The 115,343-nt window shown below is 52.3% G+C and carries 98 protein-coding genes, 3 tRNA genes and 7 pseudogenes (2 of these 108 only partly in view); 57 read left to right on the top strand and 51 right to left on the bottom strand.

Going from position 1 to position 115,343, the window contains the following annotated elements; genetic code table 11:
* A protein-coding gene (gpmB, locus tag G5574_RS16785) for a 2,3-diphosphoglycerate-dependent phosphoglycerate mutase GpmB (RefSeq protein ID WP_033740218.1) crosses the window boundary here: on the bottom strand, positions 1 to 261 show its 5' end (the start). It extends 387 nt beyond the left edge of the window; the window shows 261 of its 648 coding nt (coding positions 1–261); the start codon lies at positions 259 to 261; its stop codon lies beyond the left edge, outside the window.
* 60 nt (positions 262 to 321) lie between these two features.
* Between gpmB and yjjX the strand changes: the two genes are divergently transcribed.
* Positions 322 to 837 carry an inosine/xanthosine triphosphatase gene (yjjX, locus tag G5574_RS16780; RefSeq protein WP_006117615.1) on the top strand — a complete coding sequence of 172 codons (516 nt, stop codon included), beginning with the start codon at positions 322 to 324 and terminating at the stop codon, positions 835 to 837.
* Here the strand turns inward: yjjX and trpR are convergent.
* Positions 815 to 1,162 carry a trp operon repressor gene (gene trpR, locus G5574_RS16775; RefSeq protein ID WP_164482933.1) on the bottom strand — a complete coding sequence of 116 codons (348 nt, stop codon included), beginning with the start codon at positions 1,160 to 1,162 and terminating at the stop codon, positions 815 to 817. The two genes, yjjX and trpR, sit on opposite strands and share 23 nt — an antisense overlap.
* Positions 1,163 to 1,207: 45 nt before the next feature.
* Positions 1,208 to 3,127: a murein transglycosylase gene (gene sltY / locus G5574_RS16770; RefSeq protein ID WP_164482932.1), complete on the bottom strand. Its 1,920-nt coding sequence runs from the start codon at positions 3,125 to 3,127 to the stop codon at positions 1,208 to 1,210.
* A 270-nt stretch (positions 3,128 to 3,397) separates the two neighbouring features.
* Here sltY and atzF point away from each other — a divergent pair, with 270 nt between their 5' ends.
* From atzF to G5574_RS16725, 9 genes are all read left to right on the top strand, one after another.
* Positions 3,398 to 5,194, top strand: coding sequence for an allophanate hydrolase (atzF, locus tag G5574_RS16765; RefSeq protein ID WP_164482931.1), 1,797 nt, complete (start codon positions 3,398 to 3,400; stop codon positions 5,192 to 5,194).
* A 2-nt stretch (positions 5,195 to 5,196) separates the two neighbouring features.
* Positions 5,197 to 8,814, top strand: coding sequence for an urea carboxylase (uca, locus tag G5574_RS16760; RefSeq protein WP_164482930.1), 3,618 nt, complete (start codon positions 5,197 to 5,199; stop codon positions 8,812 to 8,814).
* 9 nt (positions 8,815 to 8,823) lie between these two features.
* Entirely contained in the window at positions 8,824 to 9,525 is a 702-nt protein-coding gene (locus tag G5574_RS16755; RefSeq protein ID WP_006117610.1) for a GntR family transcriptional regulator, read from the top strand.
* Positions 9,526 to 9,555: 30 nt separating this feature from the next.
* Complete coding sequence (gene urtA / locus G5574_RS16750) at positions 9,556 to 10,824, top strand: urea ABC transporter substrate-binding protein (protein WP_164483253.1); 1,269 nt, start codon at positions 9,556 to 9,558, stop codon at positions 10,822 to 10,824.
* Positions 10,825 to 10,901: 77 nt separating this feature from the next.
* Positions 10,902 to 12,467 carry an urea ABC transporter permease subunit UrtB gene (urtB, locus tag G5574_RS16745; protein WP_110268091.1) on the top strand — a complete coding sequence of 522 codons (1,566 nt, stop codon included), beginning with the start codon at positions 10,902 to 10,904 and terminating at the stop codon, positions 12,465 to 12,467.
* Positions 12,467 to 13,543 (top strand): urea ABC transporter permease subunit UrtC, encoded by a 1,077-nt coding sequence (gene urtC, locus G5574_RS16740; protein ID WP_033740211.1) that lies wholly within the window; start codon positions 12,467 to 12,469, stop codon positions 13,541 to 13,543. The genes urtB and urtC overlap by 1 nt, the downstream gene beginning before the upstream one ends.
* Positions 13,536 to 14,327: an urea ABC transporter ATP-binding protein UrtD gene (gene urtD, locus G5574_RS16735; protein ID WP_164482929.1), complete on the top strand. Its 792-nt coding sequence runs from the start codon at positions 13,536 to 13,538 to the stop codon at positions 14,325 to 14,327. The genes urtC and urtD overlap by 8 nt, the downstream gene beginning before the upstream one ends.
* The gene (urtE, locus tag G5574_RS16730) at positions 14,328 to 15,026 is read left to right on the top strand and encodes an urea ABC transporter ATP-binding subunit UrtE (protein WP_033740208.1); all 699 of its coding nucleotides are present in this window, start codon (positions 14,328 to 14,330) and stop codon (positions 15,024 to 15,026) included.
* 288 nt (positions 15,027 to 15,314) lie between these two features.
* Positions 15,315 to 17,432 (top strand): TonB-dependent siderophore receptor, encoded by a 2,118-nt coding sequence (locus G5574_RS16725; protein WP_164482928.1) that lies wholly within the window; start codon positions 15,315 to 15,317, stop codon positions 17,430 to 17,432.
* A gap of 38 nt (positions 17,433 to 17,470) precedes the next feature.
* Here the strand turns inward: G5574_RS16725 and G5574_RS16720 are convergent, their stop codons facing one another.
* From G5574_RS16720 to G5574_RS16700, 5 genes are all read right to left on the bottom strand, one after another.
* Entirely contained in the window at positions 17,471 to 18,703 is a 1,233-nt protein-coding gene (locus tag G5574_RS16720; protein ID WP_033740203.1) for an MFS transporter, read from the bottom strand.
* A 79-nt stretch (positions 18,704 to 18,782) separates the two neighbouring features.
* On the bottom strand, positions 18,783 to 21,134 hold the full coding sequence (locus G5574_RS16715; RefSeq protein WP_164482927.1) for a GNAT family N-acetyltransferase: 2,352 nt from the start codon (positions 21,132 to 21,134) through the stop codon (positions 18,783 to 18,785).
* A gap of 1 nt (position 21,135) precedes the next feature.
* On the bottom strand, positions 21,136 to 22,428 hold the full coding sequence (locus G5574_RS16710; protein ID WP_039338790.1) for a lysine N(6)-hydroxylase/L-ornithine N(5)-oxygenase family protein: 1,293 nt from the start codon (positions 22,426 to 22,428) through the stop codon (positions 21,136 to 21,138).
* A 10-nt stretch (positions 22,429 to 22,438) separates the two neighbouring features.
* Entirely contained in the window at positions 22,439 to 23,992 is a 1,554-nt protein-coding gene (locus G5574_RS16705) for a pyridoxal phosphate-dependent decarboxylase family protein (protein WP_164482926.1), read from the bottom strand.
* A 440-nt stretch (positions 23,993 to 24,432) separates the two neighbouring features.
* Positions 24,433 to 26,019, bottom strand: a complete 1,587-nt coding sequence (locus G5574_RS16700; RefSeq protein ID WP_164482925.1) for a methyl-accepting chemotaxis protein — start codon at positions 26,017 to 26,019, stop codon at positions 24,433 to 24,435.
* A 550-nt stretch (positions 26,020 to 26,569) separates the two neighbouring features.
* Between G5574_RS16700 and deoR the strand changes: the two genes are divergently transcribed.
* Together deoR and ettA are read left to right on the top strand one after the other, a co-directional pair.
* Complete coding sequence (deoR, locus tag G5574_RS16695; protein WP_033740198.1) at positions 26,570 to 27,334, top strand: DNA-binding transcriptional repressor DeoR; 765 nt, start codon at positions 26,570 to 26,572, stop codon at positions 27,332 to 27,334.
* Positions 27,335 to 27,531: 197 nt separating this feature from the next.
* Complete coding sequence (gene ettA / locus G5574_RS16690) at positions 27,532 to 29,199, top strand: energy-dependent translational throttle protein EttA (RefSeq protein WP_006118292.1); 1,668 nt, start codon at positions 27,532 to 27,534, stop codon at positions 29,197 to 29,199.
* A 36-nt stretch (positions 29,200 to 29,235) separates the two neighbouring features.
* Here ettA and G5574_RS16685 read toward each other — a convergent pair whose 3' ends face one another.
* Entirely contained in the window at positions 29,236 to 30,132 is an 897-nt protein-coding gene (locus tag G5574_RS16685) for a LysR family transcriptional regulator (RefSeq protein WP_033740197.1), read from the bottom strand.
* 96 nt (positions 30,133 to 30,228) lie between these two features.
* On the opposite strand from G5574_RS16685, the gene G5574_RS16680 reads away from it, so the two are divergent.
* Complete coding sequence (locus G5574_RS16680) at positions 30,229 to 31,230, top strand: zinc-binding alcohol dehydrogenase family protein (protein ID WP_006118291.1); 1,002 nt, start codon at positions 30,229 to 30,231, stop codon at positions 31,228 to 31,230.
* A gap of 43 nt (positions 31,231 to 31,273) precedes the next feature.
* On the opposite strand, the gene G5574_RS16675 is transcribed toward G5574_RS16680, so the two are convergent.
* The 10 genes from G5574_RS16675 to serB form a co-directional block, all read right to left on the bottom strand.
* Positions 31,274 to 32,029 (bottom strand): fimbrial biogenesis chaperone, encoded by a 756-nt coding sequence (locus tag G5574_RS16675; RefSeq protein WP_006118290.1) that lies wholly within the window; start codon positions 32,027 to 32,029, stop codon positions 31,274 to 31,276.
* A gap of 1 nt (position 32,030) precedes the next feature.
* Complete coding sequence (locus G5574_RS16670) at positions 32,031 to 33,314, bottom strand: fimbrial protein (protein WP_054688175.1); 1,284 nt, start codon at positions 33,312 to 33,314, stop codon at positions 32,031 to 32,033.
* Between the two features lie 14 nt (positions 33,315 to 33,328).
* Positions 33,329 to 35,851 carry a fimbria/pilus outer membrane usher protein gene (locus G5574_RS16665; protein WP_058702093.1) on the bottom strand — a complete coding sequence of 841 codons (2,523 nt, stop codon included), beginning with the start codon at positions 35,849 to 35,851 and terminating at the stop codon, positions 33,329 to 33,331.
* Between the two features lie 5 nt (positions 35,852 to 35,856).
* Positions 35,857 to 36,546, bottom strand: a complete 690-nt coding sequence (locus tag G5574_RS16660; RefSeq protein ID WP_164482924.1) for a fimbrial biogenesis chaperone — start codon at positions 36,544 to 36,546, stop codon at positions 35,857 to 35,859.
* Between the two features lie 39 nt (positions 36,547 to 36,585).
* Positions 36,586 to 37,083, bottom strand: a complete 498-nt coding sequence (locus G5574_RS16655; protein WP_226374626.1) for a fimbrial protein — start codon at positions 37,081 to 37,083, stop codon at positions 36,586 to 36,588.
* Positions 37,084 to 37,384: 301 nt separating this feature from the next.
* Positions 37,385 to 37,834: a hypothetical protein gene (locus G5574_RS16650; protein WP_006121842.1), complete on the bottom strand. Its 450-nt coding sequence runs from the start codon at positions 37,832 to 37,834 to the stop codon at positions 37,385 to 37,387.
* Positions 37,834 to 38,751, bottom strand: coding sequence for a winged helix-turn-helix domain-containing protein (locus G5574_RS16645; RefSeq protein ID WP_164482923.1), 918 nt, complete (start codon positions 38,749 to 38,751; stop codon positions 37,834 to 37,836). The genes G5574_RS16650 and G5574_RS16645 overlap by 1 nt, the downstream gene beginning before the upstream one ends.
* Positions 38,752 to 39,073: 322 nt before the next feature.
* Positions 39,074 to 40,312, bottom strand: coding sequence for a multifunctional transcriptional regulator/nicotinamide-nucleotide adenylyltransferase/ribosylnicotinamide kinase NadR (gene nadR / locus G5574_RS16640; protein WP_006121839.1), 1,239 nt, complete (start codon positions 40,310 to 40,312; stop codon positions 39,074 to 39,076).
* A gap of 92 nt (positions 40,313 to 40,404) precedes the next feature.
* Positions 40,405 to 41,787 (bottom strand): DNA repair protein RadA, encoded by a 1,383-nt coding sequence (gene radA, locus G5574_RS16635; protein ID WP_164482922.1) that lies wholly within the window; start codon positions 41,785 to 41,787, stop codon positions 40,405 to 40,407.
* A 13-nt stretch (positions 41,788 to 41,800) separates the two neighbouring features.
* Complete coding sequence (gene serB, locus G5574_RS16630; RefSeq protein ID WP_164482921.1) at positions 41,801 to 42,778, bottom strand: phosphoserine phosphatase; 978 nt, start codon at positions 42,776 to 42,778, stop codon at positions 41,801 to 41,803.
* Positions 42,779 to 42,885: 107 nt separating this feature from the next.
* Here serB and G5574_RS16625 point away from each other — a divergent pair, with 107 nt between their 5' ends.
* Positions 42,886 to 43,554 (top strand): YtjB family periplasmic protein, encoded by a 669-nt coding sequence (locus tag G5574_RS16625; protein WP_033740187.1) that lies wholly within the window; start codon positions 42,886 to 42,888, stop codon positions 43,552 to 43,554.
* 113 nt (positions 43,555 to 43,667) lie between these two features.
* On the opposite strand, the gene yjjG is transcribed toward G5574_RS16625, so the two are convergent.
* Genes yjjG through G5574_RS16610 form a run of 3 tightly spaced genes read right to left on the bottom strand, consistent with a single transcriptional unit; the run spans position 43,668 to position 45,190 of the window.
* Complete coding sequence (gene yjjG / locus G5574_RS16620; RefSeq protein WP_164482920.1) at positions 43,668 to 44,348, bottom strand: pyrimidine 5'-nucleotidase; 681 nt, start codon at positions 44,346 to 44,348, stop codon at positions 43,668 to 43,670.
* A gap of 19 nt (positions 44,349 to 44,367) precedes the next feature.
* Entirely contained in the window at positions 44,368 to 44,808 is a 441-nt protein-coding gene (gene rimI, locus G5574_RS16615; RefSeq protein WP_006121834.1) for a ribosomal protein S18-alanine N-acetyltransferase, read from the bottom strand.
* On the bottom strand, positions 44,780 to 45,190 hold the full coding sequence (locus G5574_RS16610) for a DNA polymerase III subunit psi (RefSeq protein ID WP_006121833.1): 411 nt from the start codon (positions 45,188 to 45,190) through the stop codon (positions 44,780 to 44,782). Before G5574_RS16610 ends, rimI begins: the two co-directional genes overlap by 29 nt.
* Before the next feature lie 105 nt (positions 45,191 to 45,295).
* On the opposite strand from G5574_RS16610, the gene rsmC reads away from it, so the two are divergent.
* The 4 genes from rsmC to G5574_RS16590 all read left to right on the top strand — a co-directional run bounded on the left by rsmC (position 45,296) and on the right by G5574_RS16590 (position 46,805).
* Positions 45,296 to 46,327: a 16S rRNA (guanine(1207)-N(2))-methyltransferase RsmC gene (rsmC, locus tag G5574_RS16605; RefSeq protein WP_054634539.1), complete on the top strand. Its 1,032-nt coding sequence runs from the start codon at positions 45,296 to 45,298 to the stop codon at positions 46,325 to 46,327.
* 159 nt (positions 46,328 to 46,486) lie between these two features.
* Positions 46,487 to 46,573 (top strand) — tRNA-Leu (locus G5574_RS16600).
* A gap of 30 nt (positions 46,574 to 46,603) precedes the next feature.
* Positions 46,604 to 46,690: transfer RNA gene (locus G5574_RS16595), tRNA-Leu, on the top strand.
* A 28-nt stretch (positions 46,691 to 46,718) separates the two neighbouring features.
* Positions 46,719 to 46,805: transfer RNA gene (locus G5574_RS16590), tRNA-Leu, on the top strand.
* A 45-nt stretch (positions 46,806 to 46,850) separates the two neighbouring features.
* On the opposite strand, the gene G5574_RS16585 is transcribed toward G5574_RS16590, so the two are convergent.
* Positions 46,851 to 47,084 (bottom strand): DUF1435 family protein, encoded by a 234-nt coding sequence (locus G5574_RS16585; RefSeq protein WP_006121831.1) that lies wholly within the window; start codon positions 47,082 to 47,084, stop codon positions 46,851 to 46,853.
* Between the two features lie 256 nt (positions 47,085 to 47,340).
* Between G5574_RS16585 and G5574_RS16580 the strand changes: the two genes are divergently transcribed.
* A complete protein-coding gene (locus G5574_RS16580; RefSeq protein ID WP_006121830.1) occupies positions 47,341 to 48,435 on the top strand; it encodes a GGDEF domain-containing protein in 1,095 nt (364 codons plus the stop codon).
* Between the two features lie 200 nt (positions 48,436 to 48,635).
* A complete protein-coding gene (locus tag G5574_RS16575) occupies positions 48,636 to 49,100 on the top strand; it encodes a YbaK/EbsC family protein (RefSeq protein ID WP_033740183.1) in 465 nt (154 codons plus the stop codon).
* Here G5574_RS16575 and G5574_RS16570 read toward each other — a convergent pair.
* The 4 genes from G5574_RS16570 to G5574_RS16555 all read right to left on the bottom strand — a co-directional run bounded on the left by G5574_RS16570 (position 49,097) and on the right by G5574_RS16555 (position 53,979).
* On the bottom strand, positions 49,097 to 50,317 hold the full coding sequence (locus G5574_RS16570) for an MFS transporter (protein WP_039338800.1): 1,221 nt from the start codon (positions 50,315 to 50,317) through the stop codon (positions 49,097 to 49,099). The two genes, G5574_RS16575 and G5574_RS16570, sit on opposite strands and share 4 nt — an antisense overlap.
* Before the next feature lie 200 nt (positions 50,318 to 50,517).
* On the bottom strand, positions 50,518 to 51,504 hold the full coding sequence (locus tag G5574_RS16565; protein WP_033740179.1) for a nucleoside hydrolase: 987 nt from the start codon (positions 51,502 to 51,504) through the stop codon (positions 50,518 to 50,520).
* Positions 51,505 to 51,513: 9 nt separating this feature from the next.
* On the bottom strand, positions 51,514 to 52,539 hold the full coding sequence (locus G5574_RS16560) for a LacI family DNA-binding transcriptional regulator (protein WP_164482919.1): 1,026 nt from the start codon (positions 52,537 to 52,539) through the stop codon (positions 51,514 to 51,516).
* Between the two features lie 45 nt (positions 52,540 to 52,584).
* Complete coding sequence (locus G5574_RS16555) at positions 52,585 to 53,979, bottom strand: MFS transporter (protein ID WP_006121824.1); 1,395 nt, start codon at positions 53,977 to 53,979, stop codon at positions 52,585 to 52,587.
* A 585-nt stretch (positions 53,980 to 54,564) separates the two neighbouring features.
* Here G5574_RS16555 and G5574_RS16550 point away from each other — a divergent pair.
* Positions 54,565 to 55,119, top strand: a complete 555-nt coding sequence (locus G5574_RS16550) for a histidine phosphatase family protein (RefSeq protein WP_164482918.1) — start codon at positions 54,565 to 54,567, stop codon at positions 55,117 to 55,119.
* Here the strand turns inward: G5574_RS16550 and G5574_RS16545 are convergent.
* A complete protein-coding gene (locus tag G5574_RS16545; protein WP_033740176.1) occupies positions 55,116 to 56,066 on the bottom strand; it encodes a YncE family protein in 951 nt (316 codons plus the stop codon). The genes G5574_RS16550 and G5574_RS16545 overlap by 4 nt on opposite strands.
* Positions 56,067 to 56,568: 502 nt before the next feature.
* On the opposite strand from G5574_RS16545, the gene G5574_RS16540 reads away from it, so the two are divergent.
* The 3 genes from G5574_RS16540 to G5574_RS16530 all read left to right on the top strand — a co-directional run bounded on the left by G5574_RS16540 (position 56,569) and on the right by G5574_RS16530 (position 60,942).
* A complete protein-coding gene (locus G5574_RS16540) occupies positions 56,569 to 57,582 on the top strand; it encodes a glycosyltransferase family 32 protein (protein WP_058709271.1) in 1,014 nt (337 codons plus the stop codon).
* A gap of 180 nt (positions 57,583 to 57,762) precedes the next feature.
* Positions 57,763 to 60,054: a phosphatidylglycerol--membrane-oligosaccharide glycerophosphotransferase gene (gene opgB, locus G5574_RS16535; protein WP_164482917.1), complete on the top strand. Its 2,292-nt coding sequence runs from the start codon at positions 57,763 to 57,765 to the stop codon at positions 60,052 to 60,054.
* A 234-nt stretch (positions 60,055 to 60,288) separates the two neighbouring features.
* Positions 60,289 to 60,942: a coiled-coil domain-containing protein gene (locus G5574_RS16530; protein ID WP_244964643.1), complete on the top strand. Its 654-nt coding sequence runs from the start codon at positions 60,289 to 60,291 to the stop codon at positions 60,940 to 60,942.
* A gap of 21 nt (positions 60,943 to 60,963) precedes the next feature.
* Here G5574_RS16530 and G5574_RS16525 read toward each other — a convergent pair whose 3' ends face one another.
* From G5574_RS16525 to G5574_RS16515, 3 genes are all read right to left on the bottom strand, one after another.
* Positions 60,964 to 61,671: a GNAT family N-acetyltransferase gene (locus G5574_RS16525; RefSeq protein WP_039338805.1), complete on the bottom strand. Its 708-nt coding sequence runs from the start codon at positions 61,669 to 61,671 to the stop codon at positions 60,964 to 60,966.
* Between the two features lie 152 nt (positions 61,672 to 61,823).
* Complete coding sequence (locus G5574_RS16520) at positions 61,824 to 62,348, bottom strand: RcnB family protein (protein ID WP_110267887.1); 525 nt, start codon at positions 62,346 to 62,348, stop codon at positions 61,824 to 61,826.
* A 131-nt stretch (positions 62,349 to 62,479) separates the two neighbouring features.
* On the bottom strand, positions 62,480 to 63,646 hold the full coding sequence (locus G5574_RS16515; protein ID WP_164483252.1) for a serine hydrolase domain-containing protein: 1,167 nt from the start codon (positions 63,644 to 63,646) through the stop codon (positions 62,480 to 62,482).
* Between the two features lie 382 nt (positions 63,647 to 64,028).
* Between G5574_RS16515 and G5574_RS16510 the strand changes: the two genes are divergently transcribed.
* Positions 64,029 to 64,697 (top strand): YecA/YgfB family protein, encoded by a 669-nt coding sequence (locus G5574_RS16510; RefSeq protein WP_039338808.1) that lies wholly within the window; start codon positions 64,029 to 64,031, stop codon positions 64,695 to 64,697.
* A 50-nt stretch (positions 64,698 to 64,747) separates the two neighbouring features.
* Here G5574_RS16510 and G5574_RS16505 read toward each other — a convergent pair whose 3' ends face one another.
* The 4 genes from G5574_RS16505 to G5574_RS16490 all read right to left on the bottom strand — a co-directional run bounded on the left by G5574_RS16505 (position 64,748) and on the right by G5574_RS16490 (position 68,968).
* On the bottom strand, positions 64,748 to 65,488 hold the full coding sequence (locus G5574_RS16505) for a FadR/GntR family transcriptional regulator (RefSeq protein WP_033740167.1): 741 nt from the start codon (positions 65,486 to 65,488) through the stop codon (positions 64,748 to 64,750).
* A 102-nt stretch (positions 65,489 to 65,590) separates the two neighbouring features.
* The gene (locus G5574_RS16500) at positions 65,591 to 66,988 is read right to left on the bottom strand and encodes an MFS transporter (RefSeq protein WP_164482915.1); all 1,398 of its coding nucleotides are present in this window, start codon (positions 66,986 to 66,988) and stop codon (positions 65,591 to 65,593) included.
* A 141-nt stretch (positions 66,989 to 67,129) separates the two neighbouring features.
* Positions 67,130 to 68,158 (bottom strand): L-idonate 5-dehydrogenase, encoded by a 1,029-nt coding sequence (idnD, locus tag G5574_RS16495; RefSeq protein ID WP_033740164.1) that lies wholly within the window; start codon positions 68,156 to 68,158, stop codon positions 67,130 to 67,132.
* 42 nt (positions 68,159 to 68,200) lie between these two features.
* Positions 68,201 to 68,968, bottom strand: a complete 768-nt coding sequence (locus G5574_RS16490) for an SDR family oxidoreductase (RefSeq protein ID WP_164482914.1) — start codon at positions 68,966 to 68,968, stop codon at positions 68,201 to 68,203.
* A 325-nt stretch (positions 68,969 to 69,293) separates the two neighbouring features.
* On the opposite strand from G5574_RS16490, the gene G5574_RS16485 reads away from it, so the two are divergent.
* Entirely contained in the window at positions 69,294 to 70,547 is a 1,254-nt protein-coding gene (locus G5574_RS16485) for an enolase C-terminal domain-like protein (RefSeq protein WP_033740161.1), read from the top strand.
* A gap of 135 nt (positions 70,548 to 70,682) precedes the next feature.
* Here G5574_RS16485 and G5574_RS16480 read toward each other — a convergent pair whose 3' ends face one another.
* Both G5574_RS16480 and G5574_RS16475 read right to left on the bottom strand, forming a co-directional pair.
* Positions 70,683 to 72,020: an ABC transporter ATP-binding protein gene (locus G5574_RS16480; RefSeq protein ID WP_164482913.1), complete on the bottom strand. Its 1,338-nt coding sequence runs from the start codon at positions 72,018 to 72,020 to the stop codon at positions 70,683 to 70,685.
* Positions 72,021 to 72,030: 10 nt separating this feature from the next.
* The gene (locus G5574_RS16475) at positions 72,031 to 73,767 is read right to left on the bottom strand and encodes an ABC transporter permease (protein ID WP_054688189.1); all 1,737 of its coding nucleotides are present in this window, start codon (positions 73,765 to 73,767) and stop codon (positions 72,031 to 72,033) included.
* 501 nt (positions 73,768 to 74,268) lie between these two features.
* Between G5574_RS16475 and ssp4 the strand changes: the two genes are divergently transcribed.
* The 8 genes and pseudogenes from ssp4 (at position 74,269) to G5574_RS16440 (ending at position 82,987) form a co-directional block, all read left to right on the top strand.
* Positions 74,269 to 75,228, top strand: a complete 960-nt coding sequence (ssp4, locus tag G5574_RS16470; protein ID WP_164482912.1) for an Ssp4 family T6SS effector — start codon at positions 74,269 to 74,271, stop codon at positions 75,226 to 75,228.
* 9 nt (positions 75,229 to 75,237) lie between these two features.
* The gene (locus G5574_RS16465) at positions 75,238 to 75,834 is read left to right on the top strand and encodes a hypothetical protein (protein ID WP_164482911.1); all 597 of its coding nucleotides are present in this window, start codon (positions 75,238 to 75,240) and stop codon (positions 75,832 to 75,834) included.
* A gap of 67 nt (positions 75,835 to 75,901) precedes the next feature.
* A pseudogene (locus G5574_RS24045) lies at positions 75,902 to 76,282 on the top strand (hypothetical protein); the annotation flags it as partial.
* Between the two features lie 15 nt (positions 76,283 to 76,297).
* Positions 76,298 to 76,894 (top strand): hypothetical protein, encoded by a 597-nt coding sequence (locus tag G5574_RS16460; RefSeq protein WP_080752818.1) that lies wholly within the window; start codon positions 76,298 to 76,300, stop codon positions 76,892 to 76,894.
* Between the two features lie 478 nt (positions 76,895 to 77,372).
* Positions 77,373 to 78,209 (top strand): 5-dehydro-4-deoxy-D-glucuronate isomerase, encoded by an 837-nt coding sequence (kduI, locus tag G5574_RS16455; RefSeq protein WP_033740156.1) that lies wholly within the window; start codon positions 77,373 to 77,375, stop codon positions 78,207 to 78,209.
* A gap of 54 nt (positions 78,210 to 78,263) precedes the next feature.
* Entirely contained in the window at positions 78,264 to 79,025 is a 762-nt protein-coding gene (gene kduD / locus G5574_RS16450; protein WP_039338815.1) for a 2-dehydro-3-deoxy-D-gluconate 5-dehydrogenase KduD, read from the top strand.
* Positions 79,026 to 79,369: 344 nt separating this feature from the next.
* Positions 79,370 to 80,449 (top strand): beta-galactosidase BglB, encoded by a 1,080-nt coding sequence (gene bglB, locus G5574_RS16445; protein ID WP_033740152.1) that lies wholly within the window; start codon positions 79,370 to 79,372, stop codon positions 80,447 to 80,449.
* Positions 80,450 to 80,479: 30 nt separating this feature from the next.
* Positions 80,480 to 82,987 (top strand): hypothetical protein, encoded by a 2,508-nt coding sequence (locus G5574_RS16440; RefSeq protein ID WP_164482910.1) that lies wholly within the window; start codon positions 80,480 to 80,482, stop codon positions 82,985 to 82,987.
* A 163-nt stretch (positions 82,988 to 83,150) separates the two neighbouring features.
* Here G5574_RS16440 and G5574_RS16435 read toward each other — a convergent pair whose 3' ends face one another.
* On the bottom strand, positions 83,151 to 84,491 hold the full coding sequence (locus tag G5574_RS16435) for an aspartate aminotransferase family protein (protein ID WP_164482909.1): 1,341 nt from the start codon (positions 84,489 to 84,491) through the stop codon (positions 83,151 to 83,153).
* Between the two features lie 63 nt (positions 84,492 to 84,554).
* A complete protein-coding gene (eat, locus tag G5574_RS16430; protein ID WP_033740149.1) occupies positions 84,555 to 85,919 on the bottom strand; it encodes an ethanolamine permease in 1,365 nt (454 codons plus the stop codon).
* A 244-nt stretch (positions 85,920 to 86,163) separates the two neighbouring features.
* Between eat and G5574_RS16425 the strand changes: the two genes are divergently transcribed.
* Together G5574_RS16425 and qhpR are read left to right on the top strand one after the other, a co-directional pair.
* Positions 86,164 to 87,168: a phosphotransferase enzyme family protein gene (locus G5574_RS16425; RefSeq protein WP_164482908.1), complete on the top strand. Its 1,005-nt coding sequence runs from the start codon at positions 86,164 to 86,166 to the stop codon at positions 87,166 to 87,168.
* 138 nt (positions 87,169 to 87,306) lie between these two features.
* A complete protein-coding gene (qhpR, locus tag G5574_RS16420) occupies positions 87,307 to 88,374 on the top strand; it encodes an AraC-like transcriptional regulator QhpR (RefSeq protein WP_033740338.1) in 1,068 nt (355 codons plus the stop codon).
* Positions 88,375 to 88,457: 83 nt separating this feature from the next.
* On the opposite strand, the gene G5574_RS16415 is transcribed toward qhpR, so the two are convergent.
* Both G5574_RS16415 and G5574_RS16410 read right to left on the bottom strand, forming a co-directional pair.
* Positions 88,458 to 89,138 carry an EAL domain-containing protein gene (locus G5574_RS16415; RefSeq protein ID WP_164482907.1) on the bottom strand — a complete coding sequence of 227 codons (681 nt, stop codon included), beginning with the start codon at positions 89,136 to 89,138 and terminating at the stop codon, positions 88,458 to 88,460.
* Positions 89,139 to 89,754: 616 nt separating this feature from the next.
* On the bottom strand, positions 89,755 to 90,897 hold the full coding sequence (locus G5574_RS16410) for an alpha/beta hydrolase-fold protein (RefSeq protein WP_164483251.1): 1,143 nt from the start codon (positions 90,895 to 90,897) through the stop codon (positions 89,755 to 89,757).
* 276 nt (positions 90,898 to 91,173) lie between these two features.
* Here G5574_RS16410 and G5574_RS16405 point away from each other — a divergent pair.
* The 9 genes and pseudogenes from G5574_RS16405 (at position 91,174) to G5574_RS16375 (ending at position 97,140) form a co-directional block, all read left to right on the top strand.
* Positions 91,174 to 91,601 (top strand): annotated as a pseudogene (locus G5574_RS16405) (GNAT family N-acetyltransferase).
* A gap of 185 nt (positions 91,602 to 91,786) precedes the next feature.
* Entirely contained in the window at positions 91,787 to 91,999 is a 213-nt protein-coding gene (locus tag G5574_RS16400; protein ID WP_033740144.1) for a hypothetical protein, read from the top strand.
* A 7-nt stretch (positions 92,000 to 92,006) separates the two neighbouring features.
* On the top strand, positions 92,007 to 92,177 hold the full coding sequence (locus G5574_RS23755; protein WP_244964642.1) for a hypothetical protein: 171 nt from the start codon (positions 92,007 to 92,009) through the stop codon (positions 92,175 to 92,177).
* Between the two features lie 44 nt (positions 92,178 to 92,221).
* A complete protein-coding gene (locus tag G5574_RS23750) occupies positions 92,222 to 92,482 on the top strand; it encodes a LysE family transporter (protein ID WP_309299385.1) in 261 nt (86 codons plus the stop codon).
* A gap of 735 nt (positions 92,483 to 93,217) precedes the next feature.
* A complete protein-coding gene (locus G5574_RS16390; RefSeq protein ID WP_164482906.1) occupies positions 93,218 to 94,138 on the top strand; it encodes a DMT family transporter in 921 nt (306 codons plus the stop codon).
* Between the two features lie 18 nt (positions 94,139 to 94,156).
* Positions 94,157 to 95,371 (top strand): ATP-grasp domain-containing protein, encoded by a 1,215-nt coding sequence (locus G5574_RS16385; RefSeq protein WP_216850763.1) that lies wholly within the window; start codon positions 94,157 to 94,159, stop codon positions 95,369 to 95,371.
* A gap of 21 nt (positions 95,372 to 95,392) precedes the next feature.
* Positions 95,393 to 95,599, top strand: coding sequence for a hypothetical protein (locus G5574_RS23745; protein WP_244964641.1), 207 nt, complete (start codon positions 95,393 to 95,395; stop codon positions 95,597 to 95,599).
* A gap of 12 nt (positions 95,600 to 95,611) precedes the next feature.
* A complete protein-coding gene (locus tag G5574_RS23740; RefSeq protein ID WP_244964640.1) occupies positions 95,612 to 95,917 on the top strand; it encodes a hypothetical protein in 306 nt (101 codons plus the stop codon).
* An 11-nt stretch (positions 95,918 to 95,928) separates the two neighbouring features.
* Positions 95,929 to 97,140, top strand: coding sequence for a DUF6421 family protein (locus G5574_RS16375; RefSeq protein WP_050504892.1), 1,212 nt, complete (start codon positions 95,929 to 95,931; stop codon positions 97,138 to 97,140).
* Positions 97,141 to 97,513: 373 nt separating this feature from the next.
* Here the strand turns inward: G5574_RS16375 and G5574_RS16370 are convergent, their stop codons facing one another.
* Positions 97,514 to 98,377, bottom strand: coding sequence for a LysR family transcriptional regulator (locus G5574_RS16370; protein WP_033740138.1), 864 nt, complete (start codon positions 98,375 to 98,377; stop codon positions 97,514 to 97,516).
* Between the two features lie 282 nt (positions 98,378 to 98,659).
* Between G5574_RS16370 and G5574_RS16365 the strand changes: the two genes are divergently transcribed.
* From G5574_RS16365 to G5574_RS16345, 5 genes are all read left to right on the top strand, one after another.
* Positions 98,660 to 100,504 (top strand): thiamine pyrophosphate-binding protein, encoded by a 1,845-nt coding sequence (locus G5574_RS16365; protein WP_164482905.1) that lies wholly within the window; start codon positions 98,660 to 98,662, stop codon positions 100,502 to 100,504.
* Between the two features lie 18 nt (positions 100,505 to 100,522).
* The gene (locus G5574_RS16360; RefSeq protein ID WP_164482904.1) at positions 100,523 to 100,960 is read left to right on the top strand and encodes a cupin domain-containing protein; all 438 of its coding nucleotides are present in this window, start codon (positions 100,523 to 100,525) and stop codon (positions 100,958 to 100,960) included.
* A 19-nt stretch (positions 100,961 to 100,979) separates the two neighbouring features.
* Complete coding sequence (locus G5574_RS16355) at positions 100,980 to 101,858, top strand: DMT family transporter (protein ID WP_164482903.1); 879 nt, start codon at positions 100,980 to 100,982, stop codon at positions 101,856 to 101,858.
* A complete protein-coding gene (locus G5574_RS16350; protein WP_050504889.1) occupies positions 101,851 to 102,372 on the top strand; it encodes a DUF2938 family protein in 522 nt (173 codons plus the stop codon). Before G5574_RS16355 ends, G5574_RS16350 begins: the two co-directional genes overlap by 8 nt.
* Positions 102,373 to 102,519: 147 nt before the next feature.
* Positions 102,520 to 103,785: an MFS transporter gene (locus tag G5574_RS16345; protein WP_164482902.1), complete on the top strand. Its 1,266-nt coding sequence runs from the start codon at positions 102,520 to 102,522 to the stop codon at positions 103,783 to 103,785.
* A 68-nt stretch (positions 103,786 to 103,853) separates the two neighbouring features.
* Here G5574_RS16345 and G5574_RS16340 read toward each other — a convergent pair whose 3' ends face one another.
* Complete coding sequence (locus G5574_RS16340; protein ID WP_033740132.1) at positions 103,854 to 104,237, bottom strand: hypothetical protein; 384 nt, start codon at positions 104,235 to 104,237, stop codon at positions 103,854 to 103,856.
* 670 nt (positions 104,238 to 104,907) lie between these two features.
* Positions 104,908 to 105,012 (bottom strand): annotated as a pseudogene (locus tag G5574_RS23735) (sugar kinase); the annotation flags it as partial.
* A 10-nt stretch (positions 105,013 to 105,022) separates the two neighbouring features.
* On the opposite strand from G5574_RS23735, the pseudogene G5574_RS24040 reads away from it, so the two are divergent.
* Positions 105,023 to 105,169 (top strand): annotated as a pseudogene (locus G5574_RS24040) (DUF4225 domain-containing protein); the annotation flags it as partial.
* On the opposite strand, the gene G5574_RS16335 reads toward G5574_RS24040, so the two are convergent.
* Positions 105,157 to 105,471, bottom strand: a complete 315-nt coding sequence (locus G5574_RS16335; protein WP_164482901.1) for a hypothetical protein — start codon at positions 105,469 to 105,471, stop codon at positions 105,157 to 105,159. The pseudogene G5574_RS24040 and the gene G5574_RS16335 sit on opposite strands and share 13 nt — an antisense overlap.
* Before the next feature lie 970 nt (positions 105,472 to 106,441).
* On the opposite strand from G5574_RS16335, the gene G5574_RS16330 reads away from it, so the two are divergent.
* A complete protein-coding gene (locus tag G5574_RS16330; protein WP_164482900.1) occupies positions 106,442 to 106,768 on the top strand; it encodes a SymE family type I addiction module toxin in 327 nt (108 codons plus the stop codon).
* Between the two features lie 76 nt (positions 106,769 to 106,844).
* Positions 106,845 to 107,642, top strand: a complete 798-nt coding sequence (locus G5574_RS16325; protein ID WP_164482899.1) for a phosphotransferase family protein — start codon at positions 106,845 to 106,847, stop codon at positions 107,640 to 107,642.
* A 789-nt stretch (positions 107,643 to 108,431) separates the two neighbouring features.
* On the opposite strand, the gene G5574_RS16320 is transcribed toward G5574_RS16325, so the two are convergent.
* Together G5574_RS16320 and G5574_RS16315 are read right to left on the bottom strand one after the other, a co-directional pair.
* Positions 108,432 to 108,809 carry a putative T6SS immunity periplasmic lipoprotein gene (locus G5574_RS16320; protein ID WP_164482898.1) on the bottom strand — a complete coding sequence of 126 codons (378 nt, stop codon included), beginning with the start codon at positions 108,807 to 108,809 and terminating at the stop codon, positions 108,432 to 108,434.
* 5 nt (positions 108,810 to 108,814) lie between these two features.
* On the bottom strand, positions 108,815 to 109,354 hold the full coding sequence (locus G5574_RS16315) for a type IV secretion protein Rhs (RefSeq protein ID WP_164482897.1): 540 nt from the start codon (positions 109,352 to 109,354) through the stop codon (positions 108,815 to 108,817).
* A 351-nt stretch (positions 109,355 to 109,705) separates the two neighbouring features.
* Here G5574_RS16315 and G5574_RS16310 point away from each other — a divergent pair, with 351 nt between their 5' ends.
* The gene (locus G5574_RS16310) at positions 109,706 to 111,739 is read left to right on the top strand and encodes a hypothetical protein (RefSeq protein ID WP_164482896.1); all 2,034 of its coding nucleotides are present in this window, start codon (positions 109,706 to 109,708) and stop codon (positions 111,737 to 111,739) included.
* Between the two features lie 123 nt (positions 111,740 to 111,862).
* On the opposite strand, the pseudogene G5574_RS16305 reads toward G5574_RS16310, so the two are convergent.
* The 3 genes and pseudogenes from G5574_RS16305 to G5574_RS23890 form a co-directional block, all read right to left on the bottom strand.
* Positions 111,863 to 112,189, bottom strand: a pseudogene (locus G5574_RS16305) (IS3 family transposase); the annotation flags it as partial.
* A gap of 2 nt (positions 112,190 to 112,191) precedes the next feature.
* Positions 112,192 to 112,338, bottom strand: a pseudogene (locus G5574_RS16300) (transposase); the annotation flags it as partial.
* Between the two features lie 42 nt (positions 112,339 to 112,380).
* Complete coding sequence (locus tag G5574_RS23890) at positions 112,381 to 112,509, bottom strand: hypothetical protein (RefSeq protein WP_280530479.1); 129 nt, start codon at positions 112,507 to 112,509, stop codon at positions 112,381 to 112,383.
* Between the two features lie 498 nt (positions 112,510 to 113,007).
* Here G5574_RS23890 and G5574_RS16295 point away from each other — a divergent pair, with 498 nt between their 5' ends.
* Positions 113,008 to 113,880, top strand: a complete 873-nt coding sequence (locus tag G5574_RS16295; protein ID WP_164482895.1) for a phosphorothioated DNA-binding restriction endonuclease — start codon at positions 113,008 to 113,010, stop codon at positions 113,878 to 113,880.
* Positions 113,881 to 114,019: 139 nt separating this feature from the next.
* Here G5574_RS16295 and G5574_RS16290 read toward each other — a convergent pair.
* Positions 114,020 to 114,154: pseudogene (locus G5574_RS16290) on the bottom strand (hypothetical protein); the annotation flags it as partial.
* A 301-nt stretch (positions 114,155 to 114,455) separates the two neighbouring features.
* Here G5574_RS16290 and G5574_RS16285 point away from each other — a divergent pair.
* Both G5574_RS16285 and G5574_RS16280 read left to right on the top strand, forming a co-directional pair.
* Positions 114,456 to 114,659 carry a helix-turn-helix domain-containing protein gene (locus G5574_RS16285; protein WP_057090061.1) on the top strand — a complete coding sequence of 68 codons (204 nt, stop codon included), beginning with the start codon at positions 114,456 to 114,458 and terminating at the stop codon, positions 114,657 to 114,659.
* Positions 114,660 to 114,718: 59 nt separating this feature from the next.
* A protein-coding gene (locus tag G5574_RS16280) for a type I restriction endonuclease subunit R (protein WP_164482894.1) crosses the window boundary here: on the top strand, positions 114,719 to 115,343 show its start. 2,429 nt of this gene lie beyond the right edge of the window; the window shows 625 of its 3,054 coding nt (coding positions 1–625); its start codon is at positions 114,719 to 114,721; its stop codon lies off the right edge, out of view.

The raw sequence follows: 115,343 nt of genomic DNA, 5'->3' as shown, positions 1-115,343 counted from the left end.
CACGCCCATATTCAGTTCGCGCAGGCGGGCGTCAAAGGTGACATCGCAGCCGCAGGCATCGGCAATGATTTCTGCCGTACGTCGGGTACGTCCTAAGTCGCTGGAAATGATATGGGTGATACCTGCGTGTTTAATCCGTTCACCGACCTGACGGGCCTGGTGCTCGCCTTTTGCCGTCAGCGGACTGTCGGAGTGCCCTTGAATGCGTCGTTCTGCATTCCATACCGTTTCACCGTGACGAACAAGATAGACCTGTAGCATGCGTAGTTTCCGTTATACTGCGACCAAAATCGCCTTTATTACCTGAGGGTTCAATTAATTATGTACCATGTCGTCGCAGCTACCACCAATCCAGCGAAGATTCGTGCGATTGCTCAGGCATTCAACGACGTTTTCGGCGAGGGATCCTGCCATACAGAAGGGGTGGAGGTCGAGAGCGGCGTGGCAGCACAGCCCCTCTCTAATCTTGAAACCCGCACCGGCGCACGTCAGCGCGTCATGAATGCCCGTCAGGTTCGCCCGGAAGCCGATTTTTGGGTCGCGATTGAAGCAGGCATTGAAGAAGAGAGCGCGTTTGCCTGGATAGTGGTGGAAAACCACAAGCAGCGGGGTGAATCACGTTCAGCCAGCTTTACGCTGCCGCCGCCCGTGATGGCGGGTTTACGTGAAGGCCGTGAACTGGGCGACGAGATGGCGCGCCTGACCGGCATAGAAAACATTAAACACAAAGGCGGTGCGATAGGCACGTTAACCCATGGTCTGCTCAGCCGCTCCAGTGTGTATCATCAGGCGTTAATTCTGGCACTCTGCCCGTTTACGCATCCTTATTACGCGTAATCGACTCCGGGTGGCGCAATTGGGCCTCCAGCCAGCGCTTGAGTGCGGGAGGCGCCTCTTTCAGGCTGTTCGATCCCCGGGTGATGGTCGCGATGCCGACGCCAAGCTCATTTTTCAACTCACGCTGGCTCATGTCGCCGTTCAGCAGCGATTCGATGATACGCAGACGTGTGCCAAAGGCTTCCCGCTCATCGGGCGTCATCATGAGTTGCAGGAGCGGTAACGCATGCTGGTCGGCAAACGCCTGCTGAATCAGATCAACAAAACGTAGCCAGTTCGACTCCGCAGACTGTTCAGTTTCGGGTGGCACAGCAGGTTGGTTCATGATAGGGCTTCCGTACTCACTAAAGAGTACGGAAGCTTAACACAGCTAGTAACGGCGATTCCACTCAGCATCTGACAGGATCTTGTCAGGCTGGCCCAGGAAGTAGCGATAGTAGGCATCATAAGCCAGCACATTCTTCACGTAACCCCGCGTTTCGGAAAACGGAATGGTTTCGATGAAGGCGACGGCACTCAGATTGCCCGCGGTGCTGTTTTGCCAGGTCCGTACGCGACCGGGCCCGGCGTTGTAGGCCGCCGAGGCGAAGATCCGGTTCTTATCAAACTGCTGATAGACATAATCCAGATACTGCGTGCCAATCTGGATATTGGTTTGCGGATCGAACAGCTGAGACGGATTCACATAGCCAGGAATGCTAAACATCTTCACGGTATGCGTGGCGGTGGCGGGCATAATTTGCATCAGGCCACTCGCACCGACCGGGGAACGCGCTTTCGGGTTCCACGCACTTTCCTGACGGGAAATCGCCATCGCATAGCTCTGCGGAATGGTTTTCCCCTGCGTGTTCTGCTTATAAAGATTCTGCCATGCCAGCGGGAAGCGTTCTTTCAGGCTGTCCCACATTTTTGCGGTGATGGTGGCCTGTACGCTGAGATCCCACCAGTCCTGCTCGCTTGCGTAACGCGCCAGCATCTGCTGCTGGACATGGGTTTTGCTGTTAATCAGGTTGGCCCATTCGCTTCGCGCCAGATTATCCAGCCCCCAGTACATCAGCTCGCGTACCCGGGCCAGCTCGGGCCCCTGTATCGTGGCGCTGTCGGGTTTCGGTGCGGCATCTACCTGCAGAGGATAATTCACGCCCAGACGCTGTGCAGCCACCATCGGGTAAAAGCCGCGTGACGTCATCAGTTTGCGCAGAATCTCATCGGCTTCTTCTTTGCGATCTTTGGAATAGAGCAGATCGGCCTGCCAGTATTGCCATTCGTCTTTCTCTTTCGCTTCTACCGGCAGACGGGCAATCCAGGTATTCAGGCCACGACGGTCATTTTCACTCAGCGCCAGGCGGACGCGCCGCTCCAGCAAGGCAGTTGATTCGCTGTTCATCACCACCGCATCGCGCCAGCGCGCTTGCTCAGAAGTCAGATCGCTGCCCATCATGCGCCAGACCACAATCTCCTTCAGCGCCTGCTCATCCTCCGGCCCCATTTTTTGCGCCCGGACCAGTTCGGGAATCATGCTGCGGGCATTTTCCATATCGGCACGCGCCACACGGGCGAAGGCAAAGATAGTGGCCTGGCGCGTAAAGTCGGTGGCGCCAACGCTGTTGGCAAAAGTCGTTACGGACTGGGGATCTTTCTGCAGCGTCAGTAAGGCATCCGACATCGTCTTATAATCAGCGGGCAGCATCTTCGCCAGATAGCTGACCAGGCTGTCATTGCCCGCTTTCATCGCCAGACGAATGCGCTCCAGCACCGTAATAGGCGAGAGCTGCCCTGAGGCCTGCCAGACTGAAAACAGCTTGTCACAGTCATTCGGCAAGGCGGTGCCGCGCAGCCAAATCGCTTTTGCGCCCGCAAAGGCCGCCTGCTGCTGACCGGTAGACCATTTTGCATAATACCAGTTGCAGCGCGCCTGCACCGGCGTCGGTTCATCCGGGCTGAAATTCAGTACGCCTTGCCAGTCCTGACGATGGGCCAGCACGTTCACAAACCGTGTTTTCAGCGACCGTGCCGGGGGCAAGGTGGGGTACTTTTGAATGAAGTTCTGCACCGCCAGGCTGGTTTCCTGATCGAGATCCTGCGCCAGCAAACGGTATTCTAAGTAGGGATAAAGCGGATAATCCTGCAGCGTCGGTAACAGTTGATCGACTGTCGCCATCTGGTTACTGTCCCACGCCTGTTTAATCTGTTGATATCGTTGCCGTTGTTGATCAAGCGAATCAGCCCATGCGCTGCCGGCCATGCTCACCAGGCAGATCCCTATCATCCCGTTACGCCACTTCTCCACGTAAATCTCCTCTGTTGCTGGGCCCTGGCAGGGTGCCAGACGTTATTCATGCTAACCAGGGGAAGCCACTCTTGCCATGTTCTTCACAAAATTTACCTTTGCGCAGGCGTGGCGCACCGCAATGTCACACGTTCTGCGCTACCGTTGTGCATTTTATCATCACATAAACTTATGGCATGCCGCTTTATCTCTTTGATTCATCAAGTTAAAAATCTGGCACAGCCTTTGCTCTGTTGAATTCCATCTTGTATACCAGTTGGAATTTATTGCATGGCTTCAACATCTGGCTTGACCCTTAGCGAATGGCAGCAACGCGCCCGGCAGCACCCACAGCAGCTTCACACGTTGCTGGCAACCCACCTGGCGGAACAGGAACCCAGTGATAATGCCTGGATCTGTCTTGCCAGTCCGGCGCAGCTCGAAGCACAAATCACGCCGCTTCTGGCACGCTATCAGCAGGATCCCGACGCGCTTCCTTTGTTCGGTGTGCCGTTCGCGGTCAAAGACAATATTGATGTCGCAGGCTGGCCGACCACCGCCGCCTGCCCGGCGTTTAGCTACACCGCTGAAGAGGATGCCTTTGTGGTGGCGCGCCTGAAAGCAGCAGGTGCGGTGGTCATCGGTAAAACCAACCTTGATCAGTTTGCAACCGGCCTGGTGGGCACACGGTCACCTTATGGCGCGGTGTGTAATACCTTTGATCCGGATTTTGTCAGTGGCGGATCCAGTTCCGGATCGGCCTCAGTACTGGCGCGTGGCCTGGTGGCTTTCTCACTCGGTACTGACACCGCCGGGTCAGGTCGGGTGCCGGCAGGGTTTAACAATATTGTCGGCCTGAAACCGACAAAGGGCTGGTTCTCTGCCCGTGGTGTGGTCCCGGCCTGTCGCCTGAACGATACGATTTCGGTGTTTGCGCTGACGGTTGAAGACGCCTTTACCGTGGCCAGCCTGGCCGGTGGCTACGACGAGAAAGACGCCTATTCGCGCGTGAATCCCCGTACGGCCCCAGCAGGCATGAAAGCCCGTCCTGATTTCGCCATTCCGGCTACACCGGAATTTTACGATGATGCTGCCGCCGAAGCCGCCTGGGATGCCGCGCTCAGCGCACTGAAGGCGACCGGCGCGACGTTGCATCCCATTGACTTTACTCCTTTCCGCCAGCTCGCCGAGCAGCTTTATCAGGGTCCGTGGGTCGCCGAGCGCACCGTCGCCGTAGGCGAGATGCTTAACCAGCCAGAGAACATGGATCCGGTGGTCCACGGCATTGTGGCGAATGGCCTGAAGTACAGCGCCGTGGATGCCTGGCAGGCCGAATACCAGCGTGCCGAACTGGCCCGGCACATTCAGCAGGTTCTGGCCTCGTTTGATGCGCTGGTGGTGCCCACCTCGCCCACCATTTACACGCTGGACGAAATGCAGCAGGAGCCGGTGCTGTATAACGCGCATTTTGGCACTTATACCAACTTCACTAATCTGGCCGATCTTGCTGCACTGGCCCTGCCCGCCCCGTTCAGAAACGACGACCTGCCGGCGGGCATTACGCTCATCGCTCCCGCCTGGCATGACCGCGCGCTGGCGCAGTTTGGACTGCGCTGGCAGCAGGCTCTGGCCCTGCCTCTCGGCGCAACCGGCCTGCCACTGCCGCCCTCCCCGATGGCGCTTCCTCCATCCCACGATCATGTTCGTGTGGCCGTCGTCGGCGCACACCTGACCGGGATGCCCCTTAATTTCCAGCTCACCACGCGCCAGGCCGTTCTGGTGGAAGAGACGCAGACCGCCAGCCAGTATCGCCTGTTTGCCTTATTAGAGGGTCCGATTAAGAAACCCGGCCTGATGCGCACAGAACAGGGGGCGGCCATTACCGTTGAACTTTGGGATATCCCGCTGGCGCGCTTCGGTGAGTTTGTGGCGGAAATCCCTGCCCCACTGGGCATTGGCAATCTGACGCTTGCCGATGGACGTGTGGTGAAAGGCTTTATTTGTGAAGGTGCCGCGCTAACCGGCGCGCTGGAAATCACTGAATTTGGCGGCTGGCGTAACTGGCTTGCCTCGCCTGGGAGTAACTAATTATGTTCAGCACAGTCCTGATTGCTAACCGGGGTGAAATTGCCTGTCGCGCCATCCGCACGCTGAAACGTCTGGGCATTAAAAGCGTGGCCGTGTTTTCCGATGCCGACCGCAACGCGCAGCATGTGAAAGAGGCGGATATCGCCGTGGGTCTGGGCGGCGACAAAGCCAGTGACAGCTATTTGCGCATCGACAAAATTCTGGCGGCGGCGCAGGAAACGGGCGCCCAGGCGGTCTGGCCCGGCTATGGTTTTCTGTCAGAAAGTCTGCCCTTTGCTGCCGCCTGTGAAGAGGCCGGTATCGTGTTTGTCGGTCCCACGGCTGCGCAAATTGGCGAGTTTGGGCTGAAACATCGCGCCCGTGAGTTAGCCGCGCAGGCCGGAGTACCGATGACGCCAGGCACGCCGCTGCTCAACACACTTGATGACGCCCTCAGCGCAGCCGAATCCATCGGTTATCCGGTGATGTTAAAAAGCACGGCAGGCGGCGGAGGCATTGGGCTGACGCGCTGTGCCGACGCCGGGGCACTGCGCAATGCATGGGAGAGCGTCCGTCGACTGGGCGAACAATTCTTTAGTGACGCCGGCGTTTTCCTCGAACGCTGTATCGATCATGCCCGCCACGTGGAAGTGCAGATCTTCGGTGATGGCAAGGGCACCGTGGTGGCGCTGGGTGAGCGCGACTGTTCGCTGCAACGCCGCAACCAGAAAGTGGTGGAGGAAACCCCCGCGCCCTGCCTGCCCGCGGCCACGCGCGCGGCGTTGCTCGCCTCGGCCGTTCGGCTGGGTGAGGTAGTCAATTACCGCAGCGCGGGGACCGTGGAATACATTTATGATGCACAGCAGGACGCCTTCTATTTCCTGGAAGTGAATACCCGCCTGCAGGTTGAGCATCCGGTCACCGAATGCGTCACCGGCCTCGACCTGGTGGAATGCATGTTGCGCGTCGCCGCTGACGAAGCGATCGACTGGCCGCGCCTGCAGCAGGCACCGCAGGGCGCGTCGATTGAAGTCCGTTTGTACGCCGAAGATCCGTTAAAAAACTTCCAGCCCAGCCCCGGCGTGCTCACGCATGTCAGTTTTCCTGACGATGTCCGTGTGGACAGTTGGGTGACGACCGGCAGCGAGGTTTCCAGCTATTACGATCCGATGATCGCCAAGCTCATCGTCCATGCGGACACGCGAGAGGCGGCGCTGGAAAAACTGCACTGCGCACTGAACGCCACACAACTGCACGGTATCGCCACCAATCTTGATTATCTGCGGCAGGTCGTGACCACCGAGGCGTTCCTTAGCGGCAAGGTCTGGACACGTTTTCTGGACAGCTTTACGCCCGCGGCAGCCGTAGTCGAAGTGCTGCAGGCGGGCACGTTCAGCTCCATCCAGGACGTGCCGGGCCGTCTGGGTTACTGGAATATCGGCGTACCGCCGTCAGGTCCGATGGATGATTATGCCTTCCGCCTTGCCAACCGCATCGTCGGAAATCACGAGTCGGCGGCCGGGCTGGAATTTACCCTGCAGGGCCCAACGCTGCGCTTTCATTGCGCGGCGACCCTTGCTCTCACAGGGGCAGACTGCGGTGCCACGCTGGATGGCATCCCTGTCAGCAACTGGCAGCCGATAACGGTCAATGCTGGCCAAACGCTGACACTGGGTCGCGCCCAGCGCGGTTGCCGCTGTTATCTGGCTATCCGTAACGGCTTTGATGTCCCGGAATACCTTGGCAGTCGTTCCACCTTTTCTCTGGGCCAGTTTGGCGGGCACGCCGGTCGCACGCTTCGGGTTGCCGATATGCTGCCTGTCTCGCAACCGTCACTGGCAGCCTGCACCACGCCCGCGCCGGTCAGCGCTCCGCAGGCACTCAGCCCGGCGCTGATCCCAACGTACACCAGCGAATGGCACATTGATGTCCTGTACGGACCGCACGGCGCACCTGACTTTTTCACCCAGGCCGCCATCGATGAATTCTTTGCCAGCGACTGGCAGGTTCACTACAACTCCAACCGCCTTGGTGTACGTCTGGTCGGGCCTAAACCGGCCTGGACGCGCGCTAACGGCGGTGAAGCGGGCCTGCATCCGTCCAACGTGCACGACTGTGAATACGCGATTGGCGCAATCAACTTCACCGGTGACTTTCCGGTCATCCTGACACACGACGGTCCCAGCCTCGGCGGCTTTGTCTGCCCGGTGACGATAGCCAAAGCCGAACTGTGGAAGGTCGGCCAGGTCAAACCGGGCGATAAAATTCGCTTCCATCCCATCAGCGTCGAAGAAGCCGTCGCGCTGGAAAATGCCCGGTTGCAGGTCATCGCCACGTTGCGTCCGCACACGGCGCAGACGTTTGACGTACCGTCGCTGGCCGACAACCGCTTTGGCTCCGCTACCGTGCTCGCCGCCGTTGCCGCCACCGACACCACACCGCAGGCGGTGTATCGTCAGGCCGGCGATAAATACATTCTGATCGAATATGGCGACAACGTGCTGGATCTGGCGCTCCGCCTCCGTGTTCATCTGCTGATGGCGTCGCTGCGTGAGCGACCGGTTGACGGCATCGAAGAGCTCTCCCCCGGCGTGCGTTCACTGCAAATTCGCTATGACAGCCTTACCCTGTCGCAGTCCCAGTTAATGTCCGAGCTGCTGGCCCGGGAAGCCATGCTCGGTGATGTCAGCACGCTGAAAGTGCCCTCTCGCATTGTCTGGATGCCGATGGCGTTTGAAGACAGCGCCACGCTCGGTGCCGTCGAACGTTATAAAGAAACCGTGCGCGCCAGCGCGCCCTGGCTACCCAATAATGTCGATTTTATTCAACGTATCAATGGATTATCCGATCGTGAACAGGTCCGCGATACGCTGTTCAATGCCAGCTACCTGATTTTGGGCCTGGGCGATGTTTATCTGGGTGCACCCTGCGCGGTGCCGATTGATCCTCGCCATCGCCTGCTCAGCTCCAAGTACAGTCCGGCCCGTACCTTTACCGCAGAGGGCACCGTCGGCATCGGCGGCATGTACATGTGCATTTACGGCATGGACTCTCCCGGCGGTTACCAGCTTGTCGGCCGTACGTTACCCATCTGGAACACCTTCCTGAAAAACCCGCAGTTCGGTGCCGGTGAGCCCTGGCTCCTGCGCTTCTTCGATCAGGTGCGCTTCTATCCGGTGAGCGAAGAGGAACTGGCGCAACTTCGTGATGATTTCCGCGAGGGCCGTGCTGCGCTGCGTATCGAAGAAACTGAATTCGATTTTGCCGCTCACCAGGCGTTTCTGGCGGCGAACGCCGACGACATTGCGGCGTTTCGCCAGCGCCAGGCCGCGGCATTTGAGCAGGAGGTCCGGCTCTGGTCGCAGGAGGAGCCGGAAGCCCCCACTTCCACTGAGGCCGAGTCAGACGCGCCCGCTGAGGATAACAACGCGCAGGCTGTACAGGCAGATATGAACGGCAACATCTGGAAAGTGCTGGTGCAGGCGGGCGAGACGGTGAGTGCTGGACAAACACTGGTGATTGTTGAAGCAATGAAAATGGAACTGGCCATTACGGCTCCCTGCGCGGGTCGGGTGAAACGCGTGGCCTGCCAGGCCGGCCGCCCTGTCAGCCCTGGCGACACGCTGCTGTGGCTGGAATAAGGAGCGCCGATGACGACCCGATCACCACGAAGCAAAGCCCGCCCGGAAGCACTGGCAGAACGGGTTTACCAGGCACTGAAAAACGACATTTTTGAGTTCCGCCTGATGCCCGGCGACCGCTTCAGCGAAAGTGAGATTGCAGAGCGCATGGCGGTCAGCCGCACTCCGGTTCGCCAGGCCCTGTTCTGGCTGGAGCGTGAAGGCTATGTCGACGTGTGGTTTCGCAGCGGCTGGCAGGTGAAAGCCTTTGATTTTGCCTACTTCGAAGAGCTGTACGATTTGCGTACCGTCCTGGAGTGCGAGGCGGTCACGCGCCTGTGTGCGTTGCCGCCGACCCAGTGCGCCGACCGGCTACGCGAGCTGTATCAGTTCTGGTGCGAAGCCGCGCAGGTGGAAGATGGCAAGCGGGTTTCACAGCATGATGAGGCGTTTCATATGACGCTGGTCGCCGCTGCGGGCAATGCGGAAATGGCGCGGATCCATGCCGAGCTGACAGAAAAAATCCGCATTATCCGGCGGCTTGATTTTACCCGGGAAGATCGTATTGCGGCGACCTATCGCGAACACGCACAGATTTTGCGAGCCATTTTATTGCAAGAGACCCGCGACGCCCGCCAGATCCTGACCGGGCACATTGCCGTCAGTAAAGCGGAGGTCAGAAAAATCACGCTACACATGCTCCAGCAGGCCCGGCTTCAACCCATTGAATAACGTATCCATACCATTAGGGGTTTACCATCGATAAAAAGACGTTCATTGCTTAAAGCTTTTGCTCTCTCAGCTACCGTCGCGGGCATGGGGTTCGCCTGGAGCGCTCAGGCGGCTGACACCATCAAAGTAGGCATCATGCACTCCCTTTCCGGCACCATGGCCATTTCTGAAACGCCACTTAAAGATGTCGCCCTGATGACCATCGATGAAATTAACGCCAAAGGCGGCGTGCTGGGGAAAAAACTGGAGCCCGTGGTGGTGGATCCGGCCTCAAACTGGCCGCTGTTCGCCGAGAAAGCCCGGCAACTGCTGACCCAGGACAAAGTGGCTGTGGTGTTTGGTTGCTGGACCTCGGTATCGCGCAAATCCGTGCTGCCGGTCTTTGAAGAACTGAATAGTCTGCTCTTCTATCCGGTGCAGTACGAAGGTGAAGAGATGTCGCCGAACGTCTTTTATACCGGTGCAGCACCAAACCAGCAGGCGATTCCGGCGGTGGAATACCTGATGAGCCAGGATGGCGGCGGGGCCAAACGTTTCTTCCTGCTGGGAACAGATTATGTTTATCCCCGCACCACCAACAAGATTTTACGCGCCTTCCTGCATTCAAAAGGCGTGCAGGATAAAGATATCGAGGAAGTGTACACCCCGTTTGGCTACAGCGATTACCAGACCATCGTCTCTAATATCAAGACGTTCGCCGCTGGCGGCAAAACCGCGGTGGTCTCCACCATCAATGGCGATTCCAACGTACCGTTCTACAAGGAACTGGCTAACCAGGGCATCAAAGCCACCGATATCCCGGTCGTAGCCTTCTCGGTGGGTGAAGAGGAACTTCGTGGGATTGATACTAAACCGCTGGTCGGTCAGCTGGCAGCCTGGAACTATTTTGAATCCTTAGATAATCCGACCAACGCGAAATTTGTTGCCGACTATCGGGCTTATGCAAAAGCGCACAATCTGCCGAATGCCAGCACCGTGGTAACCAATGACCCGATGGAAGCCACCTACGTAGGCATTCATATGTGGGCGCAGGCCGTCGAGAAAGCCGGTACGACCAATGTGGATAAAGTGCGTGCGGCCATGGCCGGTCAGACCTTTAAGGCCCCGGACGGGTTTACCCTGACGATGGATCAGACCAACCACCATCTGCACAAACCCGTGATGATTGGCGAAGTTGAAGAAAACGGTCAGTTTAACGTGGTCTGGCAGACGGACAAACCGGTACGCGCCCAGCCCTGGAGCCCGTATATTCCCGGCAATGATAAAAAACCGGATCATCCCGTGAAAACGACGCAGTAAAACTCAGACCGCCCTCGCGCTGGCTGTGAGGGCGGCCGTCAGGACATCCTATGCTCGCCCTTTTGATGAGGCTCACCATGATGCTTCGCCTGAATTTTTTAGCGTTATTGCTGCTTCTGCCGCTGTTTGCCAGCGCCGGACCCGCTACGGACTTTGCCGCCGCCAGCCGAACTCAGCAGGCCGATCTGCTGCAACAGTGGGCCGCTGCGCCAGATGCCCGCCGTTTACCCTTGCTGGAAGCGTTAAAAGCCGAAACCGTCGTGACGGATCAGGACCACCATCCCTTTAGTAAAACCGGGAATACGCTTCAGCCACTGGATGACGCCGCACAGCCCAACGGCGACGTTAAAAAGCTGTTTATGAACAACCGCCTGCGTGTACTGGTCGCCAGTGCTCTCGCCGCCCATCAGCTGGTAAGCCCTGATGCCGGCGTGCGCCTGCGCGCGGCGCAACAGTTACAAAACGACGCGGCCGCTGACCTGCTTCCGCTCATAGAAAAACGCCTCAGTGTTGAAACGGATCCTCAGGTTCATGCTGCGCTGGCCATGACGGCGGCCAGTCTGCAGCTGACCAGCCCGCAGCCGATAGTGCGGCTTAGAGCGGTCAAACTGCTGGGCGAATCCAGCGATCCTAATACTCAGGCCAGCCTGCAGCGCCTGACGCAGCCCGCAGCCGAGCCCGATGAAACGGTACGCGAGGCAGCGGCAGACAGCCTGAAGCAGATGAAAAGTCGCCTGATGTGGGGCGATCTGCTGGGACAGGCATTCAGCGGGCTCTCGCTGGGATCGATCCTGCTGCTGGCCGCACTGGGCCTGGCCATCACCTACGGTCTGCTGGGAGTGATCAATATGGCGCACGGTGAAATGCTGATGCTGGGCGCGTACGCCACCTGGCTGGTACAAAACCTGTTTCAGCAGTTTGCACCGCAGTATATCGCCTGGTATCCGCTGCTGGCGCTGCCGGTCGCGTTTCTGATGACGGCAGCCATTGGAATGGCGCTGGAGCGCACCATCATTCGCCATTTGTATGGCCGCCCGCTGGAAACCCTGCTCGCGACCTGGGGCATCAGCCTGATGCTGATTCAGCTGGTGCGTATGCTGTTTGGTGCGCAGAACCTGGAGGTCGCCAATCCCGCCTGGCTGTCGGGCGGATTGCAGGTGCTGCCCAATCTGGTTCTGCCCTGGAACCGCATTGCAGTGATCCTGTTCGTGGTGTTTGTGCTGATACTAACCTGGCTGCTTCTCAACCGCACACGGCTGGGGATGAACGTGCGCGCCGTCACCCAAAACCGGGCCATGGCCGACTGCTGTGGCGTGCCGACGGGCCGCGTGGACATGCTGGCATTTGGTCTGGGTTCCGGTATCGCGGGGCTGGGCGGCGTCGCCCTGTCGCAGTTAGGCAATGTCGGACCAGAACTGGGCCAGGGCTACATCATCGATTCTTTCCTGGTGGTGGTGCTGGGCGGCGTCGGCCAGCTTGCCGGAACCGTGGTCGCCGCACTGGGACTGGGCATTCTCAACAAAGTGCTGGAGCCGCAGATGGGGGCCGTATTGGGGAAAATCCTTATTCTGGTGTTGATCGTGCTGTTTATTCAAAAACGTCCGCAGGGACTGTTTGCCGTGAAAGGAAGGGTGACTGACTGATGACGCAACCTCTCACCTTACGTCTGACGCGTCAGGCACCGCGCCTGACGCTGGGCATTGGCGCAGTCGTTACGCTGCTGCTGCTGATCATGCCGTTCCTGGCACTGCTGCCCGCCTCGCATCCGCTGGCGATCTCCACCTATACCTTAACGCTGGTCGGTAAAATTCTGTGCTACGCCGTGGTCGCGGTGGCGCTGGATCTGGTGTGGGGTTATGCGGGCTTACTTTCTCTGGGGCATGGCCTGTTTTTTGCGCTGGGCGGCTATGCGATGGGCATGTACCTGATGCGCCAGGCCTCCGGGGACAGCCTGCCCGCGTTTATGACCTTCCTGTCCTGGGATCGGCTGCCGTGGTTTTGGGCAGGCACGCAGCATTTCGCCTGGGCGCTGTGTCTGATTGTCCTCGTGCCGGGCCTGCTGGCGCTGGTGTTTGGTTTCTTTGCCTTCCGCTCGAAAATCAAAGGCGTGTATTTCTCAATCATGACCCAGGCGCTGACCTATGCCGGCATGCTGCTGTTCTTTCGCAACGAAACCGGTTTTGGCGGTAACAACGGCTTTACCGGTTTTACGACCCTGCTGGGCTTTAGTGTGACCTCAACCAACACGCGCATCGGCTTGTTTATTGCTACCGTCATGCTGCTGTTAGCAAGCCTGGTGCTGGGCTTCGCGCTGGCCCGCAGTAAATTTGGCCGGGTGCTGACCGCTGTTCGGGATGCCGAAAACCGCCTGATGTTCTGCGGTTACGATCCCCGGGGTTTTAAGCTGTTCGTCTGGACCCTCTCGGCCATGTTATGTGGCCTGGCAGGCGCGCTCTATGTGCCCCAGGTTGGCATTATTAACCCCAGTGAAATGTCCCCGACCAACTCCATTGAAGCCGCTATCTGGGTCGCACTTGGCGGGCGCGGTACGCTTATCGGTCCGCTGCTCGGGGCCGCCATCGTCAACGGCGCGAAGAGCGTCTTCACCGTGGCTTTTCCGGAGTACTGGCTGTTTTTCCTGGGGATGATGTTTATTTTGGTCACGCTGTTTCTGCCGCGTGGCGTGATGGGTTTACTGCGCCGGAGAAAAGATGACTGAGACCCTGTTCACCCAAACCCTGCCAGCCGATCGTTATCGTGCCCGGCGCGATCCGGTCCTGCAGTTGGCTAACATCACCGTAACCTTTGAGGGGTTTCGTGCGCTTAACAATCTTTCTTTGCAGATTGGTGTCGGTGAACTGCGCTGCATCATTGGTCCTAATGGCGCAGGTAAAACCACGCTGATGGACGTTATTACCGGCAAAACGCGTCCCGACACAGGGCAGGTCATTTACGATCAGGATAAAAACCTCATCGCCCTGTCGCCGGTCGAGATTGCCCGAAACGGAATTGGGCGCAAGTTTCAGAAGCCGACAGTGTTTGAAGCGCTGACGGTATTTGAGAATCTGGAGATTGCCCTGAAAACCACCAAAACCGTCTGGGCCAGCCTGCGTGCGCGCCTTGACAGCGCGCAACGGGATCGGATCGATGAGATCCTGACGCTGCTGCGGCTTAGCGCCGCCCGCCAGCGACCGGCAGGTCTGCTGTCGCATGGCCAAAAGCAATTTCTTGAAATCGGCATGCTGCTGGTGCAGGAACCGCACCTGCTGCTGCTTGATGAGCCCGCTGCGGGCATGACCGATGCGGAAACTGACTACACCGCAGAACTGTTTCGCAGTCTGGCGGGCAAGCATTCACTTATGGTGGTTGAGCACGATATGGGCTTCGTGGAAACCATTGCCGATCACGTCACCGTTTTGCATCAGGGAGCCGTACTGGCAGAAGGTTCCCTGCGCGAGGTACAGGCCAACGAGCAGGTCATTGACGTTTATTTGGGGCGCTAAATGTTACAGGTATCTGAACTGCATCAGTATTATGGCGGCAGCCACATTCTGCGTGGCCTGTCTTTTGAGGTTAAACAGGGTGAAGTCACCTGCCTGCTCGGCCGCAACGGTGTGGGGAAAACCACGCTGCTGAAATGCCTGATGGGCTTAATACCGGCTAAATCGGGCGAGGTGCGCTGGCAGGACAATATCATCAACGGGCGAAAGCCCCACCAGCGCGTGCAGGCCGGCATGGCTTACGTGCCGCAGGGGCGGGAGATTTTTCCGCGTCTGACGGTTGAAGAGAATCTGCTGATGGGCCTGTCACGCTTCTCATCCTCGCAGGCAAAGCAGGTGCCTGAAGAGATTTACCAGCTGTTTCCGGTATTGTTCGATATGAAATCCCGCCGGGGCGGCGATCTGTCCGGCGGCCAGCAACAGCAGTTGGCCATTGGCCGGGCGCTGGCCAGCCGTCCACAGTTGCTGATCCTCGACGAGCCTACCGAAGGGATTCAGCCTTCAGTGATCAAAGAGATTGGCCTGGTGATCCGCCAACTGGCACAGCGCGGCGACATGGCGATTCTGCTGGTCGAGCAGTTTTATGATTTTGCCGCGGACCTGGCCGACCGCTATCTGGTCATGTCGCGCGGTGAAATTATCCAGCGCGGGCGCGGTGAAGAGATGGAAACGGATAACGTGCGGAGCCTGGTCGCCATCTGATTCTCCTCCTGTCAGGCAGGTCGGCGCGCAGGCTGACCTGCCTGGATCGCGGCACCCTGCGCTTTCTTCCCACCTGAGCCATGCACGCCCACGGTACGCATCCGTGACCGGCCCGTTTCTTTTCCGTCGTTAAATTCTTGTGTAATAACGCACAAGACATCTTGTAATAAATAACAGTAAGTATAATAATTCTCATTTGCATTCAATGTGCATAACACCTTTGTCACATGACTTTCTGCGCCTTTCTTCTGCCGGGCGCGTTGTATTTGCCTTTGTAAGGGATAAACAATGAGAATGCCTTTTGGCCCGAAACGGTTAGCGCTACTGTGTTCCATCGCCATTGCCGCCCCTGCGGTCTCCTTTGCCGCCGATACGCTGGTGGTGACAGCAAAGCCGGAAGAAACATCGACCACGCCCACTGAAGGCTACACGGCGACCGTCAGTAAAGGGGCAACCAAAACCGATCGTCCTTTGATCACCACCGGTCAGTCCGTTTCGGTCGTGACGCGCCAGCAAATGGCCGATCAGGGCGCAATGGATGTGAATCAGGCGCTTAACTACACCGCCGGTGCCTTCACGAACTTCGCTGGCGCAGCCACCCGCTACGACACGGTCTCTCTGCGCGGCTTCCACGGCGGCGATGTCGATAACATTTTCCTGGACGGTCTGCGCCTGATGAGCGATCCCGGCAGCTATAACGTGCTGCAGGTCGATCCCTGGTTCCTCGACCGTATTGATGTGATCAAAGGTCCTTCTTCTGCCCTGTATGGACAGACGGTGCCGGGTGGCTTAGTGATGGAAAGCTCCAGACGTCCGCAGTATGCGCCTGAGGGACATTTCCGTTTGTCTACCGGCAACCATAACACCAACAGCGCTGCGTTTGATTACACCAATGCCATCAACGATCAGTGGGCGTTTCGTCTGACCGGCATAACACGCAACAGTGATACGCAGTACGATCACACACGCGAAGAAAAATATGCGATTTCGCCTTCACTGCTGTGGCAACCTGATGAGGATACGTCACTCCTGCTGCGCGCTTATCTGCAAAAAGATCCGTCCGGCGGCTATCACAGTGCCGTGCCAGGGGACGGCAGCATCACCGAACATAACGGGCGTAAGCTCAGCACCGGTTTCTATGATGGCGACAGCGCGCTGGATCAGTTTAAGCGGCGGGAGCAGATTTACAGCGCGGAATTCGCTCACCGCTTTAATGAAACCTGGGCGTTTCGCTCGAATGCCAGCTACTCCCATTCCAATGTCGATCTGGATCAGGTTTATCAGATTGGCTGGGCATCACCGCAGTCAGAACTGCTCAATCGCTACTATTCCGGCTCGCGTTCGTCGCTGCAGGCGTACGCGATTGATAACCAGCTGGAAGCCGACTTTGATACCGGTCCGGTGGATCACAAGGTGGTGCTGGGTGCGGAATACCATCAGTACACGAACGATTTACGGGATGCCCGCGGCCCAGCCAGTTCACTCAATGCGCTGACAGGTCAGGCCGTGGGCGTGAATCCGGCTTACGTGTTTACAAATTCACAGCGTCGTTACTATCAAACCGGCGTGTACCTGCAGGATGAGCTGAAATGGGACAAATGGCATCTGGATCTCTCAGGCCGCTACGATCGCATCGTGTCTGAAAACCGCCAGTACAGCACCGATACCCAATATCGTCGTCAGGATGATCACGTCAGTGGCCGGGCGGCGCTGCTGTATGCCTTCGATAACGGGATTTCGCCCTACGTCAGCTATAGCCAGGCGATTACGCCACAATCCCTTTCCGGACGGGATGGCAACCTGCTGAAGCCAACGACCTCGGAGCAGTATGAGACCGGCATTAAGTACCAGCCCGTGGGCACGTCCGATCTCTACTCCGCCGCGATCTACGACCTGACACAGAATGATGTCGGTAACCGCGTGGTAGTGGGCTCCTATTATGAACCGGCTGGCAAAGTGCACTCTCAGGGCCTCGAACTGGAAGCGCATAATCAGCTCACCCCGCGACTGAGCACGCTGGCGAGCGTGACGGTGAACCATGTGCGCTTCAAAGATTCCATCGACGGCAATAACGGCCACACGCCTTACGTGACGCCTGACTCGATGGCGTCTGCCTGGGCGAAATACCAGTTTGATGCGGGAATCAGCGTCGGTGCTGGCGTGCGTTACATTGGTCGGCAGTGGGCAGACAATGAGAACACCACACGTCTGCCTTCCGCTACGCTGTTTGACGCCTCGGTCCGCGCTGATTTAGGTGCCTGGAACAGCAGCCTCAAAGGCGCGTTTGTGCAGCTTAATGCCAATAACCTGACCGATCGCGACTACGTTTCTGCCTGCTACGGCACGGGCTTCTGCTACTGGGGCGCAGAGCGCACCGTGGTGGCGACCGTCGGCTACGATTTCTGATCCCTCCCAGGGCGGCAATCCGTGCCGCCTGTCACCGCTTATGCCACAGCGGCGCAATGTCGCCGCTGTTTTTCTCGCAGAAAAACACGTACTAACCACAGCCACAGCACACCACAGATCAGATTCAACAGGCTGAAGCCTGCGGTACCGCCATGAAAATAGGCCGCTTTGCCTGCCTCAATCCCAAAAGCAAAGACCACCATACTGACCATGCCCAGCATCGCTGCCACGCTGCCCTTCCCTGCCTGACTGGAAAATAACGTCAGTCGGTACAGTCCGGCATTGACCATCCCGCTGCCGAAGCCGTACAGGCTGAGGCCAGCCGTGAGCCCAATGTAGCTGTCCGCCTGCCATAACGTGCTCAGCGCAGCGATCAAAAGCCCTGTAACCACAGGCCAGGCACCCAACCGTAACGGCTGCTCGACGGAGAGACGGCTGGCCAGTCGTCCCAGCGTGAGATTCCCGGCAATCATTGCCATAAAGACCGGCAGTTGAAGCAGTGCGTAATCCAGTCGGCTCAGGCCCAGACCGTGAATCAGGATAACAGGCGAAAGCGCGACCCATGTCAGGCAGGGAATCGTCACCAGGCCAATAGCCAGCGAACCGCACATCACCTGGCGGTCTTTTAGCAACGCATAATAGCCCGCCGCCAGCGACGGCAGCGATACGGAGGTGCGTCTGTCACCTGCGGTTTCCGGCATCGACAGGCCCAGGCCAATGAGCGACAGTGCGGCCAGAGCAGCGAAAAACAGAAACAGTGTGCGCCAGTCTGCGACGGCCAGAAACGCCGTACCCGCCAGCGGCCCGGCCAGCGGAGCCAGCAGCGCAACGTTCGCCATCAGCGCCATCATCTTTACGCTGAGTGCCTCGTCAAAAGCCTCCTGAATGGCGGCATAGCCCACCGCACCGATAAAGCACAGGCTGATGCCCTGCAGAAAGCGCAGCAGGATAAACGGCCCGATGCCCTGCACCCAGTGCGTCGCCAGACAGGTCAGCATAAAAAACGCAACACCGGTCAGCAGGACCGGACGGCGGCCCAGCTTGTCGGACAGCGGCCCCAGGAGCCACTGTAACAGCATCCCGCCCATCAGATAGGCGGTCAGCGAGGTGGCCACCCACTCCGGGCCCACGTGAAACGCCTGTGTGACCCGCAGCATGCCGGGCTGAATCATGTCATGCGCGAGATAGGTGGCAAACTCAAACAGCACCAGCGATAAAGGAAATAACAGATGTCGTCGCGTCAGGCGCGAGACAGGTTGAAAACGAGCCATCGTCAGTATTATCCAGTAAAACGAGAAAAACGCGGCCGCCAGGGCGACCGCGCTGATGGGAAAGGCGATGATGATCCCGTTAACGCCACCGGGCGACAGGATTCTCCAGCGTGCCGGCAAACTTGAGGTTTTCGGCAGGATCGGACAGGTTGATCATCTGCTGATTATTGGCCAGCTGCAGGCGGTTCAGACAAGAGCGGGTAAAGGTGGGCGCAAACATATCGTAGCGGGCAAATTTACTGGCCAGCTGCGGATGCGCCTGCTGATAATCCTTCACGCACTGTGCCACCAACTGCCAGAACTGACTCTCGGGCAGCGTACCTGACTGGTGCAAAATCGCGCTGATAAAGCGGAAGATACAGTCAAAGACGTCGGTAAAAATCGACAATAGCTTCAGTTCTTCAGGCACGTCTACCGCCAGACGCTGGACGTTCTCCGGCAGTACCGCCTCCGGGTTCATGACGGCGATTTCTTCGCCAATGTCTTTCATGTAGGCGCTGACCGGCACATTGTTTTCCAGCAGCAGGATCAGATTTTCGCCGTGGGGCATAAACACCAGATCGTGTTGATAGAAGCAGTGCAGCAGCGGACTGAGGTAACAGTTAAGGTAACGTTCAACCCACTGTGCCGCGGGCAGGCCTGAGTCGGCGATCAGTGCGGGCAGTAACGGCTGCTGATGATGATCAACATGCAGGAACGCCGCCATGGTCATCAAGCGCTGGCCGGGCTGCAAATCAGGAACCGGATTATCGCGCCACAGGGCCGCAAACATTTTCTTATAGGCGGAATCGCCCTTAATGGCACGTTCGTAATGGCGGTTGTGATAGCCCACGGCGGCCACCTCGCGCAGGATGCGGAAGTTGCAGCGCTGAAGCCAGCTGTCGTTTGCCACCAGCGTTTCCAGCCATTCATTAATCGCAGGCGTGGTCGCCATATAGTACGGCGACAAGCCGCGCATAAAGCCCATGTTGAGCACCGACAGGGCAGTTTTCACATAACGCTTGTGGGGCTGGCTGCGGTTAAAGAAGGTACGAATCGACTGCTGCGCCTGATACTGGTCATCACCGATGCCCAGATAAATAATGTCCCGACTGGCAATATCCGCCGCAAACACCGTCAGCAGCTTGTTCTGCCACTGCCACGGATGCACGGGCATAAAGATATAGTCCTCGGGTTCCACCCCGTGGCTTGTCAGCTGAGCCGCGAACCGATCCAGAATGGACTGCCCTAGCTCCTCCTGCAGCAACTGCGTATAGCTCAGCGCGCTGAGGCTGGAGAAATGGGCATGACGACGGTGCACGGCTACCCAGATGAGATTTACCGGCGCGGCGGCCTCTGGAGCATAAGCCAGGTAATCCCGCGCATCGAAGCCGATGCGGCCGTTATTGGCGACGAAGCAGGGATGCCCTTCCGTCATGGAGGATTCCACGGTCTGGAAGTCCGCTTTTACCAGCGCCTGGCTGTCTGGATTCTGCTTCTGCAACTTAAATACGCTGCTGCATAAGGTGCTGCTGATCTCTTCCATGTAGGTGGCTAACAGCGCCTGAGGAATGCCGATCTGCGCATTAAACTCCTCAATAAACTGCAGCGCATCCAGCGGTAACGCCCGACCATTCTCCTGCTTTTCCAGTGAGGCAACGTCGATATCCCAGTGGTCCAGCGCCAGACGCTGAGCGGAAAAATGGTACTCTGCCTCGGCACCCGGCACGGCCAGGCGATAACGTCTAGGGTGCATTTCGTCGGGGACGATCAGCTTTTCATGCGCGAATTCGGCAATCGCTTTACGAATCAGTAAACGGTTAGCCTGCAGCCAGTGAGGTCCGGTGAGATGGGCACCGGTTAACAGTGAGGTGGCGTGATTCATTCGTGAGTCCTGCAGTAAAGCCTGTTGATAATCGTCGCGCTGACAGAAGGCCAGCCAGGCGGTTTTGTGGCCCATATCAATGGTGTGCTGGTAGCGAAAACCCGCACGTTTGTTCAGGCGATGGATTTTGTCGTTGCGCACATCCGGTTCGACCACCACGCGACTGACCTCGGGGCGGCTGAACAGGTAATCCATAACGGTGCTGAAGACCTGCCAGCTAAATTCCCTGACCGGGGTTTCCGCGGGCGCGATCAGAATATGCATGCCGTAGTCGTCCGGCTGAGCGGGATAGTGTTTACCCACTTCATCCTCGCGGGCGCGATAGCATTCGACAAGAAAGGCCGGTTCACCATTGCAGCAGCCGATCAACGCCGCATGCGGATCCCTGGCCGTCAGCTGGTGGTAAAAGTCGGCGACCTGCTCTGGTGTGTCATTCTGCATTCCCCAGAAGCGGGCATAGTCGCGCGTCACCCAGCGATGAATCAGCGTGGCGTCAGCGGCCTGCATAGGGCGGAGGGTAAACTGGCCTGCCGGGCGGGCGGCAGTGAAAAGCGTTAACTGTGACATATTACGATTCCGATTGAGCCGGGAAAGTCTGGAAGGCAATCTGCCGTTCGACGGGATAGATCTCTTTGCCGGTGATTTCACGCAGCAGCACCGAATTGCGATAGCAGGCCATGCCCAGATCCGGTGTAACGAAGCCGTGCGTGTGCAGCTCCGCGTTCTGCACGAAGATCTGGTTGTGGCGATCAATGCTGTAGTTACGCTGAACGTCGTAACGGCCCTTCTCGTCCCAGCGCAGACGCTGGCTGATGCCTTCAATAAACATCGGCGGACGATACTGATAGCCCGTTGCCATCACCAGACCGTGCGTACGGCGGGTAAAGGCACAATCCTGCTCCTGCTGATGCAGCGCGAGCTCGAACTCTCCGTTGGGTAACGCGCGCATTCCGGTCAGTTCTGAATGGGTGAACAGGTTAACGTTCAGCGCGCCATCCAGTTGCTTAACGTACATCAGATCGTAGATAGCGTTGATCAGCGTGCTGTTGATGCCTTTATAGAGATTTTTGTGACGCGCATTCAGCGCATCGCGTTTCTCACCCGGCAGCGCGTGGAAATAGTCCACCCATTCTGGCGAGGTCATCTCCAGCGTCAGTTTGGTATATTCCAGCGGATAAAAGCGTGGCGCACGGGTTATCCAGTTCAGCTGATAGCCAAACCGATCGATCTCCGTAAGCAGATCGTAATAGATCTCTGCCGCGCTCTGCCCGCTACCCAGTACGGTAATGGACGGTTTTTTCTGCAAATCCGCCTTATTCGCCAGATACTGACTGGAGTGCGTAAAACGCGACCGGTATGGATGGCTGCAGGCAGGCAGCCAGGCTTCAGGACCGGTGCCCAACACCAGCCTGCGGGTCAGCCAGTCCTGCTGCTGCCCACTGACCGTATCGACTGCCCGTACGCGGTAGCACTGCAACGCTTCGTCGTAGCTCACATAGTCTACGCGCGTGTTCCAGCGCAGGTTACTCAGCTTTGAACAGGCCCACTGACAGTACTGGTTGTACTCTTTACGCATCAGGAAAAAGTCTTCGCGGATATAGAACGAATACAGTTTTCCTTTCTGCTTCATATAATTCAGCAGACTGTAAGGACTGGTGGGATCGGCCAGCGTCACCAAATCGGCCATAAACGGCGTTTGCAGATGCGCACTTTCCAGCATCATGCCGGTATGCCAGTCAAAGCCCGGATTCTGATCCAGAAAGAGGCCATTCAGCCCTTCAACAGGTTCACTCAGACAGGCCAGGCTGAGATTGAAAGGACCGATGCCAATTCCGATAAAGTCATAAATGTTGTCGTTCATCGTACCGTTCTCACTGGTTAGCGGCTTGCAAAGTCAGGTCACGTGCCTGCTCCCGGCCGTAATGGACAATCAGGGCAATGACGTCTTCCATGTCAGCCACCGTAGTGGTGGGATTCAGCAGGGTAAATTTGAGGTACTGGTGACCCTCGACTTTCGTACCGGCGATCACCGCGTTACCCGAGCGGAACAACGCCTTGCGGATACCGGCATTGATGGCATCCAGCTGTGCGGCCCGCATGTCAGGCCGGGGTACGAAACGGAAGATTTGTGTGGTCAGTTCAGGCGCATGCAGCACCTCAATGGACGGATGGGCTTTCAGCAACTGATGGGTTGCCTCGGTCAACGTCAGGATGGTATCGAATGCTTCCCCCAGCGCCGCCGGGCCCATGATGCGCAACGTCAGCCACATTTTCAGCGCGTCAAACCGGCGCGTCGTCTGAATACTTTTGTTGACCAGGTTTGGCGTCCCTTCCTGCTGGGCGCTGAGCGGATTGAGGTAATCGGCATGGTGCGTCACATGGCTGAGGTGCTGTTTATCGCGCACGAAAAACGCCCCGCAACTGACGGTCTGGAAGAATGACTTGTGATAATCCACCGTCACCGAGTCCGCTTTTTCGATACCACTGAGGCGCTGCCGCTGCGTTTCAGATACCAGCAGGCCACAGCCGTAAGCCGCATCGACGTGCATCCAGATGCCGTGCTGCTGACACAGATCCGCGATAGCGTTCAGCGGATCGATACTGCCAAAATCGGTTGTGCCACTGGTGGCCACGACGGCGATGGGAATCAGGCCCTGCGCATGGCAGTGCTCAATTTCGCGCTCAAGCTGTACGCTGTCCATGCGGTAGTGTTCGTCGTAATCCACGGAAATCACCGCATCGTAGCCCAGGCCAAGAATCGCCATCGACTTCTGAATACTGAAATGACTCAGTCGGGAGGTCAGCACGCGCCATTTCGCGGCCTCCGCCGGCAACCCCTTATGCTTGATCAGGTGACCCGGATGGTGCGTGGCGCACCAACTGTCCCGCGCCAGCAGCATCGCCATCAGGTTGGACTGCGTACCGCCACTGGTAAAGATGCCGTCTGCGCTCGCAGGCAGGCCGATGCGGCCCAGCGTCCAGTCAATGACCTTCTGCTCAATCAGCGTGCCGCCCGCGCTTTGATCCCAGGTATCGACGGAGCTGTTTACCGCCGCCATGATCTGCTCTGCCAGCAGCGAGGGCAGCACAACCGGGCAGTTAAGATGGGCGACATATTTGGGGTGGTGGAACCAGACGGCATCGCGCAGGTAAAGTGACCGCAGCTCTTCCAACGCGGCTTCGTTGCTTCCCAGAGGCTGATCAAGGTCGACGGCGCTGAACGCCGGGGCCAGCTCATGGGGCAGGATTCCGCTGAACGGCTTCTCCACGCGCTGCACCGTGCTGCTGATCAGCGTCAGCGCCGCGTGCGTTTGCTGCTGCCACGCCGTAATCTGCGCCTCGTTAAAGATGACGTCCTGAGCCGCAGGAATATCTTCAGACAGATGTCGGCGCGGGACCGACAGAGTTTGCTTACGTAACACCATATCCTGTTCCTTTGTTTAAGACGTAAGTCGCCTGGCCGCCCCGGTAAAAGGGCAGCAGATCGTGCCAGACCGCACGTGTCAGTTCAGATTCGGTAATCTTTAGCCGGTACAGCTAACCCATCAGCCCTGAAAAATTGAGAATTTATGTTCGCAAAAATCCAAAAAACTACATTTTGTGTGGTTTATTTGTATTTACTGAGTGATTGTTAACGAAAATGACAACATAAATAATAATCATTATCATTCAATTTATGGAAGTGTAACCATTCTCATAAGTATGACTAATATCTATTTACGTGATCTTGATCACAAAAAGTAGGCGAAAGGAGCCGCCAGGCTGACAAAACAGGCTTCCCCACGGCCCTGATTCCGTAGGGAAGTGCTGTTTTCAAGATGTGAATACAGATGACGGGATGCAGAGGCTCAGCCCCGGCACGGTTCTACATTGCGGTCTGGGCATCAAGCCTGAATACACTGACGTTCTCAACCAGCGCGCTGACCTGCTGGTCTAATGCCCGTGCGGACTGGGCTGACTGCTGTGATAAGGTTGCGTTTTGCTGCGTCGCGGCATCCATATGCGTCACCGCCAAATTGACTTGTTCAATACCGGCACTCTGTTCAGCGCTGGCAGCAGAGATATTCTCCATGAGCGTACACAGCTGTTTTACGCTCTCAACGATCGCCTGCATGGATGCCCCCGCGCCTTTTACAAGTGAATTGCCTTGCGCAACCAGCGTCACCGATCGATCCGTGAGTCCCCGAATCTCGCGGGCCGCCGTAGCGGAACGCTGCGCCAGTGCACGGACCTCTGAAGCGACAACGGCAAAACCGCGTCCGTCGTTACCAGCACGGGCGGCTTCTACCGCCGCGTTAAGGGCCAAAATATTCGTCTGGAAAGCAATGCCGTCAATTACCGTAACGATGTCATTAATTTCGCGTGAAAACTGATGGATATCTTCCATGGCAATGACCACTTTTTCGACCACCTCACCGCCATCATCGGCGCGCTGGCGCGTATCACGTGCAATGATGCTGGCATGATGGGCATTTTCTGCATTGATTTTTACAACAGAGGTCAGTTGTTCCATTGACGCCGCCGTTTCTTCCAGCGCACTGGCTTGCGCTTCATTACGTGAAGAAAGCTCACGGCTGCCATGTGCCACCTGATCTGTCGTGGCCGCAATGGCCTCAGTTCCACCGCGAACACCGATCACAATGCGTGTCAGGCTCGTATTCATATCGCGCAGTGCGGCCATCAATTGTGCCGTTTCATCATGTCCGCTGACGCTAATACGGGCGCGCAGGTCACCCGCTGCTACCGTTTTGGCTATCGTGATTGCCTGTTTCAACGGTTGCGTAATGCTCTGGATAAGCCACCATGTAATTCCCACGCCCACTAACAGGATGCATCCCATTGCGATCAGCAACAGCAGGCGCGTTTGTTGGTAATGCGCAAGGTTACTCGCATCAATGTCCCGATGCATTTCCTGCGCACGCGCTAAGGTCGACGTGACCAGCGCATCGATTTGCTGGGTGGGCGCACGATCAATGCCCGTTACCTGATGATCGACCCGCGCGGGGCTGCTGATGTCGTTGATAACATAGCTGTTCAGCGCCGTCAGGTACTGGCGTTCCAGCCCGGCATGCGCCGCGCGCGCCTGCTCAACCGGGGCAACTGGCAGGTTCAGCATGGCCTGAATCTGACTGAGCCGGGTCAATAATTGCTGCGTTTTCTGGCTTTCATTCAAAAAGGCCGTTTTATATTTATCAAATGTATTTTGTCCTTGTGTTCCACGCAGCAGAATATTCTTCCACTCCTGCACTTGTATTTTGAACTGCACCTGCGCGCTGCGCGCAGTATCAATACTTTCTGCAATGAGCATCTCCTTTGCCATAACGGCCTGACTGTTCTCTAAAGCCTGTCCGTTAACACGTAATCCGTTCACCCCCATCAACAGGGTTGCAAGCAGCAGCAACGTGGCAAGAAAACCGAGTCTTTGACCAATTTTAAATCGATTGAGCTTCATAAAAACTGTTACCTGGTGAATAAATAGGAGAACAAACGTGACTTTCGTCACATTGATTATCGTCCTGGCGGGTAGCAACCTTTATGGAGCCGGATGAGGAAATAACGTGACACTTTTGTGACAGAAAGCCCCCAAATAGCGACATTTTGACCCATAATATCTTGCCTTGCGCTTTCACAGCCTGTGCGCTTTGACCTGTAACGGAGGTTGCTCAGCGGGCATTACCGGTGCGACCTGCGCACTGGCATATTGCGCTGCGGTACAAACCGTCCGATTTCGCGCAAAGACATTGTTAAAATTTCAACATCACACATCGGCTTATTGCAGGTTACAGTACGGTTCCCCGGGTGGCATGCCAGCGATTTACGGGATAATCGCTTTGCAGGTAAGATAAAAAACGGATGCGTCGAGCATGCAACGCCTTCTTTTTTGCCTTTATCAAAGGTCACGAAGTGAAAACGGGCGAGTTGAACGCCCCCGTTACCGGCCACCTTCGCGGTGTAACAGACATATGACGTCCTCCTCAAGGAATACAGGTTCAGAGATGACAATGGAAACCCGCCGCGACGAACGTCTGCGCAAACTCGCTCTGGCACTGAAGCGCACCGATAAACTTCACCTGAAGGATGCCGCCCGGTTGCTGGACGTCTCAGAGATGACGATTCGCCGGGATCTGAGCGAACCGACATCCAGCGTCGTCCTGCTCGGCGGCTATATCGTCAGCGATCCCAGAAGCCAACCCGGTCACTATTTTGTCTCCGATCAGCACGGTCAAAACGCCACCCGCAAACAGCAGCTGGCGCAGGCGGCGGCAGGTCTGATCGGGGAGAACGATACCGTCTTTTTCGACTGCGGGACGACCTTGCCCTATGTGGTGGATGCCATTCCGGATGCCCTGCCCTTCACCGCCATCTGCTGTGCCATGAATACTTTTCTGGCGTTAAAAGAAAAGCCCGCCTGCCATGTCATCCTGAGCGGCGGTGAATTCCATGCGGATAACGCCTTATTCACGCCGGTGGGCGGACAGTGCATTCTGGATGACCTGTGCCCTGACCTGGCCTTTATTTCTGCGGCAGGCGTCAGCCACGATCAGGGCGCGACCTGTTATAACCTTAATGAACTGCCCATGAAACACCACGCCATGCGGCGCGCGCGCCAGCGGATTCTGGTGGCGGACAGCAGTAAATACGGGAAAGTGTTACCGGCCCGCATTGGCGCACTTTCACGCTTCGACCTGCTGGTCAGCGACAGCGCGCCAGATGCCACGCTGAGTCAGTGGTTAGCGCAACAGTCTATTCCCGTGCGCCTGCCCTGACTTCAGCCTGTCCACCGGCGTTCTGATGCGCGTTGCCCTGTGCCGTGTCGGTCTGACAACGGACATAAATCAAACAGTTATTCTGAACCCGCGGCCGCCATCGAATAATCCCGTCCCCTCGGCTGTGATTAGGCGGCGAAAAAGGCTAAACTTCGACATCATCCAAACGACAAACAGACCCAGAGGCTCAATACAACGTGGCTCAATTCGTCTATAGCATGCATCGCGTTGGCAAAGTGGTACCGCCAAAGCGTCATATTCTGAAAAACATCTCCCTCAGCTTCTTCCCCGGTGCGAAAATTGGCGTACTCGGCCTGAACGGTGCCGGTAAATCGACGCTGCTGCGCATCATGGCAGGCATCGATAAAGACATCGAAGGGGAAGCCCGTCCACAGCCCGGTATCAAAATTGGTTACCTGCCGCAGGAACCGCAGCTCAACCTTGAGCACACCGTGCGTGAATCCGTTGAAGAAGCGCTGTCGGAAGTGGTTGGCGCGCTGAAACGCCTTGATGAGGTTTATGCGCTTTACGCCGAAGAAGATGCGGATTTTGACAAGCTGGCAGCTGAGCAGGGACGTCTGGAAGAGATCATTCAGGCACACGACGGCCATAACCTGAACACACAGCTGGAACGTGCCGCCGATGCGCTGCGCCTGCCAGACTGGGACGCCAAAATCGCGAACCTGTCCGGTGGTGAACGCCGCCGTGTTGCGCTGTGCCGCCTGCTGCTGGAAAAGCCAGACATGCTGCTGCTGGACGAACCGACGAACCACCTGGACGCCGAATCGGTCGCCTGGCTGGAACGCTTCCTGCATGACTTCGAAGGCACCGTGGTCGCGATTACCCACGACCGTTACTTCCTGGATAACGTTGCCGGCTGGATCCTGGAACTCGACCGTGGTGAGGGGATTCCGTGGGAAGGTAACTACTCTTCATGGCTGGAGCAGAAAGATGCCCGTCTGGCACAGGAAGCCTCGACTGAAGCGGCCCGTCGTAAATCTATCGAGAAAGAGCTGGAGTGGGTACGTAAAGGGCCAAAAGGCCAGCAGTCTAAAGGCAAAGCCCGTCTGGCACGCTTTGAAGAGCTGAACAATACCGACTACCAGAAACGTAACGAAACCAACGAACTGTTTATTCCGCCGGGTGCCCGCCTGGGTGATAAGGTGCTGGAAGTCAGCCACCTGCGTAAATCCTACGGTGACCGCGTGCTGATTGACGATCTGTCCTTCTCGGTACCGAAAGGTGCCATCGTCGGCATCATCGGTCCGAACGGGGCCGGTAAATCCACGCTGTTCCGCATGATGTCCGGTCAGGAACAACCGGATTCCGGTGAGATCGTGCTGGGTGAAACCGTGAAGCTGGCCTCTGTCGATCAGTTCCGTGACAGCATGGATAACGCCAAAACCGTGTGGGAAGAAGTCTCCGGCGGCCAGGACATCATGCGTATCGGCAACACGGAAATGCCAAGCCGCGCCTATGTCGGACGCTTTAACTTTAAAGGCGTCGATCAGGGCAAACGCGTCGGTGAGTTATCCGGTGGTGAGCGGGGCCGTCTGCATCTGGCAAAACTGCTGCAGGTTGGCGGCAACATGCTGCTGCTCGATGAACCGACCAACGACCTGGACATTGAAACCCTGCGCGCGCTGGAAAACGCCCTGCTTGAATTCCCTGGCTGTGCCATGGTGATCTCGCATGACCGTTGGTTCCTTGACCGCATCGCGACGCACATTCTGGACTACCAGGATGAAGGGAAGATCGAGTTCTTCGAAGGTAACTTTACCGAATACGAAGAGTACAAGAAACGCACGCTGGGCGCGGATGCGCTGGAGCCGAAGCGCATCAAGTACAAGCGTATTGCCAAATGATTCAGGGGCGGCAGCAATGCCGCCCTTTTCTTTTCCTCAGCGGTAAAAGTCGCGAAACACCGACGACTGCAACGCAAATTCAATAAACCTCATCAGCGCGGGCGAATTCAGTTTACGACTGGGATAGACCAGCCACAGCTCGTTTCCCTCAACCGTCCATTCCGGTAACACCTGCACCAGGCGCGCATCGCGCATCTCCCCGTCCGTTAAGAAACGCGGCAGTAGCGTAATGCCGGCATGCCCCAGCGCCGATTCGCGGGCATAGAGCAAATTGTCGGTCAGGTGCGCGGGCGGCAGCAGCCAGCGATGATACTGACTGTCGCGTTTAAGCACCCACTCGTTCCAGGCGCGGTGCGCGATACAGCGATGTTCAGCCAGCTGCTGCGGATGAGTAACCGGCGGATGCTGATCGAGATAAGTCTGCGAGGCCACCAGCAATCGCTCGCAGTACCCGACACGTCGCCCAATCAGAGACGATTCCTGTGGCTGGCCGGTGCGTAAGGCAAGATCAAAGCCATCCTGTACCAGGTCGCGAATCTCGTCTGAAACGGAAATGTCCAGCGTGACATCAGGATAACGCCGTAAAAATGCGGCGTTACAGCGCGCCAGTAAGGTTGCCCCAATACCTGCCGGGCTGGTGATGCGCAGGCGACCGCTGGGATTTTCCCGCAGGTTGGCAATCGCCTGTTCGGCACGTTCGCTGGCCTGCATCATCTCCTGACAGTGCAGCAGATAACGCTCCCCGGCAAAGGTCAGGTTAAGCTGGCGCGTCGTCCGGTTTAACAGCCGGATGCCCAGCCGCTGCTCAAGCTGGCTGATACGTTGACTGACGCTGGATTTGGGCAAACCTGCCCGCTCTGCCGCAGCGGTAAAGCTGCCGCACTCCGCCACCAGCGCAAACAGCGCCATATCCTGCCACTCACGAAACGCCATTGTTCACCTCAGACGAACACTCTAATAACTATTGTCCATCTTATCAGCCTGACGGTGGGGCTCTACACTTGAAGAAACACTACTGGAGAATAAATTATGTCTGTCCGCGCGATTGCTGTTGATCCCGAAAACCCAAAAAACTTTACCGAAATTTTCCCGGAAACGCCTGTGCCCGGCGAGTATGACCTGCGTGTCCAGGTAAAAGCCGCCTCGGTCAACCCGGTGGATACCAAGGTGCATAAAGGCGCGATCAAAAATGGTTTGCAGGTGCCGCGTATCCTCGGCTGGGATGCCAGCGGCGTGGTGCTGGAAACCGGCAGCAAAGTCACGGGCTTCAAGCCCGGGGATGAAGTGTACTATGCGGGTGATATTACCCGCCCGGGCAGTAACAGCACCGAACAGTTAGTCGATTCCCGTATCACTGGCCATAAGCCGAAAACGCTCGACTGGGCGGCCTCTGCGGCGATTCCTTTAACGGCGCTTACCGCCTGGGAAGGTTTGTTCGAGCGACTGGATATGGCAGCCGCGCGTGACGATCAAACGCTGCTGATCGTTGGCGGCGCAGGCGGTGTAGGCTCTCTGGCGATTCCGCTGGCGAAAATGCGCAGTAAGGCGAAAGTGATTGCCACCGCGTCACGGGAAGACTCTGCCCAGTGGTGCCGCGATCGCGGGGCCGACCTGGTGATCAACTATAAAGACATGCCCGCTGAGCTGGAAAAGCACGGCATTAAGCAGGTCGACTACATTTTCTGCCTTAACGACACTGACGGCCACTGGGAAACCATGAGCCAGCTCATCGCGCCCCAGGGTCATATCTGCACCATCGTCGAGAACGAACATCCGCTGTCAATGGATCAACTGAAGCTTAAGAGCGCCTCGCTGCACTTTGAGTTTATGTACACTCGCAGCATGTTCACCACGCCGGATATGGCGCAACAGGGTGAGATTCTGAATAGCGTTGCCCGCCTGTTAGATGACGGAAAGCTGCAAACCACCCTGAGTGAAACCCTGCACGGGTTAAGTGTGGAAACCCTGGAAGCGGCCCACCAGCGTGTACTGGAAGGCCATATGCGCGGCAAAGTGGTCATGGTTTACTGATCACCTGCGGATGCCGGTCCGTGCGGCATCCGCTCGCCCCGTTTCACGGGGCTTCCTCGGAGGGAGCCACAGGCGCGGTAAAAGCCTGCGGGTTCCCCTCATCGTCCAGCGCCGTGTAATCAACAAGGATCTGGCTCGCCGCGGAAGGCGACGCGTTTCCCATCAGGGGATACTCTTTGCTGGAAAAAGGCGCGAGCGTTTTATCCCCGTCCAGATAAACGGTGTAGCCTTTTCCGCCTGCCCGCACGGTCATTTTGCCCGGCGTGAAAAAGTAGCCACTACGGTTGGTGGCACGAATGAAAACCTGCCCCTGCATTTTCCTGACCTGAAAGGTGACGGCGTTCACCCGTGCCGTAAACGGTATCGCCTTCTTAAACGGTCTGTTGATCACTTTAAGTTGGGTATTCAGCGCCATGCTGATCTTATCGCTGCCCGGCTGTATCGTTCCTTTTTTTACGGCGCTGATTTCGTACAGATTGAGCCAGTAAAGGGATTCCCGATCCTGTGGCAGCGTTGCGGCCAGCTCAGTGCGTAAAACGGTAATCTGTTTTTTTTCATCTTTGTTCAGCGTAAAAACGCCGGGAAGCGCGACAAAAGGAAAGGCTTTACTGCCCGGCGATTTTTCCGGAGCGCCGCTGTCGACCCAGGTCTGGATCAGCACGGGTGCGTCGCCGCTGTTAACCAGCAGTAACGGGGTTTGCACCTCGCCGGGATGGAAGATCAGTCGGCTTTGCTGCGGAATTACCGCGGCCTGAGCGTTAATCACGATACACATCCATAACCAAAGAAACGTTTTCATCTTATTGCAGCCGAATGAGGATAGATGCGGTTGCATCAACATGGCCCGCCGTCACCGTTTTACCCGGGAGCTTTGCCAGACGGGCGTTGAAAGTACGCTGATACAGTTTCTCGTCATTCTGCTGACTGCCGCTGATCACCTGCGCGTCCTCCAGCACCGGTCGCCAGCCCGCACTCCCGCTGAAGCTGCTCCAGCTTAAAAAGGAGACGGGCTGGCCACCTGACGTTTCCAGTTGAATGCCCACGCCTTTCGCCAGCGACGGTAAACTGTCGTAATGATCGGACACCAGGTAGCGCGAAAGACCGTCTCCCGTCGTCAGTCCCAACTGCTGCGCCTGCAGCCACGCGGCGTAGCTCGGTTGAAACCCCAGAGACAGCTGACCCGACTGAACGCCAGAGAGGTTTTCGGTTCCGTTCGCACAGGCCAGCGTAATGCTGAGCGGCGCCGTCACCGCCTGGCCTTCATTGAGCGCATTGATGCTGATGCCGGGGAAAAGGACGTTTGCGGTATAATTCTCCACCCGGCAGCCCTGGGTCATATTTTGCGTCAGAGTGGCGACCGGCGCGGTATTCATCCCAAAGGCCATGTAACGTCCGGTTCCCCAGGTTTCAAAATGGTTCCAGCTGTCCTGACCCGCTTCGGGCACATTCATCCCCGGCCCCATAAACACCACATAGCCATTGGGCTGGTTGCAACTGTAGGAGCCAGTGTAATTATCGGCCGCCGCCCAGAGGCAGCCCCACGACGCGTAACCCGGCGTGCGGTTGTTGCTGTCGGTACGAATGAGCTCCGCACTGATGGGGCTGAAGTCGCGCCCCCTGATCTTGATTTTGTTCCCGTCTATCTCATACTGCGTGAGCGGTACTTTTTGCCAGATACGGGTAAAAGGCTTACCACTGCGCACGTGAACCAGCTTTAATGCAGTAAAAGGAAAATAGGTCTGGAAATAGTTGTCCCCCATGTCCCAGGCACCGCCAACGTTGCTGTCACCGTTAGTGGCGAAGACTTCAAACAGTTGGTCTTTATCAGCAAGGTCACACTCGTACAACACGCGATCGGGATTGTTGTTAGCAACAGACGGCACCACCCGGAACACCGAACGGGCCAGCACGGTGCCGGCGGGCTGATAACGCAGATTCATTAATGCGATATTGCCGAAATTCAGGGGCGCACCGCAGGCATCACAGCCCTGATCGACCGGGTTGACCCGGGTACAGGTCGCGTAAGCCGGGAGCCACGCTGTCAAAAAAAAGAATGTCATTACCGCTAAAACGCGTTTCATCATTAACACCTTAGAATCTAAAAACGACAGACGGCATCCGCGTAGGTCATCACCGCGTCAGGTTCAGGTTGAGGAATGTGGTAATCCATCACACAGGACGATTGCGCATCGTCACCCCAGACGGCTTTCAGTCGGCCCTGGGTTTTCGCCACACGTAACCAGGCATTGCCGCCCTGGCCAAACGTGCCCACGCGCTTGCCCGTCTCATCCAGCAGATCCGCGCCCACAGGCACCATAGCATCGCGATTCGTACGGGTTTTCAGCATCAGGGGATAACCGCGTAAGGTTCTGAACGACACCTTCACCATCGCACCGGCATAAGGCGCGACACTTTTTTCGCTGTCCTGAATTTCCACATGACCGTCGCTGCCGCTGGCACCCAGCGTAATGGTGTTGTAGTGATACGGGTTGAGCGAAGGGACCAGCGCATAGCCAAAGCGATCGATTTCACTGCCCTGGCTGTTCAGGATGCGTGCGCCCCTGGCCCCTTTCGCCTCGACGAGGGCGAAGGTATCGCCCAGATAATGGCCTAACGTCACACCACCGCTGTGGATCACCGCCGCCCCCATGGCGTTAACGGACATCTGATTAAACCGTGAAGAGGTCGAGGCAGTACCGGTCACGCTGGCCTCAGAAAAGGTTTTGCCCAGGCTGCCGCTTACTGTCGTGTCACGCTGCTGCTGATCGCGATTCACATTCAGGCTGTAGCTGGTGCCGCTCTCACCACTCAGCCCGCTGAGCGACGCTGTGTAATTACTGCCGTTCTGGCTTCCACGGGATCCCCCCAGAGCCAGGTAAGGTGAAGTGGCGTCCGTGCCCAGCGGCACAGAGACGCTGACCTGTAACTGGGTATCTTTATAAAACGTCTCGTCTGCGTACTGAGCCATGACAGCTCTGCGCGGATCGGTGGCATAGGCTCTGCGCGAATACTGGCGCGACAGGGAAATATTCAGTGCGATGTTTTTGGGCAGCACCGTGCCATAACCGACCTGAAACTGTGTCGTCCGCGAGCGACCGTCATAGTAATTTTGCTTCGAGCCGGAGAGATAGATGTTGCCCCACTGCCCCAGCGTCTGATTCAGGGTCATCTGCAGGCGGGTACGCTGCATATATTCGCTGGTAATACTGTTGCGGCCCGGCGTTTCCGCGTTATTCAGTGCAATCACGTCGTTGAGATCGCGGTAACCCTGGGTGGAATACTGGTAGCCCGCAAACGTCAGAGTGGTATTCGTGGGCTGAAAGGTTCGACTGTAACTCAGTGCGTAACGCCATCCCTGGGTCGACTCACCGCCGTTCAGAACCGCGCTGGAATACGCGCTGTTAAATCCCACGGCCCCTATGTCTGAAGCCCAGACGCCGCCAGCCAGCACGGCATGATAGCGTTCGCCCAGCCTGACGCCGCCGTTCAGCGTAATGGCATTGCTCAGGCCGTGCCTGACGGTTAACTCAGTAAAGGTGTTGGCTTTGCTGTAATCCCTGACTTTACCGGCGGCAAAGTTGTAGTCTGTCCGGCCTGGACGCAGCGACTGCGGTAAGACCGCATACGGCACGCTAAAACGATGCAGGCTGCCGTCAGACTCCTGAACCTCCACGCTGAGATCGCCGCCATAGCTCACCGGGCTCAGGTCATTGATCGTAAACGGCCCTGGCGGCACGGTTGTCTGATATATCCGTTGCTTGCCCTGCCAGACCGTCACGCGGGCATTGCTGTTTGCCACGCCGCGCACCAGCGGTGCATAACCCCGAACAGAATCCGGCAGCATACGGTCATCAGAGTCCAGACTGACCCCGTTGAAACTGACCGCCGTAAACAGATCGCCGTTACTGAAAAGCTCGCCTATGCCCGCCTCACTTCGTAATGACGGCAGCGCACGTTGTACCCAGGCCCTGGCGCTTTGCCAGCGATTGCCGACCTCGTCATGCGTAAAGTTTCCCTGTTGACGAAAACGCCACATGCCGACATTGATGCCACTGTTAATACCCAGATACGTGGATTCGAAACGCTGCGCATTTTTATAATCGGAATAGAACTGGTTCAGATTGTAATTCACGAACCCCATGGTCGTGCCCGCCGTCAGGTTTTCGGGCGCGATATAGCCGACGGGCCGCTGAACCCGCATCGCCTGTGGGACGGTAACGTCTACACGCAGGCTGCCCGTATTCACGTTAACTGACGCGCCCGTCAAAAGCGCATCGGGCCTGGCACAGTCTTTCGCCTTGAGCGCAGTGAGATAGTGGGCTTTGACGCCGAAGGCCTGATAAAAGGACAACGGCAGGCATACCGAAAGCGCTCTGCCCGCACGAACGATATCAACCGACGTGGACTGTTGAAATTTACCGTTGAGATAAAGATCGACATCATAGCGGCCGGGCTGGAACCAGGCGTCCTGCACATTGTCAGGCATCGCAATCTGTCCAGGCAGCATTTCGCGCACTAAGGCAGGATCAAACAGATAGTCATCCTGACCTTCAGCCGCCTGACCGCCCCGGAGGAAAAGCAGACTCAAAGCGAACAATAAGAATAATGAGACTATATTCATTTCTGCTACTTTTCGTTCACGTTTATTCTTTCGTCGGCACCAAAATCATTAATAAGAACGGCGTTAAGCGTATATCCCTGAAGGGATGACTGGCCTTTTAACGTAATACGCTGCTCACTAAACGGTGCCAGCGTCACGGCTTCATGCCAGGGAACACGGTTATTTCCTTTGACCAACGCAAAAGATCGAATATTGGCGTAAAAGGGCGAGGCATTGCGGAAAACGATGTCATGTCCCTGAATATGGTATGAGAGCGCATTCTTCAGGTTATCCATGGAAAAATTCAGTCCATATGGGCGAACGATAACCTTTACTCTGTTCTTAATAATCAAATAGAGTTTATTCTTATCCTCCAGCCCTTTTTTTAACGAGGGGATCTCGGTGTAATCCATATAAAACAGTGACTCTCTGTCCTGAGGAAGATTATTCTCCGTCACGTTGAGCTTTACCGTTTGGCCGGCTTCAGGAGCAATCCTGAATATTTGCGGTAACGCCACAAAAGGGGGGACAGAATGATTATTGAGATTGATCGCCTGAATCTGAATCAGCGCTGGCTGATCGCCAGTATTCGTAAACTGAAGCGTTTTTTCTTTTTTCGCACCGTCTACAATGACGCGCGTGCCATTTAATACGACGCTTGCCTGACAAAACATGGCTGAAAAGGCCAGAAAAAGAAGAACTAGAGACTTCAACACAGGGTTCTCCTGCCCCCTTAAAAGAAGGGGGCCTGATGATTAGGGATAGCTGACAGAATATTGAACGCTACTTAAAACCGTACCGGCGCCCGCCTTTCCAGAGTCGCTGTAATAGACGACTGAAAAGTTTTGCGATGCGCTGGTGCTTCCGCTTTCCAGCGTCATACCGGTGACCCTGGCCGTCCCACCCGACAAATCTATCGCGTTGTCGTTACTGTCCAGTAAACGCAGCGCCACGTTTTCGGCGGTGCCGGTATTGAGTAAATCGCCGGTGGGCGAAATATTATTGCCAGCCAGATTAATTGCCATTGCCTGTGTTGATCCGGCGTCCGGTGCGACGCAACCGGTTAAGTTAATCGTAAAAGGTGTTTTACCGGCGGTTGATTTTGCTGTACTCAACTCGGCCGTTGAAACGGTCGGCAGCAAAATAATCGGGCTGCCGGTTGCATCATTAACATTGACGTTACAGGTTTGTGCATTGACCTCGCCCTGAAAGCGAATTGTATTTTCTGAGGCTGCAAAAACATGGCAAGACATTAAACTCGCACTACAAACAACAAGCGTCATGCAGCGTGAAAAAGAGCTGGCTTTCATTGATTCCCTCTTATGATTTTTGATGAATAAAGATGCGCATTGGCGGCGAGGATCATAAGGCGCACGGCAGGGGAACGGTGTGTGAAGTGTTCTGAGCTTATGTGAAGGAATGCACCATCAAATAGAAAGATATTTAAATTCAATTAGATGGTGTTAATCCTCTGTTACTGAAATGAGAGTCCCCTTAAGATAACCACAGACCGGGAACCCACAAAGAACGTTAACGATCGCCACGTTTTATGGCTTATTTTTCGCAGAGGTAAAGCGGAACAGGGCCGGAATAAAATGTCCAGGTGTCAATACCTGTCCTTTTGATGACAAAGGGAAACGTCGCCCCCACGTTAATAAAAAATGCCGGCAGCCACTTTTGCTGTTCCTGCTGGGACATTTGATTATCCGGGGACGATTCAATTAATGTTGACCGGGCAAGGTACAGATCGCCCTCGCGCTGATAAGTAAACCGGATAATTTTGCTCAGACGAGTAACGTTATTATCGTGATCGGTGAGTCGGCCGGTGATGGCGATAACACCGTGCCCCTCTCGCATATCATGAGAGGTGATGACGGAAAATGTCTCACCATTTCTGATGTAATTACTGTTTGCAATACAATGGACAGAATCCTGTCTGAATAAAAACACGACAATGCCTGCTGCTGTCATCACGATTACAGCCAACAGAAAGGTTAACTTCACTACTTACTCCTTATATAATAATACGAAATACAGTCGGGGGAACCGAAAAACGAGAGTGCATTTTTACATTGCAGTACCGAAATGCGTTCACCATTGGTAAATGCCGTGATATAAATCTTTCGTCGTTCTGTACAACTGACTTTACTGTCAACGGCGATGCGCGCGACCAGGCCATTACCGGCTTTTTCATTGGCGTATATTTCACATCCATTCATATCAAACCGTTTAATAAAAATCATCTCGTGGCGGTGAAGTGAAAAGGTCATGATGGCAAAACCACAAACCAGTATCGTCATCACCGCCAGTCCCGTGATAAAAAGATGCCGTGTCGAAATAGCATAGCGATAAGCGCCTTTGCTGACAGTGAATTCAGCAGGCTCAGGACGGCTGATGGGCTGTTGAGATTCTGGTTCAGAATACGGTGCGTTCTTAATAAGGTTTTCTGAAATATCCTCATCATCCTGAATAACGGATTCCGTTGTATCGCACGCACTCGCCTCTTCACCGGACGTAGCGAAGGGCGGAATATTCTGTTCGTCTTTCTGGTCGTTTTTTCCTGCCCCAGCGTCCTCATCAGCAGGCGCAATTGTCGACTCCTCAATAAGAATCGCATTTGCCAGCATGAAGCCACGGCGTGGAATGGTCCTGATCACATCCTGACGGATATTGCATGCCAACAGCGCTTTTCTGATGAGCGAAATACTTTGATATAACGCATTGGCACTGACCTCCATCCCAAACCGTCGCCAGGCATACTGATAAAACGCCTCATGATCGACAATTTCGCCCTGCCGCGCGATCAGCAATTCAAAACAATATGAGACTGAAGAATGCAGCTTCAGCACCTGATTATTACCAACAATTTCCCTTTTCCCAGGATAAAAAACCACTTCATTACCAATACTTATCTTTTTCATATTATTAAATCCGGATATATCCTTATTTCTGTCTTATGAATGCTCCCTTAATATAAGCCAGTAAATAATATTGAACTTACATTTAACATAAACAAACAGAAGAAATAAAATAATTTCAGACTTTAAATACGAAATAATGTTACTCAGGAATTCAAAATTCTTTATTTTGTTTGTGTATGTTACGTACGTTATTTGGAGGGCGCGGTATTTCGCAAAGCATTATTTTTTGTAATCAAAAAGGCGGGAAAATAACAGGCGCAGAAAACAGGACGTGAGGAGCGGCAGGGTGTCCCCTCACCGCCCCGGCGTGCAGGCAAAAACCTCAAAGGGCGCTTTGTTCGCCCAGCATACCTTTCACCAGTTCAATACAGCGCAGGAAGCGCGCGTCATAATCTTCTTCCTGCACATGAACGAAGTCGATGTTGTTTTCACCTAACATCGCTATCAACATGCTCTGGAACTCGCGGCGATCGACAGAGCTGCCCAGGCTGCGTAACCCGTCCGCTACCCAGGGTACGTTGTTTTCCAGCAGGATCACCAGATCGAAGCGATACTCGTCAATCATGGCCTGAACAAACGGATGCTCACGGCCTTCATACTTTTTACAAAATGCCTGGGTCGTGACGAAATCGGTATCAATAAATGCCACTTTATTGGCATATTTCACCGCAAAATCGATGTACTGTGCATGGCCCAGCGCGATCTTGTCGTAGTCTGAATACTGAAGCGCCATCTCATCGCCGCCCAGATGTGAAAAGACATAGTCGCGGCCATATTCCCAGGCGCTGGACGTGTTAAAGATGTTCGCCAGCTTATTCACCAGCATCGATTTCCCACTCGACTCACCGCCCAGAATGGCCACGGTGCGCACAAAGAAGGGCTTCACTTCGGTGGGGATGTAATCCCAGAAGCGGAAAGGATCCTGACGAATCTGCGCGCCGCTGATATTCATAAACGATCGGTTCGGATCGATCAGTATGGTTTGAATGCCCAGATGCTGTTGATACATCTCAGCATCTGGTGCCTCACTGGTATAGACGCAGTCTGCCGCAATCCCCTGCTCTTCCAGAAAGATCTTTACCCCTGCGCTCCACACATCCCAGCCATGAGGATAGGGCTCAATCCCCTCTTCATCGAAGGCGTGAATGCGAATATTTTTCTGGTACTTAAAGGTTTGCAGTAACCAGCGCAGACGATCACTGACGGTGGGCTGCTGCGACATGGCGCTGTTTTCAAACAGGCTCAGATCGCGCGGCTCGTCGTAGCCCATGATGATATGCAGCTCATCGACCTGACTACAGGCGCGCTGAATCAGATAGATATGGCCAGTATGGAGCGGATAAAACTTGCCAAAAATCACCCCTATTTTTTTATCGCGACGGGGGAATTCCAGGCCGAGAAAACGGTGCAGAGCCTCCAGCTTTTGCGCGCTGGGGCTTTTAATTTTCGCGTTAAGCAGTTGGCTTAAATACCCTTTGGTCATGCCACTGGCATCGGCCACCTGTTGAAGCGTGTGGCCCTGCTGGCGAATCGCCGTTTTTAAATAATCAAACGCCGACATGTGGTGCCTCCTGCAAGCAATGTTCAACGAGGGGAAGAGCGTAGCCTGTCGTCTGCCCGGTGACCATACGGCCACCGGACAAACGGACTCGCTTAGAGATCATCAAGGATAGCCAACGCATCCGCCAGCTTCTTCGCGCTGTATACGCGCATGCCCTCAATCGGCTTTTTCGGTGCGTTACCCGCCGGCACGATCGCCCGCTTAAAGCCATGTTTAGCCGCTTCAGCAATGCGCTCCTGTCCGCTGGGCACCGGACGAATCTCTCCGGCCAGTCCGACCTCGCCAAAGATAACCAGATCCTGCGGCAAAGGGCGATCGCGCAGGCTGGACACCATCGACAGCATCAGGGCCAGGTCAGCACTGGTTTCCGTGACTTTCACGCCGCCGACCACGTTGACGAACACATCCTGATCCGCCATTTGCAAACCGCCATGACGATGCAGCACTGCCAGCAGAATGGCCAGGCGGTTCTGTTCCAGACCGACCGCAACCCGACGCGGATTGCCCATCATCGAATGATCCACCAGCGCCTGAATCTCAACCAGTAAAGGACGGGTGCCTTCCCATAACACCATGACCGAACTGCCGGACGTGATCTCTTCACCACGCGACAGGAAAATGGCGGACGGGTTGCTCACCTCACGCATGCCCTGCTCGGTCATGGCAAATACGCCAAGTTCATTGACGGCACCAAAGCGGTTTTTATGGCTACGTAACGTCCGGAAGCGGGAATCGGCATCGCCGTCCAGCAGGACGGAGCAGTCAATGCAGTGCTCCAGAACTTTTGGCCCGGCCAGCGATCCGTCTTTGGTCACATGGCCCACCATGATAATTGCCACGCCACGGGTTTTAGCGAAACGCGTCAGATAGGCGGCCGTTTCACGCACCTGCGCCACGCTGCCCGGCGACGACTGGATATCCGCCATGTGCATCACCTGAATCGAGTCGATCACCATGATTTGCGGCTGCTCCTGCTCCGCAATCAGGCAGATCTGCTCAATGCTGGTTTCCGACAGCATGTTCAGATTGTCACTCGGCAATCCCAGACGATGGGCGCGCATAGCGACCTGCTGTAATGACTCCTCCCCGGTGACGTAGAGGGTTTTCATTCTCTCGGCTAAACGGCACATCACCTGCAACAGCAGCGTCGATTTCCCGGCGCCGGGGTTACCGCCAATCAGAATGGCACTGCCCGGCACCACACCGCCACCCAGCACGCGGTCAAACTCTTTAAAACTGGTCGAAAAACGGGGCAAGGCTTCCAGACTGATTTCGGACAGCTTTTGCACCCGACTGGTTCCGGCATTGCCTGCATAACCGCTGAGGCGCTCATTGCGCGCCGCCGCCGGTGAGGCCGCAATACGCACCTCGGTAATCGTGTTCCAGGCGTGACAGGCGCTGCATTGCCCCTGCCAGCGTGGATAATCTGCGCCGCACTCGTTACAGACAAATGCGCGTTTTGCCGCTTTGGCCAAAACAACTCCTCAGTTAACGCTCTTCGTGAATCAGGCTACCGGTCAGGATGCAAAACACGCCCATCAAATCGGCATGCCGAATCGTGACGGTGGTTTGCTCATTGACTTTCGGTTTGGCATGGTAAGCAATGCCCAGCGCCGACGCTTTTATCATCAGCAAATCATTAGCACCGTCGCCGATCGCCACGGTCTGCTCTGGCGCAATCTCAAAACGCTTCGCCAGCTTTTTCAACGTCTCTGCTTTGTACTGTGCGTCAACGACAGGACCCAGCACTTCGCCGGTGAGTTTTCCGTCCCGGATTTCCAGTTCATTAGCGGCTATTGCCGCCAGATGCAGCTTATCGCGCAGGAACTCGGCAAAATAGGTGAAGCCACCTGAGGCAATCGCGACCTGCCAGCCCAGCGCCTGTAATTTTTTGGTCAGCGTGGTCAGACCCGGCATTAAGGGCAGTTCGTCGCGCACCTGCTTAAGAATATTGGCATCCGCCCCTTTCAGCGTCGCCACGCGCTGGCGCAGGCTGGCGGTAAAATCCAGCTCGCCGCGCATCGCCCGCTCGGTGACTTCTGCCACCTGCTCGCCGCAGCCCGCCAGTTTGGCTATCTCATCAATACATTCGATTTTGATGGCGGTGGAATCCATGTCCATGACCAGCAGGCCCGGCGTTTTCAGGTGGGGGATTTTCCCCAGCGGCGCTACGTCCAGCGCCAGCTCGTGCGCCAGTTTGCTGGCAAACGGCGTCAGGGAGCCCGCCAGGCGGATGACCTGATAGTCGTCAACGTTCCAGGCGCTGACGATCACCATGGCGGCCCCAAGCTGATGCTGGTAATCGGTCAGACGCTGTTTATCCAGACCGCGACCATAGAGTAACCAGCCGGTTCGGCCAGCACGGTAATCCAGCGGCATGACTTCATCACCGCTCAGTGAAAGGGGCAACCCCGGCCAGAGAGAGACATCAGCAGGCAGATCGCACCAGGTAAGATGATTTGACATCAGGGCTCCTGTAGGAACAACAAAACCACGCAAGAGGCTACCTTGTCTGCGCTGCTTCTGGCAACATAATATCCAGGCTTTCTGTCGTCACGTGATTCGGATAATTAATGGCTAAAACCGCACTGAAATTTCGCTTACATCGCACGGTGATTGTTTTGATTTCACTGGCGCTGTTAGTGGTGCTTATGCAAGGCGCATCCTGGTTTAGCCTTGGCCATCAAATGGCCCGTTCTGAACAGGCAGAAGAGCTGGCCCAGACGCTGACCCGGCAGGTGGCTTTCAGTCTGAAACCTTTAATGGATAACAGCGAAGACAATCGTAGCCAGATTGAGGCCATCATCAGTCAGATGACCGACAACAGCCGTATTCTGGATGCGTCCGTCTATGCAGGCGATGGCAGCCTGGTGGCGCACAGCGGCGAAAATATCAACGTGCGCGATCGGCTGGCGCTGGATGGCAAGCGCGCGGGCAGTTACTTTAATCATCAAATTGTCCAGCCGCTCAGCGGCAGCAATGGCCCAGCTGGCTTTCTGCGCGTTACGCTGGATACGCACGTGCTGGTCACCGAATCACGCCAGGTGGATAACACCACCAATATTCTGCGCCTGATGATGCTGCTGGCGCTGGCCATTGGCATCATCCTGAGTCGCACGTTACTGCGCGACCGTCGCACGCGCTGGCAGCAGTCTCCGTTTTTGCTCACGGCCAGTACGCCTGTGAAAGAGGATGACGAAGAGGACGAGAAAAAAGACGACGCCGCGAAACCTTCCGCGTGACGGAAGGGTTTACAGGTCAACGTCTGACAGCCCTCTCCTGCCTTGCTTAACGCTTAGCCCAATGTAAAAGGCCCGTTTCACGGGCCTTACTGACGTTGCACTTCGGGCGAGAGTCAGCTTCTGAGCAGCGCTTCCAGCTCTGATAACGTGTTCACCCGCCAGTCGGGTTTAATTGCGTCAGGCAAGGGGCGCGTCCCATGGTCAACCCAACAGGTTTTAATACCGGCATTCATGCCGCCAAGGATATCGGATTCCGGCGTATCGCCGACCATCAGCACCCGATCGCGCGGTGGGTTTCCCAGCTGCGCGAGCGCATAGTCAAAGATTCTGGCGTCAGGCTTAGGCACGCCCACTTCTTCTGACACCACCAGCGCAGAGAAGTAATCAAGAAAGCCGGTACGCTCCAGACGGCGCTGCTGCAGGGCGGTAAAGCCGTTGGTAATGATGCCCATTTTGACGCGGCCGTGTAGCAGCGTCATCAGGCTGTCTGCGCCCTCCAGCGGCAGGCAAATTTCCGCCATCGCTGACAGAAAGCCATCGTTAAGAATGGCCGGCGCCACGCTCAGTTTTTGCCCCCAGCCGGCAAAGCGGCGAGTCTGAAGCTCCAGTGCGGATAACTGGCCATTCTGGTATTCCACCCATAACGGCTTGTTGACCGCCTGGTAATCTGCAAAATCCTGGTCGGTAAACCGGACATCGTACCCGGCAAACAGGCGTTGCAGGCCGGCATACGAATCAAAGTGAAACAGCGTGTCATCTGCATCAAACAGAATGCAATCCCAGTTATCTAACATCGACATTCCTTACAAGCGGCTACAGCGTCAGCGCCATGATCAGGGCATCTTCACGGCCACTGGCGCAAGGGTAATAGTTGGGACGGCGGCTGACCTGGTTGAAATCCAGCTGTTCGTACAGCGCGATGGCCGGTGCATTGGACGCACGCACCTCCAGCCACAGCGTCATCACATCGCGTGCAAGCAGTTGATCGATTAAATGCTGCAGCAGCGCCCGCCCGAAGCCGCGCCGTTGATACGCCGGATCGACAGCGATATTAAACAGCGAAGCTTCATCCAGCACCACCTGGGTAATGGCAAAGGCGGCCATCTGGCCCTCGACATCCAGCCGCAGGTTGAGAAACCGCTCGCCCTGGTTGCTGATAAAGGTCTCTTCGCGCCATGGAAACGCATGGCTACGGCACTCAATCGCGAAAGCCTGGGGAATCGCGTCAGGCGTGAGAAAAGAAATGGCTGTCATGTTCACACATTTGTTGCCAGAGCGCGCGCCGGGCGGCACCGCTACTCAGGAGTTCATTGAAAGAGGCGCTCGATAACGCCACGCCGTTAAAGGATTGCTCGCTCTCAACGCCCAGCAACCACCCTGCACAGTTCAACGTTTCCGGCAGCATTTGCAGCTGATCCGGCGTAACGGTCATGACCTGCGTGGGTTTCAGACCGAGCGTGTGCAGAACATCACGCAGGAAAGGCTCCTGCAAACCGGGCGGATTTTCCGCCACGATAATCAGTTGGGTATCCGGCAAAAGCCGCACGGCGATTTCGCCCTGGAGCACGCGCGGGCGGCGCAGTTGATACTGCGTTATCCCCATTTGCTGTAAAAGCCAGTCGCGCCTGGACGTCATGGTATACCTGCTTTGCTCGCGGAATGCGACGCTATGCTAGCAAACCCATCGAACATGCGCCAACAAACCACTATAATCTCCGCTCAGATCTTACAGGAGCCCGACATGTCTGCTTTTACCCCGGCCAGTGAAGTCATTCTGCGCCACAGTGATGAATTTTCCACCCGCCACGTTTTATTTGCTGGCGACCTGCAGGATGACCTGCCCGCACAGCTGGAGACCGCCTCTTCCCGTGTGCATACCCAACAATATCATCACTGGCAAAACCTGAGCCGCCGCCTGGGCGACCAGGCGCGTTATGGACTGGTTGCGCAGGCCGACGATGTGCAGGGTTGCGATACGCTGGTTTACTTCTGGACCAAAAACAAACCTGAAGTGCAGTTTCAGTTGCAGAACCTGCTGTCGTTACTGCCCGTCGGCTGTGATGTGTTTGTCGTCGGTGAGAACCGCAGCGGCGTGCGCAGCGCAGAAGGCATGCTGGAGCAGTGGGTGACCCTGGAAAAAATCGACAGTGCGCGGCGCTGCGGTCTTTATCACGGACGTCTGGAGAAGCAGCCCGCCTTTGATGCTTCGGCCTTTGGCAACCGCTATCAGCTGGATGACCTGACCATCCATACCTTACCTGGCGTTTTCAGCCGCGACGGCCTGGATGCCGGCAGCGCGTTACTGCTTTCAACATTCACGCCCCATACCAAAGGCAAAGTGCTGGATATCGGCTGTGGTGCAGGCGTGATTGCGGCGTCGTTACCGGCGCATTCGCCCAAAGTGCGCCTGTGGTTATGCGATGTCCATGCCGCCGCAATCGAGGCCAGCAAAGCCACCCTGGCCGCTAATGGTCTGGAAGGCGAAGTGTTTGCCAGTAACGTCTTTTCCGATGTCACCGGGCGCTTTGACATGATTATCTCCAACCCGCCGTTTCATGAAGGCACCCAGACCAGCCTGGATGCAGCACAAACGCTGATTCGTGGTGCCGTTAAGCACCTTAACAGCGGCGGAGAACTGCGCATTGTGGCGAATGCCTTCCTGCCTTATCCCCAGGTGCTGGACGAAACCTTTGGCAATCATGAAGTGCTGGCGCAGACCGGTCGCTTCAAAGTTTACCGTGCCGTTTACGGTCGCGGTGCGAAAGCCCGTTAATCTTTTTTCTGCCTTTTTCGCCCTTTTTGCGTGTTGCCAGGCTGAAAACGTTGCTTTTTGCAGCGATCGTTTCCGTCTGGCGAAATATGTGTTGACGCATTGAGTAAAATCTCTAAAATGCGCCTCCGTGGTTGTAATACGGTAACGTATTACGGGTATGCGAAGGTGGCGGAATTGGTAGACGCGCTAGCTTCAGGTGTTAGTGTCTTAACGGACGTGAGGGTTCAAGTCCCTCTCTTCGCACCAAAATCACAGATTTCATATCGCGAGCACTGCGCGAAGGTGGCGGAATTGGTAGACGCGCTAGCTTCAGGTGTTAGTGTCTTAACGGACGTGAGGGTTCAAGTCCCTCTCTTCGCACCAATGCGGTGATATGAAAAGACAACAGGATGCGAAGGTGGCGGAATTGGTAGACGCGCTAGCTTCAGGTGTTAGTGTCTTAACGGACGTGAGGGTTCAAGTCCCTCTCTTCGCACCAACGTTGTCCTCCTTTTCTTTTTCTTCTGCTCCCTTTTTACTGTTACTATCCGGTTAATCTCACGCTAATCGCTGCCAGCACGCTCGCCAGCGCCAGACAGGAAGGCAGTAACACATAATGCCGCATCCGCTGATTAAACAGCATCAGCACTGTCAGCAGTAACGCCACCAACATCATCATACGCCACTGCCCGAAGCTGGGTTGCCACAGCGTCATAGCTGGTATTACCGCACAGGCCAGTACGCCCGCCCATGCACTGTCCAGTTTTATCCCGCGCATCATCGTCTCCTCATCAGTCATCGCTGTCAGGACAGTACCTGATTACAGGGATGATAACCATTCCCATTATCATATGATAACTATTCTCAATGCGCAGCTTGTTTTTGTGGCCCGGCGGGAAGATGACAGAGAAACAAGAAAATGCTAAATTGCGGCTGATTACACAATTTATAACAGCAATATTAAATCTGTCGATCGGCTGAAATCATTTGCCGGCTTTTGCTTTGTTATTTCAGGGCCGTCACGAGTATCAATAATGAAAATAGAATCTTATGATGAATTGAAACACAGCAAATACCGCCTTTCTTTCATGCTCTTTTTGTTTTTAAACGCTGCAGTTTCACTATTTTGTCTGCTCCCTTTAGCAGAAAACAATGAAACACAAGTTACTGTACCGGTGATTATGGTGGCTTTCTTCAGTATGACGATGCTGGCCACGTGTTTAATAAAGGCAAAACTAAAATTACCCCTGTTAAATCCTGTGGCGTTGATTTTAGGCGGGTTATGGGCGTGGCATATTCAGCACCGCTACCAGTTTGTTTCTTTGACGGATGGTGGATTTCTGATTGTCAGTCTGCTGTGCGTTTTTTTTATCAGTGCGATTGCCTTAAGCGATTATTTAGTGGCGTTTTGTTTGCACATCACGCCCGCAATGCTCACCGTGCTGATGCTGGATCACGGACAGCATTTACCCTTGATTTTATTGACCATTGCCTTGCCGCTGATCGGGTTTTCTTTACAACATTTAATGCGCCGACGTTCGGAAGATTTTACACTGCGCTTAATGTATCAATTATATGAAGAGAAAGAATCGTTTAGCGATCTCAGTATGCTCGATCCGTTAACCGGTTTATATAACCGCCGCGGACTGAAGAACCGCCTTGATAACATTCTGGATAATCATGCGGGCAGCCATTATGTGTTATTGCTTGATATCGACCATTTTAAGGCCTACAACGATAATTACGGCCACGCGATGGGCGATCAGGCACTGGCCCGCGTTTCCGTCGCTATTCGTGACGCCGTTCGGTCACGTGATGTGGTAACCCGTTATGGCGGCGAAGAATTTCTTGTGCTGATGACCAATGTGAATGCCTCGATTGCCATGAAACTGGCTGAACGTATTCGGCAATATGTCGTCAACCTGGAAATACCGCATATGTTTAATGAGCGCGTTTCTACGCATGTGACTATCAGCGCAGGCATTGCCCCTATTTACGATGATGAATTTGATCAGGCGGTTGCGAACGCCGACCGTGCGCTTTACGTGGCAAAAAATCAGGGGCGCAATACCATCCTCGCCTGGGAAGATCTCCCCGTACTTCACAACACCGTCAGCGAGATCGGCTAGCCGCCGTGCCGGGTCGCAGGACCATCAGCCGTCGGCACGTACATCGTACATCACCGGGGGCCGTCTGTCCCCGGCCTGACGGCCATGGCTCTCTCTGTAAGGTACCGTTATGCATTCTGTGACCTATTCTTTCGCTCTGCCGTTTACACCACCGCGGGCTTATGGCAATTTCTACGCCTTCGATTAGTCGGGAGTAAAAAATGAGCCTGGAGTCTGTACGCCAGTTTTTTGCCGAGCGTGCGCCGGAAATAGACATCATTGAGATGCCATACAGTACGGCAACGGTAGAAATGGCGGCACGTGTTCACGGTGTTGAACCGGGACAAATTGCGAAAACGCTGTCACTCAAAGTGAAAAATGAGGTGATTTTGGTGGTCACACGCGGTGATGCACGGTTAGATAATCGTAAGCTGAAAGCGGTGATGGGTGCGAAAGCGCGCATGCTGAGTGTGGACGAAGTGATTAACTGGACCGGGCATCCTGTGGGCGGCGTCTGCCCTTTTGGCCTGGAAAACCCGGTGACCGTGTATTGCGATATCTCGTTAAAAAGCTTTGATGAAGTGTTGCCTGCCGCAGGATCGATTCACAGCGCTGTCCGCATTTCGCCGCAGCAAATGGCTGAACTCACTGCGGCAAAATGGGTAGATGTCTGTGAAACGCGCTAGTGCGTCTGCTTTGCCACCGTTCCCGAAATTGTCATGCCGCGCGTTTCCCGGCCAAAGGCGACAAACAGGCAAATCAATATTGCCACCGTCCCGGCTACAATGGCCATACCAAGACCGTAATTGCCGCCATGCGCTTCAGCAATGCGCGACTGCAGCGTCGCGTTGACGGACGCAATGAGATTCCCCAACTGATAAACAAAGCCGGGCAACACTGCTCTTGCGTTTCCCGGAACCAGTTCGTTCAGATAAGTCGGGATCACGCCCCAGGCGCCCTGCACCATAAACTGCATCAGGAAGGCACCAAGACCAATCGTCCAGGAACCGCTGGAAAAGGCCCACAACGGCAACACAGGCAGCGTCAGCAGCGCCGCGATAATAATGGCTCGCTTGCGCCCAATGCGTTCTGACAGCGTACCGAAGAAAATGCCCCCCAGCATCGCAGCAATATTGTAGGCGATAGCAATAATACTGACCGTGTGCGCATCAAACTGATGCTGCACTTTGAGGAAAGTCGGATACAGATCCTGCGTGCCGTGGCTGAAAAAGTTAAAACAGGCCATCAGCAGCACCATGTAAATACATATTTTCCAGTGCTGGCGCAGGACGGGCATCAGGGCACTGCTTTCTTTACGTTCACGCGCAGCCAGCCAGACCGGGGATTCCGGGACTTTAAAGTAGATGAACGGCAACAACAGAATCGGGACAGCGCCGATAAGAAACATGCCACGCCAGCCTACCATGTCGAAAACCAGACCGAACACAATGGACGCCAGCAAATAGCCACAGGGATAACCCGCCTGGAACAGTCCCGACATCAGACCGCGTGAACGATCGGGTATCGTCTCCATCGCCAGCGAGGATGCCACGCCCCAGATTCCGCCCATGGCAATACCGTAGAAAACACGAAAGGCCAGAAATGCGGTGAAGGTGGGTGACCAGGCGGACAACAGCTCAAACGCCGAGAAAAAGACGATATTCAGCATCAGGATAGGCTTGCGGCCATATTTTTCCGCCATCCGGCCAAACAGTAAGGCACCCAATGGGCGCACCGCCAGCGTCAGCATGATAGCGACCGACACGTCGGTGACGGAATTATGGAAGTACTGAGCAAGATTACTCAGGACAAACACCAGAATAAAAAAGTCGAAAGCGTCCAGCGTCCAACTGGCAAAACAGGCGAAAGCCACATTGCGCTGGGTCGATGTCCAGTCAAGCATACAAGTCTCCTCTCTGAGACACTCTGGCGCTCCGCCCAAAAATTTTCTGGTGGCTAACGAAGAGTGATGTGATTGTTAATCAAATGTATACATCATGTTTAGGAGGAGAGCGTATTGCGTAATTGTGAGGCAGTGGATCAGGCTGTAAGAAAGCGTGTCTGACTTTCTGCCAGCAGGTCAGGCGACGAATCGCCTGTACGTTATTCAGGAAGGTGTTGAAATGCCGACTCAATGATGGACAGCAAAAGAGCGTTATCCACACTGTGCAGCACATGTACCAGCGCACCGCTGTCCGGTGGGATACCGACATCCAGCCGCAGGGGTTGACGATAACGCCAGCTTTTCCCGCGTGTGGCTCCCGGACGGAGCTCAATATCGACCCGGTAATCCGTGCCCCAGGCGACACGCTGATTAAGCAACCAGGCGACAACCAGCGCGTCATGAATCCAGCAACCTGGCAGATGCCGGGTCTGCATTGAATAATCTATCCAGGGCTGCAACGTCTCCCGCACGAAACGGGTCAGCGGATGAGCATGCCGGGTAAGACGTTTGAGATCGGCCTGGGTCAGCATGGTTTGTGTTGTCACATCCATCGGCACCAGGGTAATGGCGGCACCGCTGTGCAACACCTGATGAGCCGCCTCGGGATCCACACCGAAATTCGTGTCTTTGATGTAGTCTTCCAGCGCAAAGACACCCCCCATAATCACAATCTCGGCTACCGATTCGGCCATTGCGGGAAAACGCTGCATGGCCAGCGCCACATTGGTCAACGGGCCAATCGCAATCAGGGTGATCTCGCCGGGATTATCACAGATGAGCTGCCCCATCGCCTCAGCAGCATCGTTTCCGTCAGCCGGTAATGCCGCAGGCTGAGGAACGCCCTGCCATAACGCCATCAGGTCGAGTTGTTCGACCCGCTTATCCAGCAGCGCGCGCCAGGGCGCAGGATCTTCGCACAACGCCCGCGTTGCCCCCTGTACGACAGGAACCGCACAGCCCAGCCGCGCCATTAAGTCTTTAGCGACTCGTGCACCGACATCACTCGGGGTATTCCCGGCGACCGTCGTAATTAACTCCAGCGAGAGCCCTGGTGAGGCTAACGCCAGGGAAAGGGCCAGGCCATCATCAGTATTGGCCCCGGCAATCCCGTTCCCCGGATCGCAATCAATAATCAGTCTTTTCATTAGGTCGCTTTATTTGTTTTGTTCTGATGGCCGACAGCCACAAGATTCACCAATCTCAAGTTGGTGTGGGAATGCTTCAATCCGTGCCTCGCCATTCCACGCTTTCAGCATATGAATCGCACAGCGTGCCATCTCTTTAACCGGCTGGCGCACGGTGGTTAATGCCGGAACATGGTAGGCGGATTGATCGGTTCCGTTAAAACAGACCAGGGCCACATCGTCCGGCACACGAAGGCCATGCTGGCTGAAGGCGCGAATGCAGCCAATCGCCTGACCTTCGTTGCTGGCAAACAGGGCGCGCGGCACCCGTTTACTGGCAATCATACGTAAAGCAGCCTGATAGCCGCCCTCACGTGTATAGGTTGCGGGGAAAATATTGGCATCATCGGCTGGCAAACCATACGCCCGCAGCGCATCGCGCCAGCCCTGAATACGATCCTGCGCATTCAGCATGTCCCGGGGACCGCTGATCATCCCGATCTGCTGATAGCCATGGCTGAGTAAATGCGACGTCACCTGAAACGCCGCGTCACGCTCATCTACCCGCAGCATGCTGACACCGGGTTGTGGGTCGACCCGATCCAGCATGACCAGCGGTGTCCCGCTGGCTTTGATGATATCGATGAAAGGATGGCGATCGACACTGGTGTAAAACAGACCGTCGACCTGACGGTTCAGCAGCCCCTGAATCAGCTCCAGTTCACGCTTGCGATCGTCGCCGGCATCACCCAACAGCATCACATGGCCGTGGTTGAGCGACTCCTGAAGCAGCATATGCGCCATGGAGGCGACGAAGGGATTACTGATATTGGGCACCACCAGCCCAAACGTTTTGGTATTCCCTGACGCCAGGGCACGCGCGGCGGCATTCGGGCGATAGCCGGTCTGCTCTATTGCCGCCAGTACCCGTTGCCGGGTCGCGTCCGCGACCGGACGCGGGCCATTATTGATGACATAACTCACCACAGCGACGGAGGTCCCGGCAGCTTTAGCAACGTCACTCCGCGTCACGGCGGTTTTCACCTGTTTCGCCACTTCCCCTTCCTCACTTAACGTGCACTGCCTTTAGCATAGCCTGTTTCAGATAGCGTCCTCTGGCAGGTTAAGGTCGCGCCCACGTGTTTCCGGTGCCACAAACGTAGTCAGGAAACCAATCGTGGCCATCACGGAAAAATAGACGGCGATAGACCACCAGTGTCCGGTATAAGAGAGCATGGCCGCCGCAACTAACGGGGCGGTGCCGCCTGAAATAATAGAACCCAGCTCTTTCGCGACCGCCATCTTGGTATAACGGTGATTCACGCCAAACATCTCCACGCCCCAGGCCGCCTGTACGCCAAAGATGCCCAGAGAAGCCAGCGCCATGCCGACCACAATCACCGGAATCACGATGGCCGGTTCACGCGTATCCAGCAGGGTAAAAGCAGGCCAGGCATAGATCATCAGCAGCAGGCAGAACATGCGATAGACCACACGGCGACCAAAACGGTCAGACAGCCAGCCTGCAAACGGAATAATCAGGAACCCCAGCAATGAGGCGATAAACACCGCCGTGGTGGGCACGGATTTATCTACCATCAGCACCTTGGCGACATAGCCCACAATAAAGCCCTGGGCCAGATAAGAGGGGCCGTTTTCACCGATGCGCAGCCCGACCATTGTCCAGAAGGCACGTGTGCGCTGAAAGAACGGGCGTGTATCCGCTTCAGAACGATGCGCGGCAATCACCTGGGCGCGCGTTTCGGCAAGCTCTGCTTTCTTACGCTCGAATACCGGTGTTTCACGCAGATTACGACGGATCCACAAGGCCACCAGAGCGATCACCGCACTGCTCAGGAACGGAATGCGCCATCCCCACTCCAGCAGACTCTGCTTGTCCATTTGCACCACCAGCAGCCAGACCAGCGAGGCCAGCAACGTGCCGCTGTTAGAGCCGAGTGCAATGACCGATGACACCAGGCCACGGCGCCTGACCGGTGCATATTCACCCAGCATAACGGTTCCGCCTGAGAGTTCGGCGCCCGCTCCAAAGCCCTGACTGAAGCGTAACAGCACCAGGCAGGCCGGCGCCCAGATGCCAATCGAAGCATAGCTGGGAATCAGCCCAATCAACGTGGTGGAGGCGCCCATCAGGATAATGGTGGTGACCATGACGACCTTGCGGCCTTTACGATCGCCCAGCCAGCCGAAAAACAGGGCACCGATCGGACGGGCAATAAACCCAACGGACCAGGTGGCAAAACTGGCAAGCAGTGCCATCGCGGGCGTTTGTTCGGGGAAAAAGACATCACCAAAAATGATGCCCGCAGCCAGGCCATAGAGCGCAAAATCTGCATACTCCATTGCCGTGCCTAACCAACAGGAAACCGTAGCGCGCCAAAAATCTTTGCGGCCGGCTGAGGTGTTAAACCGCTCATCTGCGGCGGAGGTAGAAGGCAGTGATGCCTGTGTCGTAACGGAGTGCTGTGCCGTCATAAACGCTGTCCCTTGAAAATATGCAGATAGATAAATGCCATTCCGAGAGACAATTCCCTGACTGTAAGCAGAAGAATCGCTCTGGTGGCGACATTCAGTTGGCTAACCATGATGAAAGGAAAGTTAAAAGATTCCCTGGTGTTGGAATCCGCAGTATCGCGAGCTTCGCCGCTGTATTTTTCAGCGGTCGTATAAGTCTGGCGAATGTAACTTGTTCCTCGATCGGCCTACCGTGCATCGGGCACCGAGAGCAATCACTGGAAGCTAGTTTATCTACGCGCGTAGATAAATCAATAGCACTTGAGAAAATTTGTTAGATTTTCTTTAGTATCAAGCTGCATCAGATGCTATTTTTAACGCAAAATCAGAGGGTTAATTGTAACCTGACGCGCAAAAAAACAGCATAACGCTAGACCCGGTTCACTTTTCTTTTATCATTAAGCCAAACTGGCCGTCAGAACCTTTCATCAGATGCTGTTGTCGCATACTGGTGTGACTGCAAAATGACAACGCACCACGTTTGTATCGCGTACAGTCGCGCAGAGCCCTGTCCGCACCTGACCTGGAGGACGCTGTTTACACGTTATGACCATTATCCTGATGCGACACGGCAAACCCGCCCACCCTTTTGCCCGCCGTTTGAGTGCGCAGGGCATGGCGGACTGGTGCGAAGCCTATGATCTTTCGCTGGTCAGCGATGGGCCGCCTGAGCGCAGCATCAATATCGCGCGCAACGCCGGGGTTGTCGTCTGCAGTCCGTTACCCCGCGCCCACTCCTCGCTGGCGCACCTGGGGCTGCGCCCCCATCATGTCGATGCGCTGTTCAGTGAAGTCGGCATTCCGCTGCTGCGGGCCGATCGCCTTCAGTTACCCACCTTTGTCTGGCAGGCCATTCTGCGTGCGATGTGGTTGTGTGGTTACGCGGGCGAGACCGAATCACTGCAACATGCGCGCGCACGGGCGTCGCGCGCCGCTGACAGGCTGATCGCCTTATCGGAGAAAGGCACGGTTTTATTGCTGGGTCACGGCATTATGAACAAAATGATTGCCCGCGAACTGCGTAAGCGTGGCTGGCAGGCCGAAAAGCATGCCAGCAGCCGTCACTGGAGTTCCGCGATTTATCATCGCCCGTTTATTTAATCGATTTGGAAGTAGCTCAGCGTTTCATAACCCGCGCCCACTTCTGCGGTCACCACCACGGTCTGGCGCATCAAATCAATCACGCTTAACGTCTTATTGTCATCATGCGTGATCAGCAGCTTTTTTTTGTCCGGGCTGAAACAGCCATCGAGCGGTTGTCCAGCCAGCGTGATTCGCCCCAGCGGATTAAGCAACTCGTCAAACAGTGTCACAGTCGGCTCCTGATCACCCATTGCCATAAGGTAGTCCCCGTCCGGACTAAAGCGCACTTTCTGGCAGGGATGCTGATGATCGGGCAAAGCCAGCCTCTGGCGGATACGATGACTCTGGCGATCCACCACATACAGCAAGGGCGCATCGGCGGCGCTGGCGATCAGGTAGGGATGTTTGGGTGAAGCTGTCAGACCCGAAACGGGGCCCGGCATAAGCACCGTATCAATGACGCGCCCTTCCGCCTCACAGAGATCCACCACGGTGATAGTGGCGTCCTGCTCGTTGTCGGTAAATAATTTGCGGCCGCTCGGAGAGAGCGTCAGGCGATGGGTATTATCCAGCGGAATGGGAATGGTCTTTTCAACACGATGCGTCTGCGGGTCGATCACCACGACGGCCGTTGGATTCTCGCAACACAAATAGACTTTGCCATCCCGCCCTAACTGACCGCTGTGGGGCGCTTTAGACGGCGACAGATCAATGTAGTCGGTAATTTCCCGCCGTCGAAGATCAATTACGGCGACTTTGTGCCCGGGATGCGGGAGTTCACTTCGCATCGCATCGCCGTACAAGGGCAAAAAAGCTTTTCCCCAGGGCGCAAGCATCAGCAGTTCATGCAGCCGCGTCGGAATCACGTCCACGGCCTGGCTGACGGCAAACGTGTCGGGATCGAGAAACAGCGCACGGCGGGTTTGTCTGTCGATCGCCAGTAATCCTCGAGAGTCAAACGACATGGCATCTCCTTTATCATCGGTAAGCTTAAAGCGTAGACAAGGGTTATCGGGCTGCGTACACCTGAGAATTGATAAAATATGCTAAATAATTTTTTTATCCCGATTTAGCCTGTATCCCTTTGACAGCTTCACAGTGTATCGGTTTTTTTTGAAGTTAAATGTTCAGCATGACGACAGACTCAGTTTGTCATAAACAAATAAACCATTAGCGTGAATAAATATTTATTTTTGTTTCCGGCTGAGCGTTATTTCCGTTTTATCCTAAAGTGTTTATCAGGCATAGCGAATGACTACATTGTGTTCTATTAAATAACCTGGCGTGGTTGATTTCGCCTGTTCAAAACGTCGTTGCCACGTGCCATCGTCACATCACCCGGCAAGACGAATAAGCATTGCAGTACAGCGATGTCTGCTTTTATAGCGGTTCAGATACAGGCTGGCAGTTAAGCACGTTATTTCGACGACCGGCATAAAACACAATAACCAAAATAACAGGTGAAATATGACTTCGCATCGCCGTTCTTTGCTTCCGCTCTGGCGCCATTGGGAAAAACTCGCCTTCACCAGCCGTATGCTGCTGACGATGAAACAGCACCGTGCCCTCAGTGCGCCAGAATATGATCCTGGCCTTGAACACGATGTGGAACTGACCGCGGTGCCTAAGTCACTGCCTGCCATTGCCAGAACGGTCTGGCTCTATTGGCCTGGCGAACGGTTACCTGCCTCTGTCGCCTTAACAATTCGCAAACTTCGTCGCGATAATCCGGATCATGATGTTCATCTGGTGACTCCGCAAACGCTGAGTCATTGGCTGCCTGAGTTGCAGTTCATCTCTTCAGATCTGACGCAGGCGCTAAAAAACGACATCATCCGGCTGGAACTGCTGCTCCGTTATGGCGGCATCAGCATTGATTGTCATACCTTACTGTTTGAAGATCTGACGTGGATACATCAGGCCCACAGCCTCAGCCCCAGGGATTTGATCGGCTATTACCGCCAGGAATCCACCTGTCATTCACTCAGGCCGGTGATTGATACCAGCGTTCTCGCCGCGCCCGTCCAAAACCCGTTTATCCGGGAATGGCTCAAACAACTGGCACCGGTAAAATATGTCGGTATGCATAACTATCTGCTGGAGTTAAAGAAACGCAGTGACTTCCCTGCGCTGAGACAAAACCTCAGCCATCCTGACAGTGAGCTGCCGTCGCTGGCCCACCAGCTGGCGATGGACGAACATCGTCGGGTCAATTTCCTTTTGCGTAAAGCCGAAGCGAGCGCCGGGTATTATCACAGGGTTGATGCCGGTAACAGCACGGCTTTTGTCCGCTGTGTTTTATTCCAGCAACGTCCTCTGACGCCTCCTCCGGTGATCAAACTGAGTGCCCGCGAACGCACACATCTTGATTTCAACCTTAAGCTGCGCTTTTACAATCGCTCCAGCCTGATAGGTGAAGTCATGCATCAAACTCTGTCGTCGCCCGCCAGACTGCTGGCCCCCCAGGAGCAGCGCGCGTAATCCGTCACGGTTTCTTCAGCATTCGCGATGGCGTGTTTTTATCTGTTGGCAATGTGAATCTGCCGCCAAAATGGCGGCAGACAGGTTGCAGCCCGATGACAGCCAAGCTAGATTGAGCCGCAATTTAATGAAAATGTCCCCCTCAGAAGAGACAGGTTCACATAATAAGAGGATGTGACGTTGCCCGAATTCGTGTCAGTGCTCCTTTTTCTGACCGCGATTGCTGTTTATTCCTGTAAAGCAGGCCGAAACAGAATCTGGTTTTGCCTCGTCCTGGTGTTGCTCATGCTGTTTGTCGTGCTGAATGCCACGCTGTTTGCCAGCAATTATTTTACGGGCGAGGGCATTACCGATGCCGTGGTGTATACACTGACAAACAGCCTGACCGGTGCGGGCCTGAGCAAATATGTTGTGCCCGGTCTTGGCCTGCTCATCGTGCTGTTTTTACTCTTTTGCGCCTTATCATGGCTGCTCCGACGCCGTAAGCGCCCTTTTCACCCTGGCTGGAGCCTGGTCGCATTTATCTGCGCCGCCGGTGCGGTGCAGACCACGCCGGCTTTTCATCAGCTCAGCGCACTGATCACCTCTTACTCACTGCGGGACGACTCTGACTTCGACACCGTTTATAAGGTGCCGAAGAACCGCATTGAGCGGCCTGCGCTTAATGTCGTGTATATCTACGCTGAAAGCCTGGAGCGCACCTATTTCGACCAGATGGCCTTTCCGGGTCTGGCCCCCGAATTGAATCGCGAGAAAGAGCAAAGCCTGGACTTCAGTCAGACCGAACAACTGCCCGGCACGGATTACACCATTGCCGGTATGGTCGCATCGCAATGCGGCATTCCCCTTTTTGCCCCTTTCGACGGCAATGCCTCCGCTTCTCTTTCCAGCTTTTATCCACAAAATATCTGCCTGGGCGATATCCTGAAGAACTCGGGCTATGAGAACTGGTTTATTCAGGGGGCCGATTTACGCTTTGCAGGCAAAGATGTCTTTTTGCATTCCCACGGTTTCGATGCCGCACATATGTACGGTGCACAGGAGCTAAAAGATCAGGTGCGCGATCCCACGTACCGCAATAACTGGGGATATTATGACGACACGGTGCTGGATAAGGTTTACGACACTTATGCCTCGCTGTCACGCCAGCAAAAACGGTTTGCGCTGTTTGCGCTCACCGTCGACACGCACCATCCCGACGGTTTTATTTCTCGCGGTTGCCAGCGCAAAAGCTACAGCTATGCGGGCAAATCCAACCAGTCGTTCAGCGCGGTATCCTGCTCACAGGAACATATCGCCCGACTGATCGCCCGTATCAAAGCGTCCCCGTGGTTCGCTGACACGGTGATTGTGGTTGCCTCCGATCATCTGGCGATGAACAATACCGCGCACCCTTTTCTGATAACGCATCCCCGCCACGATTTGTTTATGGTGATTCGCGGCGATCGGCCTGAGACCGACGTGATTGATATGAAACGCAGTACGCTGGATAACGGCGCCACGTTGCTGGATATCCTGGGCGGGGATAATGCGATTGGCCTGGGCCGCAGCAGTCTGTCAGCGGTGTCGTTATCCAGTCAGTTTGAGGACATGAAAACCAAAGTTTTAAGCTGGAAGCCCGATATTATTCAGCTCTGGAATTTTCCCAGCAAAATCGACAGTTTTATTATCAATCAGGCCAAAAATACTTTCAGCTTTTCCGGAACCAGCTTTAAATTGCCGATTCTGTTGCGCGTAACAGATAAACATATAGAGCCGCTGCCGGAAGGGGAATACTCCGCGCCGTTGCGTTTCCAGCTGGCCGATTTCAAAGCAGATGAGAAGTTTATCTGGGTCGATCGCTGTTTCAAAATGGGCCGCATCTGGCAACCTTCTCTGGCACTGTCCGGTGACTGGTGCGTTGCGATGGGGCAACCTGCGGGTCAGCCCACCGTCACACGCGTTGATACGCCTCAGTGGGAAGGTCAAGCCCGGTTCCCGGCAGACACTCTCAGCAATGCCCGCTACCAACTTGCTGTGGCACAGCTGCGCATCGAAGATAATGCGATTCGTTATGACGCTGAAAGCTTTCTGTTTGCGATCCCCGGCGCGCCAGCCAGTGTGAAGCAGTTTAGCGGCATTTCGCGCCAGGAAAGCTGGGGACGCTGGTCGAATGCCAGTCTTGCCCCCGACGTGACGATTGAGTTTGTCGATCCGTTGCCCGCGCACTTTGATCTGGTGATCACCGCTCGTGCCTACGGTCCGAACATCCACCGGCCAATACCGGTCAGGGTGGGCGATACTGAGCAGTTGCTGACGCTGGGGGAGATTCCCTCTACCCATACGCTACGTTTTGACAATCCTGAAGGAAGCCACCGGTTAACGCTCTCGCCGCCCGAGCCGCAACTCAGTAACCTCAACAACATCGCCGGACAAGATCCGCGCAAACTCGGTATTGGTCTGGTCGAGCTCAAGGTCGTTCCCCTTCCCTGAGTGGTCACGCCACTGACGTTGGCTGCCGACATTGAAATGGTGATGTTGGCAGCAGCAAAACGCTCATCTTTTTGCGAAGCGCCACGCAAAAAAATGATTATTACCTGTTTAACTAATTGATATTTCTGGATTTAATCCGCAAGATGTTGCCTCTGTACTGTGACTGTTTCGGCTTGCCTGTCATGATGCCATCACGGTGTGATGAAACGGGAAGAGGCATGAATGGCGACCGCAATGATGAATACACATAAAGCGTTTAAACGTCTGCAACGGGCAGGCATCAATGACCGTCAGGCCGAAGTGATGGTCGATATTTTTGCGCAGATACAGCAGGACAACGCACTCTCGCGCGCTGATGTCATGCAGGCTTTTACGCGTCATAACCAGCATATTCTCAGGCTGAGTAAGCAGTCTGAGAATATGGAGACCGATCTCAGCGTGTTGAGAACGGACTTCGGTAGCCTGAAGAGTGATGTCAGCGTGTTAAGAACCGACTTCGGTAGCCTGAAGAGTGATGTCAGCATACTGAGAACGGACTTCGATAGCCTGAAGAGTGATGTCAGCGTACTGAGAACGGACGTCGACACCCTGAAGAGTGATGTCAGCATACTGAGAACGGACGTCGACACCCTGAAGAGTGATGTCAGCGTACTGAGAACAGACGTCGACAGCCTGAAGAGTGATGTCAGCGTGCTGAGAACAGACGTTAATAGCCTGAAAACCGATGTGAACAGGCTGACTATGGATGTCAGTACGCTGAGAACCGATGTGGATGAAATCAGGACGGATGTCGGCGGGTTAAAAAACGATATGTGCTGGGTTAAACGTCTGCTTATGGTCATGACCACCACTCTGCTTATGGCGGCCATGAAATACATGCTTGTCTGAACGACCAGGCAGGGGCAGATCTCAGCCCCGAAGCGTTTCCAGCTTTTCTCGTTGCTGGCCTTCACGGGTGAAGTTGGTCTCTGCCAGCCAGCGTTCAAAACCCGCTTTCACCTGCGGCCATTCGCTGTCAATGATCGAAAACCAACTGGTATCGCGCGTGCGACCTTTATAAATGCGGGCCTGGCGAAAATCCCCTTCAAACTGGAACCCCAGACGTAACGCGGCCCGGCGAGAAGGCAGATTGCAGCTGTCGCATTTCCATTCATAACGTCGGTAGCCAAGCTGTTCAAAGGCGTAACGCATTAGCAGAAAATGTGCCTCTGTCGCCATTCTTGTCTGCCGAAGTAAGCGGGAGAAGGTGACGAATCCCACCTCCATCACACCATTCGCCGCGTCAATACGCATCAGCGATAGCGTCCCCACAGCCCTGTCGGTTTTTCGATCAACCACACTGAAATGCAGCGGATCCCGACTCGCCTCCATGGTTCTGGCATGAGCTAACCATGCGGCCTCATCATCAAAAGGGCCATCTGAAAGGTAAGTCCAGTCACGACCATCTTCCGCCAGTGACCAGGCCTGCCAGAGTGCCGCCCCATGCGCAGCGACGCTAAAGGGTTCAAGCCGACAGACCTGTCCCTGAAAAATCTCGCGTTGTGGTAAAGGGCGTGACTGCCAGTCGGGCATTGATTGCCCTACCGGTTGACCATACTGATTGAGGTGCTGTGCCATCGTGCCTCCTGCGTTTCGGTTAATCAAAACACGTTGCCACGTTACGCAGAGGTTGAGAAGTCTTACCCTGATAAAACCAAAAAAAACGGCCCCGTGACGAGGCCGTTATTTCACATTCTCCGGTTGCGTCGTGCCGACGTCCGGCGACGGGCTTATCCGCGGAAGAAGATATCGCCTGATTTACCCATGACGATCTTACCGGTGTCATCGGTGATCAGGATGTAATTGGCATTGATATAAGCCCAGTGCGTACCGGGCTGAGGCGCAGGCAGGTTACGTTTCTGCCACTCCGTGATGGTATAGGTCTTGCTGCGGTATTTATCTGGCACGGTATCACCGATTTTATGCTCTTTGTAATCGATGATGATGGTGCTGAGATCGTAGTTCGGCTTACCGGGATTACCCTCCGCATGCGATGGCGTGGTTGGCGTAATACCGTCGTTAGAGTCAGAACTCGCAGGTGCCTGGGACTGAACGGGTGCCGTTTCGGGTTGAGCCGCATTACTGCCTGGCTGTACATTCGACTCGCCAGACGGGCTGGCAGGCGCAGCAGGTTGAACCTGCGGCGGCGGCGGCACATTTTCGGTGGTTTCGCCTGCGGCCTGAACAGTAGGGATAAGGCTCAGCGAGCCGAACAGTAAACCCGCTGAAATTAAAGCAATTTGAGTCCTGCGCATAATAATTTCCACATTGAATTGATTTTAATAACAGTAGACCACTCTGAAGACAATCTGAACAGGATTACCGTTCCATCACTCATAAAGGTAAGTGTAAGGAATCGCAACGTATTCCGGCTCCTGCTTACACCTTACCTGTCTTTTTCTGCCAGGTTAAGCAGCAATGTGATACCCAGGTAGTTACTCCAGTTAAACGCGTTTTGCAGCACCACAATCGCATTGCCAGCCTCTCTGTCAAAACCGATAAATGCCGAATAACCACCAATATAGCCTACCTGATAAGTGATGTTTCGCCCTTCCAGCCGGTCCGTTACCCAGGCGATGTTCTGCGTCTGGTTGCCCTGTTGGTATACGCGTTTATTCACCCCGGCGAACGCGCGGTTGATTTCAGGATACGGACCGGGCGTCAAATGTGCCCGCAGATAGACGCTGAGATCGCGGGCATTGCTGTACAGACTGCCTGCAGCCATCATATTACGTCTGAAGCGCCAGTCCGGCGTAATATCGCCGCGCGGAATAAACTTTGGCTGATCGCCAGCATGGCCCAGCGCCCGCATGGGGAAACCGCTAAGGCGCTCAGGCACAAAACTCGTTTGCGTCATTCCCAGTGGACGAAATATTCGCTGACGGGCCAGGCTGTCAATATCACTGTGGCATCGGGTGCGTAAGATATAGCCCAACAGCGCATAACCCAGATTTGAATACTGAGGAACGCGGTGACGGGGTGCCCTAAAGTCGGCCAGATAGCTGAGCACCCGGTCATCGTCGAGATTGCCGTAAAAATTCTGCCCCGTGCGAAGATAAGTCATGAACTGCATAAACATCGCCAGGTCCATGTCCTGGCGCGGCAATCCTGACGTGTGCGTCACCAGTTGTAACAGCGTGATACGACGGGCATCCGGGCTCAATGCCACCGTTGCGGGTAGCAGGGTTGCCAGCGTATCTTCCCAGCGCAGTTGCCCCTCATCGACTTGTTGCGTGATCACCTCTGCGGTTACGCCTTTACTCAAGGAGCCCAGCGCAAACAAGGTATCAGGCGTAATCGGATAACGATGGACATCGTCCGTCACGCCGGCGCTGTAGAACAACGTGGGCGCATTTTTGTGGATAATGGCAATGCTGATGCCGGAGACCTGTTTGCGCTGCATGTAATGGCGCACCAGGTCATCCAGATTATCGTGGAAGGCGCTGTGAGTCAGATAAAGCCTGTCGCCCATGGGGGCGGACGTTTGCGACAGTGTGCCGCAGGCGGTTAACCCCACCGCACCGATCGTCACTATGCCGAACCGTGTCAACATACCGCAGCATCCGGTCAGCAGGCCGGATAACGTCCGGATGAGCGTCTTTTTTCTGGTCACGTCCTCGCGCCCGTCTTATTGTCGTATCAGGGCGCTGACGAAAAGCTTCATCGCGATCCTGCAAGATGATACCGCTGTGCTTATATCGGCACAGTCAGCTAAATCTTTATCCGGTTGCCAGGCGGCGTTCCGCCTGTCGTTCCCTCTGGCATCAGGCCTTGCGGGGCCGGGAGAGTAACATAGCGACAGAGAGAATGCCTCTGTCGTGTCCCTTATTACGTTGTGCATCTGATGGCGCTGCCATCAGATGCATAAGCGTGTACACTGCGCGCTTTTACACGCAGTCAATTTTCTGCTGAACCAGAAACGCCCGGAGAGAACCATGAAAGAAGGTCCATTAAGCGAGAAAGAGCTGCAGTGGCTTGATGATATGCTGGAAAAATACGGTAGCGAAGCATCTATTCTTGATGTGTCCGAACTGGATGGCCTGCTCACCGCCGTACTGTCAGGCCCGACAACGGTTGAACCCAGCCGCTGGCTGGTTGCGCTCTGGGGCGGCGAAAAGCATATCCCTAAATGGAGCAATGAGCGCGAAATGACGCGCTTTATGGAGCTCTGCTTTCAACATATGAATGATATCGCTGACCGCCTGTCCGAGTTTCCGGAGCAATTTGAGCCGTTGTTTGGCGTGCGTGAAATGGAAGGTCTGGAATTCACCGTGGTGGAAGAGTGGTGCTATGGCTATATGCGCGGCGTAGCGCTGACGGACTGGTCTGCGCTGCCTGCCGAACTGCACGAATCACTGGACGTCATCGCGCTGCATGGCAAGGAAGAAAACCTCGAAAAAGTCGATGCGTTAACGCCGGAAGAGATGGAAAGCAGCATGGATGCCATACGTCCTGCCGCTCTTGCGCTGCACGATTACTGGATTGCGCAGCCTGAGGCGATTCCTCAGGTTCAACAGCCTGTCACGGCAGCAAAGCAGCCTGGTCGCAACGATCCCTGCCCGTGTGGCAGCGGTAAAAAATACAAGCAGTGCTGTCTGCACTAAGCCACCCGGGGCCGGTAACCGGCCCCATTCACTGTTACAGGTACATGACATTAACGCGGCGCGGGAACGGGCTGCGCAGGTGACAGACCTTCGCCGTTCTTAATCCTGTCGATAGCCACCACGTTGTGCTTCATCGCGTCATTCAGCACCTGCACTGCCGAAGACGCATCGCGGTTTTTAATCGCCATAAACACCTTAATATGCGCTTCCACGCTCTCAAGGGTGATACCCAGCGAGCGATTCAGCTCTTCCAGGTAATAGTAGTAAATGTCCTTAATTGACTTCATCACGTTGTAAAACACGCTGTTATGGGAAGCCCGGATAATCGCCAGATGAAATTCATAATCGGCCTCCGAGTATTTCTTGTAATCCCCTTTGTTGATGAGCATGTTATTCAGGGCCTGCTCAAGCAGGGTAATGTCGTCTTCCGTCGCGTGTTCAACTGCCAGCTCGACACATTTAAACTCGACGGTCTGACGAAACACCATCATGTCATTAAACGCTTCCCGACTCAGGTGCATCAGCGGTCTGGCACTGCTGTTCAGCATCTGCGGCGTGAAATCTTCGCACACATAGCTGCCGCTGCCCTGACGGGTGATGATAATGCCAAGATCACGCAACCGCTGCACCGCACTGCGCACACTCACCCGGCTGACATTGAAAGAGTGTGTCAGCTCCGCTTCAGAAGGCAAGCGAGCGCCCGCGGGCCAGCTACCGTCCAGTAGCCGGGCCTTGATTTGCTCGAACACTTCGTTAACAACGTTCTGTTTCTGAATGGATTTTATGCTCACAACACCTTCTCATATGATGTCCTACATGATGCCATTCTATCTCATCCTTTCAGACAAAGTCCTGTGTTGACACTGTAAAGCACGCCGTTCGAAAACAGGTCATTATTCGCCGCGACGCGGGCTGAGCGTGGACACCCTGTGCTGACTGATGGCAGACTGTGCCTCCACCGCATCGGCTTCTGCGGTCAGATCGCGATCGGCCACCTCAGGCATGATCAGTGACGCCAGCAGACCGATGCAGGAATAACAGATTAACATCACCGCAATCGGGTGCCAGGAGCCGGTAAGTTGACAAAATATCCCCGCCAGCAGAGGACCTAATCCGGTGGCAAACAACCCGCCAATTTCTTTTGAAATCGCCATTTGTGCGAAGCGGTTTCGCGAACCAAACATCTCTGCCATGGTGATCCCTTCAATAGCGGCCTGGCCCAGCACCGCGATGTTATGAATCACGATCAGGCACACCATAATGGTGCTGACAGCCTGGGACTTGTCGACGATCAGTGAAATCATCGGGTAGGCCAGGAGGATCGAGCCGACGGTCAGTATGCGATAGGGAATGCGCCGCCCGACCCTGTCTGAGAGCCAGCCGAGCAGGGGAATCGTCAGAAAACCAATCACGGAACTGACCATGATGGCATCGGTGGGAATCGCTTTATTAAATAACAGCGTTTGCACCATATAGCCTGCCAGGAAGGTCTGAATAATCCCCGAATTTCCGGCCTGGCCAAACCGCAGGCCGGTTGCTATCCAGAACGCTTTCCCCTGAATTAACTGAAAAATGGACTGATTTTCCTTCGACCGGAGCGTAACGGTTGCGGATGCTGCCACATTTTCAAACACCGGGCTTTCTTTCAAATTAAAGCGCAGCCAGAGCGCAAACCCCATCACAACAAAACTGGCCAGAAAAGGAATACGCCATGCCCAGGCGACGACCTCTTCGTTAGTGAAAAACAAGAACATGACGGCCCAGATAGCGGTGGCACTCAAGGTACCGCAGTTAGTGCCCATGGCAACCAGGGAAGCGATAAGGCCTTTTTTCCCTTTGGGCGCATATTCCGCCAGCATCGTACTGGCCCCGGCGATTTCTGCCCCCGCCCCTAATCCCTGTATTACGCGCAACGCGACCAGCAATAAAGGCGCCAGGATACCGACCTGCTGATAGGTCGGTAACACACCAATTAATGTGGTGCATATGCCCATTAATGCGATGGTCATAAACAGCACTTTTTTTCGGCCCACGCGGTCGCCCATTTTGCCAAAAAAGACGGCGCCCACAATACGCGCGATATAACCTGCGCCGTAGGTGCCCATAGCCAGAATTAACGCCATTGCGCCTGATTGCCCGGGAAAAAAGACTTCATGAAAAACCAGAGCCGCACCGAGGGAATATAACTGGAAATCCATAAACTCCAGCGTGGTACCCAACCATCCTGAAACAGAGGCCCTGACAAGATCAGACGTATTACGTTCTTTTGTACGCGTATGTGAATGACTCATGTTTTACCCCGAGGCCAACCCGGCGTTGACAGGTGAATAAAAGACAGGCGAGCGCAGTCCACGCGAGACGTGAGAGCATTTCACTCGCCCTGATCATTAAAGTTATTTGCACGCTGAATAACAGCGCTGTTGTGAATGAACTTAAAAGACGACTAACACTTTTGAATGCTGCGTTTTATCACTGGCGGCCTGCAAAGCCACTTCAATATCCTGATGCGCATACTGACCGGACAGAATCGGTCGCGGATCGATAATGCCTTTTTCCAGCCATTTCACTGCAACCGCAAATTCATCAATAAAACGAAAGGAACCTTTCCAGCTAATTTCTTTTACCAGCATCTGCGCGACGGGAAAATGAAGCGGGCTTTTTCCCATGCCAATTTGAACCACCGTGCCACCTGGCCGCGTCGCCAGGATACTGGTGCTGATGGCTGCCTCTGCCCCGCTGGCCTCCAGTGTGACGTCAAAGTAGCCCCGGTGTTCACAATAGCGGGCCATGGCCGCCGTATCGGCCGCGTCCACGGCGACATCGGCACCCATTTCACACGCAATACGACGACACCGCTCGCTGAGATCACAGGCCACAATTTCCGCTGCGCCCGATGCTTTTGCTGCGGCAATGGCTAACGCGCCTATGGGGCCTGCGCCCATTACCAGCACCTTTTTGCCCACGATACTGCCTGCCACATTAAGCGCGTGAATGACGACCGCGGTGGGTTCGGCAACCGCCATCACGCTGGCCGGAACCTGCTCGTCGTAGGGCACACACTGCTGCGCGGACACCACGACATACTGTGCAAACCCGCCTTCCACATGCGGCGTGAACTGCGCACTACCCATGAAGCGCATGGTTGGGCAGGCATTTTGTTTCCCGGCCTGACAATATTCACATCGCCCGCAGGGCTGCGACGGGTTAACCGCCACTTTCTGTCCGGGTTTGAGGGCAGAAGATTCCGGCGCATGATAAATCCGCCCCACAAATTCGTGTCCGATAATAAAAGGATGCTGAATGACGGATAACCCGGCCCGCCCTTCGTGATAATAATGAATATCGGATCCGCAAATGCCGCCGCACTCCACTTTTATCACGACGTCATCCTCTGCGTAATGCAGCTCGCGCTCTTCTACCACAATGTCTTTTTTACCCTTTGCCACGCAGGCCTGGGTCATTAAGCTATGCACGATGGGTTCCCCTTTGCAGGTCAATAAGGCTCACAACACGGCCAGCCAGCCGCCATCAACGTAAATCATCTGCCCGTTGATATAATCTGACGCGCGCGAAGCGAGGAAAACGGCGGTGCCGGCTACTTCGTCTGGCCGGCCCCAACGTTGAGAGGGATTGCTGCTTTTCACCCAGCTATCAAACCGGGCGTCGTCCACCAGCGCACGGTTCATGTCGGTTAAGATATAACCCGGCCCAATCGCGTTGGTCTGGATATTAAACTGCGCCCATTCGGCCGCCATTGAGCAGGTCAACATCTTGATTCCGCCCTTGGCCGCCGTATAAGGCGCAACCGTCGGACGCGCGGCCTGACTGGTTAACGAACCGACATTGATGATTTTTCCGCCCTGGTGACGGGCGATCATGCGCTTTGCCGCCGCGCGTGAAACCAGGAAGGCGCTGGTCAGGTTGGTATTAATGACTTTTTGCCACTGTTCAAGCGCCAGTTCCAGCATCGGTTTACGGTACTGAATGCCGGCATTATTGATAAGGATATCCACCGCAATCGCCTGCTCATCCAGCGCGGCAAATGCCTGTTCAATTTCGCCTTCATCTGTCACATCGAATACCCGCCCCGTGGCGTGATAGCCTTTCGCCACGAGTTGTTCAACCGCCTCATCCAGCCCCGCTTTACGCGTGCCGTTCAAAATCACCTGTGCCCCGGCCGCCGCCAGGGCTTCAGCATAGGCATAACCCAGCCCACGAGATGAACCGGTGATTAATGCCGTTTTCCCGGTCAGATCGAACAGTGCAGTCATATTCCACCCTTAAATATGTATGACAACTATCTTATTAAGGTGAATTTACGCGCAGATTAAATCAATACGAAATGATGCGTTATGAGGCGTCTATCACAAAGCCCTCACCCTGAAATTGATTAGGATGCTGTATTTTAAGAAAATAAATCTTAACTACGTGCATAAAGTTCAGTCATTAGATCCCCATCACAGAATCGGAAGCTAATAAGGGCAACGACCCGGCTTTGTGATAAAACAGTCATGTTGTATGACAACATACCTGTTAGCCATGAGCAGCAACGAGCACGACGGTGGCGGTAAGTGGCCTGATAAAAGAGGAGCGATTGTGAGTAATCTGTCCATCACGAATGTTAAAACCATTCTGACTGCGCCCGGCGGCATCGATCTGGTCGTGGTTAAAATCGAAACCAACGAGCCGGGTCTGTATGGCCTGGGCTGCGCCACCTTTACCCAACGCATCTATGCGGTACAAAGCGCCATTGATGATTACCTGGCGCCTTTTCTGACGGGCAAGGATCCGGCAAGAATCGAAGATATCTGGCAGTCTGCCGCCGTCAGTGGCTACTGGCGCAATGGTCCGGTCATGAATAACGCCCTGTCCGGTGTCGATATGGCGCTGTGGGACATTAAAGGCAAACTGGCCGGATTGCCGGTTTATGAGCTGCTGGGCGGCAAGTGTCGCGATGGCATTGCGCTCTATGTGCACACCGATGGCGCAGACGAAGTCGAAGTGGAAGACAGTGCCCGCGCCAAAATGGAGGAAGGTTATCAGTATATCCGCTGCCAGATGGGCATGTATGGCGGTGCCGGAACCGACGATCTCAGGCTCATCGCGAACCGCATGGTCAAAGCGAAAAATATCCAGCCTAAGCGTTCACCGCGCAGCAAAACAGCGGGCATGTACTTTGATCCGGAAGCCTATGCGAAAAGCATTCCACGCCTGTTTGATCATCTGCGCAACAAGCTGGGTTTTGGCGTAGAGCTTCTGCACGATGCGCATGAGCGCATTACACCGATTAACGCCATTCATATGGCTAAAGCCCTGGAGCCGTACCAGCTGTTTTTCCTGGAAGATCCGGTTGCGCCAGAGAACACGGAGTGGCTGAAGATGCTGCGCCAGCAGTCCTCTACGCCCATCTCAATGGGCGAGCTGTTCGTGAATGTGAACGAATGGAAGCCGCTGATCGACAATAAGCTGATTGACTATATTCGCTGCCATATCAGTTCCATTGGCGGAATTACGCCGGCGAAGAAAATTGCTGTTTACAGTGAATTAAACGGTGTCCGCACGGCCTGGCACAGCCCCGGCGATATTTCACCGGTCGGCGTGTGTGCGAATATGCATCTGGACCTGAGCTCACCAAATTTTGGCGTTCAGGAATACACGCCGATGAACGATGCCCTGCGTGAAGTGTTTCCCGGCTGCCCGGACGTCGAGCAAGGCTATGCGTACGTTAATGACAGGCCGGGATTGGGTATCGACATTAATGAAACGCTGGCGGCGAAATTCCCCTGCGAAGGCGGTAACCCCACCTGGACGATGGCCCGTACGCCCGATGGCACGGTCTGGCGTCCCTGAATCCGTTAACGGGAAGCAAAGGCGCAACAGGGTGCCTTTGCTTTATTCTTCCCGGTCCTGTAAACGAAACGTACTCGCGTTCAGACCAGGGACCGGGTCAGTGACCCTGAGTCGCTACCGGTTCATCCACCCCAATCAGAATTCGACGTCTTCCAGGCTAAAGTACTCGGTCTGGTCGTTATAAGAGAAGATCTCCGCATAACGGCCCCAGTTAATCACACTATCCAGCGTCTCTTTAGCCGCACTGTCGGAAAGCGAATCTTCCAGTTCCTGTTCAAAACGCACGCGCGGTGCACGATGTCCCGGACGCTCATCCAGTACCGTTTTGATCAGGGCGGCCAGCGGCACGTAACGCAGCAGATGATCGGCAAACATCACCTTACGCTGCTGCGTGTCTGACTCGGCAAACACCCGGGCGGGCGGCGTCAGGAAGATGTCCCCTTCCCGCACGTCCGCAAAGCCCAGCGACTGAAGCACTTCGGCTATCGGGAACAGTTCATCGACTTCCAGATGCAGCGAACGGGCCACCTCTGGCATGTCGGCGCGGCCGTGGTACGGTGCTGCTGCCAGGGTTTCGATCAACCCGGCCATCAGGTTGGTTGACACATGCGGCAGCCGCGTTCCCAGTCTGAGGCTCTTTTTCACATTATCGCTGGTAGGCCGTGCGGTCATTTGGGTATAAACATCATCGACCAGCCGACGAAAAGCCGGATCCAACCGGTTACGCGGATGGCCAAAGGGCACTTTGATTTCTGCCACTACGCGCCCGGGGTTAGAGGACAGCACCAGAATGCGGTCACACATAAAGACGGCTTCTTCGATATTGTGGGTGACGATAAGCACCGATTTCATCGGCATCTGTCCCTCATTCCACAGATCGAGTAAATCGGTACGCAGCGTTTCGGCGGTTAACACATCCAGCGCGGAAAACGGCTCATCCATTAACAATAAGGTGGGATCGACGACCAGAGCGCGTGCAAAGCCCACACGCTGACGCATGCCGCCCGATAATTCACGCGGATAGGCGTTTTCGAAACCGTCCAGGCCGATAAGGTCAATGGCCGCCAGCGCACGCTTTCTGCGTTCCGCTTTTTCCACGCCCAGCGCTTCAAGCCCGGCTTCTACGTTCTGTAGCACCGTTAACCAGGGAAACAGCGCAAAGGTCTGGAACACCATCGCCACGCCTTTGGCGGGGCCGTTCAGCGGTGCGCCCAGGTAGTCAACGGAACCCGAGCCGGGCGTAATCAGACCAGAAATAATGCGCAGCAGTGTCGATTTTCCCGAACCAGAGCGGCCCAGCAGCCCCACTATCTCGCCTTCATGCAGAGTCAGATTGACGTCATCCAGAATCAGCACTTCACCGTGCGCTTTATCGTAACCGTGCTTAATGTCTTTTACCGTCAGGACCGCCTGGCGACCGTCCGTTTTTTTGGTCGACACGTCTGCATGGTGTGTGGGTTGATTGTTTAACATCTCGGGTCCCTTAATTAGCACGGAATTTTGATTCAGCGTAGACGTACAGCGGCCGCCACAGCAGACGGTTGAACAAGGTGACAAACAACGACATCACGGCGATACCAAGAATAATCCTCGGGAAGTCCCCAGCGGCCGTGGTTTGCGCGATATACGCCCCCAGGCCGTGGGCGGTGACCTGCGTATTTCCCCATTGTACAAATTCGGACACGATGCTGGCGTTCCAGGCTCCGCCGGAAGCGGTAATGGCACCGGTAATGTAGTAGGGGAAAATGCCGGGCAGCATCACCTGACGCCACCACTGCCAGCCGCGAATATGAAAGTTTGCGGCAGCCTCTTTGTAATCATTGGGAAAGGCGGTGGTGCCCGCCACGACGTTAAACAGGATGTACCACTGCGTACCAAGCACAATAAGCGGAGACAGCCAGATATCCGGATTCAGCCTGAAGTGCACAATCATAATGACGAACACCGGAAACATCAGGTTGGCCGGGAACGCCGCCAGGAACTGGGCAACCGGCTGAATTTTTCCGGCCAGTGCAGGACGCAGGCCAATCATCACGCCCAGCGGCACCCAAATCAGCGATGAAATCAGAATCAACACGGTGACGCGCAGAAGTGTAATCAGCCCCAGGCCGAAGACATGTTTCACGTCCGCCAGCGTGACACCGATTTGCACATAGGTAATAACCCGCCAGACCACATACAGGGTCAGTAAAATGACGAAGGCGCCCCAGATAAAGTCACCCAGACGCGAGCGGGATTCCGTGCTGCTTTCGGCCCGGACCGACCTGGAGGCAGGCCAGCGCCACGAGATACGCGCCAGCGCAGACAGCAGCAGGCGCAGCGGCGTAAAGATCTGGTGAATCAGGCGCGTACGGCGCATCAGATCACGCACCCATGAGGTCGGCGCACTCCCCGAACGTGTGTTTTCCATGCGGAACTTATCCGCCCAGGCCACCAGCGGCCTGAACAACAGCTGATCATAAGCCAGAATCACGATCACCATGGTAAGCAGCACCCAGCCCACCGCATGGATATCTTTATGCAGAATCGCCTGTGCCAGATAGCCGCCCACGCCGGGTAAGGTAAAGGTGTTGTTACCCACCGTGATCGCCTCTGAGGCGACAATAAAGAACCAGCCCCCCGACATCGACATCATCATATTCCACACCAGTCCCGGCACGGCGAAAGGCGCATCCAGCTTCCAGAAACGTTGCCAGCCGGTCAGATGAAAGCCACGTGAGACTTCCACCAAATCGGCCGGTACGGTACGTAGCGACTGGTAAAAGCTAAAGGTCATGTTCCAGGCCTGACTGGTAAACAGGGCAAATATCGCCGCCAGTTCTACACCCAGCACCTGCCCGGGAAACAGGGCAATAAAAAAGGTCACGGTAAAAGAGATATAACCCAGCACCGGCACGGACTGCAGGATATCCAGAATGGGCACTAACACCTTTTCTGCCCGGCGACTTTTGGCCGCCAGCGTGCCGTAGATCAGGCTGAACACCAGTGAAGCCAGCATCGCCACCAACATCCGCAGCGTGGTGCGCATGGCATATTCCGGCAGATTAGTCGGATCAAGGGAGATGGCCTGGGTTTTCAGGCTGTCAATCGGCATCAGCGTTTGATGAAAGCCCACCGCCACCATTGCAATCAGGCAAATAATCAGGGGAAATGCCACGGCATCCCAGACGTTTGGCAGCAACCGTCTGTTAGCCGCCAGCATGGTGAATCGGAAGTTCATGAGCCCTCTCTTCTTTTCATCACGGAGCGACTGAAGTATTTGAGGTGAGGGATTATCAGTCAGGATTATTAAACGTATGCTCACCTGATAGCGGGGTTTTTATTAATTTTTTATGAAAGCCCAGTCCCGGTTTTTGCTGGCACGCGCAATGCTGTCCTTTTCTTAATACAAACAGACTGAATGATGTGGCAAAGGCCCCAACAATTTACGCCCATGCCTTACGCGACAAAGGCATCCTCGGCGCGTAAAACCCACGACATAATCACAGTTTGCTCTGTTTTTTGATGCCAGTGGTTGCTGAGACTGAGGGTTTAAAATATAAACCTTTTTAATATTTTTTGTACAGGCGCATGCGACAGGTTCTGGCAGCAAGCCATCTCTGTCTTGATAATCCATTTACTTAACGAATCGATTATTAAGACTGTTCTTAATCTCTCACCTTTCGCTGCGCTTTACTCTTTAACGGCACTAACCTGCCTTTCATTATCAGGGAGTGATCGAATGGCCTTACCACAACCGTATTCAAATTCTCTTCCGGATTACGGCGTGGGCCGACGGATGGGGCTGGTGTCAGCTGATGACATTGATTTTAACGCACTGGCGAATCGTCTGGATTGCCTGCGGGACTTTAGCCAGGTCGGTATCATCTATTCTGACGGCCCACAGCAATGGCTGGTCCGGCCTTCGCGTTATGACGCGCAAGCCAGCAAAAGTCGTGTTAGCCATGTAGTAATAACGAAGGTCAATGCTATAAATCCTCAGGTTGCCACTAAGGCGCTGACGGAAACACTTAGTAAGCCTTCGCTGGCTGGCGAGATGACATCGACGATATTTTCATGTGGTGCTTTAATTATTACGGGATTTCTTGCGATAGGTTATGCCGTTGCCGTACCTTTGACAGCAGGAGCATCGGGTATTGTAGCAGGCATGATTATCGCAGGGGGTTTAGCGACAGGTATGCAGTGCGCCATCGGTAGCGCGCGATTATATGCTATCTACGAAGGTCAGGAAGACTATATCGCGTGGATTGATTCACAGTCATGGTATGTTGCAACAACGACCGCGCTGGATGTTATATCGCTTGCCGGAGCGGGTGCCGGTCTAAAAAGCGCGATCGAAACGTATAAGGTGATGAAAGCGTCCTCTTCTGCAAAGGCTATCAACTGGCTTAAAACGTTAAGTCGCGCTGAGCGAAAAAGAATTACAGAGGAAATCATCCGCGCGCAAAACCCCGGAATTTCAAATGGCAGTATCAGGGCAGCCATGAAAGCAGGTGTGTACCCTAAACGTTATCCGGCCGAGGCTATACAAAAATCTCTTCAGCGTGAATTAACGTCTGCACTGGTGAATTCATCGGCGTTTGCTGGAAGCGCATTGACAGGCACGCTAAAAAACCCGCAAAACATTGTCCAGTCCGGGAAGTATATCATCGGCGTCATTCAGTCACTTCCCTCTACATAAGTTGTCAAAATGAAATACATTAATAAAACAATCAAGCTCAGCGAAAAAACGAACAAAGAAATAAATATTAGTGGCGTTGATGAGCTGGAGCATATTAAAGATGACATGAAAGAAAAAATGGGTATGCCAATCGGATTACATACTTTTGGCACCCCCTTAGTCATCAGTATGGTGCTGACGTTGATCAGCTTCTCCCTGCCTCAGTTTTCATTATGGTTATTCATCTATGACCTGATGGGGTGGCAAAAACACGCTGTCTTTATCGGTATAATTGCCGCAGCATTTATCTATGTCCTGGTCTTGTTTACAACAATGATGCTGGTTTCACGCGGAATATATTTGGCACTAAGAGCTTATATTTCCATCCTGTTTTTGGTATTAATGACTGCTTTAGTGTTTCTCTTTCTCACCATGGTTTCATCAATGAGTGGCAATAATAATTATTCGCTATCTTTTGCAGGTGCATTATTAAGCACTGCGTTAAGTCTGACCGCTCTCAAGTGCCTTAACAGTCAAATGTTTTATAAGTCCTGCGCTTTTATGCTTCATAATCGGGCCTGGCGAAAGCAACTGGAACTAAAAAGGAAAACAACCTCTTTTAAATAGACTAAAAAAGTGGCCTGGTTCGGCTCATAAGGTCGGTGCACCACTACAATCGCCGCACTTGATATCATCTGGTTCAGGAGCAGGTTTAAAAAGCGTTGATAAAACGCATAAGGTTCTGAAGGCAACGACGTCTTCTGAAAACCTGATTAACTGGCTTAAAACACTAAGTAGAGCTGAACGCAGACGTATTACTGAGGAAACAATACGGCAACAAAATCCTGGCATCTCAAACGGCGGTATTAAAGCGGCTATAAAAGCAGGGAATTATCCTAAACGATATCCTTCTGATGCCTTGCAAAAATCACTTCAGCGGGAGTTGGCCACAGCCTTTGTTAACAGCTCTGCGTTTATGGGGAGTGCGCTTACAGGTACAATAAGGAACCCTCACACTATCCCGCAGTCCGGGAAGTATTTGACTGAGGTCGTTCAGTCTTTTTCAGTAAATTAATTAGTTAATTAAATCATGCTAATGCAACTTAAAAGAACGCTTGAACTTAGTAAAATGGTTAATGAAAAAATGTCTACGGATGACGCCGATGAACTCGAACAGCTCAAAGATAACATGAAGGATTTGATGGTCTCGCCTATAGGATGGCATACTATGGGCATCCCATTGCTGATCAGTTTTGTTCTCTCTCTTCTGGCTTTTACTGTCCCTCAAACCTCTATATGGGAAACTGTTTTTTCTCTTATGGCATGGCCTGATAAAGCGTTGTCAGGAGGCGTCATTGTTACTGGTTTTATCTATTGCTTAGTCATGTTCCCCTCATTAACATTAATCGCTCGTGGAAACCATACCGCCCTAAAAACATACATTAACCTCATATATTTCACATTAGCGGTAGTGGCAATCTATTTCTTAAAAACGCTAATTTCCGCGCTATTCGGCGGTTCTTTTACAACCTTTACTTTAATTTCATCCTGTATCGGCATGGTATTTGTTCTTGTTGCGTTATCGTGCCTTAACAGTCATCTTTTTTTCAAAAGTAATGCGTTTTATTTGCACAACCGCGTCTGGCGAAAGCAACTCAAGCTCAGAAATAAAACGCATTCAAAATAGTCTTTTAAAACCTCAATAAAAACCCGTGGTAACCATGGGTTTTATCATCTTACAGAATTTCCCACAGCGATTATCCAGACGGTTCTGACAAAACTGTCACATCCACATCGTTTGAATGACGTTTCCTTGTAGAAGATAAAGAAAGTTATTTGTTTTATTTAATTGAGCCACTAAATCCTTTCGCACACGCTTTTAACGATAATGCCCATTTTACATCAGACAGAAATTCTCAAGCCTGTTTTATACAACTCATCGCAACAGGCCTTTTTTTTGTAACAGAACTCGTAATTAATGTTGCTCATACAAGCCCGGACTCGCATAAAAATCAGACATACCTCACCCTTTAAAATAAAAAATCAAAACAACGTTTCATTTTTAATTGAAAGTCATTGGTGTGCCGAATAGGATGCGTGCAACTGGAATCAATAAGCCATTTATTACGTATTGCATTTACTATTCTATTTAACGGGAGATAAACGTGGATATCAGACAAAGCATTCACAGCGCGCACGCCAACACGCTGGATACACAAGGCCTTCGCGATGAGTTCTTAATCGAGAAAATCTTTGTCCCGGATGATTACACTCTGACTTACAGCCATATCGATCGCATTATTGTCGGCGGGATTATGCCTGTCACACGGACTGTCGCGATTAACAATGAGGTGGCGAAGCAACTGGGCGTCAGTGACTTCCTGGAACGCCGTGAACTGGGCATGATTAATATTGGCGGTCCCGGTAAAGTTACCGTGGATGGCGACGACTATGAGATTGGTCATCGCGAGGCGCTGTATATCGGCAAAGGCAGCAAAACGGTCGTGTACGCCAGTCTGGATCCACACCAGCCTGCAAAGTTTTATTTTAACTGCGCGCCAGCCCATAAAACCTTACCCATTCGTAAAGTCACGGCAGCGGATGCGGCCTCGGTCACGCTGGGCGATCCGCTGTCCAGCAATCGCCGAACTATCCATAAGTACCTTGTCCCCGAGGTAGTGGAAACCTGCCAGCTCAGCATGGGGCTGACCCAGCTCGAACCCGGCAATCTCTGGAACACCATGCCCTGTCATACCCACGCGCGCCGCATGGAAGTCTACCTTTACTTTGCTATAGCTGATGACGCCTGCGTGTTCCATATGATGGGAGAACCCCAGGAAACGCGTCATATCGTGATCCATAACGAACAGGCGGTGATCTCACCCAGCTGGTCTGTTCACTCAGGTGTGGGGACGCGTGCTTACAGCTTTATCTGGGGCACCGTTGGTGAAAATCAGGTGTTTGATGACATGGACCACGTCGCAGTCAACGATCTGCGCTAACCCATGGCGGCATGATGCAGTAAGCACAAGGCGATACGCCTGAAAGGAATCATTATGATACTGAACACATTTTCTCTACACGGTAACGTCGCGGTGGTCACGGGTTGCAACACCGGCCTGGGCCAGGGAATGGCGATAGGTCTGGCGGAGGCAGGCTGCGACATCGTAGGCATTAACCAGGTTGAGCCCGATGAAACCCAGGCGCGTGTTACCGCACTGGGGCGACGTTTCCTGAGCCTGAAAGCCGACCTGCGCAAGATTGACGCGATCCCTGCCTTGCTGGACAGCGCGGTTGCCCACTTTGGTCGTATCGATATCCTGGTCAACAACGCCGGACTGATTCGCCGTGAGGATGCCATCAACTTCAGTGAACAAGACTGGGATGATGTGATGGACCTGAATATTAAGAGTCTGTTCTTTATGTCTCAGGCCGTGGCCCGACACTTTATCGCACAGGGCAGCGGCGGCAAAATCATCAATATTGCCTCAATGCTGTCGTTTCAGGGTGGGATCCGTGTTCCGTCCTATACAGCATCAAAGAGCGGCGTCATGGGCATCACGCGGTTACTGGCAAACGAGTGGGCCAAATACCGGATTAACGTGAATGCTATCGCACCGGGCTATATGGCTACCGATAACACGCAGCAACTCCGGGCCGATGCGCAGCGTAATGCTGACATTCTGAATCGCATTCCGGCCGGGCGCTGGGGACAGCCGGACGATGTCATGGGGCCAGTGGTGTTTCTCGCCTCGCCAGCATCCGACTATATCAATGGTTATACCCTGGCCGTGGATGGCGGCTGGCTGGCACGTTAACCAGCATACGCTCATCGCCATCTGTGTGGCGGTGTTATTACGCATCACTGATACTCAGCGCGGAAATTATATTCGGGCCCTTGTTACGCGTTATTTAAATGTCAAGGATTAAACAACACAGTTTATATCGGTGTTAAATCGTCGCGCGTAAAAACGGGTAAGGTTCGCACCACGTAATAATGGCATCAATAAAAGAGGACGCTGTTTTTTACCTTAAACGTTTACGCCTTTTGGGCGGGCAGCATTAAACACGGCCATTTGAAGCTGACGATTATCGCGTAAACCGCGAGGGCCAGGCATGAAAAATAATCACCATGGAATAATGATAAAACACAGGAATAACAATGACTACGCAATCTATTGAGCATCAACTCAATCTGTTACTGACGGGCTTTACACAGCTAAAAGACGAAGGACGATTTAACGAACCCAATATTGATGGCACCGCGGGAGATTATATTTCCTTCGCCAACTGGGAATGGCCGCAGGGGGTGGGATTATTTGGCCTCGTCCGGTTATGGGAACTCACGCAACGCAAAGATATTTACCAGCTTATTGAGACCTGGTTCCAGAATAATATTCAGAAAGGCCTGCCGCCCTTAAATATTAATACCACGGCACCGATGCTGCCGCTGTCGCTGCTGTGGGCTCACAATCGTGATCCTCAGTATCAAGCGGTGCTGGATCACTGGGCCAACAGGGTAATGACCGCGCTGCCGCGTACGCCGGAGGACGGGTTTCAGCACGTCGTGTCCGACGGCATTAATCCCATGGAAATCTGGGATGATACGCTGTTTATGGTGGTGCTGTTTCTTGGCCACTACGGCATGGCCGCCGGGCGACAGGAACTGGTGGAGGAAGCCGTGCGTCAGTTTTTACTGCATGCCCGCTATCTTAACGATCCGCAAACCGGTTTATGGTTTCACGGCTGGAGCTTCGCCGAGAAGAATAATTTTGCTCACGCCCGCTGGGCGCGCGGCAATGCCTGGATCACCGTTGGCATTATTGAGTTTCTGGAACTGACCGCGCTTCGCGGTGGCGTACGTGACTATCTGTTGGCGTGCCTGAAAACGCAGGTGAATACCCTCATCGATCTGCAATCCCCGCAGGGCGCGTGGCACACCCTACTCGATCATCCCGACAGCTACGAAGAAATCTCGGCCACGGCCGGGTTTGGCTATGGGCTGTTAAAAGGCGCGCGTCTGGGCTATGGCGATGACCGTTGGTTACAGGCAGGGTTGCGCGCGCTGGAAGCCGTGCAGCGAAATATTGATGACGAGGGCACCGTGCACAATGTGTCTTATGGCACCCGCATGGGAAGAACCCTGCAATTTTATAAAGACATTCCGCTTCAGCCGACCGGCTACGGTCAGGCGCTGGCCATCTTATGCCTGACCGAAGGGTTAAGGCACACCCAAAAATAATAATAACGCTGACACCAGGAGAATCGAATTATGACGCAGACAACCTATTGTCACTTTCCGCTGCAACAACGAGATGCTGTGCGCTACTGGCAGCTCTCGGCAGTGGCTTCACAACCCTATGACGTGGACGATGTTCCCATGTCGGGCGAGATGGATCCTTTTTTCTTTCTGAGCAAACATAAAAACTTTATTCCGCATACCTATCCCTGCCGTACTGAATTTCAAAAACAGTTCGCTGGCAAAAAACCCTGTCCGTTTGGCGACTGTACGCTGACAAACTGGTGGTTTCCTTTTGGGTCCGATCGGGTCGATTTGTCGGGGTTTTGGTTTCGCGCCACCCGCATTGGCGCACAGGCCGAAACCGCTCTGGTCGCAGCCGCGCCCGGCAGCCGTCGTTTTCGCCTGACCACCTGTGGCGCAGCACTGGTCACCCTGAACGGCGAGGAGGTTGCCTGGCTGGCCGATTATCAGCGCAACCTGGAAAGCCAGGTTGAATTTACGCTTAACCTTCAGGCCGGGTTAAATACGCTTCGCATCTGGTTTGACGATCTGGCCGAACGCGATGTCCGCTTCTTTTTCCAGCTGGATTACGTCGAGGGGGATCCGCTTCAGGTTGCGCTGGCGGTGCCGGCGGAGGCAGAACAGGTACGGCATATGGAGTCGATGCTGGAAGGGATGGCATTTGAACAACCGACTTATACGCAGGGGCCGGTTCGCCTGTGTTTCCCGTCCCCTGCGACAGACACTTTCGACCTGAACGTTTTGGTTTCCGGCGATTTTATTTCGCTGGATGAGCCGGTGCGGCTTCGTACCGTTCTGGAGAAAGGCGAAGGGGCCGTCACGCTCGCCGAGAGCGACACATTGCCCGCCGATTTTCGCCGTTTTGCTGTCAGCCTGAAAAAAGGCGCTTTCCACATCACCCGCACGCTGGGCGTCGAAATCTGCCACGCTGAACGCCAGGCGCAGGTGCCTGACACTTTGGCAGCCAGGGCAGAAGAAGCCCTGAGGCACGTTGCGCTGCACGGCGAGTACAGCAGTGTAAAAGCGCTGGCACGCTTAGCCTGCGGGATGGATGACGCGGAAACCCAGTCGATGCTGGAAGGCGTTCTGCCTTCCGTTGAAGCCTGTCACGACTGCGCCGACTTTACCCTGGTGCCGCTGCTCTGGTGCCGGATCCAGTGGGCCGATCGCCTGGCCAGCGCCACACGGGAAAAAATCGATCGGGCCATTTTAGGCTTCCGCTACTGGATGGATGAACCGGGTAATGACGTGCAGTGGTACTTCTCAGAAAATCATGCCCTTCTGTTTCATACCGCCGCATACCTGGCAGGCAGCGCCTTTCCTGACGCGACGTTTATCCGATCTGGGCGAACGGGCCGTGAGCAGGCCGCAGCCGGTCTGGCGCGCGTGCGGGCCTGGCTCGATCATTTCGAGCAGTGCGAGATGGCCGAGTGGAATTCAGCACCGTACTTCCCGATAGACCTGAAAGGTCTGAGCGCCCTTGCCGCCCTGGCAGAAGATGCGGACATCGTGACGCGCAGCCAGCGGGCCATATTGCGCCTGCTGGAGCAGCTCGCCCGCTCATCACATCAGGGCATGCTGACCGCCTCGCAGGGACGTTCCTATGAGCACACGCTGTGCGCAGGCCGCTCGCTGGAGCTGTCGGCGATCTCTCGCCTGCTGTGGGGAAAAGGTTACTACGGCTGCCGCTTCCATGCCCTGCCGCAGCTGGCCCTGCTGTTGCAGCAGAAAAAATTACCCCTTCCGCCCGGCCAGGCAAAGGTCGCCTGCTGGCAGGGTGACACCGCGCAGGAATGGTATTTTGCTCAGGGGAAAAACCGCATTGCCCGCCTTTATCACTATAAAACCCGCCACGCGGCTATGGGTTCGCTTGCCGGTTACCGCTGGGGCGAGTGGGGTTATCAGGAAACCCCGATTCATTTAAGGATTGGCGACGTGCCTGAGGCACAAATCTGGATCAATCATCCGGGCGAAAAGCTGCACGGCGGTTTTGGTCGCCCTTCGTACTGGGGAGGATGTGGCACATTGCCGCGCGTTCAGCAATATCGTGGCCTGGCCATCGTGATGTTCAACGTTCATGACGATCAGCCCGATTTTACCCATGCCTGGCTGCCGCAGCGCTATTTCGATGAGATGCGCGTCTGTGAGCAACGCATTTTGCTCCGCAGCGGTAACGGCATGGTGCAGATTTCGGGCAACCAGCCTTTCCGGCTGACAACCCGCGGTCCCGCGCAGCACTGTGAAGCCCGCTTAGCGGGAAAAGAGACCTGCTGGCTAATTCGTCTGAATGACGATCCGCAACTCAGCACGTTGGAAGAATTTGACTCGCGCTTCGCCCAGATTAGTGTCGAAAAGCGTGAGGACGGCACGATTTGCGTGAACGATCCCCTTTACGGCGACGTGTTCTTCCAGCCGAATGGTTGTGTCTTTGGCCAAGGCCGGTTGCTGGATCCTGACAGCTGGACCCTTGCGGGGGAAAGCCATGAACTGGAATTGCCTTCGGGCGCCCACGCTTAAGCTGAGAATGCGCAGGCCCGGCGGCTGCCAGGCCTGCGCGGCCACGTAAAGGACAGGAAGCTCAGCGCCAGAAGATTTTTCTCTGGCGCTGCAAACGGATGGGCCTGTATGCCGCTGACAGGTTGCGTTCCGTCTGCGTGGTCCCTGTTTTTTGGGATGGCGTTCAGCTCTGTAATTTCCTCAGGCAGCGATCCATGGCACTGACCACCCAGTCGATATCGTGCGTCTGGAAACAGAGCGGTGGGCGGATTTTCAGCACGTTACCGTATGGCCCGGCAACGGAGGTCAGTACAAAGGCCTCACGTAACGCCTCCACCAGATCGAGTGCCAGACGTTTGTCAGGCGCTTTGCTTTCTCTGTCCTTCACCAGCTCAAAGCCGATAAACAGCCCTGCCCCACGGACTTCACCGATGCACGGATACGTTGCCTGCAGGGATTGCAGCGCCGCCAGCAGTGCAGCGCCGGTTTTGAGGCTGTGCGCCTGAAGTGCTTCCTGTTCAATGACATCCATCACCGCGTGCGCCGCCGCCATGGAGACCGGGTTACCACCAAAGGTATTAAAGTAAGGTAGCGCATCGCTAAACGCCGCCATGACTGGCGCTTTCGCCATCAGCCCCGAGACCGGAATGCCGTTCCCCATCGGTTTGCCGGTAGTCACGACATCCGGAATCACGCCGTGTCGGGCAAAGCCCCAGAACGCCTCGCCGGTGCGGGCAAAGCCAGGCTGCACTTCATCGGCAATAAAAATGCCGCCATTCTGATGCACCACATCAATCGCCGGTTTTAAAAAGCCGGGCTGACCGGGTAAAACGCCGTCTGACGAGAAAATCGAGTCGGCCAGGAACCCCGCAAATTTAATGCCGTGCGCAGCCATATCATCGATTTGCTTCTGAATTTCCTGCGCAAACCAGGCACCCTGATCCGCCGTCTGAATGCGATAAAAGTCAGGCGGGGCCACCAGCCGTGTATGCGGTGATAACGGCTGACCGCTGCCCAGCGCGGGCGAAACGCCGGAGGTAAGCGCACTGGTGCCGTGATAGGCTTCTTTGGACACGATGATGCCCGTACCACCGCTCCAGCACTGGGCAATGCGTATCGCCAGATCGTTTGCCTCGGATCCGGTACACATATACATGGCCCGATCGATCTCGGCCGGCATCGTGGCCAGAATGCGATCGCTGTACGCAAGGATCGATTCATGCAGATAGCGCGTATGGGTGTTTAATTGCATCATCTGTTTATGTACGGCATCCACGACCGCCGGATGACAGTGACCAATACTGGCAACGTTGTTATACATATCCAGATACTGATTGCCCGCCTTATCCCACAGATACTGGCCCTTTCCGCGCACCAGATGCACCGGATTGCGGTAAAACAGCCGATAGGACTCGCCCAGTACCTGACTGCGCTTATCGGTCAGTTGTCGAATGTCCGGTGCCAGCGTTTCCGCGTTTTCAGCACGAAAGCTGTTGGTATCCATTATGGTTGAACGTACCGTCATCGTGACTCCTTGGTCTTTGTGCTGCCCGACGGCGCGTTACGCACCGCCAGACGGGTATAAACGTTAATCGGTTTCTGCGGCAACAGAGCGCTGCGCGACAGCACCGCGGCGGGAGTGCGTGGTCAGGAAGTAGAGATAGCCCGCTACCATAAAACCCACAAACAGCGCGCCGATCTGCGGGTTAAACCACAGCATCGCGATCAGGCAGATCACCGAGCCACACAGGGCGATGGCGGGGATCACCGGATAACCCGGTGCACGGTAGCTACGTGCCAGTGTCGGATCCGTGCGACGCAGTTTAAACAGGCTCAGCATACTCATGATGTACATGACGATCGCCCCAAACACCGACATGGTGATCATCGCGGCGGTCAGACTCATTCCCTGAAAGCTGATGCCATCAGAGAAAATGGCAACAATGCCGACCACACCGCCCGCCAGGATCGCCCGGTGCGGTGTATTAAAGCGCGACAGTTTTGCCAGTGAAGGCGGCAGATAACCTTCCCGCGCCAGCGCAAAGAACTGACGCGAATAGCCCATGATAATGCCGTGGAAACTGGCAATCAGGCCGAACAGGCCAATCCACACCAGCATGTGCATCCAGCGTGAATCGTTACCGACCAGCATTTTCATGGCCTGCGGCAGCGGATCGTTAATGCCTGACAGCGTACGCCAGTCACCTGCCCCTCCGGCAAACACCATGACACCCATCGCCAGCACCACCAGCGTTAAAATACCGCTGATGTAGGCGCGGGGAATGGTCCGGCGTGGGTCTTTTGCCTCTTCGGCCGCCATGGCAACGCCTTCAATGGCAAGGAAAAACCAGATGGCAAAAGGAATGGCGGCAAACATCCCGGATACCGAGGCCAGAGAGAACGTATCCTGCCCTGCCCAGCCATGGGCGACAAAATTCGTCAGGCTGAAGCCCGGCGCGACCACGCCCATAAACACCAGCAGTTCAATCACCGCCAGCAGCGTCACCAGCAGCTCAAAGGTTGCCGCAATGCTGACGCCGATGATGTTCAGTCCCATAAAGATCAGGTAGGCACAGACCGCAATGAGCTTAGGATTCACTTCCGGAAACTGCACATTGAGGTAGGCGCCTATCGCCATAGCAATGGCCGGGGGCGCAAACACAAACTCGATTAAGGTGGCAATGCCCGCAATCAGCCCGCCGGTATCACCGAAAGCACGGCGACTGTAGGCAAACGGTCCTCCGGCCTGCGGAATGGCGGTCGTCAGTTCGGTAAAGCTGAAGATAAAACAGGTGTACATGGCGGCGACAAAAAACGTCGTGACCAGAAAACCCAGCGTACCCGCGGCTCCCCAGCCATAGCTCCAGCCGAAATATTCTCCCGATATAACCAGTCCCACAGCGATGCCCCAGAGTTGCAGGGTACCAAGGGTGGGTTTCAGTTTCTCTTTCATCACTGCGTTCCCCGTCTGTGTAAAGTGAAAAGGCGATGCCTAAAAAGCTGACGGGTAGATGATGGACACAGCCGCAACAGAAAAACTTGACCGCAGAAAACAGAAACACGTCGGCTGGGGTCAAGTTGACCCGGCTCGGGTTGTGACGCCTCTGCCGAAGTCAATTTTTGCCTGCTCTCAGGTCAAGCGCGCCAGGCCGGTTCAGCGCCATGCTGCCTCCACACGCAGAGAAAGGGAGACAGACATGAGCATTAAGCAATATGACACCTTAACGAACGACAGCATTCTTCAGCTTGCCCACCAGGCGTTGCAGGCGTATCCGGCCTGTTTGCATGCAGAGGTCAAACTTCTGTGCCGTTCCGAGAACGCCACCCTGTCTGTCAGCACGCCGCAGGGCCGGTACGCGTTACGTATTCACCGCGGCGATTACCACGCTAAGCAGGATATTGAAAGCGAGCTGCACTGGCTGGATGCGCTTCAGGCCGCAGACATCTGCGTGCCGGTGGCGGTGCGCGACGGGCACGATAACCGCATTCAGACGCTGCCGCTGCCGGACGGCAGTGAACGCTATGCTGTGCTGTTTCACTGGATCGAGGGCGATATGCTCACCGATGCGGTCGATCCGGCCGCCTTTCGCCAGTTAGGCCGTATCACCGCGCAGCTCCACCACCACAGTCGGCGCTGGCAAAAGCCACAAACCTTTCGCCGTATCGTCTGGGATCATCACACGATGGTTTCCCCCACAGGTCACTGGGGTGACTGGCGCGATGTGGCCGGTTTAGCGCCATCACAACATGGCGTGATCGAAGAAACGCTGTCGCATGTCGGCCGTGAGATGGCAGCGTTTGGCCAGTCGCCCGACCGCTATGGTCTGATTCACGCCGACCTGCGCCTGACCAATCTGCTGGTACACAAAGGCGAAACGCGGGTCATTGATTTTGATGACTGCGGAATGGGCTGGTATCTGCACGATCTTGCCGCTGCGATCAGCTTTGTCGAACACCATCCCAGCGCCCCACAGTGGGTGGAAAACTGGCTAAACGGCTACGAACAGGTGGCGCACGTTAGCGATGAAGAGCTGGCGATGATCCCGTCCATGCTGATTCAGCGCCGCATTCAGCTGACCGCCTGGGTCGCTTCCCATCGCGAAACAGAAATGGCGCGCAGCCTGGGCGACGGTTGGGCGAACGACACGGTACGCCTGTTCCACCGCTATCTCGAAGGGGCCCGATTGCCGATTGGCGTCTAGCGCACTCTGGCGGTGCCTGAATGACAGATCGCGGTGCAATCTTCACGGGGGCGATGCTAAGTGCCTGTTAACTGGTGCCTGACGGCTGGTATGTTTCTTGCAGAAGCTAACGATGTTCAGTTGCAGGCGGAAAATATCATGACCAGCAGATTTCCAGAGGCCGCCATAACGGCCATGTCCAGCGCGGGTAGCAGTCACCGTGGCGTCCTGTCGGCCGCCGCGACGGGACTGGGTGATTTCATTAACGCCCAGGGTGGCGATGTGGATCGTATTTTCGGCATCAGCGGGATCGATCCGGATACGCTCGCCTGCCCGACGCTGAGCCTGGACCTGGTCAATTACTGTCGGGTGCTGGAAGAAGCGGCCAGCCAGGCGGGCGTGGACAACTTCGGTTTACAGTATGGTCATCAGTTCCGGCCACAGTCTCTGGGCCTGATTGGCTATATTGGCCTGTGCTCGGCCACGCTGGAACAGGCGCTGCAAAACGTGGTCAATGCCTTTCCCTACCATCAACACAACACCTGTATTCGTCTGACGGAGCGCAGCGACTGCTGGCAGCTGGATTATCAGGTGCGTCACGGCGCGATTCTGCAGCGCCGTCAGGATGCAGAACTGACGTTAGGCATGTTTCTTAACCTGATTCGCCACGCGGCAGGACGCCACTGGGCACCGCGTGAAGTGCATTTCGAGCATCCGCGCCCTGAGCACTGGCACGAACACTGTAAAGTCTTTGATGCGCCGGTCTATTTCGATCAGCCCTTTAACTCGATGATCATCGCCAAAACGGATCTGGGCCGCAAAATGCCGGATCACGATCCCATGCTGCTGCTGGTGATGCAGGATGCGATCCGTCGGCTCAGCCCACCCGTCATCATTCAGGATACCGTTAATCAAACCCGCACCGACATTCACCTTCAGCTACTCAATGGCGAACCCTCACTGGACATTATCGCCGAAAAACAGGGACTGTCTGCCTGGTCGTTACAGCGGCGACTGCGCGATGAGCAAACCAGTTTTTCCGCCCTGGTCGACAGCGTCCGCAAAGAGATGGCGACGCATTACCTGAAACAACACCATCTGTCGGTCTCTGAAATGGCCTTGCTGTTGGGCTATTCTGAAGTCAGCGCCTTCTCACGCGCCTTTCGCCGCTGGTTCGGTTGTAGCCCACGCGACTGCCGTAAATCGCAGGGCACGGTTTTTCTTTGACAGCATCAGGCTGTCTGGCCAACGCATTATGCGGGCCTTTCTTACTGAAGAAAGAAAGCCCGGTATGAATTATCGCTGAGCGGTTACGTGAGCGTATCGAATAAAAACGCCTCAAACAAATAGCCCTGAAATGCCGCAGCGTGCGGTCTGGCGAATTCGAAGTGTTGCGCCGTTTCGACGCCTTCTACAATAATAAATTCACAATAGTGTTTAATTTCCGCCAGCGTGGCTTGCCAGACGGGGCTGTTTTGATGCCGCCAGAAAAAATGCTTATCCATTTTCACGGCTTCATACATTCCACGCTGTAAACAGGGAAAGTGGGAAGCCGCACTGCCAAAATCATCCAGCCATAACGTGTATTTATTATGTAGTTCCCGGAGTAAGGGATTATTTAATCCCTGCGCAAGATCGGGAAAGTGTTCCGCGACTTCAATGCGAAGAAAAGAGTGCGCTGTGGCGAGCTCAACAATATCCCGTTCTTCCAGCAGCGCAAAAGCCATTTCCAGATCGACATTTACAGAACACAGCAACTGGTTTTCTTCAAAAAAATGACGCTTCTTATCGATTAAAGAAAGTTGTTCTCGTAACAGCTTTATTTTCTGTTGTTTATTTAATTTCGCAATATGAAAACAGGGGGTTCCCGGTGCGGCGAATCGCGTCAGAACTTCTACAGCAATTAATGTCGACGCGTTGTTAACGACAGGTTCAGCAATGAACCACCAGGCACGGTTGTTATTATCGAGATTGTGGATTTCCATTCCCATGCTCTGATTCAACGCGATGAAGTAGCCTGATTATTGATCGCTACAGACTATCAATCAAATGTTATTTATCGGGTTAAGCTATGATTTAACCTATCAAAATTAAAAGATTGATCGTTAATCCCTTGTTATTTAATAAGGTTTCAGGAATTAAAATCTTTATTTTATGCTGGCCCGGGTTGCGGAGCCTTTTACAACGCCTGCTGCATAAGGTATTGACCCGATTTCCTGCCCGCAGCTCAACGCGCCTGTATCCTTCGCGTGCTAAGAATCAAGCATTACAGACCAGTGAAAAATGGAGACAGTGAGGAAAAATAAAAAGGATAATATTGCCGCATCCGGTTAACGGGTAACTTAAATACATCAATACCGGTCATTTTGAAAAATGGCTGACGCAGGTTTTTCCCATACGGCGTTTGCAGCATTTACTATCGACATGGGCAGTGATTTTTTACTTACCTGACACGGCAAGCTGAAGAAATAAATAAAAACGCTTTTTAAAGAATGTGCAGGGTATTTCAGCGACGTTGTTTAGCGTCGCCGGGGAAGAATGCTGTGAATAACGGTGATTCCGTAAATGCTGCCCTGAATCACCGTCACAGGAAGGGATCGGGCCTGACTATGGCTGCTGCGGTTTAAACACCTGCTGCACAAATTCGATATACGCAGGTCGCCAGACATCCATCTCATGCCCCAACCCCGGATATTGAGTGTAATGGAATTTTACGCCCTGCTTTTCCAGCTCGGCTTTGAGTCCGGCAATGTCTTTGCCGGTCACGATGTCTTTATCGCCCACCGCCAGCGTAATGTTTTTCAGCTGCTTATTCACCGCCTGCGCCTGACTCAGCTGGCGTGTCACAGCCTCATTCGGCACCGTACTGGTGGTCACGCCGCTAAAGCTGGCCAGCCAGCCAAAGTCGTTCAGGTGCGTCATGCCTGACACCAGCGCCTGATAGCCGCCCTGAGACAGTCCGGCTATCGCCCGGTCTGCCGGTTTGCGACTGACGGTAAAGCGCTTTTCCACCTGCGGGATAATGTCCTGCATCAGTTCCTTATCGGCGGCGGCGGCATTGAGGGGATAAAAGTCTTTGCGACGGTCGGCTGGGGGAAAGTTTTCAGGAATGGCCTGCACGATGTCCGTTTCGGTATCAGGCACCACAACCAGCATCGGCGTAATTTTGCCTTCGGCCAGCAGGTTGTCCATGATCTGCGGCAGGCGGAGCTGCGAGATGGCGGACAGCCCGGTATCGCCAAAACCGTGATAGAAGTAGAGCACCGGTAACGGTTTACCGTCTGCCTTATAGCCCGGCGGTGCCCAGACAAAGACCTGACGTTCGGATTTCAGTGCGGTGGAATGATACGTCAGCGTCAGCACATCGCCGTGCGCCACGTTACGCTCATCCAGAATGCTGCCCGGCACCAGAATCATACTGGTGTTCACCTGGCGCTGCGGTTTGGTAAAGCGGCTGCCGGTATCCGGCGTGCGGAAACCATCCACATCAAAATAGTACTCATATAAATCGGGCTTCAGCGGCTCGCTGGTCCACGACCAGATGCCGGCACTGTCCTTTTTCATATCATGGGACTGCTGGCTCAGCGGCGTGGCCCCCGTGACCACAGCAACCTGCTTTGCGGCGGGCGCAAACAGGCGAAAGGTAATGGAGTGATCGGGATTCAGCGCGGTGATATAGCGGCTCACGGGGATGTGGGTATCCGGGGTTTGCGGTAACGGTGCGGCAAGCAGTGCGGGTCCATATCCCATCAGCAGGCTTCCGGCCACCAGGGATAAACAGGTTAATTTTTTCTTCATTTTGCGTCCCGATAATTGAATTGATCACGCGGTATTTATTACATTTTTTCTCCGGGAAGCGAGGTGATAGCGTCGCAAAAAGCGCAGGCTGTGATGAACGTCAAAGAATGGCGTTAACCTGCCGTCAGCCTCATCGGCGCGCGATCGCTCCGGCGCGTTGAGATGCTGTTCAGGCGCAAACCGGTAAGGTCATGACATCAACGGTTCGATGATGATTTGCGAGGCACTATGCATATTACCTACGAAAAACTGGCCGATCGGCATCTGAAAGAGATGTATGAAATCCGCTTCTCGGTGACGGAAAACCGGCTGCATGCTCACCAGATCCGCTACCTGCAGCGTGAGCAGGCGCTTGACGATATCCGCCAGGGCGGTGGCTGGATCGCCAACGTCGATGACGAGTATGTCGGTTACGGGCTGGGTATTTATGCGCCCGATCCGTTAATCGGTGGCCTGTTTATCAAGCCCGCGTTTCAGCGGCTCGGGATAGGTAGCCAACTGCTTGAAAACATCACGACTGGTTCAGACAACAACAGGCCCGGTCGATGATGTTGACCACCGACACAGGTTCCCCTGCTGAACGCTTTTATGAAAAACACGGCTGGCGCGCGGCGGGCACAGACGAATATGGCCAACGGATTATGCGCAAGCCCTGAACCCGGTGTTGCCTGCGCAAACCCCAGTTATCGCAGGCACACGTTGTGCCAGACCTTTGCCATCGGGTCTATCCACTTTTTTTACAACCGTCGTACAACAGCCCTGCACTTTTTTGCCCACTCATGCTTCATTACGGTTATTGTCGCAGCGTAAACACAGCACTCCCGATAAGGATTAAGAAACGATGCGTAAACTTCCCCTTTTTGTGGTCACGCTTGGCCTGTTAATGTCGGTTGCCTCTCAGGCACAGGCAGAAGGCTGCCTGAAAGGCGCGCTGGTCGGCGGCGTAGCCGGGCACCTTAAACACCATGCGGTTGCCGGTGCCGTGGCGGGCTGCGCGGCAGGACATTACCTGGCGAAGAAGCATAAAGACGAAGAGAGTAAGCAGAGCCATTAGCGGTTCAATGGGGTTGCCCCTGTGCAACCCCGCTAAGTTTTTAGCTACCTCACTGGTTTACACCATTGGCACCGCCTCGCCCGGACCGGGCAATCTGCCCATCGCTACTGCGGCCGTCAGGCCGGGCTGGTGCTGGCAACCGGCGTCATCTCAGGTTCCCAGTGCCGGGGCTTACTGAACGCCTTTGGCATCTCTGCCAGTTTGGTTTCCTAACACGGTTTTATTTTCTGGCTAAAACTACCCGGCGCGGCCTGTTTACTCTGGCTGGCGTCAAAAGCCCTGCGCAGCATCTTTCGCCCAGGCGACCTGGCGGCACGTCCCGCCCGTTCTCACACGCGTTTACGCGGCTACTATCTGCAAGGGCTGGGATTGCACCATACGAATCCCAAAGCCGCCCTGACCCGGTTCACCGTCACCAGCGTAGGCCTGACCCGCGGGCCCCACAGTGGCAGGGCTATGTTCTGGTTGCTATCTGCGCGCTAACCGGCGTGATGATATTTGGGTTGTATGCGTGGATTTTGCTTCGCAAACGGCGGAGACGTATCTCAATCGGGCGCGGCGCAGTTTTGATGTGATTTGTACGGGGTTTTATGCGTCGGTGGCGGTGGGGTTTTTGGTGTCATAGATACAAAAGATGTAGGTCTAACATAACCTCAATAAATACCATAAGGACAAATAAACTCCCTATACAATCATTTTTTACAATTAACTAAATATGAAGGAAAAGAACATACATCTGTAGATGCAATGCATAACTTAATAAATTCATAAAAAGATCAATGAAAATTCATGATAACCATAAATGCAGTTTAGCTTGGTCACTATTAAGCCATTTTTATAATGAAATTTTTAAGATGTTACTTATAAATGACGCAATAATTCATTGTGTCATAAAACAAACTATCTGATGAAGTAGCTCTCCTTCTTACATAACCCAAAGATAAAAACATTTAAAATCATTAAGTTATATTGATTTGACAACATTTTACAGACCTCCTGCGACGCAGCAATTTCAACCAACTTTCTCATAGAACACAGGCTTTCATATTACTTTTTTAAAAAAACAAGGAATGTTAGTGCGAATGTAAATTAACCTTTTTTTATCATTTACATCACATTTAGCAGTCTGATATGTTAAGAACAAGCAGGGATAAGTGAGAGAAATTTATTGATTCACTACCAACTAAGCATCAATTCTTTCAGGCACGGAGTCTGTAAATGCCATTTCAAGGTCGTATTTTTTCAAAATCAAGCATTCCGGTACTAGCTTTCGTTGCGTTATGCTTAATAGGCGGAACAACGTGGGCACTTCAGAAAACGGGTCTAAACAATAGCTTACCTTTGTGGTCTGCAGGTATGAGATTCCTGATTGCGGGAACAATAATTTTTTTATTTCAGTTTTTACGTCGTCAATTTCAATTAAATAAAAACTTAATAAAACTCGCTCTCGCAAATGGGTTATTTTATTTTGCGGTACCTTTTGGAACAGTTTACTGGGCCTCATCACATGTCCCAAGTGGTTTGGTTGCGGTGCTAGCTTCAAGTATTAGTGTTTATGCCTTGTTATTGAATCATTTCTTACGTGGTAAGCCAGCCTCATTCCGCCAAATACTTGGTGTAGCTTGTGCTGTAATAGGCATAATAATAGTTTTCAGCAACAGATTACATATTGAAAATAATAGCATTGGCATTCTTGCGATGGTATCAATACTATTTGCGATGGGAAGCTCAGCAGCAATAACATTAAAAGTCCAACGTCACATTAGCGAGTTACCATTTCTAAACTTTGTATCATTATCGATGCTTTGTGGTGGCGTATTACTATTGTCGGCCAGCCTAATTTTAGAAAGTGGCGTTAGAACCTTTTCAAGTACAAGTTTATATGCCCTCCTCTATCTTGCTTTAATTGGTTCTGTATTAGGGTTCTCCCTTAATATATTACTTTTGAAACACTGGCATATATCTAAAGCAACCTCTCATTTGTTTATATCTCCAGTCATAGCGCTTTACATCGGATATGTCTTTATGGACGAGATTATCACTACCAATGTCGGAATTGGAACGTCCATAGTGATTTTAGGTGTAATGTTAATTAATTTCCCTCCTTTTAGAAAAGGTTTGAAAGATGTCAAATGTTAGAAAGAACTTAGCTATCATATGTCAAAACAGGAAACTGCCTTTTGTTTTCGAAGAGGCGGAAAAATTAGGGATCGACATCACTTTTTTTACAACTCAGAAGAATGTGCTCCACCTTCCCTTCCTGCTGTAAAATATGCTGTACCTTTACCTCTGTTTAGCAATGAATCAGAAGCTTTAAAAATCATGGAGGAACAATATAAGAATCATCCCTTTGACGGCATATTGACACTCTTTGAGCCCGCTCTTAACTTCGCATCAAAAGTTGCAAAAAAATTAAAACTACCTTATTTACCTGAAAGTGTAATTGAAAACTGCAGAAATAAAAATTTAACTCGTCGCATAATGCTTGAGCATAGGCTAAATACGCCTACTTTCATTGAACTGAGCGAAGAAGAAATACCAAATGAAGCTGCCCTTGAATTTCCATTAGTTGTTAAACCGACTAACGGATTTTCAAGTCAAGGTATTATCCGTGTTGAAGATTATGAAAGTCTTGTTAAAGCTGTAAAAAAAGTATGGGAAATCAACCATACGGAATTAGGTAAGTTTGTATATGGTAAAGGTGGCGTAATTCTTGAATCTTTCATCGATGGCCCTGAATTTGCTATTGAAACCTTATCGAGTCAAGGTGTTGTAACTGTACTTTCAGTTGGAGACAAAGGTGACTGTAAAGGCCCTTATTTCGAGGAAGGAATCTACATATCGCCAGCAAATATCGATAATAAATTACATCTGGATATATGTGATGAAGTTAAACGGGTTGTTCTAGCTTTGGGTATTACGGAAGGACCAGCGCATGTCGAATTACGTATTGACAGCAACAGGAAGCCTTATGTTATTGAGGTGGCCCCACGTATAGGCGGTTCTGGCATTTCACATTTTATAGTTAAAGCCAGTACGGGTATAAATTTCTTGCAACTTGTTATATGCCAGGCTTTAAATATAGCCAAACCAGATTTGCCCGATAATATAACAAGCAAACACACCGCCGGAAATTATATAATCCCACTTCAGGGAGATGGTATCTTCAAGGAAATTAAAGGAATTAATGAAGCAAACAACATGGAAGAAACTCAGAGGATATTTCAATTCATTGAACCGGGAACGAAAATCCTTCCATATCCTCACTTCTCAGGTTACCCTGGCTTTATCCTTACACAACATCAAAGTCATCAAGACTGTGTTGAATTTCATGAATATTTAGATAAAAACCTTACTGTCGTATACCAATAACTAATTAAATGGAAAATTAAAATGTTAAGTAGAACGATTCATACTTTAGGTCCTGCTGGAACAAATTGTGAAAAAGCAGGTTATTTATGGCTTAAAAATAATAACTTCAATGGAGAGGTTATACTTTACTCTACTCTTGAGGAAGCCCTGGTTGAGGTAAAAAAAAACAAGCAAGATCTTCTTTTGGGTTGTGCAGTTTACCCTGATTTACATCATATCGTTTTTTAAAACTTAATAGAAATGGAAATCAAAGACAGTTTTATTATGCCAACATGGAATATGGTTCTTGCAGTAAAGGATAAAAATACATCTTTAACAAAAGAATCAACTATTTCCTCACATCCAGCGCCAGCACACCTTGCTTCACTATATAGTGAGCATGTAAAGCTGGTAAATAGTAATGTACAGGCTGCACTTGAATGCGCTAATGACAATACGGTCGGCTGCATTACTACATTGAAAGCAGTTCAAGAAAATGGATTGCATATTATTGAGGACTTTGGCGAGGTTCCTATGTGTTTCACCATTCATGGGCATCGTCATTAATGGAAAATATTATGACAGATATTAAAAATAAAGTTTCCTCTAAACTCGTCCCAATGATTAATGAGTTTCAACGCTATCAGTGCAATACTGGCGCAGTCATTAATGAACTTACCCGAGCTGAGAAATTATTAGACGAGATTATATCTATTTCGGGCAATATACTTAAAGATCTCTCTCAAGATAATTATGCAACACATCTTATTGCTGACCTCAATGACTGGAAAAAACGAGGCCTTAATAAAGAGCCTTTTTTTGATAACTCTCTTGCTAACTTTGTAGTTCCCAAAGATGGTGAGACGACTTTCTGCCTGGCAGCAATTACCACACCCAACAGCGGCCATCAAAAGGGATACTGGTTAGAATGTTTTTTGGTACAGCGTAAAGAACCTGCGGTTGTTAAGGAAATTGAAGCCGAAATCCCGCACCCAAAAAATGTAAGCCAAACTGTATGCCTACTTTCATCTAGTTATGGTTTTTCAACTGGACGCTGCTTAGTTTTTTTTCCTGAAAATGTTAAGACAAAGGAAAAAATAACTGACCAATCTTTTGCTTTATTTTTTTTCGACAAGTTTCACAAAATCTACACTCAAGATACAATATGTAGAGCTGAAAATATTTTCAATTTGAAAGAAATCTATTCTAAAGAGATTGATGAAGAAAGCTGCTATGCCGCTCGCACAGTATGGGGATATCTTCATGATTATTATCATCATTGCGGCACCCGGCCTTTTGACAGAAACATACACGTTAAAATGAACTTCTGGGCTGGTATTCTCGAAGAAATAAAAGTTGACTGCAAGACAATTATGACTTTACAAGAGAGAAAGTATCCATGGTGGCAAGAAATCACTGAGTTTATCCTTTTCGAAAGACTGGCAAGGTACCCGGCCCAGCATGATGCAACGCGAAACTTTGATTCAGCAACAGGTGTCTTTTTATTTACCTGGTTAAAAAGAAATAACTTTTCTTTCTCATATGACGCTGCTCCTGATAAGCCCGCTCTCAATCTAAATGAATGCCTTAAAGGTATACATATTCTTGTTAACGAGATTGAAGAGCTTGAAATTATTGAGGATGACGCAGCTTTTAAAAAGGCGGTAGAATATTATGTCAAAAATATACTCACCCCTGGAGTTGACGGGGAGAAATATAACATCCCAGAGGATTATACCGTTCACAGTAGAAATATGGGAATAAAAATACCCGAGTTGCACTTCCAATAAGCTACTGATGGGTTTACGTACTTTGCTTACGGTTGTTGATGCGATATAACAATTTAATAGAAAAACAATATTTCCAGCTGAGAACCATAAAGTTATTACCTTTGATTAAAACCATAACCCAGAGTTTTCTTTAGTTTTTTATAATCAGCCCTGTTATATCGCGTATATTTTATTGATTAATTTAATAACATGACGACTCGGTACTCTTTCCCTGCGAGGTTTACCGATTCGTCAGCTTTTCTTTGGGTTCTATCCAAAAAGGCAATTACTATAAAGCGATCACACGTCTATTTTCCTTATAGATAAATACCTGTTTAAGAAGAATTTAAACATTTACTTTATGAGATAGACTGCAAATTTACCCTTATACTGCTTACGCAGCAAAACACTGCTCAAGCGCCGTAATCACCGCCCTGATGCGCGCGACCTTTTGCAAATCCGGATGGAGCACCAGCCAGATATCAACCGGGTCGCGTTTGTCGGGAAAGAGCGGGATTAATTGCGGATCGCGCTCAGCCAAAAACGTCGAGAGTAAGCCAATGCCAATCCCGCGTTTAATGGCGGCTTCCATAAGCAGTTGCGTATTGCATTCCAGCACCACCTGTTGGCTGTTTACGGCAAATCCACACAGGTTTTGTCGATGACGCGGCACAAGCTCTGCCGGAAACATCACCAATTGATGGTCGGTTAATCCACTATCTTCATTCGGTTCACCGAGTCTGTCGAAATAACGCTGGCTGACGTAAAGCCCCATCTGAATGGTCGCCAGACGTTTGACGATCAACTCCTCAGAATCTGGCCGTGCCCCACGAATGGCGATATCTGCGCTGCGGTAGGAGATATCGGCGAATTCCAGTCCGGTCAGCAAGGTTACGGTGATATCCGGATAGTCTTCACGCAGACGTTCAATGGCAGGCATGACAAACGCCGAGGCGAGCGTGTCGGTGGTGGCAATGCGAACGTTACCTGCAGGGAGGTTATCGCCGCAGGCCGCTTTGCGACGCATTACCTGCATGGCGCTTTCCATGGCACTGGCTTCTGCCATCACCTGTTCGCCAAACTCACTTAGCGTAAAGGCACGGGGCGTGCGGATAAACAACCGGGAACCGAGCGCGCTTTCAAAAGCAGCGATACGTCGTCCTACCGTTGCCTGATCAACATTTAACGATTTCGAAGCCCCGCGCAACGTTTTATGCCTTGCCAGTGCAAGGAAAAAACGGACATCATCCCAGTTCATCCACTACTCCATGTTATTTTAGCTAAACGTGTGTCTTCAAACTGGCTAAAAAACTATCGAACGCCATCAGCCATATCATAAAAACCACTATGCAATCATAAGTATTTTTGCATTATTGTGAAGCATTAATGCAACTTTTAAAATTTCAAATTGTGACTATGATGGGCCGTTTTTTGGATATAGCCTCGCTGTGTTTTATCCTGTAGTGGCCTCCATCTAACGCACATTTTATTGCCCGATCAGTTCTGATTATCTTTACTTTTATTCTAATGGATTTAGATAATGAAATTGTTTGAAGATGATAGTTTCGTAACCATCTACCCGGCGTTTAACTCCGATAAAGTTGTTGAAAATAATATTAGCGAAGCAGAAATTGCTTTGAATTTTGCTGAAGATCTTATTAATCAATTATACAATAAACAAATAAGTCACATTTTCTTAGTACCTGGTAAATTGATTTATCCCATCATCAAAGCACTGGAAAAATCATCAATCATCGGAATTATGGGGGCACATGAAACCGCCTGCGGATTCATGGCTGACGGTTATGCAAGAGGTAATCGGAATTTTGGCGTTTGTTTGGGAATTTCCGGGCCTGGCACAATGAATTTTATACCAGCGATGGCAGCTGCCCGAGCTGACCGAATACCCGTGCTCTACATCACAGGCGGTGTAGCTACTTACCATGAAGCTCAGGGAGCCTTTCAAGATGGCAGTAATGGTGGACTTGATGAAATATCCGTCGTCAAACCTTTACTTAATAGTGCTATTGAAATAAAAACACCTTCTGTGTTTAACCACGAATTACGGCGTACCTTCGATCTACTTAACCCTCATAGAAAAGGGCGTGCCTATTTAAACTTGCCAGTAAACATTCAAAAGAAATCTCAACAAGACAACTCGATAAAGACAAATAGTATAAAACATGGTTTAGCGATTGATACATCAGCAATGGATATGCTTATTCATGATTATCTTTGTAATGATTTCAATGTTGCTATTTTAGCAGGTAACGGTGTTAATAATTATCATGATGCTAAACTGTTGAAAGGCGTAGCCGAGAAATTTTCTATTCCGGTAGCGACTACCCTTTCAGGTAAAGGTGCCTTCCCTGAAAAACACTCTTTAGCCCTTGGCTTATACGGTTTCGCCGGCCATACTCGCGCAATAACAACTATTAATGATACCAGTGTTGATGTTTTGATTGTTCTCGGTAGTGATTTAACACAGCGAGACAGCCTCAATTGGTGCCCAGAACTTCACAGTAATAAGACACTAATATTCATTGACGATGATTTCGAAAAGAACTGCTTACACTACCAACCTGATATTCAAATATTCTCAAATCTTAGTAAAACCTTAGATTACCTCTTCAATATCAAGATACCGAGAAGAACACCTTTGCTCGCGGCTAAACAGAAACGTTTACGCTGGATATCTGATATTCATAGATTACCGTTAACCATCTCTAAAACATCGATTTTTACAGCAAAGGATGAAAAAGATAACCGCTTGTTTGCTGGTGATGTTGTTCGCTACTTACGTAATATCTTGCCCGAGAATACTAACGTTGTTGTTGATTCTGGTGCGCATAGAATCTTTATGGCCCATTACTGGTCCGCTGCTGGCATCGGTGATTATCATACTTCCAGTGAGCTTGCCCCCATGGGCTGGGCTATCTGTGCGGGTATCGGCATTAAACTGGCCCAACCAGAACGACCGTGTATGGTGGTAACTGGTGATGGATGCATGCTGATGCACGGCATAGAAATTCAAACCGCAGCCCGTTACGGTGTTAAAACGCTTTTCGTAGTCCTGAACAACCAAGCCCACGGCGCTATGCACATTGATACATTACATCAACGTGGCGTTTCTGCAGACTTTACCCATCTTCCAGCCCATGATTGGGTAGGCTTTGCGACAAGCCTTGGTGTTGAAGCCACCCGCGTTACACGACTGGAAGAATTAAACACAGCCGTCGACGCAGCAAATCAACATTCCGGGCCTTTCCTGATCGAAATCGTTGTCGGTAATCACACAACACCGAATCACTACTACTCACAAAGCGTAACGGCTTATGAGGCACGAATTGCTGCGCAGAGTTTTTCTTTAATACCTCACAAATAAGATACTCAGGGAATGATTATGCTTAAATGGAATAAATTAATAATCGCGTTAACCACTATATTTTTCATGAATACTGTAATTGCAAAGACGAGAGTTGAAAAAAAAATCTTACTACAGACCGAGCGCTCATGGGATGGAAATATTTATCATGCCTATCCTAATGGCACACCAGAAATTACAGTTTTAAAAGTTGAAATTCCGCCTGTACATGTTCTTCCATGGCATTACCATAAATGCATAAGTACGGTCTATATGACGCATGGAAGCGTAACCCTCACAATGAAGAACGCAGAGAAAAAAATCACCTTCCCTGAAGGAGATACTTTTAGCGACACAGTGAACTCGGTTCATCAGGGGATTTCTGGTAGCCAGGGAGCGGGCATGTTAGTCTTCTTTGCCTGTTCAAAAAACACACCACTTACGACTGAAACCACAAACAATAAAAATCCTAATTAATAGGAGATAGAATACGATCATGGCTGTCTTATGGATGCTACTCGCTTGTATTTATTTTTCACTAATGAACGCAACAATAAAATCGTTATCAATAGAGGTGAGTTTTTTTGAGATAATTTTCTTTCGCTGTTTTATTAATATGCTTACCGTATCTGTAATGATGTTTTACAAAGGCATCACTTTTAGACCTAATGAGCCATTATTACATTTGAAACGTGCTTCATTAGGTAATAGCGCGATGTATTGTGGCTTTTATTCTCTTATGCATCTACCTGTAGCTATGGCTACAACGCTGAGTTATACAAACCCCATTTTTCAAGGAATAATCATGGTGTCTACCCAAAAAGGAAGATCATCCAGTCGCATACTGGCATCGATTTTACTAGGCTTTTTGGGTGTGGTCATTTTGTTAAATCCTAATTATCCCGTTAGCAGCCATATTTTCATTGTAGCTGGAATTTTATCGGGCCTGCTTACTGCGCTCGCTTATTATAACATAGGTAAATTGACCCTAAGCGGTGAACCAATCCTCAGAGTCGTGTTCTGGTTTTCATTGCCAGGTGCAGTTATTGGCCTCGGTGTGTGTCTGATGTCTGAGATCAGCCTGCCAACGTTAAAACAACTTATTGCTCTTATCGCTGTTGGTGGATTTGGTACCCTTGGTCAATTGGCGATGACGCGCGCATACACTTTAGGTGAAGCAACCACTGTAAGTGTCATTTCCTATAGCACTATTATTTTCACAGCGTTTATTGGCTATTATTTATTTGGAGAGAAAATATCCATAATCGCTGCAGGTGGTATGTTATGTATAGTTGCATCCGGCATCCTGGCATCAATAAAAAAACGTTCGCCTTCGAAAATAAATTTAACATCAATGGAAGAAAAAAATGCATAAAACATTCAAGAAAATTATTTTTCTAACTTTTTTAAGTGGCGTAACCTCCACAATTAGTATGGATTTAATAAACAAAATCACATCAACAATCCATCTTATACCAGCACTAAATATCTATTTCATTGGCAACATGCTGTCACAATGGATGGAAGGTGATTTTATTTTTTCTCACCCCAGTGAAATCGCAACAAATAAAAACGGATTACTAATAGGTTATTTTTTCCATTACTTTGCAGGCATTGCATTAGCCTTTCCTTATTGCTGGCTATTTTTTAAGACAAATTTTATTTCTAACCTGTCAGTTTTCAAAACGGCTGTTTATGGGTTGATATGCTCATTGATAACCTTAGTTTTTATCTATCCTTCTGTAGGGTTGGGTTTGTGGGGAATGAAAAGTGGCAATTATGAATTGTTAATAGCGGCTCTCATCAATCATTTTGTTTATGGCTTGGCATTATTAGCAAGTTGTATCTTCATTACCCGCATCCTGCTTAACAAAACACATTCTGTATAAATCATCAAGCTGCATAAATGAAGACTTGTGATGCATTATTGTCTCTATTACAAGCAATAAGCAGACACTATTATCCATCTGTTTACTGCTCTGTGACATTAGCGCTTGCTAAGCAGAGCTGAATTATCTACAGCTCAGGAAATAAACATGTCAGAAGTGTTAACCATCAATAGCCGTTCGACAGACAAAAAAAAGTCTGTTTCCACAAAGAGCATTTTATTCTTTCTTGCACTGGCTTTGATCGCCGCCTTATTAAACAGCAGTGCGCCAACGCCGCTTTACCCTCTCTATCAACAGCAGTTGGGCTTAACCGCCGTCAGCCTGACAGTTATCTACGGCGCCTATGCGGCGGGCGTTTTGATTGCGTTATTTAGCGTGGGAAATCTTGCCGGGAAGGTCGCCGATCTGCGCAGCCTGATGATGCCCGCACTGCTGGCTGTCTTTGCCGGTGCCCTGCTGTTTTCTCTCGCCGATTCGTTTGCCTGTCTGTTTATGGCACGCCTGATCGCGGGTGTGGGAACGGGGGCATTAACCGGCGCAGCGAATATCGCCCTGGTGCGGTTTGGTCCCAAAGATGGCGGTAAAGTGGCGGCCCTGCTCGCTACGCTCTCTTTCACCACAGGTCTGGCGCTGGGGCCGGTTTTTAGCGGCGTGGCGATTCAGACAGGTTTCCACAGTCAGACGTTACCGTTTCTGCTGATCATGCTGACGGCCGCTATCGCCCTTATCGGGTTACGTTTCAGTTGGCCAGCTGAGCGTCACGACCAACCCTCGGTCGCCACCTCTTCACCTGCCACCTCAGTGGAGGCGACACTGAAAGCCGGACTGAAAGCGACAGGCGTGCGGTTTTTCCTCTGTGCCGGCGCGCTGTTTATGAGCTGGGCGTTTGCCGCCAGTATCTTGTCGATTGGTCCGGCCGTGTCCGAGCATCTGCTTGGCATTCATAGCCAGGGCGTTTATGGCTATGTGATTGCGGTTTATTTAGTGGTGGCTGGTATCAGTCAGATTCTGAGCCGCCGGATTCGCGCCCGCACGTCTCTTGCTGCTGGCTGCCTTACGCAGGCCATATCCATCGTGCTTTTTACCTGGGCGATTGGCCACCACTCTCTGGTCTGGGCATGTACAGGATTGATCGTCGCCGGCTATTCCTATGGCGCGATCTTTGTAGGAAGTGCAACTCTGGTGAATATGCTCTCCCCTACCGCCAGTCACGCAAAACTGATTTCATTGTTTTACGTGATTGCCTATATCGCTAACTGGGTGCCCGTGCTGTTAGGCGCGGTGGTGGATCATGCCAGCCTGGACCTGGCCGTTAATTTGCTGTTCGGCGTTGGTGCGGTTATCTGTTTGCTACTGAGTATCGCGGTGTTTGGGATAAAGATGGAAAAAGCACGACTAAATAACGTGACGTGATGAGGTTTACTGACTGGTTCTGACCGCGCTTAGGAAACACTTATCCGTGCCCAGAGTGACACATTGCTTCAGATGTCACGACGGACATCTCGCGAATTTTTGCTGCGTAGCTTCACCAGAACCTGGTGAAGCTGACCAACAGAGAGATCTTTAACGACAGAATGCGGTTTTCCCCGCAGCCATTCAAAAAAGTAGCCAATGCCCAATAAATCGAGTCCTTCACTGCTGAACAGGTATTCGTTTTCTTTCAAATCAAACAGTGTACGAAAATCGTCATCTTCGATATCGAAGCTGACGGCAAAAAACGTTTCGGCTGCCTCTAAAAAATCGACGCCATCCATACCGGCAAGATGAAGGTCTCGTTCCAACAATGTATTTTCATTGACGACTTTAGACTTCCATCCCGCATAGTCACGAACAAATGCGATGACTTCCTCCAGTTCAGGACTCATTTCAGCACCGGCCTCCAAAGGTTTATATGCCCCAGATTATCATTTTTTACTTCAGCCTCGGGATTGGCTGCCCGAACGGCTGAAAGAAAACCGGCAAAGTCCTGATTAAATAGCGAGTAGTTATTCAGGATACTGACTGTTTTTTCTGTCTGCGAGGCACCTGTGCGATAACGAAGCTGCCAGACACGACGATTGCTAATCTGCGTTCCGGTCGGTCTCACCTGAATAAGTTGGCCCAGCGAGATTTTTTATTAAAGATGTCTTCCTTACGCTTTTGGTAGAGGAAATTTGCCTCGTAATAGTAATCCTCCGTGTTCATCCCAAGACGTTTAAGCAGCGGTGTATCAATAGAAATCTTCTTCAACTCACCTTTAACAGCAAAGAAATCGTCTCGTTTGAACAGTGGCAGAAAGAAATACTTAATCAGCAAAATGATAAACGCCAGCGTTAAACTCAATGACAGAAAAGAATGCATATTATTATTTATTATTTATTATTTTTCAGGAACTTCAATTTTATAACACAACGACAATATTATCTTCTTTAAAACGCAGAACGCTGGCGATGCATAAAAGCCTCGACGTTAATCGTAAGCTTAATTTTAGCCTGTCTTCCTCAAAACCTGCCTGATCTGGGCCTGCGTCGACGTACCTTTCATTGGACCACGCTAACTCATTGCCAGCGAACCGCTGGTATTTGCCCATCTCAGAGCCTTCTGCGGCGATGTATCCGTCAGAAACAGGCTAACAAAGGTCGCGCCGAAACAGTCAGTGGCGTTGCATAAATTTCGATGGCTACCGACAGACTACTTCCGGAAAATAGACACGATGGACAGGTCACAACTGACAATGAAGATCGTGAACTACGGGGTGAAGGCCAGGGTCATTTTAGAACTGCTTCACGACAGTAAAAACAGCGATCAACCGCGCTGAGCGCGTCTGAAACGCCAGGCTTTGTAAGTGATAACAGGCGGCTGAGAGAATGCTGCAACGGCAGCGCCACAGGCCAGACCGATAGCACCCGGGATAACCGATTGGGCTGAGCCAAAAACAAGCAGGATAAAGAACACGACCAGGCAAAATGTCACGGCAACAGCAGCAATAATAAAGCGTCGGGCCAGGTCGTTAATAGCTTCGCCCAGTGTATCGCCAGAGCGTTGTGACATGTTTTTTATTCTACCCAGCTCACGTAACGTGAAACCGGCCTGCATAAGGGTTTCTTCGCTGACTTTCAATTTTTATCCTGACGTTAAGAACGTTACGGGTCTGTATACCAGATTATTAAGAGCACGGCGACACAGGGGGATAAAGTAATAACGGAGCCTTACTGCATCTTCGTAATCATCAACAGACTTCATAGTTGCAAAGCATTCTGCGTAATTACAGGATTATTCGAAAGGATTTCAATATCAGGCGAAGAGTGTACCGCTCTTGCTGTCCATCTGACTTCAGCTATTTGGCTGCGGGCTGGATAATAGAGGTTTAATAGCCATTTCGATGATTTCATCTATTTAAAAAGGCAGATGCGTTTTTCACTGCAGATATCACCCTGGACAACATACTCCGGCATGCAGGCAATCCCAGCCCCTGAAAGCACCGATTTTCGTAACGGCGTACGGTCACAGACCGCAAGCGATTTGGGAATGTTGAAAAAGTGACATTCGTTAGTGATCTCATAAGCCCAGTTGTTGCTGCCGGTCAGCAAGCTGGCATCAGTAAGTATTGCGGTGAGGCAACGGTCACGAACGGCTCGGCCATCAGATTACGCTTCACAAGCAGAAGCTGCTGATCCTGTGGATGGCTAAAGGCGTTGACGGTGCCAATGTGGAAATTGTTATGGAGCTCCCAGGAGAGTGCGAGTGGCTGATGAAGGATTTCGGAGTCAGGGTTTGGTGACGCGGTGAAAGTCCCGGAGGCGGTTTAGGCAAGGGCCACAGAATAGCGGATTGACGCTGAGGACGCGTGAAATGGTCGGGTATTTCCCCCTTCTTTTCGCCACTATCAGAATTTAGATCTGCCACTAAAAATGATGGATTACGTTGCGATTTGCGTGAAATTTCTGCGTACGCTTTCGCAGTTTGCTATTTTCACTCTCGCTGCGTTTTCTCCTGCCTGTTTAAATATTCCAGTCATTTAGCGCGATACGGATGTGTTGCCCCACATCCGCATCGCTGATCACAATCACTATTAACAGGAATAGTAATCATGACTGCCTTCGATTGTATTTCAGGCCACACTGAACCTAAAGCATCAAACTATACCCAGCGCTATGCGACCGTGGGTTATGTGACCCGCACTCCAAATTATCGCCGCGTTCCAGCGATCACCCTGAAGGGCTGCTGGCTAAAAGAAGCGGGTTTTCCGATTGGTGTGCAACTGGATGTGAAGGTTACCTGGTGCCAGATTATTATCAGCTTCAAACCCAGGGACGTGATAAACGGGACGCGGGTGGGATCGATTAAGGATCTGGCTTCGCTGTCCGTGCAGCAGAGGAAGCGGGTGATGAAGGCGATTGGGTTGACTGAGTGGTAAGAGGTTGAGGGGGCTTGCTCCTGCGGAGGTGGGAGCAGGCTGGATTTGTTACGCTTAGACTAAATGCAGAGTTACTATGACCGAGGCCAATTTAGCGAAGATGGGCATTGCACGCGTAAAACGCCTTGCGGATAAAGATGGTAAGCCCTGCGCCATTGAAAAAGCGCCGGTAAGCGAGGTGGAATATGCTTTCTACTGCGATGCCGCTCCCCTTCTGGCTCAGCATGGCATTCTGACGCCCGTTGTGAAATCAGCCTGCTACGAACAACGAAAGCTCATACTCGAATATATTCCTGAACCCATCCAACAAGACGCTGTTACGGACAATACATTCCTGTCCGTTCTTGCACGATTACATTCTGTACCGCCTGATCCCTCATGGACGTTCAGCACACATCAGTGGGACGAGGCAGCACTGGAAAGCTGCCTCGATCTGCTTCGCCTGCCTTTTCAGGCGGAACGGCAATTTTGGGCAATACAGAAGCACAGCAATGTGCTTTTTGAACCGCATTGCGTGATCTCCGGTGATACCAATGCAGGTAACTGGGGAAAGAGAGAAAATGGCGAACTGGTGCTTTTCGACTGGGAACGCTTTGGCCTGGGTAGCCCGGCGATAGATTTAGCGCCTTTGATCAAAGGGATGGGAGGAGAAGAAGACTATCGGGCCATAGCGCGACGCTATTGTCAGTTGAATAGCAGGTTTAATGCGGATGTGCTGGCGAAAGAGATCGCCCTTGCTAAAGCGTGGATTGTGAATGAGGTGGTGCTGATATTGAGTGAGCGGGGAAAGCCGGAACTGGCGAAGTATTTGGGATGGTACGGGGAGGTGTTGCCTGAGTGGTTGGCATCATTGAGAACAGGCAAAAAATATTAGAGTCCTTAAAATATTATACTTTAAGTCAAACTGTGAACTTATCGATTAAGCTCAGTACACCGCCAAAAGAAATCAGGAACACAAAACATCCAAAGCTTAATAAAAAAATATTAAAGAAAGGAATCATCCATCGCATCAATTCGACATTACTCTCATCAACAAACTGATATGCCTCGCTGTTTTTATCCAAGAAAAATATACTTTTATTTCTTTTAAGTCTGATAAAGAAATATGCCATCGTGACAGCACCAAAGAAGCCGATCATACTGCTGTAAAGATACGGCGCAGGAAGTACATGCTTTTTCCGGAAAAGCTTAATAAGCTCATAATATTTCCTTCTGTTTAATGCGTAGAGAAGGATAGACAAGACGAAGCCGATATTAGCAAGCAGTATAATTAAAACAATAAATATTTTCATTTCAGTATAAAGTTAAAATTTTCAAAAAAGGCATCCTTCTCCTATCCAACCTGCATACTGAAAAACCAGCGATGCAATAAAGATAACATCAGTTTGTTGCCCGAAAATCAAGGTACAGGCAGAACCTTAGCCCTTACGACTCATAAATATCTGATGTAACGAACAAAAGAAATGGCTTTGATGGCTTCGTCTTCAACACTTAGTTTAGTGCTACTATCAGTCGCAGTCGGGAACGTAACCAGTTTCTCAACTGATACCACTCTCGACTCCGCGCCTTGCATAGCCCATTTAGGCACATACTTTATCGATATCGATTTGTACAAAGGTGCCTATGGTCTTATACGCATATGCGCGCTTGTAAGATCATCGTGTTAAAAGATCTTAATGACGCCTTTGTCGATTTGAGTTGAAAACTCAGCCGTTACCAAATGCGATTGTGATTTCTGATTCATGACGTCATAAGCGATTGAATATCTTTCACCCGGTGAAAATGTAAATCCAAATAGTGGAAGGCATTCCCCTTTAGCTACATAAACAGGTTTATCGTCAAAAACTTTATGAAGCGTATCGTCTTTATCGCCGTTTATTTGAATAGCAGTAATCCTTTCATCTGATTTCAGTGGCGACACTACACAAACTTGATTATCTTTGATAATCGCTGAGGTTGATTCTCGCTCAGTCATCCTGTCACCCGGACCAGGACATCCGGTTAAAATAAATACTGAAGCCAATAAAATTTTACCCTTCATGGTTATCATCCTTTTCCCGTAACGATTTTCTGATAAAGCGACGATACATCCTGAATCCTGTCGTTTCCCCTATACATCCCCATTCGCCCTTGTCTTTGATAATAGCGCCATTTATCAGGGCCATATACCAGTAACAACCAGTAATCAGCTAAAATGGATGCCTGTTGTTCAAGAGAGTAATCAGTGAGCTTATTTTTATCAAGTTTATAGGCATAGTCAGCGGCCCAACTAAAAGCGCCTCGCAGTCTGACCCACTGCCCGTTTTGATGCTGCCAGACATGTCCAAGCTCATGGATAAAAACGTATTTATCTTCAATAAAAACAGCGTTTGAAGAGAAATCCTCTTTATACATTGGTTTTCTGTACCACAGCTCTCCATTTGGCGTCATGGCATAGTTTTGCTTCTGCAAACCAAAGGGTAAATAGCTGTCACAATGAATCCAGACGCGATTATAGGCGATGGAATCACCAAAAATCCGGCGAGCCATTGCAATCTCACCTAACGTCATACGGCGTTGTGTTCCTTCTTCAGCTTGAGTGCTCATAATCAATCCTCCTTATGCACCTGCCCAACGTTCATAGCGAGTTGTTGGCTCTCGATCATGCTTGGGATTTGGCTTGATTTCTAGTAACATCTATGATGTTGTGTCGAAAACTAACATACATTACATCAGTTTTTTGTGACGATTCTACTGCTTTAAATAATCAAAAGGTTTTTGGGCTATGCCCGTAGCCGTGATAAAAATGACTAACATCATGGTGTATTAATAATCAGGATCAGGTCAGCTTTCCCACATTTTTATCATAAATTCATATTTTTTTGTCAGATATTAGTCATCTTGAGACATCAAAAGAATTATAGTGCCCATCTGTATACTTTCCGATAGAGAGGAAACATGCAACCCATTCACCCCCTTATCAAAGCAGCTAGAGAAAAGAAATTACCGCATCCAGCTCAGCTGAATGAGTTCAATCAAAAGCACTGGATTCAATTTATGAACCAAATAGGTCCGCTAACTGCAGAGGCTTCAGCATACATTTCGGGTGCTACGTGGCTTAATAATAACTTTCAAAGTATTAATAATACTCGAAAGCAATTTTCTTTTTTAAAGGACCTCAGACCTGAATATCATGAAATGATTAGGGCGCATATCGCTAGCGCTAATTTTGCATTTTTTCAGGTATGCGAAGAACAAAAAGATATTTTTGAAGACACAAGCAATACAGCTATAGAGCAGTTTATTATTTCAAAAACTTCGATGGTAGGAAAAAGCGATCCGGTAAGTGTTAACAGTGTAAATATGCATAGGCTTGACAGTCTAAGAGGTCCATTATTCGAGCTATTTAAATATAAGGACCGTATGCATATACTCTTTCCTGATGATCGCCCAACAATGTTATCGAAAATTGACTTTTACCACGCAGAAATGAGGCTATCTCAGCACTTTCATAGCTTTTCTTCGCTGTGGCAAGACTTGCTCTATGGTCGTGCAGCATTCACTTTCCAGCAGAAACAAGTGTTTTTCATGCAATGCCATTCTGACTATCACCGCATGAAAACAATTGCAGAATTCCGTCGCGATCATTTTTTAGTCACTTCGATAACTGAAGCTTGTACCATAATGGATAAATTTCAGGGTATCAATTTTTGGTCAAATTATCTTCATTATGAACCTAGTAAACAGTTGAGCATAGCACCATTGCATTCATTATCTCAACGTTCGCAAATAATTGCCAAACATCAGCCTTTATCGGCTTTAATTCAGCTTGATGACCACCTAAAATCATTATTAAACCGCAAAACACTCCCTTGTATTGAACGTAAATTACAAAGCGTTTTAGATGTTTGGGTTCATCTATCTGTGCTGGCTGTTCAGATTGATGAACATCTGCATACAAACGAGGAAATCAACGACTGGTCAAAACTAGTACAATTAGCACCTCAATTTGAACATTCTAATCTCATTTCTGCACTGATACAATGTTGTGAATATAGCGAAACTGAGATCATCAATGCTCTAGATTTACTGACTTGGAGAGGAAAGTCACCGCAAGAGGATTTATGGGTTCAGCCTCTGGTGTCTGTTGAGGATAATTATATTTTCCCGATCAGTGCTTTTCTTACAGCTAGCCTCACCCGCAATATAGATTGTTGGATGGCCAAAATAGATCCCAATGATACTCGCCGTGGAAAACTATTTGAGAAAGATTTGATTAGAGTATTGGAAGAGTGCCGAAATGGAAATTCGGTGATGAAGGAGCATTTGCGCTATACCTCTGCAATTGAACTTAACTATCATGGACATAGGGAAGAAATAGACCTTACCTTCACTTTCGGAAACTTATTAATTATTGTAGAAGCTCGTAGCCGTAAAACATCCATTACACCACTTGATTACGACAATGAACTTTTCGATTCTAACGGGCTGGTTCATAAAACCAAGCAGGCCATTAGGAAAGCAGCCTTTGTGAAGGATAATCTTAAAAATTTTTGTAGGGATTTTTACCCCCACTTATCTGGTAAAGAAGAAGTTGAGGTTGTCCCACTTGTAATCATCAATGGTCAATTTCATGCGGGTTTTCCACTGAATGACGTACCGATTATCGATTCAGCGCTTCTCTCACATTATCTTCGAGATCGTGAGGTGCGTTTTATGGCTGCAGCACCTTATGACAAACATCAGTATGGCATCCCACTTTGGCAAAGCCTCGAAGAAGCACAAAGACGTTTTAGGGATTATCTTTCATGCCCTACCTTGATAAAAGTTTACAATTCAATGTGCAGAGAGTCAGTAAAACGCTCGAAAAACCTCGGGCAGGGTTTTGATGAGGTTGTTTCAATTACATTCGAAATTGATTTCATGGGATGGGAAGAGCAACTGGCCCATCTTGAGAAAACATTTCCAAATCAACTTGTAAAATATTACTGACAGCAATTGCGCCTAACTGGAATGTTAGGCGCATTATACAATGAATAAAAAAGTGTAAAGTAAGGAGGTAAAAAATAGGAATGAGGCTCGATATATTTACGTGTTCGAATCGCCACGGATAATCTAGACACTTCCGGGACATTGATAATATTTATTTTCGTATTCTGCCGGTGGCATCTGATTGCTCGAACCATGCCGACGCCAACAGTTATAAAACATTTCGATGTAAACAAAAATATCGCTGCGGGCTTCTTTCCGTGTTTCGTAAATCTTTTTCTTAACCCGGTCGTGCTTCAGTCGTTGGAAAAAGCTTTCCGCAACCGCGTTGCCGTAGTAGTTACCGCGACGACTCATGCTGCCTTCCAGGCCGTGTGATTTCAGGAAAGATTGCCATCCATGGCTCGTGTAATGACTGCCCTGATCGGAGTGAACCAGTACCTGTTTTTGAGGATTTCCATGCCGCCGAACTTCGCTTTCCAGTTGTAGTACGAGGCCTCAGAGATCCCGGCCTCGCGGCAGACATCCTTAACGGTGCGTCCGGCTTCGACGGACTTCAGAACGGCGATGACCTGGTGTTCGGTAAATCGTGCTTTGCGAATGGCGATCTCCTCCAAGGATATAATCAGTATGCCGGAAGATCTCTAAATGTGAATGGTGCGGTTTGCCGGGGTACTTACATCAACATCGCAAGTTAATATTTTTGCAAGATGAAACTGTGTATTTTTTTCATCACCAATAGTATTAATCAGCAAATCTAACATTCTAGCCATGAATAAATCCATAGCACAGTTTCTAATCAACTGAAGTGGTTCAGGTGTATTTGTAAGACCATTAAGCTTTCTAGTTGCTTGCAACTTATTTTTGTAAAAATAATATCAACACAAACAGCGATTTCATTTGGCATTAAATAGATATTTCTTTATCAATAATAGATAAAAGTTCCATTAACTTATTCTCAGAGGAATATTTTAAATTGCATTCAATTATTTTAGTCTTTAACAATAACAGCTCTATTAGGTCTAATATCTCCGAAAACTGATCAAACGAGCATCCAAGTTTATTATAGTAGTTAAATAGAAGTATTGTAAGCATCACTACTACGTGACCAAGTAGTGCCCATTATGTAGCGAATGGACATACACGCTTGAAGATAATGGATGATAAATCTCAGTAACTCAATACGTAGCAAAATAGTGTATATCCACCCCCTCTTGATTAGGTGGTAATTTGCGAGCATCATCGCAATTATTTCCCTAACTATGAAATCTATGGACTCCAGCAAAAACCTGCAACGGGCAATTGCCAGCATCACGATCTGGCGCAAAGGTGAACAACGTGCACCACATAAGCCATTGCTACTGTTGTATGTGCTGGCATGTTACCAGCACGGCCACAGCCGCCTGTTCGATTACGGTTCAGAAATTCGCGATAACCTGCATAGCCTGCTGGAACGGTTTGGGCCTCAACGCGCTCAGCATCGCCCTGATATGCCCTTCTGGCGTTTGCAGGGCGATGGATTCTGGGAGCTGCAAAATGCGGAACGCTGTTCCACAGCAGGTAGCAGTAAACAGCCTCCGGCAGGAGAGCTACTTGAATATAACGTTGCGGGTGGCTTCGACGAGCAGCATTTTGCCATGCTGATAAAAAGCAGAAACCTGATTAATGTGCTGGCACAGCAAATCCTCGAAGCGAACTTTACCGAAAGCATTCAGGAGGAACTTGCTGACGAATTAGGTTTTGATATCCGACAAATTCGTAAACAACGCGACCCTCTTTTTCGCCAGCAGGTTCTACGCGCTTATAATTACGAATGCGCTATATGCGGATTCAACATGAGGCATGACAACACGTCTGTAGCCCTGGAAGCCGCGCATATCAAATGGAAACAATATGGTGGTCCTTGCGAGATCCCTAATGGGCTGGCGCTCTGTGCAATCCACCACAAAGCCTTTGATAAAGGCTCGATTGGGTTAGATGAAAATATGCGGGTTAAGATCTCTGAAGCTGTTAACGGGAGCGGTATCGTCGGCAGACTATTCTGGGATTTTCAGGGAAAGGTGATTTCATTGCCGCAGGTGAAAGCACACTATCCACAGGAGGGATTTGTAGATTGGCATCGGCGCGAAGTTTTTAAGGAATAGTTGTCTCTGCCATAGCTTCCCATCACTACACGGAAGCCAAGGGGCTGCTCGTTGCTAGCCAGGATACCGTTTCTAATAGAGCTATGTGCCTGGAGCGGACGTAAGAACTAAAACGTACCGCGAGGTATCTATGCCAGAGCGAGTAGCGCTGAGGTCGTCCCCGTGAAGAAGGCGTTGCTGACACATACCAGCTCTGAACCGCCTCATCACCCAGCCAGAAAGTGATGTCGCTACGGTTAATCAGGGCTCTGTTGTTGATAAGCCATTTGACGATTTTGAAATTCTGCTTTGCTGATGCAAGTTACCAAATTGATAGCTGTATGGTCGATAGTCTACGGCAGTTCAAACAAATTGTTGAATCATGTGGAGGAAAAATCCAAGTTCATGCTGAACTACCAGACGGCCCAAGCCACGGTTTCAAGCTGTGATATTCCTACTTTCACATGTGAAAGCTCATCCTCGACCAGTTTCTGTCTAAAAAATCATCCTTAACAATAAAAATTCAAGGTTAAATTGAATTTTTATTGTTAATAAGGCTAAAATCAGTTTAAACAGGGCCAACCCAGAGCATAGAAATGATACGTTGCCATCTCGCCCGCCTAATGGGGGAGCGGAAAATGAAGATCTCAGACGTTTTACGAGAGACAGGGCTTAGCCGCAATACAGTGACCCTGATGTACAAGGAAACAGCTCAAAAGATAGATATCGAGGCATTGGATAAGCTCTGCCAGCTCTTTGCTTGTGAAGTGGCGGATATACTGGAATTCACGGATGAATAGCGTAACACGTGTAGAGACACCCTATGCCCGCGACGTATCAAAATCATTAGGTGTAACCCATGACTAAAGAACAACAAATTGAGCAAGATTTAATCACCAGTCTGCAAGACCTCAAATACACCTACCGCAGCGACATTCGCGACAAGGCTAGCTTGGAGCAGAACTTCCGTAAGAAGTTCGAAGCTTTGAACCGAGTCAACCTATCCGATGCAGAATTTAACCGCCTCCGTGAAGAGATCATCACAGCGGATGTCTTTTTGGCCGCTCAAGTGCTACGTGAAAAGGGGAAATTTACCCGTGAAGATGGCACTCCGTTGGAATACATGCTGGTTAATCTTAAAGACTGGTGTAAAAACGACTTTGAAGTGATTAGCCAGCTTCGTATCAACACAGATAACAGTCATCATCGCTATGACGTGATTCTATTGCTCAATGGCTTACCGCTGGTACAGATTGAGCTGAAGTCGCTACAGATCAGTCCTCGCAGAGCGATGGAGCAAATTGTTGAGTATAAAAACGACATTGGCAACGGGTATACCAATACTCTACTCTGCTTTATACAGTTATTTATCGTCAGTAATGGTAACGATACGCGCTATTTCGCCAATAATCGCAAAGAGCACTTCAGTTTTAATGCCGATGAGCGTTTCCTGCCCATTTATCAGCACGCAGATAAGAACAACA

Origin of the sequence: Pantoea stewartii (assembly GCF_011044475.1) — a bacterium.
Lineage (GTDB): Bacteria > Pseudomonadota > Gammaproteobacteria > Enterobacterales > Enterobacteriaceae > Pantoea > Pantoea stewartii.
The sequence above is the reverse complement of the archived record's forward strand: the minus strand, read 5'-3'. Positions and strand labels throughout refer to the sequence as shown.

Bases quoted from the DNA above. Each gene is read 5' to 3' on its own strand.
- G5574_RS16340 (WP_033740132.1), bottom strand. From the start codon at position 104,237: ATGAGTCCTGAACTGGAGGAAGTCATCGCATTTGTTCGTGACTATGCG.
- G5574_RS16520 (WP_110267887.1), bottom strand. From the start codon at position 62,348: ATGCGCAGGACTCAAATTGCTTTAATTTCAGCGGGTTTACTGTTCGGC.
- G5574_RS16540 (WP_058709271.1), top strand. From the start codon at position 56,569: ATGACTTCGCATCGCCGTTCTTTGCTTCCGCTCTGGCGCCATTGGGAA.
- G5574_RS16295 (WP_164482895.1), top strand. From the start codon at position 113,008: ATGGACTCCAGCAAAAACCTGCAACGGGCAATTGCCAGCATCACGATC.
- nadR (WP_006121839.1), bottom strand. From the start codon at position 40,312: ATGTCGGCGTTTGATTATTTAAAAACGGCGATTCGCCAGCAGGGCCAC.
- qhpR (WP_033740338.1), top strand. From the start codon at position 87,307: ATGACCAGCAGATTTCCAGAGGCCGCCATAACGGCCATGTCCAGCGCG.
- G5574_RS16480 (WP_164482913.1), bottom strand. From the start codon at position 72,020: ATGTTAAACAATCAACCCACACACCATGCAGACGTGTCGACCAAAAAA.
- uca (WP_164482930.1), top strand. From the start codon at position 5,197: ATGTTCAGCACAGTCCTGATTGCTAACCGGGGTGAAATTGCCTGTCGC.
- G5574_RS16670 (WP_054688175.1), bottom strand. From the start codon at position 33,314: ATGATGAAACGCGTTTTAGCGGTAATGACATTCTTTTTTTTGACAGCG.
- deoR (WP_033740198.1), top strand. From the start codon at position 26,570: ATGGAAACCCGCCGCGACGAACGTCTGCGCAAACTCGCTCTGGCACTG.
- G5574_RS16625 (WP_033740187.1), top strand. From the start codon at position 42,886: ATGGCTAAAACCGCACTGAAATTTCGCTTACATCGCACGGTGATTGTT.
- G5574_RS16675 (WP_006118290.1), bottom strand. From the start codon at position 32,029: ATGAAAACGTTTCTTTGGTTATGGATGTGTATCGTGATTAACGCTCAG.
- G5574_RS16725 (WP_164482928.1), top strand. From the start codon at position 15,315: ATGAGAATGCCTTTTGGCCCGAAACGGTTAGCGCTACTGTGTTCCATC.
- G5574_RS23890 (WP_280530479.1), bottom strand. From the start codon at position 112,509: ATGGCTAGAATGTTAGATTTGCTGATTAATACTATTGGTGATGAAAAA.
- G5574_RS16355 (WP_164482903.1), top strand. From the start codon at position 100,980: ATGGCTGTCTTATGGATGCTACTCGCTTGTATTTATTTTTCACTAATG.
- G5574_RS16390 (WP_164482906.1), top strand. From the start codon at position 93,218: ATGCCATTTCAAGGTCGTATTTTTTCAAAATCAAGCATTCCGGTACTA.
- G5574_RS23745 (WP_244964641.1), top strand. From the start codon at position 95,393: ATGTTAAGTAGAACGATTCATACTTTAGGTCCTGCTGGAACAAATTGT.
- G5574_RS16375 (WP_050504892.1), top strand. From the start codon at position 95,929: ATGACAGATATTAAAAATAAAGTTTCCTCTAAACTCGTCCCAATGATT.
- G5574_RS16475 (WP_054688189.1), bottom strand. From the start codon at position 73,767: ATGAACTTCCGATTCACCATGCTGGCGGCTAACAGACGGTTGCTGCCA.
- serB (WP_164482921.1), bottom strand. From the start codon at position 42,778: ATGTCAAATCATCTTACCTGGTGCGATCTGCCTGCTGATGTCTCTCTC.
- G5574_RS16575 (WP_033740183.1), top strand. From the start codon at position 48,636: ATGAGCCTGGAGTCTGTACGCCAGTTTTTTGCCGAGCGTGCGCCGGAA.
- G5574_RS16665 (WP_058702093.1), bottom strand. From the start codon at position 35,851: ATGAATATAGTCTCATTATTCTTATTGTTCGCTTTGAGTCTGCTTTTC.
- G5574_RS16285 (WP_057090061.1), top strand. From the start codon at position 114,456: ATGATACGTTGCCATCTCGCCCGCCTAATGGGGGAGCGGAAAATGAAG.
- G5574_RS16705 (WP_164482926.1), bottom strand. From the start codon at position 23,992: ATGGTGTTACGTAAGCAAACTCTGTCGGTCCCGCGCCGACATCTGTCT.
- G5574_RS16565 (WP_033740179.1), bottom strand. From the start codon at position 51,504: ATGAAAAGACTGATTATTGATTGCGATCCGGGGAACGGGATTGCCGGG.
- G5574_RS16545 (WP_033740176.1), bottom strand. From the start codon at position 56,066: ATGTCGTTTGACTCTCGAGGATTACTGGCGATCGACAGACAAACCCGC.
- G5574_RS16465 (WP_164482911.1), top strand. From the start codon at position 75,238: ATGAAATACATTAATAAAACAATCAAGCTCAGCGAAAAAACGAACAAA.
- G5574_RS16400 (WP_033740144.1), top strand. From the start codon at position 91,787: ATGCGTAAACTTCCCCTTTTTGTGGTCACGCTTGGCCTGTTAATGTCG.
- eat (WP_033740149.1), bottom strand. From the start codon at position 85,919: ATGAAAGAGAAACTGAAACCCACCCTTGGTACCCTGCAACTCTGGGGC.
- G5574_RS16370 (WP_033740138.1), bottom strand. From the start codon at position 98,377: ATGAACTGGGATGATGTCCGTTTTTTCCTTGCACTGGCAAGGCATAAA.
- G5574_RS16500 (WP_164482915.1), bottom strand. From the start codon at position 66,988: ATGAGTCATTCACATACGCGTACAAAAGAACGTAATACGTCTGATCTT.
- G5574_RS16440 (WP_164482910.1), top strand. From the start codon at position 80,480: ATGACGCAGACAACCTATTGTCACTTTCCGCTGCAACAACGAGATGCT.
- G5574_RS16330 (WP_164482900.1), top strand. From the start codon at position 106,442: ATGACTGCCTTCGATTGTATTTCAGGCCACACTGAACCTAAAGCATCA.
- G5574_RS16350 (WP_050504889.1), top strand. From the start codon at position 101,851: ATGCATAAAACATTCAAGAAAATTATTTTTCTAACTTTTTTAAGTGGC.
- G5574_RS16365 (WP_164482905.1), top strand. From the start codon at position 98,660: ATGAAATTGTTTGAAGATGATAGTTTCGTAACCATCTACCCGGCGTTT.
- G5574_RS16315 (WP_164482897.1), bottom strand. From the start codon at position 109,354: ATGAGCACTCAAGCTGAAGAAGGAACACAACGCCGTATGACGTTAGGT.
- idnD (WP_033740164.1), bottom strand. From the start codon at position 68,158: ATGACCCAGGCCTGCGTGGCAAAGGGTAAAAAAGACATTGTGGTAGAA.
- G5574_RS16530 (WP_244964643.1), top strand. From the start codon at position 60,289: ATGATGAATACACATAAAGCGTTTAAACGTCTGCAACGGGCAGGCATC.
- G5574_RS16610 (WP_006121833.1), bottom strand. From the start codon at position 45,190: ATGACGTCCAGGCGCGACTGGCTTTTACAGCAAATGGGGATAACGCAG.
- yjjG (WP_164482920.1), bottom strand. From the start codon at position 44,348: ATGTTAGATAACTGGGATTGCATTCTGTTTGATGCAGATGACACGCTG.
- G5574_RS16410 (WP_164483251.1), bottom strand. From the start codon at position 90,897: ATGGGATATGGACCCGCACTGCTTGCCGCACCGTTACCGCAAACCCCG.
- G5574_RS16685 (WP_033740197.1), bottom strand. From the start codon at position 30,132: ATGGCGTTTCGTGAGTGGCAGGATATGGCGCTGTTTGCGCTGGTGGCG.
- G5574_RS16510 (WP_039338808.1), top strand. From the start codon at position 64,029: ATGAAAGAAGGTCCATTAAGCGAGAAAGAGCTGCAGTGGCTTGATGAT.
- G5574_RS16720 (WP_033740203.1), bottom strand. From the start codon at position 18,703: ATGGCTCGTTTTCAACCTGTCTCGCGCCTGACGCGACGACATCTGTTA.
- G5574_RS16710 (WP_039338790.1), bottom strand. From the start codon at position 22,428: ATGAACGACAACATTTATGACTTTATCGGAATTGGCATCGGTCCTTTC.
- urtD (WP_164482929.1), top strand. From the start codon at position 13,536: ATGACTGAGACCCTGTTCACCCAAACCCTGCCAGCCGATCGTTATCGT.
- G5574_RS16655 (WP_226374626.1), bottom strand. From the start codon at position 37,083: ATGTCTTGCCATGTTTTTGCAGCCTCAGAAAATACAATTCGCTTTCAG.
- G5574_RS16325 (WP_164482899.1), top strand. From the start codon at position 106,845: ATGACCGAGGCCAATTTAGCGAAGATGGGCATTGCACGCGTAAAACGC.
- urtB (WP_110268091.1), top strand. From the start codon at position 10,902: ATGATGCTTCGCCTGAATTTTTTAGCGTTATTGCTGCTTCTGCCGCTG.
- G5574_RS16460 (WP_080752818.1), top strand. From the start codon at position 76,298: ATGCTAATGCAACTTAAAAGAACGCTTGAACTTAGTAAAATGGTTAAT.
- G5574_RS23755 (WP_244964642.1), top strand. From the start codon at position 92,007: ATGGGGTTGCCCCTGTGCAACCCCGCTAAGTTTTTAGCTACCTCACTG.
- G5574_RS16360 (WP_164482904.1), top strand. From the start codon at position 100,523: ATGCTTAAATGGAATAAATTAATAATCGCGTTAACCACTATATTTTTC.
- G5574_RS16385 (WP_216850763.1), top strand. From the start codon at position 94,157: ATGTCAAAACAGGAAACTGCCTTTTGTTTTCGAAGAGGCGGAAAAATT.
- G5574_RS16570 (WP_039338800.1), bottom strand. From the start codon at position 50,317: ATGCTTGACTGGACATCGACCCAGCGCAATGTGGCTTTCGCCTGTTTT.
- kduD (WP_039338815.1), top strand. From the start codon at position 78,264: ATGATACTGAACACATTTTCTCTACACGGTAACGTCGCGGTGGTCACG.
- G5574_RS16645 (WP_164482923.1), bottom strand. From the start codon at position 38,751: ATGAAAAAGATAAGTATTGGTAATGAAGTGGTTTTTTATCCTGGGAAA.
- rsmC (WP_054634539.1), top strand. From the start codon at position 45,296: ATGTCTGCTTTTACCCCGGCCAGTGAAGTCATTCTGCGCCACAGTGAT.
- G5574_RS23740 (WP_244964640.1), top strand. From the start codon at position 95,612: ATGGAAATCAAAGACAGTTTTATTATGCCAACATGGAATATGGTTCTT.
- urtC (WP_033740211.1), top strand. From the start codon at position 12,467: ATGACGCAACCTCTCACCTTACGTCTGACGCGTCAGGCACCGCGCCTG.
- G5574_RS16585 (WP_006121831.1), bottom strand. From the start codon at position 47,084: ATGCGCGGGATAAAACTGGACAGTGCATGGGCGGGCGTACTGGCCTGT.
- G5574_RS16525 (WP_039338805.1), bottom strand. From the start codon at position 61,671: ATGGCACAGCACCTCAATCAGTATGGTCAACCGGTAGGGCAATCAATG.
- G5574_RS16680 (WP_006118291.1), top strand. From the start codon at position 30,229: ATGTCTGTCCGCGCGATTGCTGTTGATCCCGAAAACCCAAAAAACTTT.
- ssp4 (WP_164482912.1), top strand. From the start codon at position 74,269: ATGGCCTTACCACAACCGTATTCAAATTCTCTTCCGGATTACGGCGTG.
- G5574_RS16755 (WP_006117610.1), top strand. From the start codon at position 8,824: ATGACGACCCGATCACCACGAAGCAAAGCCCGCCCGGAAGCACTGGCA.
- G5574_RS16415 (WP_164482907.1), bottom strand. From the start codon at position 89,138: ATGGGAATGGAAATCCACAATCTCGATAATAACAACCGTGCCTGGTGG.
- G5574_RS16490 (WP_164482914.1), bottom strand. From the start codon at position 68,968: ATGACTGCACTGTTCGATCTGACCGGGAAAACGGCATTAATCACCGGT.
- bglB (WP_033740152.1), top strand. From the start codon at position 79,370: ATGACTACGCAATCTATTGAGCATCAACTCAATCTGTTACTGACGGGC.
- atzF (WP_164482931.1), top strand. From the start codon at position 3,398: ATGGCTTCAACATCTGGCTTGACCCTTAGCGAATGGCAGCAACGCGCC.
- G5574_RS16425 (WP_164482908.1), top strand. From the start codon at position 86,164: ATGAGCATTAAGCAATATGACACCTTAACGAACGACAGCATTCTTCAG.
- G5574_RS16320 (WP_164482898.1), bottom strand. From the start codon at position 108,809: ATGAAGGGTAAAATTTTATTGGCTTCAGTATTTATTTTAACCGGATGT.
- yjjX (WP_006117615.1), top strand. From the start codon at position 322: ATGTACCATGTCGTCGCAGCTACCACCAATCCAGCGAAGATTCGTGCG.
- G5574_RS16345 (WP_164482902.1), top strand. From the start codon at position 102,520: ATGTCAGAAGTGTTAACCATCAATAGCCGTTCGACAGACAAAAAAAAG.
- G5574_RS16715 (WP_164482927.1), bottom strand. From the start codon at position 21,134: ATGTCACAGTTAACGCTTTTCACTGCCGCCCGCCCGGCAGGCCAGTTT.
- G5574_RS16550 (WP_164482918.1), top strand. From the start codon at position 54,565: ATGACCATTATCCTGATGCGACACGGCAAACCCGCCCACCCTTTTGCC.
- G5574_RS16435 (WP_164482909.1), bottom strand. From the start codon at position 84,491: ATGACGGTACGTTCAACCATAATGGATACCAACAGCTTTCGTGCTGAA.
- G5574_RS16310 (WP_164482896.1), top strand. From the start codon at position 109,706: ATGCAACCCATTCACCCCCTTATCAAAGCAGCTAGAGAAAAGAAATTA.
- G5574_RS16700 (WP_164482925.1), bottom strand. From the start codon at position 26,019: ATGAAGCTCAATCGATTTAAAATTGGTCAAAGACTCGGTTTTCTTGCC.
- G5574_RS16515 (WP_164483252.1), bottom strand. From the start codon at position 63,646: ATGTTGACACGGTTCGGCATAGTGACGATCGGTGCGGTGGGGTTAACC.
- G5574_RS16580 (WP_006121830.1), top strand. From the start codon at position 47,341: ATGAAAATAGAATCTTATGATGAATTGAAACACAGCAAATACCGCCTT.
- trpR (WP_164482933.1), bottom strand. From the start codon at position 1,162: ATGAACCAACCTGCTGTGCCACCCGAAACTGAACAGTCTGCGGAGTCG.
- G5574_RS16555 (WP_006121824.1), bottom strand. From the start codon at position 53,979: ATGACGGCACAGCACTCCGTTACGACACAGGCATCACTGCCTTCTACC.
- urtE (WP_033740208.1), top strand. From the start codon at position 14,328: ATGTTACAGGTATCTGAACTGCATCAGTATTATGGCGGCAGCCACATT.
- rimI (WP_006121834.1), bottom strand. From the start codon at position 44,808: ATGACAGCCATTTCTTTTCTCACGCCTGACGCGATTCCCCAGGCTTTC.